At 39.4% G+C, this 100,906-nt stretch carries 92 protein-coding genes, 1 tRNA gene and 2 rRNA genes (2 of these 95 only partly in view); 80 read left to right on the top strand and 15 right to left on the bottom strand.

Going from position 1 to position 100,906, the window contains the following annotated elements:
* The 11 genes from C5L21_RS07950 to C5L21_RS07900 form a co-directional block, all read left to right on the top strand.
* Positions 1-195 (top strand): 23S ribosomal RNA (locus C5L21_RS07950); it begins 2,717 nt to the left of the window's first position.
* A gap of 91 nt (positions 196-286) precedes the next feature.
* Positions 287-403, top strand: a 5S ribosomal RNA gene (gene rrf / locus C5L21_RS07945).
* Between the two features lie 140 nt (positions 404-543).
* Positions 544-978: a transcriptional regulator Spx gene (spx, locus tag C5L21_RS07940; protein ID WP_004903245.1), complete on the top strand. Its 435-nt coding sequence runs from the start codon at positions 544-546 to the stop codon at positions 976-978.
* 70 nt (positions 979-1,048) lie between these two features.
* Positions 1,049-1,732 (top strand): adaptor protein MecA, encoded by a 684-nt coding sequence (locus C5L21_RS07935; protein WP_004903243.1) that lies wholly within the window; start codon positions 1,049-1,051, stop codon positions 1,730-1,732.
* Between the two features lie 61 nt (positions 1,733-1,793).
* Complete coding sequence (locus C5L21_RS07930) at positions 1,794-2,195, top strand: rhodanese-like domain-containing protein (protein ID WP_004903241.1); 402 nt, start codon at positions 1,794-1,796, stop codon at positions 2,193-2,195.
* A gap of 151 nt (positions 2,196-2,346) precedes the next feature.
* On the top strand, positions 2,347-3,357 hold the full coding sequence (locus C5L21_RS07925; protein ID WP_004905777.1) for a lipoate--protein ligase: 1,011 nt from the start codon (positions 2,347-2,349) through the stop codon (positions 3,355-3,357).
* Complete coding sequence (locus C5L21_RS07920; protein ID WP_004903237.1) at positions 3,350-4,486, top strand: thiamine pyrophosphate-dependent dehydrogenase E1 component subunit alpha; 1,137 nt, start codon at positions 3,350-3,352, stop codon at positions 4,484-4,486. The genes C5L21_RS07925 and C5L21_RS07920 overlap by 8 nt, the downstream gene beginning before the upstream one ends.
* A gap of 1 nt (position 4,487) precedes the next feature.
* Positions 4,488-5,468 carry an alpha-ketoacid dehydrogenase subunit beta gene (locus C5L21_RS07915; RefSeq protein WP_004909115.1) on the top strand — a complete coding sequence of 327 codons (981 nt, stop codon included), beginning with the start codon at positions 4,488-4,490 and terminating at the stop codon, positions 5,466-5,468.
* The gene (locus C5L21_RS07910; protein WP_085698748.1) at positions 5,461-6,783 is read left to right on the top strand and encodes a dihydrolipoamide acetyltransferase family protein; all 1,323 of its coding nucleotides are present in this window, start codon (positions 5,461-5,463) and stop codon (positions 6,781-6,783) included. The genes C5L21_RS07915 and C5L21_RS07910 overlap by 8 nt, the downstream gene beginning before the upstream one ends.
* 2 nt (positions 6,784-6,785) lie before the next feature.
* On the top strand, positions 6,786-8,195 hold the full coding sequence (gene lpdA / locus C5L21_RS07905; protein WP_004905771.1) for a dihydrolipoyl dehydrogenase: 1,410 nt from the start codon (positions 6,786-6,788) through the stop codon (positions 8,193-8,195).
* Positions 8,196-8,223: 28 nt separating this feature from the next.
* The gene (locus tag C5L21_RS07900; protein ID WP_004905769.1) at positions 8,224-9,027 is read left to right on the top strand and encodes an alpha/beta fold hydrolase; all 804 of its coding nucleotides are present in this window, start codon (positions 8,224-8,226) and stop codon (positions 9,025-9,027) included.
* 20 nt (positions 9,028-9,047) lie between these two features.
* Here C5L21_RS07900 and C5L21_RS07895 read toward each other — a convergent pair whose 3' ends face one another.
* Together C5L21_RS07895 and C5L21_RS07890 are read right to left on the bottom strand one after the other, a co-directional pair.
* On the bottom strand, positions 9,048-10,730 hold the full coding sequence (locus C5L21_RS07895) for an FAD-dependent oxidoreductase (RefSeq protein ID WP_133286236.1): 1,683 nt from the start codon (positions 10,728-10,730) through the stop codon (positions 9,048-9,050).
* Between the two features lie 13 nt (positions 10,731-10,743).
* On the bottom strand, positions 10,744-11,310 hold the full coding sequence (locus C5L21_RS07890) for a redoxin domain-containing protein (protein WP_085698751.1): 567 nt from the start codon (positions 11,308-11,310) through the stop codon (positions 10,744-10,746).
* Between the two features lie 138 nt (positions 11,311-11,448).
* On the opposite strand from C5L21_RS07890, the gene C5L21_RS07885 reads away from it, so the two are divergent.
* The 3 genes from C5L21_RS07885 to C5L21_RS07875 all read left to right on the top strand — a co-directional run bounded on the left by C5L21_RS07885 (position 11,449) and on the right by C5L21_RS07875 (position 13,029).
* Positions 11,449-11,844, top strand: a complete 396-nt coding sequence (locus C5L21_RS07885; RefSeq protein ID WP_085698753.1) for a TetR/AcrR family transcriptional regulator — start codon at positions 11,449-11,451, stop codon at positions 11,842-11,844.
* A complete protein-coding gene (locus C5L21_RS07880; protein ID WP_085698755.1) occupies positions 11,828-12,181 on the top strand; it encodes a hypothetical protein in 354 nt (117 codons plus the stop codon). Before C5L21_RS07885 ends, C5L21_RS07880 begins: the two co-directional genes overlap by 17 nt.
* Positions 12,182-12,258: 77 nt before the next feature.
* Positions 12,259-13,029, top strand: a complete 771-nt coding sequence (locus C5L21_RS07875; RefSeq protein ID WP_085698757.1) for an SDR family oxidoreductase — start codon at positions 12,259-12,261, stop codon at positions 13,027-13,029.
* A 47-nt stretch (positions 13,030-13,076) separates the two neighbouring features.
* Here the strand turns inward: C5L21_RS07875 and C5L21_RS07870 are convergent, their stop codons facing one another.
* On the bottom strand, positions 13,077-14,819 hold the full coding sequence (locus tag C5L21_RS07870; protein ID WP_085698759.1) for an MFS transporter: 1,743 nt from the start codon (positions 14,817-14,819) through the stop codon (positions 13,077-13,079).
* 145 nt (positions 14,820-14,964) lie between these two features.
* Here C5L21_RS07870 and C5L21_RS07865 point away from each other — a divergent pair, with 145 nt between their 5' ends.
* Entirely contained in the window at positions 14,965-15,576 is a 612-nt protein-coding gene (locus tag C5L21_RS07865; protein ID WP_004903216.1) for a TetR/AcrR family transcriptional regulator, read from the top strand.
* Between the two features lie 28 nt (positions 15,577-15,604).
* Here the strand turns inward: C5L21_RS07865 and C5L21_RS07860 are convergent, their stop codons facing one another.
* Positions 15,605-15,787: a DUF3042 family protein gene (locus tag C5L21_RS07860; protein WP_004903213.1), complete on the bottom strand. Its 183-nt coding sequence runs from the start codon at positions 15,785-15,787 to the stop codon at positions 15,605-15,607.
* A gap of 85 nt (positions 15,788-15,872) precedes the next feature.
* Here C5L21_RS07860 and C5L21_RS07855 point away from each other — a divergent pair, with 85 nt between their 5' ends.
* A complete protein-coding gene (locus C5L21_RS07855; protein WP_085698761.1) occupies positions 15,873-16,628 on the top strand; it encodes a glycerophosphodiester phosphodiesterase family protein in 756 nt (251 codons plus the stop codon).
* Positions 16,621-17,505 carry a tRNA (adenosine(37)-N6)-dimethylallyltransferase MiaA gene (gene miaA, locus C5L21_RS07850; RefSeq protein WP_133286235.1) on the top strand — a complete coding sequence of 295 codons (885 nt, stop codon included), beginning with the start codon at positions 16,621-16,623 and terminating at the stop codon, positions 17,503-17,505. The genes C5L21_RS07855 and miaA overlap by 8 nt, the downstream gene beginning before the upstream one ends.
* Before the next feature lie 79 nt (positions 17,506-17,584).
* Here miaA and C5L21_RS07845 read toward each other — a convergent pair whose 3' ends face one another.
* On the bottom strand, positions 17,585-19,678 hold the full coding sequence (locus tag C5L21_RS07845) for a cation:proton antiporter (RefSeq protein WP_004909096.1): 2,094 nt from the start codon (positions 19,676-19,678) through the stop codon (positions 17,585-17,587).
* A gap of 177 nt (positions 19,679-19,855) precedes the next feature.
* Between C5L21_RS07845 and C5L21_RS07840 the strand changes: the two genes are divergently transcribed.
* The 3 genes from C5L21_RS07840 (at position 19,856) to C5L21_RS07830 (ending at position 24,668) form a co-directional block, all read left to right on the top strand.
* Positions 19,856-22,390, top strand: coding sequence for a M1 family metallopeptidase (locus C5L21_RS07840; RefSeq protein ID WP_085698765.1), 2,535 nt, complete (start codon positions 19,856-19,858; stop codon positions 22,388-22,390).
* A gap of 189 nt (positions 22,391-22,579) precedes the next feature.
* Positions 22,580-23,845 (top strand): MFS transporter, encoded by a 1,266-nt coding sequence (locus C5L21_RS07835; RefSeq protein WP_004909090.1) that lies wholly within the window; start codon positions 22,580-22,582, stop codon positions 23,843-23,845.
* Positions 23,846-24,005: 160 nt separating this feature from the next.
* Positions 24,006-24,668 (top strand): YceI family protein, encoded by a 663-nt coding sequence (locus C5L21_RS07830; RefSeq protein WP_133286234.1) that lies wholly within the window; start codon positions 24,006-24,008, stop codon positions 24,666-24,668.
* A gap of 44 nt (positions 24,669-24,712) precedes the next feature.
* On the opposite strand, the gene C5L21_RS07825 is transcribed toward C5L21_RS07830, so the two are convergent.
* The gene (locus C5L21_RS07825; RefSeq protein ID WP_004909086.1) at positions 24,713-26,068 is read right to left on the bottom strand and encodes an HD domain-containing protein; all 1,356 of its coding nucleotides are present in this window, start codon (positions 26,066-26,068) and stop codon (positions 24,713-24,715) included.
* A 152-nt stretch (positions 26,069-26,220) separates the two neighbouring features.
* On the opposite strand from C5L21_RS07825, the gene C5L21_RS07820 reads away from it, so the two are divergent.
* The 12 genes from C5L21_RS07820 (at position 26,221) to C5L21_RS07760 (ending at position 36,924) form a co-directional block, all read left to right on the top strand.
* A complete protein-coding gene (locus tag C5L21_RS07820; RefSeq protein ID WP_012305070.1) occupies positions 26,221-26,670 on the top strand; it encodes a YwiB family protein in 450 nt (149 codons plus the stop codon).
* Positions 26,671-26,695: 25 nt separating this feature from the next.
* Complete coding sequence (gene rpoE / locus C5L21_RS07815) at positions 26,696-27,277, top strand: DNA-directed RNA polymerase subunit delta (RefSeq protein ID WP_004903195.1); 582 nt, start codon at positions 26,696-26,698, stop codon at positions 27,275-27,277.
* Between the two features lie 161 nt (positions 27,278-27,438).
* A tRNA-Lys gene (locus tag C5L21_RS07810) sits at positions 27,439-27,512 on the top strand.
* A 437-nt stretch (positions 27,513-27,949) separates the two neighbouring features.
* Positions 27,950-29,332, top strand: a complete 1,383-nt coding sequence (locus C5L21_RS07805) for an amino acid permease (protein WP_004903194.1) — start codon at positions 27,950-27,952, stop codon at positions 29,330-29,332.
* Between the two features lie 107 nt (positions 29,333-29,439).
* Positions 29,440-30,486 carry a phosphate acyltransferase PlsX gene (plsX, locus tag C5L21_RS07800; RefSeq protein ID WP_004903191.1) on the top strand — a complete coding sequence of 349 codons (1,047 nt, stop codon included), beginning with the start codon at positions 29,440-29,442 and terminating at the stop codon, positions 30,484-30,486.
* A gap of 54 nt (positions 30,487-30,540) precedes the next feature.
* On the top strand, positions 30,541-30,792 hold the full coding sequence (locus C5L21_RS07795; RefSeq protein ID WP_004903188.1) for an acyl carrier protein: 252 nt from the start codon (positions 30,541-30,543) through the stop codon (positions 30,790-30,792).
* A gap of 366 nt (positions 30,793-31,158) precedes the next feature.
* A complete protein-coding gene (locus tag C5L21_RS07790; protein WP_004903187.1) occupies positions 31,159-31,641 on the top strand; it encodes a GAF domain-containing protein in 483 nt (160 codons plus the stop codon).
* Between the two features lie 49 nt (positions 31,642-31,690).
* Complete coding sequence (locus C5L21_RS07785; RefSeq protein ID WP_223245998.1) at positions 31,691-33,034, top strand: dihydrolipoyl dehydrogenase family protein; 1,344 nt, start codon at positions 31,691-31,693, stop codon at positions 33,032-33,034.
* A gap of 102 nt (positions 33,035-33,136) precedes the next feature.
* Positions 33,137-34,651 (top strand): ABC transporter permease/substrate-binding protein, encoded by a 1,515-nt coding sequence (locus tag C5L21_RS07780; protein ID WP_085698769.1) that lies wholly within the window; start codon positions 33,137-33,139, stop codon positions 34,649-34,651.
* Positions 34,648-35,103, top strand: coding sequence for a SprT family protein (locus tag C5L21_RS07775; protein WP_133286233.1), 456 nt, complete (start codon positions 34,648-34,650; stop codon positions 35,101-35,103). Before C5L21_RS07780 ends, C5L21_RS07775 begins: the two co-directional genes overlap by 4 nt.
* Positions 35,104-35,155: 52 nt before the next feature.
* On the top strand, positions 35,156-35,986 hold the full coding sequence (locus tag C5L21_RS07770) for a Cof-type HAD-IIB family hydrolase (protein WP_004905735.1): 831 nt from the start codon (positions 35,156-35,158) through the stop codon (positions 35,984-35,986).
* Between the two features lie 203 nt (positions 35,987-36,189).
* The gene (locus C5L21_RS07760; protein ID WP_036061180.1) at positions 36,190-36,924 is read left to right on the top strand and encodes a CPBP family intramembrane glutamic endopeptidase; all 735 of its coding nucleotides are present in this window, start codon (positions 36,190-36,192) and stop codon (positions 36,922-36,924) included.
* A gap of 28 nt (positions 36,925-36,952) precedes the next feature.
* On the opposite strand, the gene C5L21_RS07755 is transcribed toward C5L21_RS07760, so the two are convergent.
* On the bottom strand, positions 36,953-38,053 hold the full coding sequence (locus tag C5L21_RS07755; protein WP_085698772.1) for a M24 family metallopeptidase: 1,101 nt from the start codon (positions 38,051-38,053) through the stop codon (positions 36,953-36,955).
* Positions 38,054-38,265: 212 nt separating this feature from the next.
* On the opposite strand from C5L21_RS07755, the gene ccpA reads away from it, so the two are divergent.
* The 4 genes from ccpA (at position 38,266) to udk (ending at position 42,737) form a co-directional block, all read left to right on the top strand.
* A complete protein-coding gene (ccpA, locus tag C5L21_RS07750; RefSeq protein WP_085699284.1) occupies positions 38,266-39,273 on the top strand; it encodes a catabolite control protein A in 1,008 nt (335 codons plus the stop codon).
* Positions 39,274-39,394: 121 nt separating this feature from the next.
* A complete protein-coding gene (locus C5L21_RS07745; RefSeq protein ID WP_085698774.1) occupies positions 39,395-41,251 on the top strand; it encodes an acyltransferase family protein in 1,857 nt (618 codons plus the stop codon).
* Between the two features lie 140 nt (positions 41,252-41,391).
* Positions 41,392-42,105 carry an acetolactate decarboxylase gene (gene budA / locus C5L21_RS07740; RefSeq protein WP_085699286.1) on the top strand — a complete coding sequence of 238 codons (714 nt, stop codon included), beginning with the start codon at positions 41,392-41,394 and terminating at the stop codon, positions 42,103-42,105.
* Entirely contained in the window at positions 42,105-42,737 is a 633-nt protein-coding gene (gene udk, locus C5L21_RS07735; protein ID WP_004903157.1) for a uridine kinase, read from the top strand. The genes budA and udk overlap by 1 nt, the downstream gene beginning before the upstream one ends.
* 33 nt (positions 42,738-42,770) lie before the next feature.
* Here the strand turns inward: udk and C5L21_RS07730 are convergent, their stop codons facing one another.
* Entirely contained in the window at positions 42,771-43,622 is an 852-nt protein-coding gene (locus C5L21_RS07730) for a MurR/RpiR family transcriptional regulator (protein WP_004903155.1), read from the bottom strand.
* 157 nt (positions 43,623-43,779) lie between these two features.
* Between C5L21_RS07730 and gnd the strand changes: the two genes are divergently transcribed.
* From gnd to recN, 23 genes are all read left to right on the top strand, one after another.
* Positions 43,780-44,688: a phosphogluconate dehydrogenase (NAD(+)-dependent, decarboxylating) gene (gnd, locus tag C5L21_RS07725; protein ID WP_004903153.1), complete on the top strand. Its 909-nt coding sequence runs from the start codon at positions 43,780-43,782 to the stop codon at positions 44,686-44,688.
* A 111-nt stretch (positions 44,689-44,799) separates the two neighbouring features.
* Positions 44,800-46,338 carry a gluconokinase gene (gene gntK, locus C5L21_RS07720; protein WP_004903151.1) on the top strand — a complete coding sequence of 513 codons (1,539 nt, stop codon included), beginning with the start codon at positions 44,800-44,802 and terminating at the stop codon, positions 46,336-46,338.
* 60 nt (positions 46,339-46,398) lie between these two features.
* Positions 46,399-47,781, top strand: a complete 1,383-nt coding sequence (locus tag C5L21_RS07715) for a gluconate:H+ symporter (RefSeq protein WP_012305075.1) — start codon at positions 46,399-46,401, stop codon at positions 47,779-47,781.
* Between the two features lie 102 nt (positions 47,782-47,883).
* Positions 47,884-49,311, top strand: a complete 1,428-nt coding sequence (locus tag C5L21_RS07710; RefSeq protein WP_004903146.1) for an APC family permease — start codon at positions 47,884-47,886, stop codon at positions 49,309-49,311.
* A 68-nt stretch (positions 49,312-49,379) separates the two neighbouring features.
* Positions 49,380-50,714, top strand: coding sequence for an aspartate aminotransferase family protein (locus C5L21_RS07705; RefSeq protein ID WP_085698775.1), 1,335 nt, complete (start codon positions 49,380-49,382; stop codon positions 50,712-50,714).
* A gap of 261 nt (positions 50,715-50,975) precedes the next feature.
* Positions 50,976-53,660, top strand: a complete 2,685-nt coding sequence (alaS, locus tag C5L21_RS07700) for an alanine--tRNA ligase (protein WP_085698777.1) — start codon at positions 50,976-50,978, stop codon at positions 53,658-53,660.
* Positions 53,661-53,766: 106 nt separating this feature from the next.
* The gene (locus C5L21_RS07695) at positions 53,767-54,018 is read left to right on the top strand and encodes an IreB family regulatory phosphoprotein (protein WP_004903140.1); all 252 of its coding nucleotides are present in this window, start codon (positions 53,767-53,769) and stop codon (positions 54,016-54,018) included.
* A complete protein-coding gene (gene ruvX, locus C5L21_RS07690) occupies positions 54,018-54,449 on the top strand; it encodes a Holliday junction resolvase RuvX (RefSeq protein WP_004903139.1) in 432 nt (143 codons plus the stop codon). The genes C5L21_RS07695 and ruvX overlap by 1 nt, the downstream gene beginning before the upstream one ends.
* Before the next feature lie 103 nt (positions 54,450-54,552).
* Positions 54,553-54,849 (top strand): DUF1292 domain-containing protein, encoded by a 297-nt coding sequence (locus C5L21_RS07685; protein WP_004903137.1) that lies wholly within the window; start codon positions 54,553-54,555, stop codon positions 54,847-54,849.
* 181 nt (positions 54,850-55,030) lie between these two features.
* Complete coding sequence (locus tag C5L21_RS07680) at positions 55,031-56,503, top strand: cytochrome ubiquinol oxidase subunit I (RefSeq protein ID WP_004903135.1); 1,473 nt, start codon at positions 55,031-55,033, stop codon at positions 56,501-56,503.
* Positions 56,503-57,516: a cytochrome d ubiquinol oxidase subunit II gene (cydB, locus tag C5L21_RS07675; protein ID WP_004903133.1), complete on the top strand. Its 1,014-nt coding sequence runs from the start codon at positions 56,503-56,505 to the stop codon at positions 57,514-57,516. The genes C5L21_RS07680 and cydB overlap by 1 nt, the downstream gene beginning before the upstream one ends.
* 81 nt (positions 57,517-57,597) lie before the next feature.
* Positions 57,598-59,325 (top strand): thiol reductant ABC exporter subunit CydD, encoded by a 1,728-nt coding sequence (gene cydD / locus C5L21_RS07670; protein ID WP_004903130.1) that lies wholly within the window; start codon positions 57,598-57,600, stop codon positions 59,323-59,325.
* Positions 59,322-61,046: a thiol reductant ABC exporter subunit CydC gene (cydC, locus tag C5L21_RS07665; protein ID WP_085698781.1), complete on the top strand. Its 1,725-nt coding sequence runs from the start codon at positions 59,322-59,324 to the stop codon at positions 61,044-61,046. The genes cydD and cydC overlap by 4 nt, the downstream gene beginning before the upstream one ends.
* Entirely contained in the window at positions 61,047-61,676 is a 630-nt protein-coding gene (locus tag C5L21_RS07660) for a glycoside hydrolase family 73 protein (RefSeq protein ID WP_004903126.1), read from the top strand.
* 101 nt (positions 61,677-61,777) lie between these two features.
* Positions 61,778-64,027: a DNA helicase PcrA gene (gene pcrA / locus C5L21_RS07655; RefSeq protein WP_085698783.1), complete on the top strand. Its 2,250-nt coding sequence runs from the start codon at positions 61,778-61,780 to the stop codon at positions 64,025-64,027.
* Positions 64,028-64,099: 72 nt separating this feature from the next.
* Positions 64,100-66,145 (top strand): NAD-dependent DNA ligase LigA, encoded by a 2,046-nt coding sequence (gene ligA / locus C5L21_RS07650; protein ID WP_085698785.1) that lies wholly within the window; start codon positions 64,100-64,102, stop codon positions 66,143-66,145.
* A complete protein-coding gene (locus C5L21_RS07645; protein WP_085698787.1) occupies positions 66,142-67,284 on the top strand; it encodes a CamS family sex pheromone protein in 1,143 nt (380 codons plus the stop codon). Before ligA ends, C5L21_RS07645 begins: the two co-directional genes overlap by 4 nt.
* 55 nt (positions 67,285-67,339) lie before the next feature.
* Complete coding sequence (gene xseA, locus C5L21_RS07640) at positions 67,340-68,626, top strand: exodeoxyribonuclease VII large subunit (protein ID WP_040189961.1); 1,287 nt, start codon at positions 67,340-67,342, stop codon at positions 68,624-68,626.
* Positions 68,619-68,843, top strand: a complete 225-nt coding sequence (locus C5L21_RS07635) for an exodeoxyribonuclease VII small subunit (protein ID WP_004903115.1) — start codon at positions 68,619-68,621, stop codon at positions 68,841-68,843. Before xseA ends, C5L21_RS07635 begins: the two co-directional genes overlap by 8 nt.
* Positions 68,836-69,750 (top strand): polyprenyl synthetase family protein, encoded by a 915-nt coding sequence (locus C5L21_RS07630; RefSeq protein WP_085698789.1) that lies wholly within the window; start codon positions 68,836-68,838, stop codon positions 69,748-69,750. The genes C5L21_RS07635 and C5L21_RS07630 overlap by 8 nt, the downstream gene beginning before the upstream one ends.
* Positions 69,747-70,589 (top strand): TlyA family RNA methyltransferase, encoded by an 843-nt coding sequence (locus tag C5L21_RS07625; protein WP_004905624.1) that lies wholly within the window; start codon positions 69,747-69,749, stop codon positions 70,587-70,589. The genes C5L21_RS07630 and C5L21_RS07625 overlap by 4 nt, the downstream gene beginning before the upstream one ends.
* Positions 70,582-71,037, top strand: a complete 456-nt coding sequence (locus C5L21_RS07620) for an arginine repressor (protein WP_004903105.1) — start codon at positions 70,582-70,584, stop codon at positions 71,035-71,037. Before C5L21_RS07625 ends, C5L21_RS07620 begins: the two co-directional genes overlap by 8 nt.
* Before the next feature lie 27 nt (positions 71,038-71,064).
* Positions 71,065-72,750 (top strand): DNA repair protein RecN, encoded by a 1,686-nt coding sequence (gene recN / locus C5L21_RS07615; RefSeq protein WP_004908955.1) that lies wholly within the window; start codon positions 71,065-71,067, stop codon positions 72,748-72,750.
* 70 nt (positions 72,751-72,820) lie between these two features.
* On the opposite strand, the gene C5L21_RS07610 is transcribed toward recN, so the two are convergent.
* On the bottom strand, positions 72,821-74,128 hold the full coding sequence (locus tag C5L21_RS07610; RefSeq protein WP_004903102.1) for an NCS2 family permease: 1,308 nt from the start codon (positions 74,126-74,128) through the stop codon (positions 72,821-72,823).
* Between the two features lie 295 nt (positions 74,129-74,423).
* On the opposite strand from C5L21_RS07610, the gene C5L21_RS07605 reads away from it, so the two are divergent.
* The 7 genes from C5L21_RS07605 to C5L21_RS07575 are packed head-to-tail and all read left to right on the top strand — an operon-like array spanning position 74,424 to position 79,847.
* The gene (locus C5L21_RS07605) at positions 74,424-75,104 is read left to right on the top strand and encodes a 2,3-bisphosphoglycerate-dependent phosphoglycerate mutase (RefSeq protein WP_004905620.1); all 681 of its coding nucleotides are present in this window, start codon (positions 74,424-74,426) and stop codon (positions 75,102-75,104) included.
* 26 nt (positions 75,105-75,130) lie between these two features.
* Positions 75,131-76,207: a glutamyl aminopeptidase gene (gene pepA / locus C5L21_RS07600; protein ID WP_085698791.1), complete on the top strand. Its 1,077-nt coding sequence runs from the start codon at positions 75,131-75,133 to the stop codon at positions 76,205-76,207.
* A 6-nt stretch (positions 76,208-76,213) separates the two neighbouring features.
* Positions 76,214-77,398, top strand: coding sequence for an FtsW/RodA/SpoVE family cell cycle protein (locus tag C5L21_RS07595; protein ID WP_100665344.1), 1,185 nt, complete (start codon positions 76,214-76,216; stop codon positions 77,396-77,398).
* Complete coding sequence (locus tag C5L21_RS07590) at positions 77,395-77,682, top strand: YlbG family protein (RefSeq protein ID WP_004903092.1); 288 nt, start codon at positions 77,395-77,397, stop codon at positions 77,680-77,682. The genes C5L21_RS07595 and C5L21_RS07590 overlap by 4 nt, the downstream gene beginning before the upstream one ends.
* A 29-nt stretch (positions 77,683-77,711) precedes the next feature.
* Entirely contained in the window at positions 77,712-78,272 is a 561-nt protein-coding gene (rsmD, locus tag C5L21_RS07585; RefSeq protein WP_036058562.1) for a 16S rRNA (guanine(966)-N(2))-methyltransferase RsmD, read from the top strand.
* A gap of 16 nt (positions 78,273-78,288) precedes the next feature.
* The gene (gene coaD / locus C5L21_RS07580) at positions 78,289-78,765 is read left to right on the top strand and encodes a pantetheine-phosphate adenylyltransferase (RefSeq protein ID WP_004903085.1); all 477 of its coding nucleotides are present in this window, start codon (positions 78,289-78,291) and stop codon (positions 78,763-78,765) included.
* Positions 78,765-79,847 carry a SepM family pheromone-processing serine protease gene (locus tag C5L21_RS07575; protein WP_004908953.1) on the top strand — a complete coding sequence of 361 codons (1,083 nt, stop codon included), beginning with the start codon at positions 78,765-78,767 and terminating at the stop codon, positions 79,845-79,847. Before coaD ends, C5L21_RS07575 begins: the two co-directional genes overlap by 1 nt.
* 36 nt (positions 79,848-79,883) lie before the next feature.
* Here the strand turns inward: C5L21_RS07575 and C5L21_RS07570 are convergent, their stop codons facing one another.
* From C5L21_RS07570 to pncB, 3 genes are read right to left on the bottom strand one after another with little or no spacing between them, the layout of a single operon-like run.
* Positions 79,884-80,573 (bottom strand): MucBP domain-containing protein, encoded by a 690-nt coding sequence (locus C5L21_RS07570; RefSeq protein WP_004906446.1) that lies wholly within the window; start codon positions 80,571-80,573, stop codon positions 79,884-79,886.
* Between the two features lie 34 nt (positions 80,574-80,607).
* Entirely contained in the window at positions 80,608-81,435 is an 828-nt protein-coding gene (gene nadE, locus C5L21_RS07565; protein ID WP_004906445.1) for an ammonia-dependent NAD(+) synthetase, read from the bottom strand.
* Position 81,436: 1 nt separating this feature from the next.
* The gene (gene pncB / locus C5L21_RS07560; protein WP_085698795.1) at positions 81,437-82,786 is read right to left on the bottom strand and encodes a nicotinate phosphoribosyltransferase; all 1,350 of its coding nucleotides are present in this window, start codon (positions 82,784-82,786) and stop codon (positions 81,437-81,439) included.
* 72 nt (positions 82,787-82,858) lie between these two features.
* Here pncB and tsaE point away from each other — a divergent pair, with 72 nt between their 5' ends.
* Genes tsaE through C5L21_RS07545 form a run of 3 tightly spaced genes read left to right on the top strand, consistent with a single transcriptional unit; the run spans position 82,859 to position 84,343 of the window.
* The gene (gene tsaE / locus C5L21_RS07555) at positions 82,859-83,308 is read left to right on the top strand and encodes a tRNA (adenosine(37)-N6)-threonylcarbamoyltransferase complex ATPase subunit type 1 TsaE (RefSeq protein ID WP_170167817.1); all 450 of its coding nucleotides are present in this window, start codon (positions 82,859-82,861) and stop codon (positions 83,306-83,308) included.
* A complete protein-coding gene (locus tag C5L21_RS07550) occupies positions 83,305-83,808 on the top strand; it encodes a GNAT family N-acetyltransferase (protein ID WP_133286232.1) in 504 nt (167 codons plus the stop codon). The genes tsaE and C5L21_RS07550 overlap by 4 nt, the downstream gene beginning before the upstream one ends.
* 1 nt (position 83,809) lies before the next feature.
* Positions 83,810-84,343 (top strand): 3'-5' exonuclease, encoded by a 534-nt coding sequence (locus tag C5L21_RS07545; protein WP_085698801.1) that lies wholly within the window; start codon positions 83,810-83,812, stop codon positions 84,341-84,343.
* A 38-nt stretch (positions 84,344-84,381) separates the two neighbouring features.
* Here the strand turns inward: C5L21_RS07545 and C5L21_RS07540 are convergent, their stop codons facing one another.
* Genes C5L21_RS07540 through C5L21_RS09450 form a run of 3 tightly spaced genes read right to left on the bottom strand, consistent with a single transcriptional unit; the run spans position 84,382 to position 86,272 of the window.
* Positions 84,382-85,206: an exodeoxyribonuclease III gene (locus tag C5L21_RS07540; protein WP_004900556.1), complete on the bottom strand. Its 825-nt coding sequence runs from the start codon at positions 85,204-85,206 to the stop codon at positions 84,382-84,384.
* A gap of 16 nt (positions 85,207-85,222) precedes the next feature.
* Positions 85,223-86,056 carry an NAD(P)H-hydrate dehydratase gene (locus C5L21_RS07535; protein ID WP_085698803.1) on the bottom strand — a complete coding sequence of 278 codons (834 nt, stop codon included), beginning with the start codon at positions 86,054-86,056 and terminating at the stop codon, positions 85,223-85,225.
* 54 nt (positions 86,057-86,110) lie between these two features.
* A complete protein-coding gene (locus C5L21_RS09450) occupies positions 86,111-86,272 on the bottom strand; it encodes a hypothetical protein (RefSeq protein ID WP_004900552.1) in 162 nt (53 codons plus the stop codon).
* 235 nt (positions 86,273-86,507) lie between these two features.
* Here C5L21_RS09450 and pepV point away from each other — a divergent pair, with 235 nt between their 5' ends.
* The 11 genes from pepV to C5L21_RS07480 all read left to right on the top strand — a co-directional run.
* Positions 86,508-87,923, top strand: coding sequence for a dipeptidase PepV (gene pepV, locus C5L21_RS07530; RefSeq protein WP_085698805.1), 1,416 nt, complete (start codon positions 86,508-86,510; stop codon positions 87,921-87,923).
* A gap of 341 nt (positions 87,924-88,264) precedes the next feature.
* Positions 88,265-89,407: a nicotinamide-nucleotide adenylyltransferase gene (locus C5L21_RS07525; protein ID WP_085699288.1), complete on the top strand. Its 1,143-nt coding sequence runs from the start codon at positions 88,265-88,267 to the stop codon at positions 89,405-89,407.
* Between the two features lie 133 nt (positions 89,408-89,540).
* On the top strand, positions 89,541-90,317 hold the full coding sequence (locus C5L21_RS07520) for an SDR family NAD(P)-dependent oxidoreductase (RefSeq protein ID WP_085698808.1): 777 nt from the start codon (positions 89,541-89,543) through the stop codon (positions 90,315-90,317).
* Between the two features lie 95 nt (positions 90,318-90,412).
* A complete protein-coding gene (locus C5L21_RS07515) occupies positions 90,413-91,756 on the top strand; it encodes a cytosine permease (RefSeq protein WP_004904286.1) in 1,344 nt (447 codons plus the stop codon).
* Positions 91,757-91,812: 56 nt separating this feature from the next.
* Entirely contained in the window at positions 91,813-93,108 is a 1,296-nt protein-coding gene (tig, locus tag C5L21_RS07510) for a trigger factor (protein WP_085698811.1), read from the top strand.
* 215 nt (positions 93,109-93,323) lie between these two features.
* Positions 93,324-94,571 carry an ATP-dependent Clp protease ATP-binding subunit ClpX gene (gene clpX / locus C5L21_RS07505; RefSeq protein WP_085698813.1) on the top strand — a complete coding sequence of 416 codons (1,248 nt, stop codon included), beginning with the start codon at positions 93,324-93,326 and terminating at the stop codon, positions 94,569-94,571.
* A 4-nt stretch (positions 94,572-94,575) separates the two neighbouring features.
* On the top strand, positions 94,576-95,160 hold the full coding sequence (gene yihA, locus C5L21_RS07500) for a ribosome biogenesis GTP-binding protein YihA/YsxC (RefSeq protein WP_004900535.1): 585 nt from the start codon (positions 94,576-94,578) through the stop codon (positions 95,158-95,160).
* A 71-nt stretch (positions 95,161-95,231) separates the two neighbouring features.
* Complete coding sequence (gene priA / locus C5L21_RS07495) at positions 95,232-97,652, top strand: primosomal protein N' (protein WP_085698815.1); 2,421 nt, start codon at positions 95,232-95,234, stop codon at positions 97,650-97,652.
* Between the two features lie 174 nt (positions 97,653-97,826).
* The gene (gene fmt / locus C5L21_RS07490; RefSeq protein ID WP_040176686.1) at positions 97,827-98,798 is read left to right on the top strand and encodes a methionyl-tRNA formyltransferase; all 972 of its coding nucleotides are present in this window, start codon (positions 97,827-97,829) and stop codon (positions 98,796-98,798) included.
* The gene (gene rsmB, locus C5L21_RS07485; protein WP_040176687.1) at positions 98,788-100,140 is read left to right on the top strand and encodes a 16S rRNA (cytosine(967)-C(5))-methyltransferase RsmB; all 1,353 of its coding nucleotides are present in this window, start codon (positions 98,788-98,790) and stop codon (positions 100,138-100,140) included. The genes fmt and rsmB overlap by 11 nt, the downstream gene beginning before the upstream one ends.
* A 30-nt stretch (positions 100,141-100,170) precedes the next feature.
* On the top strand, positions 100,171-100,906 hold the 5' portion of the coding sequence (locus C5L21_RS07480; RefSeq protein WP_133286231.1) for a protein phosphatase 2C domain-containing protein. 11 nt of this gene lie beyond the right edge of the window; 736 of the gene's 747 nt are visible here — the first part of the coding sequence; the start codon lies at positions 100,171-100,173; its stop codon lies beyond the right edge, outside the window.

Raw genomic sequence — 100,906 nt, 5'->3', positions numbered from 1 at the left:
CAGGAGCATTGCTGGGTAGCTATGTTTGGATGAGATAAACGCTGAAAGCATCTAAGTGTGAAACTCGCCTCGAGATGAGATTTCCCATTCTTAATGAAGTAAGACCCCTTAGAGATGATGAGGTAGATAGGCTAGAAGTGGAAGTGCTGTGAGGCATGTAGCGGACTAGTACTAATCGGTCGAGGACTTAACCAAAGTCAAGAACGGAAGTTCAAAACGTAATATGAGTGGTTTAATGAAGAGAAAGAATTTGATACTATTTAGTTTTGAGTGAATAACTCAAAGGTGTCGTATTGATAGCATAGAGGACACACCTGTTCCCATTCCGAACACAGAAGTTAAGCTCTATCACGCCGAAAGTAGTTGCCGGATCGCTGGCTGCGAGGATAGGAAGATGCGGTGCCGTACATAGGGAGTGCTCTGAGAAGAGTGCTTTTTTTATGCGTTTATATACTTTTTTATTCGTATTTGTTATAATTGAGTATGGTAATTTGTTTACAATTATATATTTTAATTACTTCGAAGTAAGGAGGGCAGCATGCTATGGTTACATTATACGCGTCACCAAGTTGTACCTCATGCCGTAAAGCAAAACAGTGGTTAGAAAATCATGATATTCCCTATGTTGAACGTAATTTAAATAAAACGCCTTTAAGTGTTGCAGAAATCAAGGCAATGCTTCGTCTGACAGAAGACGGAACAGAAGAACTTATCTCTAAGCGTTCCAAAATATTTTCTCAACTTAACCTTGATTTAGATAATATTTCTATCAATACATTAATTGATTTGATTGTGACGCATCCTTCGTTATTAAAGCGGCCAATCATTATTGATGAGCGACGTATGCAAGTTGGTTATAATGATGATGACATTCGTCGCTTCTTGCCACGCGAAGTACGCCAAAGAGAATTGATTCGAGCGACTTTTAAGGCTGATTTTAATGAAAAGGCCAAAGATTTAATAGTTGAAGAAGGCTGAACAGTCAGTCTTTTTTCTTTACTTTTGACTTTGTGTATGACTAAAATAGTGATGAAAGGTGGTGACCATAATGGAGATGGAACGCATTAATGATAATACCATTCGTGTCATGATTGAAAACAACGATTTAAAAGAACGTGGTATTTCAATCATGGAATTATTGGGTAATCATGATAAGATAGAATCGTTTTTTTATAGTATTTTATCTGAAGTAGATGTTGATCATGATTTTAGTGACGATGATCAGGTGACTTTCCAAATACTACCAAACAAAAATGGTCTTGAATTATTTATTTCTCGTTTAAATGAAGATGAGCAGGTTGGCGATGTGATAAATAATTTAATGTCTTATGCTAAAAACAAGCAAGATAGTGTTGATGATGTTTCTGAAGAGCGACGCTCTCAGTTGCAACAATCTGATGATGGTGAGGCTCATCCAATGATCGCAGATAAGCAAACAGAACCAGTAAGTAATATTTTAACTCTGAAGTTGCCCAATTTTGAAACAATAATTACAATATCTCAGCTACTGCGTGGTGTTACCGTTGAATCAGACTTATATCGTTACGACAAAATCTTTTATTTAACGTTAAGATTCCGCAATGATGATTTGACGAGTGATATGCTGGCAGACCACAAAGCGCAAGTGATTGAATTCGCTGAAGAAAGTAATCAGGATATGGATGTATTGCGAGAACACGCTGAAATAGTATTTCAAGACAATGCACTGGAAGAAATTAATCGTATTTTTTAAAGCTAACCGTGTTAATTTTTGATATAATAAAACAATTGATGTAAGTTGGAAGAGGTAGAACATGAATTTAGTAGTGACGATTCTAATGTTAATCGTTTTATGGTTATTAATGACATTGGGAACTTGGTTGTGGGTTATTATGACTGCAAAATCAACTGGTGTATTGTTAAAGTCAGCAGAATTTGCTGATAAAATATCTGAAGAATCTGGCCAGATTGTTGATGTTCGAGAGTCTGCGTCTTATAAGCGCTCACATATCATGGGTGCCCGTAATATGCCAGCGATGAATTTCACACAGGGCAAGTCTGGTTTACGTAAAGATCGCGATATTTTCTTATATGGTGAGCGGCTACGTGATGTTATTCGTGCTAGTAAGTCATTGAAGAAGCAGGGTTATGATAGGCATAACATCTTTCTTTTGCGTGGCGGTTTTGCGCAATATAATGGTAAAAAAACAAAATAATTTTTATAGGGCTGATAATGTTATGACGATAACATTATCAGCTCTTTTGCTAGATCAATAAACGAATCATGAAAAGGGTATTCAATTTTCAGTAAACAAGCGTATAATTAAAGGTGTAGTATGGAAGCGCTTACAATAGGAAGGTAAAGCAATGCGGTATATTAATTATTTTAATCAAGACGCTTATACAAATATTGCGATGGATGCATGGCTTTTAAGAAATTTAAAGCTTAACGAACCAATTTTTGCTTTATGGCAAAATAAACGCGCAATCATTGTTGGTGAAAATCAAAATACTTTTTCCGAAGTGAATGAAGATTATGTCAAAGCACATGATATTCAAGTTGTGCGTCGTGTATCTGGTGGCGGGGCTGTTTATCATGATTTAGGAAATATTTGTTTTACTTTTTTTGTGCCAGTGGCGAGCAGTGCTAAGGTCGATTTTCATCAGTTTGTCAAACCGATGGCTGATGCATTAGAGTCGTTAGGTATTCGTGTCAGTTTGTCTGGTAGAAATGACTTGGAAATTGCAGGTAAAAAAGTATCGGGCAATGCGCAAAGATATGCAGGTGGCTACTTGATGCATCATGGGACACTGCTATGGGATACAGATGTTGACGCCATGGTTCGTGCATTGAATGTTGCTGATGAGAAATTTATTTCTAAAGCTGCTAAATCGGTACGTGCGCGTGTAGGTAATATTAAAGATTACGCGCCAACTGACTTAACCATTGATCAATTTATTTCACAATTGACATACTACTTATCCAATCAGGGAAAAGATCAAGAATACAAATTAAGTCAGGAACAAAAATCAGCCATACTAGCATTACGTGATAACCAATTTGCAACATGGGATTGGAATTATGGTAAGAGCCCAGAATTTATGTATAATAATCATGCAAAATATACTGGTGGGAGCATTGATGTTCATATTGATGCTGTGGCTGGTAAAATAACGGATATTAACTTCACGGGTGATTTTTTGGGCGTTAGAGATTGGCGTGAAATTAAAGCACAGTTTATAGGTATTCCCTTTACACGCGATGCTATTCGCGAGGTACTTGCGCGAAATGCGGATGGCCAATATTTTGGTAGCATTACACAAGACGAGTTATTGACAACTTTTTTTCAGAAAGATGAGGTAAAGGTTCATGGTTGATATTGTAGACACAAATAAGAAAGCATTGGATTTTGATAATCAGATTGCGGCACAAGACGATACATTTCCAATGTTAAGTGTGCTGGCTGCTGATGGGGCCATTGTTGATGAAACTGCAGTAAAGCGTGCTGAGTTAGATGATGATGATTTAATTAATATCATGAAGCGTATGCTATTAAGCCGCCAATTGGATATTCGCTCAACTAAATTAGCTAAGCAAGGTAGATTTGGCTTTTTTGCGCCAACAGCTGGACAAGAGGCATCACAAATGGCTTCCTCATATGCATTTAACGATGACGATTGGCTAATGCCAGGATATCGTGATATTCCACAAATTATTGTTAAGGGTTGGCCAATTTGGAAAGCTATTCTATGGTCGCGAGGACACGTACTAGGAAATGTCTTCACTACGGCTGATGATAAGCCAGTAAATTCTTGGATGCCACAAATTATCATTGGTGCACAATACGTTGAAGCTGCCGGTATTGCACTTGGTTTAAAGAAGAGACAAAAAGATGCTGTTGTGTACGCCTACACTGGTGATGGTGGTACATCGCAAGGTGATTTCTATGAAGGCATTAATTTTGCTGGTGCTTATCAAGCCAATGCTGTGTTCTTCGTGCAGAATAATGGTTATGCGATTTCAACACCACGACGGTTACAAACAGCTGCGAAGCATCTAGCTGCAAAAGGTTGGGCTGCTGGAATACCAAGTTTGGTTGTTGATGGCAACGATCCTATTGCGATGTATCTAGCTGCAAAAGAGGCTCGTACTTGGGCTACGAGTGGCAAAGGACCAGTTCTGATTGAAGCAATCACAGATCGTTTGGAACCACATTCAACTGCCGGTGATGATCCATTACGCTATCGTACGCAAGATGATATCGATGCTTGGTGGCAAAAAGAGCCATTAATACGCATGAGAAAATATATTACAACTAAAGGTATCTGGGATCAGGAAAAAGAAGATGCTTATATTGCTGAAGTGAATACTCTGATCGATGAACAGATTAAGATTGCTGATAATGTACCAAAGCAAAAAATCTCTGATTTCGTCAAAAATACGCTTGAAGTCCCAAGTTATGCGATGTCAGAACAGATTAAGCGTTTCGAAAGCGAGGGAAAGTAACATGGCTACTAAAAGTTATATCGATGCAGTACGAGAAGCGATGGATTTAGCGCTTGAAAAAGATAATGATGTGTTGATTTTTGGTGAGGACGTTGGTAAAAACGGTGGTGTCTTCCGTGCAACAGATGGACTGCAAGCAAAGTATGGCGAAGATCGTGTATTTAATACGCCTCTGGCGGAATCTGGTATTGGTGGTTTAGCAATCGGTTTGACTACACAAAATTATCGACCAGTCATGGAGATCCAGTTCTTTGGTTTTGTTTTCGAAGTCATGGATTCAATTGCTGGACAAATGGCAAGGAATAGATTCCGCTTTAATGGGACACGTCAAATGCCAATTGTGGTACGTGCGCCTTATGGTGGTGGCACGAAAACACCGGAAATGCATGCGGATAATTTGGAAGGCATGGTGTCGCAAATTCCCGGTATTCGTGTTGTCATGCCAGCTAATCCAGCTGATGCAAAAGGCCTATTATTAAGCGCCATAGAATCCAATGATCCTGTTGTCTTTTTAGAAAATTTGCATTTATATCGTTCATTGAAGGGGGAAGTGCCAGAAGGTTATTATACAACACCCCTAGATAAGGCATCTGTTGCACGAGAAGGTAGTGATGTATCAATTATTTCTTATGGCGGTGGTGTCCCTGTTGCGCTTAAAGCAGCCGAAACATTGGCGAAGTCAAATATCTCTGCTGAGGTTTTGGACTTGCGGACAGTTTCCCCATTAGATATCGAAAGTATTGGCGCCACAGTCGCAAAAACCGGACGTGTTGTTGTTGTACAAGAAGCGCAACGTATGGCAGGGATTGGGGCTAACGTCATGAGCGAAATTTCGGAACGCTTTATTCTTAATTTAAAGGCACCAATTGGGCGCGTGGCAGCACCGGATTCAGTTTATCCGTTTGGTCAAGCTGAAAATGACTGGATGATTAAAGCTGATGATGTGGTTGCTAAAGTAATGGAGGTTGTTAATTATGACTGAGATTTTCAAAATGCCAGATATTGGTGAAGGCATGGCTGAGGGAGATATTACCTCATGGTTGGTTAAAGTGGGTGACGAGGTTGCAATGGACGACCCTGTTGCCGAAGTTCAGAATGATAAATTAATTCAAGAAATTTTATCACCCTACGGCGGAAAGGTCACTAAAATATTTGTGGATGCTGGCACAACGGTATCTGTAGGCGATAATTTAATTGAATTTGATGGGGATGGTAGTGGTGCGTCTGCCTCACCACAAGCCGATGCAACAACAACAAACACAGATTCTGCTACTGAGAGTCAACAGACAGTAGCAGATACACCTACAGTGACCTCAGTTGACGTTGAATCATCAACGGTTCAAACAGCTAATGGGCATGTCCTAGCTATGCCATCAGTACGTCATCTAGCCTTTGAAAAGGGGATTGATCTCACGCAAGTACCTGCGACTGGTCGTCATGGTCATGTGACGTTGGCGGATGTTGAAAAGTTTAATCCGAATGAAGCAGCAGCGGGAGCAGATACAGCAACTATTCAACCTGCTGTTAATCCAGTTGCGCCACAGCCTAAACAAGAGCCAGCAAAACACAACGCCATTGATATCCCTGAGCCTTTGCGAGAAGGCCGTCAGCCGATGACGCCAATCCGAAAGGCAATTGCGAAAGCAATGAGCACGCAACATACGGATATCCCAGCGGTAACTAATTTTGACCAAGTTGAAGTTAGCAAATTAGTGGCACATCGTCGTCAATTCAAACTACAGGCATCTGAAGATGGCATTCGCTTGACCTACCTTGCTTATGTCGTTAAAGCGCTGGCAGCAACGGCCAAGAAATTCCCTGAATTAAATGCTAGTTTGGATATGGCCACACAAGAAATCGTCTATCATGATGATGTCAATATGGGCATAGCGGTCAATGCCCCATCTGGCCTATTCGTACCAGTCATTGCACATGCAGATCGCAAGTCAATTTTGGTAATCGCACGAGAAATAGCAGCATTAGCCGAGGCTGTTCGTGATGGTAGTATTAAGCCGCAACAAATGCAGGGTGGCACAATGACGATTTCTAATATCGGTTCTGCTCGTGGTGAATGGTTTACACCAATTATTAACGGTAAAGAAGTCATGATTTTGGGATTGGGCTCAATTGTGAAGGAACCGATCATCAACGATGATGGCGAAGTTGTTGTTGGACAAAATATGAAGTTGTCTTTGACATATGATCATCGATTAATTGATGGCATGTTAGGACAAAGTGCCTTGAATTATTTGAAGCAATTATTGTCTGATCCGGCTTATATGCTAATGGAGGTTTAATAATGGTTGTTGGTGCACAAGCACGTGAAATTGATACAGTAATAATCGGTTCAGGACCTGGTGGTTATGTCGCAGCGATTCGTGCAGCGGAATTGGGACAGCATGTCACGATTATCGAACGTGAAAATATTGGTGGCGTCTGCCTAAATATTGGGTGTATTCCATCAAAGGCATTGATTAATGTTGGACATCATTATCGTAATGCATTGGCAGAAACACCATTTGGTTTGCATATCGATGGTGCTACATTAGATTGGCAAAAAGTACAAGATTGGAAACAAAATAAAGTTGTCAATACTTTAACGAGTGGTGTCAGTATGTTATTAAAGAAGCATCACGTTGAAATCATTAAAGGTGAAGCGACATTTAACGATAATGAAACATTGAATGTGGTGCAAGAGGACGGCCATGAATTGCTACAATTTAACAACGCCATTATAGCAACAGGTTCGCGACCAATTGAAATCCCTAGTATGCCTTTTGGTGGCCGAATTATTGATTCAACTGGGGCTTTGAGTTTGGAAAATATTCCCAAAAAATTAATTATTGTCGGTGGCGGGGTCATTGGGTCAGAACTTGGTGGTGCTTACGCTAACTTAGGTACCGAAGTCACAATTGTTGAAGGATTAGATCATACGCTCAATGGTTTTGATGCGGAAATGACGAAACCAGTATTAGCCGATTTTGAACAACATGGTGGTCATATCGTGACATCTGCCATGGCAAAATCAGCACAACAAACTGACCAAGATGTTAGTTTGACTTATGAAGTAGATGGGGAAGAACATACGATAACTGGCGATTATTTGCTAGTTGCTGTTGGTCGTCGGGCTAATACAGATGGATTAGGTTTAAATAATACGGATATCAAGCTAAGTGACCGAGGTTTAATTGAAATTGCGGATACCATGCAAACAAATGTGTCACATATCTATGCAATCGGGGATGTAACAATTGGCCCTCAGCTAGCACATAAGGCGAGCTTTCAGGGTAAAATAGCTGCTGCTGCGATCGCTGGTGAAGCTCAAGCACATGACTTGCACTATTCTCTGCCTGCCGTGGCGTATACACAGTTTGAGTTGGCGACAACTGGCGAAACGCCAGAGTCTGCTAAGGCAAAGCAACTAGATGTTAAGATTGCTAAATTCCCATTTGCCGCTAATGGGCGTGCTATCTCGATGGATGAGACAACCGGATTTATTCGACTAATTAGTGATACAGCAACACATGGCTTGTTAGGTGCGCAAATCGTTGGTCCCAGTGCTTCTGATTTGATATCAGAGTTATCACTGGCGATTGAAAATGGTTTGACCACCAATGATATTTCACTCACAATTCATCCACATCCAACATTAGGCGAAGCCATCATGGATACAGCTGAATTAGCGGATGGTTTACCAATTCATATTTAACAGATTTTCTGAACTTAAAAGGAGTAACATGGCAAAACTGACAACAAATGATCATGTGATGTTAGACTATCATATCTATGGTTTTGGACAACCAATCATATTAGTTGCCGGTTATTCAGGTAATCAGGCGACGTGGTCTGGACAGATTGATCAGCTTGTTGCAAACGGGTTACAAGTGATTACCTATGATAGACGTAATCATGGTGATAGTGACAATGTTGACTATGGGATGCGATTATCACGTCATGGGCAAGATTTAGCTGAATTAATTGCAAGCCTTAAGCTAAAAAAGCCTATATTATTAGGGCATTCAATGGGGGCTAGCTCGATTTGGGCCTACTTGTCATTATATGGAGATGATAACGTTTTGGGCATCATTACAGAAGATCAAGTCCCGGTCATGGTTAAGCAAAAAGACTGGCAATTTGGTTTATTTCAAGCCGATTTTGAGCATGTTACTGAAGCAATGAGCAAGCTTCCTGGTACGAAATTAACCAATATTAAGCTATCAGAACAAATGAAACGTCAAATTAGTCTGCATTATAAGCCATTTGATTTTCAATATAATGCACCATTATTATTTAATAGCCTATTGCAAGATTGGCGTGATGTCGTTGCGCGTGAAAAAGTCCCGCATCTCTTTATTGCGGGTGATAAATCGCCTCTGTGGCCAGCCCAACATGCAGTGGTGACAAGCCAATTAGCTACTAAAGGCGAATATGTTATTATCAAAGATGCCGGTCATATACCACATATTGAAGCACCAGACACCTTTAATCAAATTGTTAGCAATTTTATACAGAAAATAATCTCAATAAAAAACGCCACCTGAGTTGTGTGGCGTTTTTTTATTTATGCATTTACATTTTCAATTGCTGTCACGATATCTGACATCGTTTGACTGCCAAAAATAATATCTGGTTGATCATCAATCATCATCGCTGGCACACTCATAATGTGATGCGAATTTCTAATGTCAGGGAAAAGCTGTAAGTCAATCATTTCAGCTGAGACATGTAGATTAAGAGCTGCGATGTGCTGACAGGCAGCAACAACATCTGGACAAAAATGACAGGTTAGCGACACACCAACTTTAATATCAGTTGCTGGTAAAGCCTTGATACGTGATTGAAGCTGCGTATCAAGTTTTTGTCCTGGGCCAGCAACGTTGTATAGCGCAAGTACTAACGAGTTTAATTCATGACCAGTGGGAATACCACTAAATGCAATACCTGTTGCCGCATTATTTTCATTGAGCAACGTAAAATGTGGTAATAATGGCATGTCGGCGGCTTTTGCTTCGGTGATACGCAACGTTAAATGTTGACTTAATGCAGCTAATTCGGTTAAAAATGACGATAATTCATGACTTTTATCACTATTATCTGTGATTTGAGACAGAATGACTGTTTTGGATAGTTGGTCAAAAATAGGTTGGAGTTGCTTGATTAAATTTTGATCGAACCATTGTCCTTGATGTTGGGTTGCAGTATGTGGTTCATCTCCCAGCTGCGATTGTTGTCGCATATTGTCAGGTTGCTGGTGTTTTTTTGTAATCTGTGTGCGTTGAATAGGAATATGCAATGCTTTCTTAAGATTTGTGACATAAACTTCGGCACTTGTTGCAGCATTTGCACCATCAGCCGCCGCAGTGACAATCTGACGTAGTGGCTTAGCAATCACATCGCCAGCAGCAAAGACACCGGAAATATTAGTTTGACATTTGTTGTCAGCGATAATGTATTTATCATCGTCCAGTGTTAACTTTTCTGTGAATAAATCAGTTTGCGGGTCGGTCCCAACATAAATAAACATGCCAAAAGTGTTGTCACCTTGAGCAACATGATAGACTTTCTTTTCATGTGTTTGATTATTAATAAAGACAGCTTCAGTTAAATAATCTTTACCCGAAACAGATTGCACTTCAGTGTTTGGCCAAACCGTAATATTGTCATTAAGTCGCGCGCGATCGGCTGTTAGTGGCGGACAAGTAAAATCATCGGAGCGCATTACAACAGTCACATGTCTAGCAAAACGTGTTAAATATTCAGCTTCTTCAGCTGCGGCGTAACCACCACCGATGACAAAAACTTCCAAACCGCTAAATAATTCGCCATCACAAGTTGAACAATAGGCAACACCACGGCCACGAAATTCTTTTTCACCTGTAAAACCAACTTGATGAGGTTGGGCGCCGGTTGCGATAATAACGCTGCGAGCTTGATAAGTATTTTGCTTGCCTGAAACGGTTTTAACTGCTGGTTGACTAAAGTCAACTGATGTAATGGTATCGGATACAAAGTTAACACCAAACGCATCAGCTTGTTGCTTCATGTTATTCACCAATTGAGTACCTTCAATGGTATTTACCGCCGGATAATTGGCGACACTTGATGTGGTTGTAACTTGTCCACCGATTTGGTTGCCTTCGATAATCAATGTGTCCATCGTGGCACGGCCAGCATAAATACCAGCAGAAAGCCCGGCTGGACCACCACCAATAATCAAAGTGTCATAAATGTGGGGTTTTGTCATGAATTTAAGCCTCTTAAATTTTACCAACTAGATCTAAGCTAGGAGCAATGGTGTCTTCGCCTGGATGCCAATTTGCTGGGCAAACACGATCGCCGTGTTCAGCCACAAATTGTGCGGCTTCTAGTGTACGGAGAATTTCTTCGGCATTACGACCAATACCCATATTATTGATTGTATAAGACTGAATTTTCCCTTCAGGATTCACGATAAAGACAGCTCGGAATGCTAAACCGGCGTCTTCATCTAAGACATTGAAGAAACGTGCTAATTTGCCAGCGGGATCAGCAAGCATTGGATATTTTACTTTAGCGATGGTATCTGTTGCTTCGGCCCAGGCTTTATGAACAAATTCGCTATCTTCCGAAACCGAATAAATTTCAGCATTAGCCTTTTGGAAATCAGTATAATGGTCAGCTAAGTCACCTAGCTCTGTCGGGCAAACAAATGAAAAGTCAGCGGGATAAAAGAAATACACGCCCCATTTTCCTAGAGTATCTTGCTTAGTAACTTGTGTGACATCACCGTCGTGATAGGCGTTGACAGAAAAGTCTGCGATTTCTTGGTCAATAAAGTTAGTCATAATGATTTTCCTCCTTTTAAATTATAATCATTCTAAACTAACTTCAGTATACAACGCTATTAATAAAAAAATCAAGGGGATATTAAATTAATTATTATTTTACTTGACCAATCAGTCAAATAAAACTATACTAAGGGCATGGGTAGAAAAAAAAGTTTTGATCAACATATTGTCGTTGCACAAATGAGTACATTGTTTGTGCAGCGTGGTTTTGAAGGAACATCTTTAGATGATTTAGTCACAGCGACAGGATTATTACGTGGCAGCCTTTATAGTGAATTTGGTAGTAAACAGGGCATGTTTATGGCGTGTTTAAAAGCAAATTTGAAGAAGCAACCATTAGATGATGTCACATGGCGTTTATTGCTTGTGGCAATGCTAGAATTAACGTCAAATAGCCAAGCTGTGAATGAAATCGTCAGTCAGTGGTACGCCAAACAGAATAGTCCTAATATAGCAACGCAATTAGGACAACAGGTGTTGAAGCATAGTCATATTTTATCGGGGGATAACGACAATGGAAAACGTAGTTAATATACAAAATGGGCAATTAGTGATTGAACCAGTCGGATTAACTAAAATTGCAGCACTTAAAGAGCGTATTGCGATACCATTGACGCACGTTGTTGGTGCTTCAATCGATACTGGCATAATCAATGAGAGTAAGGGATTCAGAATGCCGGGAACAGCCATACCCGGTTACTGGGCAGGTACGTTTCGAAAAAATGATGAAATGACCTTTTTTAACATTAAACACACGAGCTTACCGGTTGTTATTCAACTTAAAGATGAAAAATATACGCGTTTGGTACTAGGCGTCGATAAGCCACGTGAGTTAGTTACTTTGATTAATAATCATGCGTTATCATGATATTTTTGACAATTTTTGGTGGTAGGCATAAAATAGAGAAAATAAATAATAATCAGTAAACATCATGGAGGCTTGAAATGACAACGATTCCTGAATTATTTGATTTAACAGGTCGAGCTGCGATTGTCACAGGTGGGGCATCAGGACTTGGTCAATACTATGCGCAGGCTTTGATTGGTGCTGGCGCCGATGTTTTTGTGGTTAGCCGTTCCGAAAAAGGTTGGCAGGAACTCCGGCAGTTTGCAGCACAACATGGGCGACAAGTTGTGTTTATGACACAAGATTTAACTGCTGAACAAGCCGCTATTAATGTCATTACTGAATTTAAAAAGCATTTTGAATCGTTAGACATTTTGATTAATAATGCAGGTGTTCAAATTCGCAACGATATCGTGAGTTATCGGGATGAAGATTGGCAAAAAGTGATTGATATTAATCTTAATGCACTGTATTATTTGTCACATGAAGCCTCTAAAGTGATGATTACACAAAAATCTGGGAAAATTATCAACATTGGCTCCATGCAATCGTTTCGAGCTGGAAAATATATTTATCCCTATGCAGCTAGCAAACATGCTGTCGTTGGTTTAACCAAAGCTTATGCAGACGCGCTGGCGCCTTATGGCATACAGGTCAATGCGTTAGCACCAGGTTATATCGACACAGATATGACGAAAGCTTTGCAGGCAGATGAAACACGCAATACAGAGATTCTTAATCATATTCCAGCTGAACACTGGGCACAACCGTCGGAACTAATGGGGACGATAGTCTATCTCGCTAGTTCAGCTTCTAATTATGTCATTGGCGCAACGATTCCTGTTGATGGCGGCTACTTATTACGTTAAAAAAAAGAGACCACCTGTTGAGGGTCTCTTTTTTAGTGACGTCATGGTTAACGTTTAGGCTGCATTTTTTTAAATACAAACAATAGCAATAACGATAAGATTGGAACAATAATCATGACCTGATAAACAGACATAAAGGCTTGTCTTGATTCAATAATGAAGTGGTCTTTAATGTGACTAATCGTTGTATTAAGCTGGTTTTTTGTCTGCTGGATGTCTTGTTCAATACGAGGCAGTGCAACATTTGATACTTTTTGGTAAATGATATGTTTAACAGGTTCAGGTATATTATCGATGTTTGTATGCAACTGTGTAGCGGCTAATTGTAACTGCTTTTGATAAGCTGTATCTAGTGCTTGGTGCTTAATTTTAGTTGTGTCAACAGATATAGACATAGTGTTGTTGTTTGCACGATTACTTTGTGAATCATTAGGACTTAATTTTTGGTCAACTTTAGTAAGCATTTTGTTTTTAAGTGCCTGCTGAATATCTAGTGTTTGAATCTGCTGATGTGCATAGGTGATAGTGTTTTGTTTTGCAGTGTTGATGTTGGTGGATAAAACTGAAGTAAATAGGGCAATGGCAATGATAAAACCAACTTGGCGTAAAATATTTGCCACACTCTGTGAATCAGTCAAGGCACGCCCATGAAAATCAGAAGCCACCAGAATGTTAGCTGTCGCAGCAACTAAACCATAGCCAATACCCAGTAAAATGTCTGCAATAATGAGACGGTGATAGCCCTGTGATAAATTCAAATGCGCAATTAATAAATAACTACCAGCAATAATGATAAAACCCAAACCAATTAGTATTTTTTGATTGATTCTTTTGATTAGTAAAGATGTCATAATGACCGTTAGCATCACTGAAACAGAATAAGGTGTGATTAATAGCGCGGCATTCAGCTCCGTTTCACCTTGAACTTTGGTTAATAAAGTTGGTATTAGAATGACCATACCACCAAGCAAATAATTTGAGAGTAATAGGGCAATGCCTGACGCTGTAAAGTTCCTGTTTTTGAAGAGAGATAAATTAATCATTGGTGATGGTGTGTGAAGCTCTTGTACAATAAATAAAATAAAAGTTAAGCCGGAAACAATAAACATCGTCACAATGGTTAATGAAGTCCAGCCCCAATCGTTTGCTTTAATCAAACCAAGTGACAGTGTTGTCAAGAAAATACAGCTAAGGCTGGCACCGAGCCAATCAATTTTTACAGCACGTCGTGTTTCGCGGCGAATATTTAGTACGAAAGGATAGATAACTAGTAATACGATAATAAATGGTAAGTTAATATAAAAAACCCATCGCCAATCCAGATATTGTGCCACAAAACCGCCCACTGCTGGGCCAAGCGCAACTGCTAGACCTTGAGACCCAGCCAATGCAGCCACAACTTTATTGCGGTTATCTGCATTGCTCAAGTCTAGAGCGATAACCATACTTGTTGGAATGATGATTGCTGCGCCAATACTTTGAATCCCACGTGCAACAAGCATAAAGGCCAAATTTGGTGCCAGACCAGTCATCAGCGATCCAAAACCAAAGGTCATCAGACCAAGAAACACGATACGATGTTGTCCCCAGCGCTCAGCTAAGCGGCCAAAAGGGATAATTAGTGCCGCAAAAACAATCGTATAGACGTTTACAGTCCAAGAAAGATCAGATAGACTGACGCTAAAGGCTGTTTGTATTTCTGGAATAACGATAGTCATAATCGAGACATCCATCATACATAAAATATTACCTACCAATAAAATTGGTAATACATATTTAAGTTTGTTCATTTGCAATGCTCCTTAACTTTGTTAAACTTAAAGTGTCTCACGTGCGACATCTCTAAACAAAGTATAAAATTGATAATAATAAATTACTAGTCAATTAATTGAAGTGGCACATTGAAGAATGAATCGTGACAAGGAGTAGAACAAAATGGATGGACATCAAAAACTAGCTTTACAGTCTAAACAATGGCTATTAGAAGCCTTGTTTGAATTACTAAAAAATCAAACATTTCAAACGATATCCGTTACAGCTATTGCTGATAAAGCAGGTGTTTCCAGACGCACTTTTTATCGTTTGTATAAGGATAAGTACGACCTGCTGGATTATTATTCAGATCAATGTGTGCAACGCTATGTGAGTCAATTAAATGCACAAAATGGCCGACAAATGAGTTTTGAAGACATTGTTAACTTATTTCTGAATTTTTGGTGGCAAGATCGGCAGGTGGTAAAAATATTAATTGATAGGGGTATGTTTCATGTAATTTCCACACGTTTGAGCAGTCACTCGGGTAAACTGTACACAAAGTACAGTGCCCCTTGGCATATTGAGGGAACCCCACAAGAAATTAATTTTGTCACAGCTTTTTCTTTTGGTGGTTTGTGGCAATTATTAGAAACATGGTTGGCTAGTGATGAACCGGTTATGCCAGAACAGGTCGCCAAAACACTGATTGCTTCTATGCAGCGTTTGGGGGATGTTGGTAACTTTACAGCTTACATGACTCAAGATGAGACTAAAAAACCTTTCCAAAAATGAGCTTGGAAAGGTTTTGAATGATGAAAGATTAAAAACGAGATTGATGTGCAGCAATACTACGACGAATAGCTTGTTTTGATACTTCGTCATGATGTTCTTCAGCTTTTTGCGCAGGCTTAATTACTGTTTGACGATAACTGATTGCGGAAGCTGCTGCAACAAGAGCTGAACCAATAATACCAACGATAACGCCTGATTTAAATGACTTCATAATTTGCACTCTTTTCTTAAGTTTTTCTAAAGTCTATTATCAACTATTTTGTTATATTTGTAAATGAGTTTAGTATAATTAAATTATGACAAGACAGACACAAATTATTGCACACCGAGGTTATCGCGTTGTTGCACCAGAAAATACAATACCAGCTTTTGAAGCTGCACTTGCTTATCATCCCGATATGCTTGAAACAGATGTTCATCGTACCAAAGATGGTCATTTAGTCATTATTCATGACGAAAAAGTCGACCGCACAACGGATGGCACTGGTTTGGTACAGGACCTCACGTTGTCAGAGATTAAGCAATTAAATGCCGGTGAGTATAAAATGCCTAAAATGAATGATGTCAAAGTGCCCACTTTGGCAGAATTATTGTGTTTTTTGCGTGATCAACAATTTGATAAAACATTGTTACTAGAAATTAAAACAGACCATATCAACTACTCAGGGATTGAAAAAGAAATTTTAGATATGATAGCCAGTTTTCAGCCTGAGTATCGCATTATTTACCAAAGTTTCAACCTTGAAACACTCAAAATAATACGTCGCTTAGATGAGCATGCAGAAATTGCAGCATTAGTCTACTGGCCAACACCAAAAGTTTATTGGTTAAAGTGGCGGGGAGTATTTGATTACATACATGCCGATATCCGTATATTAAAACAGAAACCAACAGTTTTTTGGCGATCTAACTGGCATTTAAGGGCTTGGACTGTCGATAAGGAAAAAGATATGCGCCGGGTTTATCGCGCTGGTCTACGGGGTATTATTACTAATCAATTGGCATTGGCAACAAGATTACGTGAAGAAATTCAAGGAGACAAAAATGACTAAAATTGTTGTCATCGCAGGACCGACAGCTTCTGGGAAAAGTGATTTAGCGATTAGTGTGGCGCAGCGCTTTAATGGCGAAATTGTCTCGGCTGATGCCATGCAGATTTATCGTGGTTTAGATATTGGTACTGCTAAAGTTACTAAAGCAGAACGAGAACTTGTGCCACACCATTTGATTGACATTGTCGATATGACCGATAAATTTTCAGTGGCTGAATTTGTCACACGTGCTGACCAAGTGATTAATGATATTGCCAAGCGCGGTAAATTACCAGTTATTGCTGGTGGCACAGGATTTTACGTTAAAGCATTACTTGGCCAGCAACCACTAGATTTTGTTGCGAGTGATGAAGCAGAAGTGGCATTGTTAAAACAAAAGTCATTACCAGCATTGGTGACAATGCTTAAAGCAGCTGATGCGATACTAGCATCACGTGTCGATTTAAATAATAAACAACGCGTGATTCGAGCGATACAAATTGCGAGCCATGGTAAGCGGCAAGAAGATATTTCGCGGCCAACTTACGATGCTTTGATTGTCGGAATCGATTGGCCACGAGAGATTTTATATGAACGTATTAATCGTCGTGCTCAAAAAATGTTGGATGATGGTTTGCTATCTGAAGTTGAGCATATCATGTCAGTCGGTGGTGAATCAATTCAAGCGGGGAAAGCCATTGGCTATAAAGAATTTTTTCCTTATATCCGGGGTGAAGTTACACGAGAGCAAGCGCTGTTAGCCGTGCAGCAGGATTCTAGACGCTACGCGAAACGCCAGTTGACTTATCTCAGGCATCAAATTCCTGGTTTGATTTGGTTACATGGGACTGATGCGGCGACAAAGTTGACAAGCGAAGTAAAAGCCTGGCTAGATTAAGTAAACATGTAGTATAAATGAAGTCTCAGTAATCATCAGCATATATAAAAAGCACTCCGACAAAAAGTTGGGGTGCTTTTTACTGGTCGCCAAGCCCTTCTAGTTGCTCGGCTTGTTGCAGCTGGAGGGTTTGAGCTTGGTTAATCTCGGTATAGAGCAGACTAGCCATAGTAGCCGGAATCTTGCCTTGTTTAACTTGGTCTTGAATAAAATTATACTCCGCTTGAAAAGCTTCAATATAAACTGTGCTAGCAATCACAGGCGTGTTTTTGCTGTAGTCGCGTCGAATGAGTGTGAAATAGCGATCTAAATCACGTCGCACAAAATCGATATGCTGATTTTCGGTATGATTATTGGCAATGTTATTAGCTAATACATCATCTAAATAATGATCTACTGCATTAATGACTTCGTCATTGAGAGCTAATAGACCACTTTTCATATCTGCCCATTGTTGTTGTTTATCAGCGTGTTGCGTTAACCATTTTTGGCGTGCCAATTGCTTTTGTTTTTTAGTAAACTGCCGATGGCCAAGATGCCACGTAGTATGTTTTAAAGACTTGGCCAGACGATGTGTGATTCTTTTTAGCAGGCGCATACGACCCAATGATAGTCGTTGATGGTTAGCATCAAAACGTGTGATAATTTTTTGGTAAGCATTGATAACTTCTACTTGATAATGAGTGGTCACCTGGTCACTATGAAGGTAATCAGAAATAAAGTTTTGGGTATCAGTTAATAGCGACTGATAATTATTTTTGATAGTTTCACGGTCTGTTATTTGATGCCAGCCTTTTTGTGACTGAAGCTGCGCGGTTACAATTTCACGCTGGTCATGATCTGAAATGATCCGTCGCATTTGTAACGTTGCAAAATCAACCATATCATTTCGTGTTTGATTCAACTCATCAGGTGTGTAACTAGTCACTTGTGCTGGTAACATAAGTGGGAGGGCAATAGCACTAATAATCATACTAATTAGAATGACTGCTGTTGCGACAATAATTAATTGCTCGCGGTAGGGAAACGGTTGGTGGCCAATATGTGTAGGTAAGGAGAAAGCCATAGCGAGCGTCACTGTACCATGCACACCACTGATGGCAAAGACACGAGAATAAAAATTATGTTGTGGGGCATGTCGGGGACCAAAAAAGTGTTCGGAACTTTTATTGTCTTCATATCTTGCCCAAATAAAGCGAACAATGAACATCGTGAGATAAATTAAACTTGCTAAACCAATGAGTTGTATGGTGACATTGAGGCCAATTCTAGCGATTTCGTGAAACACAGTTGGTAGAGAAATACCAAGAATCAAGAAAACGATGCTGTTTAATATGTTTGAAAATGTTTGCCAAACTGTTGTCTGGGTTAATTGAACATTGGTGGAAGTTAATTTTAGCTTGCTTGATTCCCAATTGTGTACAATTCCTGTGGCCACGACTGCTAAAATACCAGATGTATGCCATGTTTCTGCCATGAAATAAACGGCGAAAGGTGTGAGCAAACTAATTGGAATAATTGTTGTTTCCGGTTGCGCCATTCTAAAAGCGATACTACTACGCAACCAAACTAGTATAAAGCCACTTAAAATACCAATTATAACACCGCCAATAGCGACAAATAAAAAGTGCATTAACCCAGTAGTCAATGAAAAAGCACCTTTTTGTAAGACAGAGAGTGCTAAATCTAACATCACTAAACCGGTGGCATCATTAAACAAAGACTCAAGTTCCAATGCCTCATTCACGCCCTCAGGCATTTGGGTGTCAGAAGTAAGTGATTTGACAGCTACTGCATCAGTAGGCACCACAATGGCAGCTAAAGCAATAGCTAATGGCAATGACCAGCTCGATTCAAGCCAATTCGCTAATACACCGACTGCTGCAGCTGAAGCGACGGCCAACACAACAGATAACAACAGAATAATACTGAAGCGCTGTCTGATTTTTTTGAAAGATTGTTGTTGACCATCCAAAAACATTAGTGGGGCGATGACAGCAAGCATGAAAAACTCTGGTTCGAGTTCGAAGTGATTAAATATACGCGTAAAAGATAGTAGCACGCCGACAACAATCAAAATAAAAGCTTCTGGTATTTTAGGTATGAATTGTTTAATGATATTTGTACCGATTACACCAATAACCAGTAATGATAACGTATAAAGTGCGCTCATGGGGTCCTTCTCTGTGACAATAATATTAATAATAACTATGACGTATTATAACAAAAAAACGATAGTAAATTGATGATATCCTAGTAATTTCGAAAATTATTTCGAAGATTTGCTTACTCGTTTGTCAATGGGGAAAAGTGTATAATAAAATTATTCTAACAAAAACTAGGAGAAAACATGGCAGAATTCACACGATTTTACAATAATTTCCAACCGCAACATTATGATATTTATCTAGATATTGATCGACAGAATAAACAGTTTAATGGGCAAACAACCATCTTGGGCAATGCCACAGTGCCGGAAATAGCACTTCATCAAAAGAATTTAGTCATTACAGCAGTGAAGGTAGATGGTCAAACAATCACCTATAAAATTGACTCTGCGCAGGACGCCCTACATCTTGTTTTACCAAAAACAGGGACCGTAAAGATTGATATTATTTATCATGCGACACTAACAGATACTATGATGGGTATTTATCCATCATATTATGACATCAATGGGCGTAAACAGCAGATTATTGGGACGCAATTTGAGACCAATTTTGCTCGTCAGGCGTTTCCAAGTATTGATGAACCCGAGGCAAAAGCCACATTCGACTTAGCACTAAAATTTGATGAGCAGCCTGGTGAAACAGTTTTGGCTAACATGCCGGAGAAACGGGTTGATAACGGGGTTCATTATTTTGATACAACCGTTCGCATGTCAACTTATCTTGTCGCTTTTGCATTTGGTGAATTACAGCATTTAGAAACAACAACAGCAAGTGGCGTTAAAGTAGGTGTGTATGCTACAAAAGCACATCCGGTTAAAAATCTCAATTTTGCGCTTGATATTGCGAAACGATCAATTGAGTTTTTTGAGACGTTTTATCATACGCCATATCCATTGCCTCAGTCGAATCAATTAGCTTTGCCTGATTTTTCTGCAGGCGCCATGGAAAACTGGGGTTTAGTCACCTATCGTGAGGCCTATTTGTTACTTGATCCTGATAATACAGCTTTACCTACGAAACAAGTCGTAGCAACTGTTATAGCGCATGAATTGGCACACCAGTGGTTTGGTGATCTGGTAACCATGAAATGGTGGGACGATTTATGGCTAAATGAAAGTTTTGCTAATATGATGGAATATGTTGCGATTGATGCTCTGGCGCCTGACTGGCATATTTGGGAAACTTTCCAATCATCTGACGTGCCAGCGGCTTTAAGGCGTGATGCGACAGACGGAGTACAACCTGTTCATGTTCAGGTTAATCATCCAGATGAAATTGATGCGTTATTTGATCCGGCCATAGTTTATGCTAAAGGCGCGCGTATGTTGGTCATGGTACGTGCGTTAATTGGCGATGAAGCATTACGGCAGGGATTGAAGGCATACTTTGCTGCACATCAGTATGGTAATGCAACGGGGGCAGACCTTTGGCGAGCCTTAGGAGAGGCTTCAGGACAAGATGTTTCAGCCATTATGGGCTCTTGGCTGGAGCAACCAGGTTATCCTGTCATCACTGCTGAAGTCATTGATGGACAACTAAAGTTATCACAAAAACAGTTCTTTATTGGGGATGGACAATCGGAATCGCGCTTATGGCAAGTCCCTTTAACTAGCAATTATGCTGATATACCAACATTATTATCGGAACCATCTATTAATGTTGGTGACTACCAGTCATTACGACAAGCAGCAGGTGTGCCTTTCCGCTTAAATATTGGCAATAACGCGCACGTTGTTGTTTCTTACGATGAGACATTATTAAAAGACATTTTAGCGTATGATAATCAGCTCGACGCGATTAGTCAGTTACAGTTATTGCAGGATTGGCGATTGTTATCGGAAGCAAACCAAATGTCTTATGCGAAAGTTGTGCCATTATTAAAGAAGTTTGGCGATAGTCATTCAGATATCGTCAATAATGCTTTGTATCGTTTAGCTAGTGGTTTAAAGCAGTTTGTGGCACCGGATAGTGATACGGAGAAAAATTTAAAGCAGCTTTATCATCAACTAAGTCAGGACCAGTTTGAACGATTAGGCTGGGCACCCACTATACCTAATGAACCAGTGGCTGACCAGTTAACGCGACCATATATATTGTCAGCAGCATTGTATGCAGATAATAAAGTAGCCATTGCACAAGCACATGAAATTTTTATGGCTAATCAGGAAGATTTAATGGCTTTAACGGCTGACACAAGGGCTTTTGTTTTGTTAAATGAAGTAACAAACTACGGTAAGACGCAGTTGATTGACCAACTTTTGTCTCATTATGTGGCTGCAACTGATGCCAGTTATAAGCAAGATTTACGTTTAGCGCTGACAAGTACACAGGATCACGACATGATTAGAAAAATAATAAAGGAGTTTAAAAATGCCGATGTGATCAAGCCGCAAGATTTGCGTGGTTGGTTTGCTGGTCTATTAAATAATTCCCGTGGTGAACGGTTGGCTTGGGACTGGATAAGAAAAGAATGGTCTTGGTTGGAGGCAACGGTTGGTGGTGACATGGAGTTTACTTCGTTTATTACTGTCATTGCTAATATATTGAAAACACCTGAAAGACTTGATGAGTTTAATAATTTCTTTACACCAAAGTTATCGCAACCAGCATTAACACGTGAAATTACAATGGATAGACGTGTGATTGAAACGCGTGTGACGTTAGTTGAAAATGAGAAAAAACAAGTTATAGATGCTATTCGCGACAATATTTAATTAAAAAACAGACTGCTAGCGGTCTGTTTTTTAATGGAGAATTAATATACTTTTACAGATGATTGGTCTTTAGGTTTTGGTTATTATTTATGTTAAACGTTTGATTGCTTAACGTTTGATTTTATGGTTTAATGATTATCAGACAAAATAACGGTTGCCAGTGAACAACCATTTTGGAGGAAAAATTAAATGTCTATCAGTCAGTTCAGTAGTAATGCCGATGAGGCAGTCTCTAATAAAATGACGCCAGATCAAAAAGTAGTACTTGGATCAACAACGCTTGGATTTACACTCGACCATATGGATGCAACATTCTTATCATTTGCGTTGGCACCCATGATTGCTGAATTACATATTAGTGGTGCACAGGGTGGTATTATTGCTGCCATGTCAAACTGGGGCGCACTTATTGGTAGTGTTTTATTTGGTATATTGGCTGATCGCATTGGTCGTGTCCGTGTGCTATCTTATACTATTATATTAGTGACATTTGCAACTGTCATACTTGCTTTCTTAGATAATGCGCATACAATCTATGCCTCACGTTTCCTACTTGGTATGGGAACAGGCGGTGAGTACGGTGTGAGTATGGCATTAATTGCCGAAAGTTTTAAAGCCAATAAAGTCGGACGTATTAGTTCTATTACTGCCATAGGTGGTCAGGTTGGAGCTATATTGGCCGCCATATTGGCGACAATGATTATGCCAGCATTTGGCTGGCGAGGCTTATTCATGATAGGTTTCTTGCCTTTAATTGTTGTTTATATTGTACGTCGGCATATGAAGGAAACACCAGAATTTGAGCAATTAAAATCTGATTATCAGTCAGGAAAAAAGAAATTCAGTTTTGCTTATATTGCTAACACACCAAAACGTGCTTACACATCATTTGTACTTATTATCATGCTAACCATTCAAACAGCAGGTTACTATGGCTTGATGAATTGGTTACCAACAATTATGCGTAAGCAACTGGGAATTACAGCTACCGTGACGGCAGGCTATGTTAACCTAGGCATGATTCCGATTATTATTGGTATGGCTATTGGCATGCTAACATTTGGGACTATTTTAGATAAGATCGGTCCTCGAATTGCGTTTACCATCTTTTTGATTGCTTCAGCACTCATGATCTACGCGTTTACATTTGCTTATAATATGTGGACATTAACCATTTTGGGAGCAGTTGTTGGGTTCTTCTCTAATGGTATGTATGGTGGTTTTGGGGCAGTTATCAGTCGGCTTTATCCCTCTGAAATTAGAGCGACCGCTGCTAATACTCTAATGGGATCAGGCCGTGCTATTGGCGCTTTCTCATCTGTTGTCATTGGTTGGATTATGGATCATTATAGCGTATCTGCAGTATTAATGAGTTTAGCTGCAATGTATGTCATTAGTTTAGTATTTATGCTGACTATTCCCGACTTTAAAAAATTAGGAACACTACACAAATAATATATTTAACCTTAGGAAAGACGATTACTTTGTTGACAAGCAAAGTAATCGTCTTTTTTATCTACAACACTGATTATTTGTAAGCAAAAAAACTGCCAGTCTGGTCATAATATAGTATGATTAAGAGAAGAACAGGTCTAAAAATGAATAGGAGTGGCCTATGAAAAATAAACTTTTAGTGGTTATAATCCTTGTCGTTGTGATAGGCGGTATTGGGGCAGTTATTGGACCAAAAATTTATCGTGATTATTTTGTTAAAAAGGCAGATAAATCACCTGAAAGTAAAATTTCTGATAATCAGGATACAGTAAAAGTCGCTGATCTAGCTGGCGAATGGCATGTTGGGGATGGTAGCTATGCGGGTTATCGTGTCAATGAAGTATTAAATGGCACAAATGTCACAGTGACTGGTAGAACGAAAAAAGTATCGGGAAATATTGTCGTTAAGAATAAGACACTGGAATCTGCCACAATTAACTTAAAAGTAGCTGATATTAAGACTGATGCTTCGAAACGTGATGACTATTTTCGAACTAAAGCGTTAGAAACGTCAAAATATCCGGATGCGACTTTCGTATTAAGTCAGCCAGTGAAATTGGATAAAGGGGCTGCCACTTATAATGTGACCGGCACGATGATGATACATGGCGTGAAAAAAACACTGACGATACCGATTAAAACAGGCTATCACAACCAACGCGTACAATTGGCTAGTAGCATACCTGTGACTTTTAAAGATTTTAATGTTAATGCCCCAAGTTTAGGCTTTGTAAAAGTTGAGGATCATGGCAAGGTTGAGGTATTTCTCTCACTCACAAAATAAAAACACATGAATGATTTCATGTGTTTTTATAATGATATTGATGATTAACTTTCCGGATTAGGTGTTGTCAAGGCATTGTTATGAATATAACTCCTAAAAGTTTTGAATGTATCAGCGAATAGCTCATCAGGTTCAATATTGAGCATATCTTTTGGAAAAAAGAAACGCTTATCAAAAGAGACTTGACCTTTAATTGCGGCAACTAGAGGTGATAATTCAGATAGTTCACGATGCGTCCCATCACCAAGAAGAAAGTCAATTTGGGTACGAGGTTTTGCCACATTGGGCTTATAGTCATCATATGGTAAATCATACGCATCATTGCGGGCAGTGTAATAAGCAGGATTATAACCAGCGTAGGCAACAAGTTTTTCTAGGTCCTCTAATAATGGGGCTGTGTTGTCGTCAATAACGATTGATTTTAGTGGTTTACGATCTAAGAAACGACGAGAAAGATCAGACAAAATAGCATCTGGATGGTTTCGCCACATATTAATGTAAGTCATAAAGACATGATCGTCTAATTTCAGATAATCTGCTACTGATAAAGATTCTCCACTAAATAGTGGCTGTAGTAGTGGCCCAACAAAATCACGTTCGCTGTCATGCGCATTTAGGTAGAGTTCTCGCGCACGGTGCAATAAATGCTCTAACAGTACTTCCATACCGCGAGAAACTGGATGGAAATAAACTTGTAAATACATTTGGTAACGACTGACAACGTAATCTTCAACCGCGTGCATGCCAGCAATATCAAACGCTATGCCAGTTACTGTTGGCTTCATTGTACGCAATATGCGGTCAATATCGAATTCGCCATATTTTGTGCCAGTGAAGTAAGCATCGCGCAATAGGTAATCCATGCGATCAACGTCTAATTGACTAGAAATCAGTTGGACAACTTGCGGATTGGGGTAGGTTTTGGCGATGACACTAGCCACTTTATTTGGAAAATCAGGTGAGACTTGTGATAGTATTTGATTGATTTCTGTGTCGCCGGTAATAATGGCGCGTGTCATAGCTTCGTGATCAGTGTTAAATAAATGTTCAAATGTATGAGAAAAAGCACCGTGACCAATGTCATGTAACAAAGCGGCAGATAACGTTAGTAATCGTTCATCTGCTTGCCAAAGACCGTCATTAGCTTCTTTTGAAGCGTAGTATTGCTCAAAATGTTCTGTGATACGTCTTGCAATTTCATAAGCACCAACCGAATGACCAAACCGTGAATGTTCAGCGCCATGAAAAACACTACCGGTAATGCCAAGTTGTTGCACACGTCGTAAGCGCTGAAATTCTGTGGTATTAATGAGATCTAATATGACGCGGTCTTGGATATGAACAAAGTTGTGAATAGGATCACGAAGCACTTTTTCATTTAATAATTTTTCTGATAACATAAGCTGCCCTTTTAGTCTTTATTATATTATAATAGATTGTTAAACAAAATAATAATAAAAGTTGTATTCGTGCTAATTTTTACAAAGAAATAATAAAATAACATATGGTTATAGTACGAAAAAATAATTGATTTACTAATATTGAGGACAGAATGCCAGATACTGAAAAAAAAATTGTCATGATTCGCTTGAAAACAACCGTAAAGCAAAATGATGACACAGAAACGTTTGAATTTAATATCGGTGGCGAGTTACTAATTAAGCAACACGCTATTTTTTTGCGCTATACGGAGATCATAGCCGATCAGTCACCTACGCAAGTCCTATTTAAATTTGAAAAAGATGCTGTAAGGTTGCATCGTGTTGGTGACAGTACCACCAAATTAACATTTGCATTGGCACAACGGTTACCAGCTTATTATCAGACACCAGCTGGCCAGATGCAATTAATGACTGACACCAAAATGATGACTGTAGATGTTGACTTGACGCAAACACAAGGGACTCTCGCATTGAGTTATCAGTTGTATGCACATGATACAATTGTTGGTGAGTATGATATTCAGTTGCAATTTGCTGATAAATCTAGTAAACTTAATTAGTTAGAAACTCGAAAGGACGTGCACTATGGCACTCACACAATTAGGCAATCACCCAAAAGAAGAATTAGCATTGGTTGAAATTGCAACTGCAATTTTATCAGAACATAAGACGGTTATGCCATTTAGCTCATTAGTTGAAGAAATTCAAGACTTTTTGGCAGTTGATGCAGAGACGTTCCAGTCACGCCTCTCGCAATTTTATACGGATTTAAATACAGATGGTTCATTTATCTCATTAGGTAATAATGAATGGGGCTTGCGTGCTTGGTATCCTGTTGATGCAATTGATGAATCTATTCATGAAATCGATGATGATGACGACGCACCAAAGCGTAAAAAGGCCGCTAAAAAAGTTAATGTGTTTGCAGACTCAGCGGCTGACGATGACGTTATTGACTATAACGATGATGATCCTGAAGATGAAGATTTCGGTGAAGTTACCGAAGAAGAAACAGATGTTGATGTTGATGATTCTGAAGTCGAGGTTGAAGACGACGAAGAAGAAGAAATTGCTGTTGGTGACGACGAAACAATCGACGATAATCTAACAGAATTAACTGGAACCAATGATTTAGATGATTTAAGTGATGGCGACATTGAAAAGTAAACCATAAAAAACACCATGAAAGTGGTGTTTTTTATTTGCTGTAATAGTTGGTGTATCAGCACTTTGAGGAACTATTAAAAAGATAATTAAAAAATTTTTGAAAAAGGGTTGCTTTTTTTCATGAAACTCTGTAATATATATAAATGTGCTAAGGCATGTTTGCTCCTTTAACTCAGTTGGTTAGAGTAGGGGATTTTTAATCCCAAGGTCCTCGGTTCGAGTCCGAGAGGGAGCACTGATATAACTATCAGGAGACCTTTGGGATATTCCATAAAAAGCAAGTAACTTCAAAGTTACTTGCTTTTTTATTGTAATGAAAAAAGTATTTGCAAAAATACAAAAACCATAGTATTATTGTTACAAGCGTTGAGACGGACGATTAGTTATGTTTACTTTTAAAGAGACACCACGGTTGCTGAAAGTGGTGAAAGTAGCTGACGAAAAACTACCGTTGAAGCATATTGTGATTAGGTTATGTACTGAAAGCAATGTCGGTGTAATTGGTCGTTAACCTAATTATCGTAAGATGGGCGTTCCAGAATGTCCAAAATTGGGTTGGTACCGCGCAAAAGCGCCCCTAGAACATCATAATATGTTCTAGGGGCGCTTTTTTTTGACGCTGGCATTTAACACATTGGTTTTTATTTGAATGAATATGGCAAGGGAGTACGTATGGCAGGAAAAAATAATGGTGGCTTAAATAGAGATTTGTCATCCAATCAAATGCAGATGATCGCCTTAGGCGGAACGATTGGTGTTGGTTTATTTATGGGGTCTTCCTCAACAATTAAGTGGACAGGGGTTTCTGTTGTTTTAGCCTATGCTTTAGCTGGCGTTGTGCTTTATCTCGTCATGCGTGCATTGGGAGAAATGTTATACGTTGATCCAACGGTTGGTTCTTTTGCCAATTATGCTACAAAATACATTCATCCATTAGCCGGATACTTGACTGTGTGGTCAAATGTCTTCCAGTGGTTGACCGTTGGTGTGTCAGAAACAATTGCGGTTGGTCTATATCTCAACTATTGGTTCCCAGGTGTGCCTAATTGGGTTACTGGGATTGTTGTTTTGGGGACCTTGACATTAGCTAATATGACAACGGTTAAAGCTTACGGTAACATGGAGTCATGGTTCTCAATGATTAAGGTGGTCACAATTATCTTAATGATCATTTTGGGCTTAATGGTTATTCTACTTGGCTTTGGTAATGGTTGGCATCCCATTGGCTTTTCAAACTTATGGTCACATGGACCATTCTTTGCTGGTGGTTTTAATGGCTTCATGTTCGCTTTATCGATTGTGATGACGTCCTATCAAGGTATTGAAATTATTGGTATTACCGCCGGAGAAACTGAAAATCCTAAACATGCGATTGTTGCAGCAATTCGATCAATTGTTGCTCGTATCTTGATATTTTATATTGGGGCAATTTTTGTTATTGTGACGATTTATCCATGGAATAAGTTGGATCAGCTTGGTTCACCCTTTGTAGAAACGTTCTCACGCGTAGGGATTACAGCAGCAGCTGGTATTATTAATTTCGTCATGTTGACGGCTGCTATGTCAGCTCTAAATTCGGGGATCTTTAGTTCTAGCCGTATGTTATACACATTAGCTCTGAATAAAGAATTGTCACCAAAATTTTTGAAATTATCAAAGCATCGTGTGCCGACTTTACCGGTTTTGGCCATGTCGGGTGGAATTCTAATTGGTATTATACTTAATGCTTTATTGCCGTTATTTTGGCATGGTAGTTCAAGTATTTTCGTATTAGTCTATTCTGCTAGTACATTGCCTGGTATGATTCCGTGGTTTGTCATTTTATGGTGTCAAATTAAATTCAGACATGATAATAAACATCATATGGCTGATCATCCGTTTAAGATGCCACTAGCACCATTTACAAATTATTTTGCGATAATCATGTTACTGGTGACTTTGGCTTATATGGTTGTCAATCCTGCAACAAGGATACCTTTGTTTATAGGCTTGGGCTTCTTGATTATTATGTCGATTGTATTTTTCTTAACACGTAAGCATCATCAAGCGAAATAGTGTGAATAGTCGACGTTGTAACGGAATAAATGATAGAATAGAGAACAGATTAATAATTTGGAGGATATCTCTAGCTCGAGTAATAGTAGCTAGTAGATTTTAAATATATGAAAATAGCAGTAGATGCGATGGGTGGTGATTTTGCACCACTTGAAATCGTTAAAGGGATTGAAATAGCACGTGATCGTTACGATGATATTGATTTTCAACTCTATGGGACCGCCTCTGAAGTGAAACCACTCGTGACTAATTGGGAACGTATTGAACTCATACCCACCACTGAAGTGATCGAAATGGGTGACGAACCAGTTAAGGCTATGCGCCGTAAAAAAGATTCTTCGATGGTACGCGCTGCGCTTGCTGTTAAAGAAGGGCACGCTGATGCATTATTTAGTGCAGGTAATACAGGTGCGTTACTATCAAGTGCCATCTTTTTGGTAGGACGTATTAAAGGTGTAGATCGACCTGCATTGGCAACGGCGCTACCTAGCTTTGAAGGTGAACACGATCAGTTCGTCTTCATGGATTTGGGTGCTAACGCAGATAGTAAACCAGCACACTTATATCAATATGGTATTTTAGGCAGTTTTTACGCTTCTCATGTGTTAGGCATCCAATCACCCACAGTTCGGTTGCTTAATAATGGTGCAGAAGAAGATAAAGGCGATGAAGTGCATAAAGTAGCGCATCAATTAATGAAAAATGCGCCATCGTTTAACTTTTTAGGCAATATTGAAGCACGTGAATTATTGGAAGGCACTGCTGACGTTGTTGTGGCTGATGGTTTTTCTGGTAATGCTGCTTTGAAGGCAACCGAAGGCACTGCTTTGATGATGCTTAAGCAAATCAAAGCAGCAATTATGGATTCAGGTACGCGCGGTAAAATGGGCGGTGCGTTGCTAAAGCCAGCTTTCAAATCGATTCAAAAGAAATTAGACTATAATGAGGCTGGCGGCGCTGTTATATTAGGCGTTAAGGCGCCAGTGGTTAAGACGCATGGTTCGGCTAAAGCGACAGCAGTTGCGAATACAATGGGACAAATTAAGACAATGATTGATCAGCATTTGGTCAGTGATATTCAAAATTATATTGATACACATACAGAAGAATTACAAGCCGGTAAGGAAGCGCTTAATGCGCAAATAAACGCTTAAATATGTGGTATACTATTTTGGAGTTAATGATTGAATGATATTGGAGATCACATAATGGCTATGGAAAAAGACGCTATTTATAATATGATGGCAGACGAAATTGCGCAACGATTTAATGTTAACCGAGATGCAATTACCCCGGACTTGAATTTTTTAACAGATATTGATGCTGATTCAATTGATTTTGTGGAATTAGTGTTAGAAGTCGAAGACATGTTTAATGTCAGTATTTCTGATGAAGATGCTGAAAGCCTTGTTACCTTGCAACAAACTGTTGACTATATTGTAACGCATCAAACAACCTAAAAAGGTTGTTTGACACTTACTAAACGTTAGTGTATACTAAAGCTCAAGTTAATCAAATAAATGTTGAGAAGCGTTGCACGAGTGAGTTGCTAAGAGAGCTGTGTTTGGTGAAAACAGTCAAGTTGTTTGTGTGAAGATGAACTCATGTAACATGTAACCTGGTGAAAGCTAGTGATCCGGTAGAAACCGTTATCTTTCTGAGGTAAATTTTTAGATTGTTAGGCTAAAAATTTGCGTCTTAAGATAACCAGTTTTGTGGTTATGAACATGGGTGGTACCACGCTAAGCGTCCCTGCGTAAATTTTTTATGCAGGGATGCTTTTTCATTTTTTTGATAATAATAGATAACTGTTGAGGTGAATTACAATGTTAGAAGAACAAAATAGAGTACCTTTGATTTCACAACTATTAGAGACCTGGATTCAAGGTGAAGTAAGTCAAAATTATCAACTCGCTAATTATTCAAATGCAGCTGCAATTCTATTTCAAAATATGAAGCAGTTAAATTGGGTTGGTTTCTATCTTTATGATGAAGAATCCGATAAATTAGTTGTGGGACCGTTTTTGGGTAAACCAGCCGTGGCACTTATTTCGCCAGAGTCAGGGGTTGTAGGCAAAGCTTTTTCTGCTCAGAAAACGATTATCGTTTCAGATGTTCATAGTTTTTCAGGTCATATTGTTTGTGATCCTGAATCTAAGTCAGAGATTGTGGTGCCAATCATAACGAGAGATGGTAAACGCCTTGGTGTTTTAGACATTGACTCGCCTGAGCTGAATCGCTTTACCCTAGAAGATCAAGTAAGTTTGGAGCATTTTGTCCAGACTTTGTTAGAATATGTGTATAAGTAAAATGTGATAGTACCTTGCGTTTTATCAGGAATGAAAGTGACGGGGTAAGATGATGACTATTAAAAAATATGATGTAGGTATTATTGGTTCTGGGCCAGCTGGTTTAGCAGCCGCGCAAGATTTAAAAAAAGCAGGTAAGTCAGTTGTTGTCATCGAAAAATATCTTTGGGGTGGAACATGTCCAAACTATGGTTGCGATCCTAAAAAATTACTACTGGCTGCTGTGGAAGCCAAAGAAAGTGTTACTTTCTTAGCCGATAAGGGTGTTAAAGGACACAACGCAATTGATTGGTCGGCATTAATGGCGCATAAAACTCAATTTACATCAAAAGTATCAGAAAGCACATTGGCTTCTTTAGCAACAAATGAGATTGATCATGCTTTTGGTCAAGCGCAATTTGTGAATCATAATACAGTTAAAATTGGGGCAACAGATACTACTATCAAGGCGACCGACTGGGTTATTGCCGTTGGTCAACGGCCAGCAAAATTGACTGTACCGGGTGCTGATTTGGCGATTGATTCTGAAGCATTTTTGAGCCTAGCCACAATGCCAAAGGCCATTGCCATTATTGGTGGGGGCTATATTGCATTTGAATTTGCGGCCATAGCAGCAGGCGCAGGTGCCGAGGTACATTTGATTGTGCACAATCAAAGACCTTTGAAGCAATTCAACGAAGAACTTGTCAAGCGCTTAGTCAATGCACTCGAAAAACGCGGGGTAATTATTCACTACAATATGCAAGTTAGTGCCATCAGTCAAGACAATCATGATTTTGTTGTTCATAGCAACCAGAATAGTGGTATAAAAGTCGGAAAAGTTATCAGTGCTGTCGGTAGACTCAGTAATGCAGATACGTTAGCCTTAAATCACGCGGGTGTGATGTATGAGCATTCTGGCGTGAGAGTAAATCAGTATCTCAGAACAACCAATCCTCATATTTATGCTGTTGGAGATGTCGCTAACTCTGGTGTTGCAAAGCTTACGCCTGTAGGTGCTTACGAAGGGCGTTATGTAGCTAAGGTAATTGTTAACGCTCAGCAATCACCAATTAATTATCCTGCCATACCAGTTGTTGTCTATGGCACACCTAAGTTAGCTCAAGTTGGTGTAACGCTTGAACAAGCTGAAAACCAGCCAAATCTTACTAGTCACAGTTTAGATATGACAAATTGGTTTAGCTATTATCGTATGGGCGAACCAGTTGTTCATGCTAAAATAATCCTTGATGATGCTGGGGTTATTGTTGGTGCGACTGTAATTGGCACACATGCTGATGAATTAATTAACTATCTCACATCAGCAATTAACCAAAAAGCAAATTATCAAGACGTAACCAATCATATTTATGCTTACCCGACAATCGCCTCTGATTTACCTTACTTCTTTTAATCATTTTGTGGTGTAACGTTCATTTGCTTTTGCGTCATCGCTTTTTTATCTGTACAATGGGCTCTATACAATAAATTATGGATGAAGAAAGGACAGTAAAATATGTGGCATACATTGATTACGCGTCACAGTGAGTTTCTGGCAGCCTTGTGGCAGCATATTCAATTAACAGTCGTTGCAATTATTATTGCCTCTCTAATTGCCATTCCGCTTGCGGTTTGGTCAGAAAAACACCGGCGTTATGCAGAATGGCTTTTACAGATTACCGGCGTATTTCAGACATTACCGTCTTTAGCTGTCTTGGGACTATTAATACCACTAGTTGGCATTGGTACACCGGCGGCACTTATCGCGCTAATCATTTATGCGCTACTGCCAATTTTTCAAAATACTTATCTGGGTTTAAGCGGTGTACCACAAGATACCTTAAACGCAGGAAAGGCACTCGGATTATCCAGACGTCGTGTATTAAGATTGATTCAAATTCCTTTGGCTATGCCCAACATTATAGCTGGAATTCGTACAGCAACAGTGCTAATTATCGGAACCGCTACTTTGGCTTCCCTGATTGGCGCAGGTGGCTTAGGTGATTTTATTCTACTTGGCATCGATCGCAATAATACTGACTTGATTTTGATTGGTGCGATTGCTTCGGCAATTTTAGCAATATTAGGCGGTCAACTCATCAATTGGCTGTTTCGCCTGCGAGGTTGGCTACGTCGTATCACCTTATCCTTGTTGCTTATTTTGTTTATTGGTGGCAGTGTTGTGCCATTACTGCCAGATAAGTCAGCACCGCAGACTATCACGGTTGCTGGTAAGCTTGGATCCGAACCAGAAATTTTAATTAATATGTATGCACAGTTAATTAAAGCAGAACAACCTAATACTAAGGTTATTTTAAAGCCAAGCTTTGGTGTGACAACATTTTTATATCAAGCATTAAAAAGTAATAAAATTGACATTTACCCTGAATTTACAGGCACAGTAACAGCTTCTCTTGCTAAAAACCCTGTTAAGTTACCGATTGGCGCTGATGCACAAACTACTTATAATGCTGCACAAAAAGTAGCGAAACAACAAGGTCTTCTGTTAACCAAACCAATGCGTTTTAATGATACTTATGCTATTGCGGTGACACAAAAAGCTGCTCAAAAATACGGGCTGAATAGTATCGGCGATTTGACTAAGTTACCAAATGCCAAAGCAGGTATGACGGCAGAATTTTTAGATCGCTCTGATGGCATGCCTGGGGTTGAAAAAATGTATGGGTTAAAAATGCCAACAGTTAGTTTGGATCCAGCATTACGTTACCAAGCAATTAACCAAGATCAAGTCAATGTTGTTGATGCTTATGCTACTGATTCACAATTGGTGGCCTACAAATTAAAAGTGCTTACCGACGACAAACACTTTTTCCCATTTTATCAGGGTGCCGCTTTGATGAAGTCTGAGTTTGCAAGTCGCAATCCACATATTATTAAAGCCCTAAATCGCTTAGATAATCGAATTTCTAATACCGATATGCAGAAAATGAACTATGCGGTTAATGTTAAGCATGAGAGCGCGTCAAAAGTTGCTAAAGCATACTTGGTTGCGCATGGCCTATTGAAATGATGACAGAAATAGAATTACAAAATTTAGTGAAACAAGTGTCCATCAGTTATTTTAACCTGACATTTCAACACAAGGCGTCCTTTAATCGTCGTTTAAAAACTACGGGCGGACGTTATTTACTACAAACTCATAACTTGGAATTTAATCCTAGCATGTCTGATCTACCAGAATTTATCGGTATCATTAAGCATGAGCTGGTACACTATCATTTACACATAGCAAACAAAGGTTATCAACATCGTGATTTAGATTTTAAACAGTTGCTACAGCGTGTTGCAGGCTTAAGATACGCGCCAAAACTATCAGATAGCAAAAAGCATTATCGTTTATGGTTGTATCGTTGTCAAAATCAACACTCAGTTTATCGACAACGTCGCTTTAATACGGCAAACTACCGTTGTGCAAAATGTGGTGAGCGATTTAATTTTATTGGCCAAGTTAATCACGAATAAATTGGCTAGTTTAGGTATAATGTAATTAATGACAGTTGAAAGGTGAAAATACATGATTCAGTTAATTTTATCAGATTTAGATGAAACATTACTTAATGATGATGGTAGTATCAACCCTAAAAATATCGAGGCAATCCAAGATTTTACAAAAAACGGTGGTTATTTCGTCCCAAATACGGGACGCTCATATAAATCAGTTTATGGCACACTCAATACATTAGGCCTTAATCAGCAGACACAATACGTGATATCGTACAATGGTGGTGCTATCGTTGCGATATCACCGGCTGGTGTTGAAAAGGTGATTTTGCAACATGGTATGTCACTTGACTTAGCAAAAAAAATATTTAAGTTGGGACAGGTACAAGCTGATGTTGATACACATATCTACACGCTAGACAAACTGTTTATTTATAATATTTCACCATCGGATAAGAAATATATGGCAGAACGGCAAGTACCCTATACAGCACTAACTGATGATAACCTGACGTTTTTATCAGAAGAAGCACCCATTATGAAAGTCATCTTCGAACACCCAGATCCAGCAGTACGTCAGAAAATAGCTGATGCAGTTACTGCGGTGGTTGAAAAAGACGTGTTGTTGACGTTTAGTTCAGAACGTTATGTTGAATTCAATCCAGAAGGTGTCGATAAAGGCACGGCTGCATTGGAATTAGCTGATATTTTAAATATTTCTCATGAGCGTACTGCTGCATTGGGAGATAATTTGAATGATGCAGCGCAAATTAAAAAAGCAGGTGTCGGCGTTGCTGTAGCGAATGCTAAACCTGAAATCAAAGCCATTGCTGATGTTGTATTAAAAACGACTAATAATCAAGGTGCTGTTGCTGATTTTATTAATCAGTATGCAGGTCAGTAATATGACAAACCTCATACTACGAATTTTACTTGGTCTGTTTTCAGCAGTATTTTTCATACTGCTATTTTTTGTGAGTCGTTCAGCTCACTGGCCATTACATGTAACGCTAATTTTAGCCATTGTGCTTTTTTTAATTATCAATATCGGGTATATCGTGTTATTCTATTATGCGCGAAAAGAACATTTGGATAAGGAAGAGTAATTTGCTTAATTTAACAACCCAACCAACACCTAAATATCTGTGGCAGCGTATTGTTAATTTCATCGTTGTTGCATTCTTATTGATGCTGTCGCCAGCATTCTTACAAATTGCAGCTATGCAAAAGTCAGTTTGGCTGCAAATCTTGTTTATCATGATGTTATTTTTATCTTATTTAGCGATTGGCTATTACGCTTATCGCCTGTTAAGGCGCACAACAACAGCGCCGGTATTTCATCGTATTAACGTTAGGCACTGGCAACATATATGGTATATCATTGGCCTGTTTTTTGCGATGTTGGGCATTGAAATGGTTGTTAATTTTTTACGTCTCACATTGACTGGCGATACGACAACTGAAAATCAAGCAGCCATACAATCACTTACAGCACATATCAATTTAGTTATGATTGCTATGATGATTTATGCTATCTTTCTAGCACCGGTAGTGGAAGAAATTGTTTTTCGCGGACTGGTAATTAATTATTTTTTCAGAAAATCTTGGTGGTGGGCAAGTATCATTCTATCGGGTATTTTATTTGCCTTTCCGCATATGGGTAAAATACCAACGAATTTATCAGATGGCTTAAGTTATCTTGTCTACATGTCGATGGGGATGTTTCTAGCCTATGTCTATAAGCATACAGGGAACTTACAAGATAGTATTGCCGTGCATTTTGTCAATAATTTTGTGACAATGATGCCAATATTAATCATGGCATTTGTTAAAGCATTATAAAAAGCTATGTCTTGATAGACATAGCTTTTTATAATTGGTACAGTGATTTAGATGTTGTTGTAAATGGGATAAAACCAGTGTGGCTCATATAACCTGAATCTTCGATACGGACACCGCCCAGACCAGGTATATATATACCTGGCTCAATTGAAAAGGCCATGCCTTCTTGTAATGTTATGTTATTGCCTGCCATAATTGATGGGTACTCGTGAACTGATGTGCCTAAGCCATGACCTAATCGATGCACAAAATAGTCACCATAGCCGGCATCAGTTATAATTTGCCGAGCAATGCCATCCAGTTCAGCGGCTGTCATGCCAACTTTTGCCTGTGATTGCGCTTCTTGTTGTGCTGCCAATGTAACAGCATGAATTTCTTGTAATTTGGGGTCAACCTGTCCAAACGCAATGGTTCGTGAGACGTCAGATGCATACCCTTCGGTTATTGTACCTAGATCAAAAAGGGCCATTTCACCTGTTGCTAATTCACGTGTCGCAGTGGCACCATGAGGGTCGGCAGCATGTGTTCCAAATTGGACTAACGTGTCAAAACTCATGGCTGCGACACCTGATTTTTTTAACTCATATTCTATCTTAGCTGATACAGCTAATTCAGATATACCAGAGGTCAAAGCTTGAAAGCCTATGGTCAAAGCACGATCAGCATCCTTTCCAGCAGCCATCATATGCTCAATTTCTGCTGGGGTTTTAAGTAATCGTAGTTGGTTGACTTCATTTGTGACATCAGTTTTAAAGGATAAGCTTGGTAAGGCTGTTTGCAATGCATTAAAGCGGGCAACGCTTAAATGGTCATATTCAATACCAAATTTTGTCCCTGACGTTGTCTGTTTAATGTGTTGCGCAAGGATAAGCCAAGGATTTTCATGATCAGCATAGCCAAATGCGGCAAATGGCCAACCACTAGCGCGCATACTATTGACTTCGAGCGCAGGACCAAATAATAGTGGCTCGTGGTCGGAAAAAACAACGAGTGCGAGAACACGTTCGATGGGATCCGATTCAAAGCCTGAAAAATAAGCAACATTATGAAAATTGGTGATAATAGCACCAGACAGTTCATTTTGATTAAGCCATGAGACAAAATGAGTTAATTTTTGTTGATTTACCATAAGATATTATTCCTTCTTCACTTAATGTTAATTACATTTTAACACTTTTAGCTTTGACGTTCCTTTCTTGTAACAAACAGAAACATTGATGAAAACTCGTAAATATAACGTTGTAAGCGTTTGCAATTCTGACTTTTTTTGCTATAATAGACAGAGGTATATTAACACGTTGATGTTTTATGAGATATATGATGATTGAAGAAGGTTAAATGATGCAGAAAAAAAGTTCAGCAACAATTTATGATGTCGCTAATCGCGTTGGGGTATCATTGGCAACAGTGTCGCGCGTCGTCAATGGCAATAGTAATGTGCGTGAATCAACTAAACGCAAAGTATTAGACGCCATTGAAGAATTAGGTTATCATCCTAATGCTGTAGCACGTGGTTTAGCTTCCAAAAAGACAACAACCATTGGTGTTGTTATGCCTGATGTGACGGATATGTATTATTCAGAATTGGCACGTGGTATTGATGATGTTGCAAATATGTACCACTATGATGTCCTATTGACTAATACAGATGAAGATCCGGTACGAGAAACCATGGCAGTCAATAACTTGGCTAGTAAGCAAGTTGATGGCATTATTTTTATGGGGAACGAATTAGATCGTGAAGTTTTAAATACGATTGCGGGCGCCGATGCACCAGTTGTATTGGCGGGATCGATTGACGCTGAAGGCCAACTACCAAGTGTTAATGTTGATTATGTTAAAGCAGTTGAAGAAGCTGTTGATACAATGGTCAAAAATAAGCACAAGCGCATCGCACTTGTCACTGGTCCTATGACGCATGCCATCAATAAATTACATCGTTTAGTTGGGTACCAAACTGCTTTAGAAAAGGCTGATATTGTCTTTGATGACAAACTTCTCTTTGTCGCGCATCAAGATTATGCCGCAGGCCTTCAGATTGCTGAGAAAATTTTAGCAGCAGAGGCCGATGGTGTTATTGCTTATGATGACGAAGTGGCACTAGGTATTATGAATTACATGCGCGAGCATGGCAAACGTATCCCTGAAGATTTTGAGATTATTACTTCAAATGATACTAAATTTACTATTGTCACACGACCAGAACTCACATCTATCGGGCAACCAAAGTACGATATCGGTGCTGTGGCTATGCGAATGTTGACCAAGCTGATGAATAATGAAATTATTGATGACACGCAAGTTAAGTTGCCACACACTTTGGAACGTCGTGGCACAACAATTAATTAATAATATCATTGTTTAGAAATATAATAGTAACATTTGACATTTAAACGTTAAAAAAGTAAACTATTAAAAGTGGTTTGCTTTTTATTTTGAACAAATTTACGATGGAAGGTTCATATTTCAAATGACAAAAAAGCGTTATATTAAGGGGTTTGATGGGCTAAGAGCCTTAGCAGTTATTGGTGTAATAGCTTTTCATTTGATGCCTGACAAGCTCGTTGGCGGTTGGTTAGGGGTACCACTTTTTTTTGTTTTGTCAGGATATTTAATTACCGACCTTTTAATCCAAGAATTTGATGATAAGCAACGAATTGCTGCAGTGACATTTTATATGCGGCGGTTAAAAAGACTGTATCCAGCATTATTAGGTATGCTCTTATTGAGCATTGTGATTATTTTATTATGTGATCAACAGCTTATTTATAATTTACGCTATACAGTCGTTACTAATTTGTTTTACGTCTATAATTTCTGGGCTATTGGTCATGGTGAATCTTATTTTCAACAATTCGGTGGGGCTTCACCGTTTACGCACTTATGGTCATTATCAATAGAGGGACAATTTTATTTAATTTGGCCGTTCATCGTATGGTGGTTATTAAAAAAACAGCTTAAGCGACCATATATTGCGATTATGTTGCTATTTTTATCGTTATTGAGTGCGATAGCCATGGCAGTATTATATCAGCCAGAGGCAATCAATCGCGCTTATTATGGGACAGATACGCGCATGTTTGCTATTCTAATTGGAACGTCTTTGGCATTTTTATGGCCATCTAACCGACTCAATCCGGCGGTTCAGCCAAAAACGCGTGATTTTTTAAATACGACAGGGACAATAGCCTTCATATTAACAATTTGTGGTTTTCTGTGGCTTAATGGGCAACATCAAGGTACTTACTATGGTTTGATGTATTTGTTTACCTTAGTTGTTGCGATATTAATTGCCGTCACGGCGCATCCAGCGTCGTGGTATGGTCATCTACTCGACCAACCAATCTTGAATTACTTAGGCACCCGGAGTTATAGCATTTACTTATATCAGTTGCCAGTTTTTGTTTTTTATGAAAAATTAATCCCAAATTATCAGCCTAATCTGCTCAATATGGTCATTGAAGTTGCGATTGTGCTTTTACTCAGTGAACTGAGTTATCGTTTTGTGGAGAATATTTTTCGTCAGCCCGCTGCCTTTAAATTTGTCATCATGCGCCTGGCGAGATCACGCAATTTGTTTTTTGCTGTCATGATTGCGCTTGTTTGTCTGACGGTGTTTATTGGTAATGGCTTACTTGATCATCGGGCGGGTATGGCACAGCCAGAAACCAAATTGCAAAAGCAACTCAAATCTAATCAACAAAAAGTTGCGCAACGGAACGCTAAGGCGGCACAAGGCAAAACTAATAAACATGATGCCTCTGAATCAACTAAATTGACACCGGCACAGCAAACAATTATTTCAAGCTATGGATTGAAAAAATCACAATATTTGGCCTTTAAAGAGATGTCATTTACAGCAATTGGGGACTCAGTGATGTTAGATGCAGCTCCTTACTTACAAGAAGTAAATGAAAATATATTCGTTGATGCTGCTGTGGGACGTCAATCTTACCAAACACCGGACCTTGTTGCCCAGATGTCATCACAAGGTAAGTTAGCCTCTAATATTGTGATTGGTTTGGGGACAAATGGTGATATTAAACGACAAGATCTTGACAAAATGATGCAGACATTTGGTAAAAAGAGACAAGTTTATTGGTTTAATAATTTTGTTCAAAGCCGTTCTTGGCAGAATGATAATAATCAGATGTTAGCTGATGCGCAGAAACAATACAGTAATTTACATGTGATTGATTGGTTTGATTTAGCAAAACAGCATTTAGACTGGTTCGCTGATGATGGTGTGCATCCTGGGCCAACTGGTGATCGCAATTATGTTCGTTTGCTAGTTGAAAGTGTTGCACGCACTAAAAACAGTCATTAAGCTACCGAAAGGTCGCTTTTTTTGTTTGAAATTGTTAAACAGTTCAGTAAAGGCTTTACAGTCCATTTTTATTCGCTTAAAATGAAGTTAATAAGATATGGAGGAAGTGCGTCAGATAGGATGCATAGTAGATGAACATAATGAGTAGTTTATATCAACACGGTACTTTAGCCATGCTTATGGGCAAACAATTACAAGGCACCATTACAGTCGCGGAGTTATTAACACACGGGGATACAGGTATTGGCACTTTAACTGGTCTAGATGGCGAAGTTATTGTTTTAGATGGTGAGGTTTATCAAGCAACAAGTGATGGCAAACTGAACCATATCACTGATAAGGATACCAAGATGCCATTTGTGTCGGTACATTTTGATCAGCCAACGCGCCGACTACCTTTTTCCGAGACATCAACCAACACATTAAGTCAACAACTAAAGTCAGAAAAGTTGACTAATATTTTTGCCGCAGTCAAATTCCATGGTGACTTTTCAAATATGCATGTTCGTGTCGCACAGAAACAAGAAACACCATATCCAAGTCTATTAGAAGTTGCAACAAACCAATCAGAATTTCAAGAGAAAAATATTAGTGGCACCATTATCGGTTATTTTGCCCCTAGCGTCTTTAGTGGTCCTACGGCTGCAGGGTGGCATATTCACTTTTTGTCAGATGATAAAAAGTTTGGTGGCCACATTCTTGATTTTGAAGGCCAGAACATTGACGGGACGTTACAGATTTTCGATGAATTTAGACAACATTTCCCACTTGAAGATAGTGATTTTAGAGATATGTCTCTTAACCTAGAGGGCTTGTCAGATGATATTGCTACTAGTGAGGGAGGAAAACAATAATGGGATTGAAACCCTTAGTGATTGGTATTACAGGTGGTTCCGGTTCGGGGAAAACGACTGTTAGTCGTGAGTTAGTACGCCGATTGACAGAAGATGGTTCTTCAGCTATATTACTTCAGCAAGATTCTTACTATAAAGATCAATCTGACAAACCAATGTCAGAACGTGTTAAGACAAATTATGATCATCCAGATTCTTTCGAAACAGATTTATTTGTATCTGACTTACGACGTTTATTACGTCATGAAGCAATTAGTAAGCCAATATATGATTATCCAAATCATACGCGCGCCAAAGAAGTTGAACCTGTTGAGCCAGCAGATGTCATCATTGTAGATGGCGTTTTGTTATTTAACGATTCGCGTGTACGTGACTTATTAGATATGAAAATATTTGTTGATACAGATGATGATATTCGCTTTTTGCGTCGTTTGGAACGCGATATTGATGAACGTGGTAGAACAGTACGCGGTGTCATTGACCAGTATTTGGCAACTGTTAAGCCTATGTATCATCAATTCGTTGAACCAACTAAACGATATGCTAATATTATTGTCCCAGAAGGGGGCGAGAATTTAGTTGCTATTGACATGTTGACTAATCAGGCAAAGGCCATGTTAAAACAAAATTAAATATTAAAAGCGCTGACAACATTGTCAGCGCTTTTAATGTGCACGTGTTTCTTCGATAGTTGTCCGCATGGTATCGACTACATCTTGTGTGCGTGTCGATAATTGCGAACCAACTAATGTAAACAACGTGTCAATGATAGTAATTTGGGCAATCAGCGAACTCATTGATTCACTACGAAAATTAATTTCTTCAGCCAAGGATAATAAGACTAGGTCAGCTGATTTGGCTAAGGGCGATTCAGCAAAAGCCGTAATAGCAATTACTTTAACGTGATTTTCTTTTAATTTTTGTGCAATAAGTAAGGTATCTTTGTTGCGTCCGGAATGAGAAATCACGACAGCGGCGTCATGATTATTTAGTTTGACAGCTTGCATGAGTTGAATATCGTAGTCGGGATGGGCGATGACATTTAATGGTGTACGTAAAAATTTATGATATGCATTAAACGCAACTAAAGATGAGCCGCCAATACCAAAAAAGCCGACACGATTAGCAGCCACTAGATAGTGTGTTGCTGTGTCTAACATACTTGCTGTTAAATGATTAACAGTCGCCTTGAGGGCGTTGCTGGCCCCAGCAAAAACTTTTTGAGCAATCGCATCAGTGTCATCATTATCTGTAATTTCACCAAAAAAATCGACAGGCGAAAGCGTTGTGGTGGCACTGGCCAATGACATTGAAAAATCACGAAAGGAGTCAAATCCAATTTTTTTAGCAAAACGTGAAATCGTTGCGGTTGAAACGCCTGAACCATTAGAGAGTTCCCTAATGGTTGCTTCTCTTGCGCGAACAGTGTCTTGCAAAATATAGTCAATTAACTTATTTTCGGTGCTATTATATTGTTTTTTTTGTGCACGTAATTGTTCAATGATATTTTGAGCCATATGCCATTCTCCGATAATTACATAATGTGAATAACTTATTATAGTTAACTATACAAGAAAAGAAAAATATTTACAATAACAGGGTTGCAATATGTAAAAAATTTTCATATAATGAAATAGTAGTAAAAATACAAAACATATAAGAGGTAAGTGAACCATGAAGTTTGCGATGATCGGCCTTGGTAAGATGGGCTTGAACTTGGTAAAGAACGCCGTTGATAACGGTCACGAAGTTGTTGCGTTTGATTTGAACGCTGACTTTGTTAAGGCAGCAACTGATTACTCATCAGCAATTGAAGGGGCATCAGATATTGACGACATGCTATCAAAGTTGCCTTCACCAAAGGCTGTTTGGGTAATGGTACCAGCTGGTGTACCAACTAACTCAACAATTGATACATTGATTTCAAAGATGGACAAGGGCGATATCATCATTGATGGTGGTAACTCAAACTATAAAGACAACTTGGAACAAAACAAGCGTACAACTGCTGCAGGTATTAAGTTCTTTGACGCCGGTACTTCAGGTGGTATGAATGGTGCCCGTAACGGTGGTAACTTCATGATTGGTGGCGATGATGCCGAATCATGGAAGATTATCGAACCATTGTTCAAGTCAATTGCCGAAGAAGATGGTTACTTGTACACAGGTCGTTTGGGTTCAGGTCACTATTTGAAGATGGTTCACAACGGTATCGAATACGGTATGATGCAAGCAATTGCTGAAGGATTCGAAGTCTTGGAAGCTTCTCAATTTGATTATGACTATGAAGCTGTTTCAAAGTTGTGGAATCATGGTTCAGTTATCCGCTCATGGTTGATGGAATTGGCTGAAGAACAATTCGCAAAGGATCCTAAGTTGGATGCTATTGCTGGTCGTATGCACTCATCTGGTGAAGGTAAGTGGACAGTTCAAGAATCATTGGATCTTGATGTACCAGCACCTGTTATTTACTTGTCACTTGCTATGCGTTACCGTTCATTGCAAGATGATACATTTACAGGTAAGGTTGTCTCAGCTTTGCGTAATGGCTTTGGTGGCCACGCAATGGATTCAGCTAAGTAATATAATGATTAAACCTGCTCAAGATATTTTGAGTGGCAGCTCCCGAGTAGGGAGCTTTTTCTGTTTGGTTTAGCATTTGATTAACGCTTATCAATAGATATGAGGTGAATTATGGAATATATGATTGGTGTCGATCTTGGCACAACATCAACTAAAGCAGTTTTGTTTGATGATCGCAACCAAGTTGTAGCTAGCGCTAATAAGGGGTATCAACTTTATCGTGATATACCAGATATGGCCGAAGAAGATTTGAATGAGATATTTGAAGCTTTGATTGATGCCTTAAGTGATGTCGTTCGACAGGCTAACTTATCAGAAGGCAATAAAATATCAGCTGTATCATTTTCATCAGCTATGCATTCATTAATTGCCTTCGATAAGAACTGGCAGCCGTTAACACGCGTGATAACATGGGCTGATACGCGTGCTGTCAAATACACTGAAGAACTTAAACGAACAGGTCTTGGCCAAGAGATTTATCAAAAAACTGGTACACCAATTCACCCGATGGCCCCTTTGTCAAAGCTACTATGGTTAAAGACGGAACACGAAGATGTTTATAACCAAGCAGCACATTATCTTGGCATTAAAGAATACCTTTTCCACCGTTTGTTTGGTGTCAATAAAATGGATATTTCTCTAGCTTCTGGTACAGGTTTGTTTAATATTTTCAATTTAGATTGGGACGAACAAGCTTTATCAGTAACAGGGTTACAAAAAGCACAATTGCCAATGACTGTAGAGCCTTATGCCTATGAAACAAATATGGCAGCAGAATATGCAGCTGTTATTGGGATACCTGCTGATACACCGTTTGTCTACGGTGCTGGCGATGGCCCATTGTCAAACTTGGGTGTTAATGCGATTCAGCCAGGTGTTGCAGCTATTACCATTGGTACGTCTGGTGCTATTCGAGTAGTTGCTGATCATCCGGTGATTGATCCGAAAGGTCGAACCTTTACTTATGCTTTAGACAAAGAACATTGGGTAGTTGGTGGACCGGTTAATAACGGTGGGGATGTTTTCCGTTGGGCGCGAGATAATATGTTTGACGCCGAAAAGTCAACTGCTGCCTTGCTTGGTACAGATGCATATGATTTGATGACACAAATCGCTGCACGCGTACCAGCTGGTTCAGAAGGCTTAATATTCCATCCTTACTTAGGTGGCGAGCGTGCGCCAATCTGGGATGCTAATGCTCGTGGGTCATTCTTTGGTCTAAATCATGGTCACACACGAGCACATATGTTGCGATCAGTTTTGGAAGGCATTACATTTAATGTTTACATGGTGAGCTTAGCACTTGAAGAAGTAGTTGGCGATTTGAAGTCTATTCAGGCCACGGGTGGTTTTGCGCGGTCACCATTATGGCGTCAAATGTTTGCAGATATTTTTGAGCAACCAGTGACTGTGCCTGAAGCATTTGAATCAGGTGCTTTGGCTGCCGTTATTGTGGCACAAAAAGCATTGGGTCAGATTGATAATCTTAATGAAATTGAGAAGTACATCGGCTCAGCGAACACGTATCAACCAATGCCTGAAAACTTTCAGGCATATCGTGAACTGGCACCAATTTTCATTCGCTTGTCACGTCAGTTACAGACTGAATACGAAAACATAGCAAATTATCAACGTAAGCATTCTAAATAAATTATTTTATAGAGGTTAGGAGAAAACGCGCTGCGTATGTCACGCGTTACATATTAAAACATGGAATTTGTCATGTTAATTATTTCAATTTTAATTTTGCTTGTTTTGATTGCTAAATTTAAATTGAACACATTTGTTGCTTTAATTATTACAGCCTTTATTTTGGCTTTACTATTAGGCATGGCGCCAATGAAAATTCCTGATGCAGTCCTTGGCGCTCAGGGTGTTGGGAATATTTTAGGTCCCAATTCTGTTATCTTTATTTTTGGTGGCATGATAGGGCGTTTGGTTGCTGATGCAGGTGGATCGTATCGCATTGCTAAAACGTTAATTGATTGGTTCGGTGTGAAACGATTACAATGGGCAGTTCTGATTGCGTCATTTATTATTGGAATTTCAATGATATTTGGTGTCGGCATGGTCTTGTTGATTCCAATTGTTTTTGCGGTAGCTATTGAAGCAGGGGTACCTTTGTTGTACCTTGGTGTCTCAATGACAGCAGCATTGTCATCAGCACAAGGCTTTTTGCCACCACAGCCAGCACCAACAGCTGTTGCTTCAGCCTTAGGCGCTAATATTGGGATGATGTTGATTTTTGGTTTAATTGTTGCTGTAATTACTGCAGTTGTGGCAGGACCAGCTTTTACAAAATTAGCACAAAAATATGCGCCAGATGCATTCCAATTTAAAACAGAAATTGAAGCTGTTGGTCCGGTTAAAGAATACGATTTAAATACAACACCTAACTTTGGTTTATCTGTTTTGACATCTGTATTCCCGTTAGTATTTATGATTATTGCGACCGTCTATAAATTAATTTATACTGGCGGAGTAACGCCTAAGAATCCTACGCTAGTCGATCAAATCGTTGAGTTTGCTGCTAATCCTGCGGTAGCTATGACTATTGCCTTGATTTTTGCTATATTTACAATGGGCATTTGGCAACATAAGTCAATGACTGAAGTTGGTAAATCATTAAATGAAGGGATGTCGGCAGTAGCAGGTATCTTACTTATTGTTGGTGGTGGTGGTGCTTTGCGTGGTGTGTTGGTAACATCTGGTTTGTCAGATAAGATTGCGACAACATTCCAGGCAGGTGGCGCCATGAGCCCTATTGCAATTGTCTTATTTGCGTGGGGAGTTGCTGCTGTTTTGCGCGTATCCGTTGGTTCAGCAACTGTCGCAGGTATGACTGCTGCAGGTATCGTAACAGGTATCTTAGCAGCCAACCCAGGAAATACATTATTACCGGTATTTGTCGCATTAGCCATCGGCGCGGGATCATTAATTGCTTCCCACGTTAATGATGCTGGATTTTGGATTTTTAAAGAATTCTTTGATTTATCCGTTAAGCAAACTTTTCAAATCTGGACAGTGCTTGAAACGATTATCTCTGTAACAGGTTTGATTGTCATATTAATCATGACAACAATATTTGCATAAGTTTTCAGAAAACAGAATTTTAATTCTGTTTTTTTATTGACAGAAATATTAGAAAATGTTAATATTATCCAAGTAACTTTTGTAACCTTTGGAGGGATAAATATGTCGGAATCTAAACCGAGAGGCGGCTGGTTTCATAAAGCCAGTCCGTCAAGTTTTGAAATAAGTGATGCACACCTGCAAAAAACTCTTGGTGTGAAAGAAATGCTGGCACTTGGTATTGGTACTATTGTGTCAACAGCAATTTTCACGTTACCAGGAATTGTTGCAGCTAAGCATGCAGGTCCAGCGGTAGCAATTTCATTCGTAATTGCTGCTGTTGTTTCTGGCCTTGCAGCATTTGCTTATGCTGAATTTGCTTCGGCTTTGCCTTTTGCCGGCTCAGCATATTCATGGGCTAACGTTGTTTTCGGTGAAGTATTTGGGTGGATTGCCGGTTGGGCACTACTAGCTGAATATTTTATCGCCGTAGCCTTTGTTGCTTCAGGTTGGTCTGCTAATTTCAAACTATTCTTGGCATCACATCAACTTGCTTTACCACCTGCTTTAGCAGGTTCATTTGCGGCAGGCAACGGTGGTGTGATCGATCTTTCGGCCCTCTTTGCAGTGCTTATTGTGACAATCTTATTGTGGCGTGGTACCAATACAACAGCGCGGGTTGAAAATGTTTTGGTTATCGGTAAGGTGTTAGTTATACTGATTTTCATTGGTGTTGGTTTGACGGCTATTCATCCTGCAAACTATGTCCCATTTATTCCAGCGCATAAGCCTGGTACCGATTTTGGTGGTTGGCAAGGTATTTTTGCCGGCGCAGCACAAATCTTTTTAGCTTATATTGGTTTTGACTCTATTGCTGCTAATTCAGCAGAAGCAAAAGATCCGAAAAAGACAATGCCGCGTGGGATTATCGGCTCATTAGTTATTGCCACAATATTGTTTGTAACGGTTGCTTTAGTATTGGTTGGTATGTTCCATTATTCAAAGTATGCTAACAATGCCGCACCAGCTGCATGGGCATTGCTTAACTCTGGCCATGAATTCACTTCAAACTTGCTATCTGTTGTCGCCTTAGTTGGTATGTTTACTGCGATTATTGGGATGATGCTAGCTGGATCACGTTTGCTTTATGCTTTTGGCCGTGATGGTTTGCTACCTAAATTTCTAGGTAAGGTCAATGACAAAGGTTTGCCTAATAACGCTTTGTTAGTCTTATCTGTGATTGCCATTTTAATTGGTTCAGTCTTTAGCTTTACTGAATTGGCAGGTTTAATTTCTGCTGGTACGTTAATCGCCTTTATTATTGTGTCATTAGGGGTTTACGCTTTGCGTCCGCGTGAAGGAAAGGATATTCCAGTTCCTGGCTTTAAAATGCCACTTTATCCTGTACTGCCTGCTCTAGCAGCCCTTGGATCAGGATTCATTTTCTATCAGTTGGATAATCAAGCAAAGTTATATGCTTTTGGTTGGTTTGTCCTTGGTTTGATTATTTATGCAGCTTATGGTGCACGTCATAGCAAAATTTCACGTTAATAATCACACCGAAGTCCTGTTTATACAGGGCTTTTATTGTACAAAAATAGAGAAATGGGGCGGGGAATATGTCTAGCAATAAAAAAATTTTAGCGGAAGAAAAACGATATTTGGCAGATACCTCACGAGTAAAATATTTCGATGTTGTCATTGATCATGGTAAAGGCGCAACAATTACAGACGCTGATGGGCGTGATTATATCGATTTATTAGCTAGTGCTAGTGCCACAAATACAGGACATTCACATCCACATGTTGTTGCAGCCATTGCCGAGCAAGCGGAGAAACTGATTCAGTATACACCTGCATATTTTGCTAATACAACGACGGCCAAATTGACACAACGTTTGGCTAAACTAGCACCCGGCCAATTTGAAAAACAAGTGGTATTTGGTAATTCAGGATCAGATGCCAACGATGCTATTATTAAGTTTGCACGTGCATATACAGGCAGACAATATATTGTGAGTTTTACTGGTGCTTATCATGGTTCGACTTACGGTGCCATATCGATATCTGGTGTGAGCTTAAATATGACGCGAAAAATCGGCCCTTTATTGCCAGAAGTTGTCAAAGTGCCTTTTCCCGATCAAAATCAACGACTGGCAAATGAAAGTGATGATGATTTTTCAGAACGCTTATTTAAGCAATTTAAATTACCATTTGAAACTTATTTGCCGGCAGAAGATGTCGCGTTAGTCATTATCGAACCAATTCAAGGCGATGGTGGCATTGTCAAAGCGCCACAGAAATATATGGATTTGGTCTACCAGTTTACGCGAGATCATGGCATTGTTTTTGCAGTAGACGAAGTAAATCAAGGCTTAGGACGTACGGGTAAGTTATGGTCAATTGATCATTTTGGTATTGCGCCGGATTTGATGAGCGTTGGGAAGTCAATAGCTAGTGGGTTACCGCTTAGTGCAGTGATTGGTCGGCGAGAAATTATGGCTAGTTTATCAGCACCGGCTAATGTCTATACAACAGCGGGGAATCCAGTAACAGCTGCCGCTGCGATGGCCACGTTAGATGTGATTGAAACCGAAAAATTAGTGGCGCGTTCAGAGCGAATAGGAAATTTTGCCAAAGCATTTTTTGAAAAAGCAGCTAAGCGTTATGATTTTATTGGTGATGTTCGTATGTACGGTTTAAATGGGGGCATTGATATCGTTGATTCACAAGGGCAACCAGATGATGAAGCGACAACTAAATTAATTTATCGTATTTTTGAATTAGGGGCAATTATGATTAGTTTACGTGGCAATACGCTGCGTTTTCAGCCACCACTTGTGATAACGCAAGCAGCACTAGAATCAGCATTTGCTATGATATCCCAGGCGTTTTCAGAGCTTGAAGCTGGTCAGCTTACGTTGCCAGAAACGGATAATCACATTGGCTGGTAATGTGCTATAATAATTTAAGAAATCTGGATATATAAAATTTACGTTTGGCAGTTAGAAATGTGTTGGTTGATGAAAAACACACAACGTTAATTTTACGCTCCCAGGTCATGATTGTGTCTGAAAAGATGCCGCGACTCAGCGTTATGAGCTTATGAAGGTAAAGATGAAAGATCATTACAAATTGCGGTGGTACCACGGTCACGCGTCCGCACTTTGTTTTGGTCTTTTTATATTTTTAACCAACTAAAGGAGAAATTAGTGATGAAAGAACTCACGTCATCAGAAGTCCGCCAGATGTTCTTGGACTTTTTTGCATCAAAAGGGCATGAAATTGTGCCATCAAAAAATCTAATCCCGCAAGATGATCCAACGTTATTATGGATTAACTCGGGGGTAGCGACTTTGAAAAAATATTTCGATGGTTCGGTCATACCCAAAAATCCGCGTATTACTAATGCCCAGAAGGCGATTCGTACAAACGATATTGAAAATGTTGGTAAAACAGCACGTCACCATACATTATTTGAAATGATGGGTAATTTTTCTGTTGGTGATTATTTTAAAGCAGAAGTAATACCATGGGCTTGGGAGTTATTAACCAGTCCTGAATGGTATGGCTTAGACAAAGATTTACTCTATGTCACAGTCTACCCTAAAGACCAAGAAGCAAAAAAGATTTGGCTAGAAAAAACAGATTTGCCTGAAGGCCATATCTATGAAGTGGAAGATAACTTTTGGGATATTGGTGAAGGGCCTTCAGGACCAGATTCAGAAATTTTCTTCGACCGTGGGCCTGCTTTTCAAAATTTGCCTGACAATGATCCTGAAATGTATCCAGGTGGTGAAAATGAACGTTACTTGGAAATATGGAATATTGTTTTTTCCCAGTTCAATCATTTGCCTGGTTTAACTGATAATGCACAATATCCTGAATTACCACATAAAAATATTGATACGGGTATGGGATTAGAACGTCTCGTATCAGTATTCCAGAACGGCCGTACAAATTTTGACACTGATCTCTTCTTGCCAATTATCCGTGCAACTGAAAAAATGTCGCCCGACTATACTTACGATGCGACAAAAGATTCAGAAAGTAATACAAGTTTTAAAGTGATTGCTGATCACATTCGGGCCATCACATTTGCTATTGGTGACGGAGCGTTACCTGCCAATGAAGGTCGTGGCTATGTCATTCGTCGTTTATTACGTCGCGCAGTTTTGCATGGACAAAAATTAGGTATTCAAGGTGAATTCCTAACCAAGTTAGTCCCAATCGTTGCTGAGATTATGCAGAGTTATTACCCTGAAATTGCTGATAACACTGAAAAAATTCAAAAGACCATTGCTGCCGAAGAAAAACGTTTTAATGCTACACTCACAGGTGGTTTGTCATTACTAAATGATGTTATAGCAAAGGCAAAAGCATCAGGGCAACAAGTGATTTCGGGTGCAGATGCTTTCAAGTTATCTGATACGTATGGTTTTCCACTTGAGTTGACACAAGAGCAAGCTGCAGATGAAGGCTTGACTGTTGATGTAGTCGGTTTCAATGACGCATTGCAAGCACAGCGTACTAGGGCTCGTGCTGCGCGTTCCAACGATAAATCAATGGGGGTTCAAAATGCAGTTTTAACAGACTTAAAAGTGCCATCAGATTATGTTGGCTGGTCTGAAACAGAGGTGTCAAATGCAGCAATTGTCGCGATTATAGGTCATGATAACCAAGGCGTGGATGCGCTACTCGCAAATGCTGAGCCGGGAGATAGTGTACAACTGGTGTTTGATAAGACGCCATTTTATGCAGAGATGGGTGGACAAGTTGCCGATCAAGGTGAGGTTTTGAACAAGCAAGGTGAGGTTGTCGCTCGCGTTACTGATACCCAAAGCGCACCTAATGGACAACATGTGCATACCGTCGAAGTAGTGACTTCATTTAAGTTGGGCGACCAGGTCGCGTTAAAAGTTAATTTAGCAAGACATGTGGCCATCTCGAAAAATCATACAGCAACACATCTGTTAGACCAAACGTTACGTAATGTGATAGGTGGTGACGTTCATCAAGCTGGTTCCTTAGTTGAACCAGAATATTTGCGTTTTGATTTTACTCATGAAGGCCCTGTTTCTGAACAAAATCTTGAAAAAATCGAAACTATGGTTAACCAAGTAATTGCCAATAATTTACCAATCACATGGGTAGAGACTGATATCGAGAGTGCAAAAAAAATGGGTGCAGTCGCTGTCTTTGGTGAAAAATATGGCGATGTTGTTCGTGTGGTATCTATCGGTGATTTCAACAAAGAATTTGACGGTGGTACTCATGCACAAAGTACCGCAGAACTCGGTTTGTTTAAAATTGTGTCAGAGTCTGGTATTGGTGCTGGTGTAAGACGCATTGAAGCGGTTACGGGTCTCGCAGCATTATCTCAATTTAAAGCAGAAGAACAAGCATTAAAGGTAATTGCTGACAGTTTGAAAGCACAAAAGCTAACGGATGCACCAGCTAAAGTTGAAGATTTACAGGTTGAGATAAAAACCCTACAACGTCATTTGACCTCTGTGGAAGCACAACTTGCTAACGCAGCAGCTCAAGATGTCTTTAAAGATGTTAAAACGCAAAATGGTTATCAATATATCACAGCGCAACTCCAAGTATCAGGTATGGATGGTTTACGACAAGTCGTTGATACATGGCGTGAAAACTATCCATCAGACGTATTAGTGTTGGCAACTCACGTTGATGACAAAGTGAGTTTAATTGTTGCAGCTTCACCAGAAGCCAACAAAAAAGGACTTAAGGCCGGTGATTTAATCAAAGCAATTGCGCCAAAGATAGGTGGCGGTGGCGGTGGCCGTCCAGATATGGCGCAAGCTGGTGGTAAAAATCCTGCGGGTATTAACGATGCATTCAGTGCAGTATCAACATTTCTTGACGAGCTAGCTTAACGTATCTTTTTATCTTATTGTTATATATTTGTCATAATAATTAGGTAAAATAGTACTAGGACAGTAGATGAGTTATTAAAAAATTAGGAAGAAAGGAGCGTGTACGATGTCAGTAGGAGATGAAACAACCATATTTGATTTTGGTAACCAGATGCCAAAAGATATTCATGACACATTAGAGATAGTATATAATGCGTTAGAAGAAAAGGGCTATAACCCAATTAATCAGATTGTTGGCTACTTAATGTCTGGTGATCCAGCATATATTCCGCGCTTAAATGACGCACGTAACTTGATTAAGCGTCACGAACGTGACGAAATCATTGAGGAACTTGTACGCGTCTATTTAAAAAAGTAATGCGATTATTAGGATTAGATGTAGGGAGCCGTACGGTTGGTGTAGCGGTAAGTGACCCTATGGGCTGGACAGCTCAAGGTGTTGAAATTATTCGCATTAATGAAGATGAAAAAGAGTTCGGCTTAGCTCGTCTCGGTGAAATCATTAAAGAGAAGCAGGCCAAGGGTGTTGTCGTTGGTTTGCCAAAAAACATGAATAACTCAGAAGGTCCTCGTGCTGAAGCAGCGCGACAATATGCGCAAATGGTCGAAGACCAATTTAACTTGCCAACTGATTTTCAAGATGAGCGTTTGACAACTGTTCAAGCTGAGCGCATGCTGGTTGAAGAAGCAGATGTGTCTCGTAAAAAGCGAAAACAAGTGATTGATAAAATTGCAGCTGAATTTATCTTGCAAAATTATTTAGATGCTAATGGTCCACTCACTAAATAGATGAAAACAACATTTCGCACAGAAATGTTGTTTTTACGTTATAATATAGATACACTTTGAAGGGAATAAATTAGTGACGCTTAAGTGACTAATACTTAAAATCATGACAAATAACGACGATGTTCAAAAAATTACCTTGATAGATGAAAATGGGGATGAAGCTTTATATGAAGTTTTATTTACGTTTCACTCTGAAGAATATAGCAAAGACTACATTTTGTTAGTCCCAGAGGGTGTAGAAGAGGATGAAGAGGTTGATATTCAAGCTTATATCTTCCATCCTGATAGTAATGGGGATGCTACTGAAGAAGATCTCATCCAAATTGAAGATGATAAAGAATGGGATATGGTTGAAGAAGTACTCAATACATTCCTAGCTGATGACTCAAATTTTGCATAAAGGTTAAAAAAACGCCATTTGCGTTTTTTTTGTTACAAAATTTTAACAACATCTTAGTTTATCAAGTGATAAACTAGATATTAGAGAAGGCAATAATAATGTCTTGAATATTTAAGTTGTGCCCATAATAACACATCAATCTCGTTGATTATTGTGTATTATGAGTACGTTGGAGGAACAAATGGTTACTTTAGTAGGGATTTTAGATCTCGCACGTTTCCAATTCGCAATGACAACGATATTCCACTTTTTCTTTGTGCCAATGTCGATTGGTTTAGGGGTTGTTGTGTCAATCATGGAAACAATGTATGTCATCAAAAAAGATGAGATATACAAAAAAATGGCGCAATTTTGGGGTAAAATTTTCCTATTGAGTTTTGCCGTCGGCGTTGTGACTGGTTTGATACAGGAATTTCAATTTGGTATGAATTGGTCTGAATATTCGCGCTATGTTGGTGATATCTTCGGGTCATTATTGGCGATTGAAGCGTTGGTTGCTTTCTTTGCAGAATCAACATTTATTGGTCTTTGGTCGTTTACATGGGATCGCTTCAAGCCAAGTATTCATGTTCTGTTTATTTGGATAACAACCATTGGGTCGGCTATCTCATCACTGTGGATTTTAGCTGCCAATTCGTTTATGCAAAACCCAGTTGGTTATGCTATTGATAACCACATGGGACGTGCCGAATTAAAGAGTTTTGGTGCTTTGCTATCAAATAGGCAACTCTGGGTTGAGTTTCCACACGTTGTTGTGGGTACGCTAGTTACTGCCGGTTTCTTAGTGGCTGGTATGTCTGCCTTCAAACTATTGAAATTGAAGAAAAACGACAAGGAAGTATTGTTTTTCCGTAAATCAATTAATATTGCTTTAATTGTTGGTTTGGTTGGTGTCGTTGGGGCGTTGGCTACTGGTGACAAGCATGCATTTGAATTACAATCGATGCAACCTATGAAATATGCTGCTATGGAAGGTGTTGATAAAACAATCACATCGTCTGAACGTAAGGATAAGGCACAACCGTGGTCACTGATTTCGGTTACAAACCCGGATACACATAAAGTGATTGCACGTATTGAAATTCCATATGTTCTGTCTATTTTGGGTAATCATTCTTTGACAGGTGGAAACACAACAGGTACAACTGAACTTGAAAAGCAACTCGAAAAGCAATACGGTAAAACGCACGGGGATATTAAAAATTATTATGTCCCTGAAAATACATTGTTCTACGCTTTCCGTGTCATGGCAGTCGGCGCAGGTGGCTTAATGATGCTTGGCCTTGTCGCATTATGGATGAATCGTCGTAAAACACAACTTATCCACACCCAGCGTTGGTTCCTTTGGATATTAGGAATTGCGACCTTTGTACCATTTATCATTAATACAGCAGGTTGGCTAGTGACGGAATTAGGACGGTATCCTTGGGTTGTTTATGGCTTAATGCCAATTAGTGCTGCTGTCTCACCAAATGTATCTGTCCTGTCATTGTTGATTTCAAATATCATCTACTTCCTGACTTTTGCAACGTTAGGCGGAATCATGATTTGGCTGTCACGCCGTGTGCTACATGCAGGACCAAATGCAGAGGAAACAGAAGAATTATCACCTAGTGACCCTTATGATAATTTAGCAAAGGGGGCTGAAGCTTAATGACTATTTTAGAAATTATATGGTTTGTATTGATTGGTGTCTTGTGGGCAGGGTTCTTTTTCTTAGAAGGCTTTGACTTTGGTATTGGCATGCAATTTGCGTTAAATGCCAGAGATCAAAAAGATCGTGAAGCGCTTTACCAAGCTATTGGTCCTAATTGGGATGCTAACGAAGTGTGGTTGGTTACAGCAGGTGGTGCAACTTTTGCTGCCTTTCCAGCATGGTATGCCTCTCTTTTCTCAGGCTTCTATCTCATGTTGTTCATTGTTTTATTGTCTTTGATTTATCGTGGTGTATCATTTGAATTCCGTGAACATATGCCAACCATTCAAGGCACACAACTTTGGGAACGATTAATCGCGCTAACATCATTTTTAGTACCGTTTTTCTTGGGTATGATTTTTACAGCCATGGTCTCAGGTATGCCAATTGATGCTCGGGGTAATCTTTCTGCCGGTTTCTTTGATTATGTGACACCCTTTTCCTTAGTTGGTGGTGTTGCGGTATCATTGATGAGTTATGTTCATGGGTTGAATTATACACGATTGCGAATTGATGGTAAGTTGAGAACACGTGCACTAAAACAATTAGAGTATCTGTATCCAATTTTATTGGCAGGTGAAGCATTGTTTGCTGTGTTACTATTCTTCTATACTGATTTTATTCAAACGCAAACTGTATGGACATTAAGTATCTTAGTCGTCATTGTTTTGACCACAGTTATCGGTTGGCTCTTGGCAATCAAACAGAAAATGGAAAAATTGCCGTTTGTGTTGTCTGGCTTAACTTTAGTTGAAGTTGTTGTCTTACTCTTTGTTGGCCTTTTCCCACGAGTCATGGTTGCCAACAATCCGTTACACACACTCAACATCATGAACACGTCGTCTTCCACTTATACTTTGAAAGTAATGACAATCGTTGTCGTTACAGCTTTGCCGGTAACCCTTGGTTACCAAATCTGGAGCTTCTGGGTTTTCCGCAAGCGCATTGTCTCTCATAAAGTAGTTGAATAAAACGGCAAAAAACGTTTACAATTAAGTAGACGTTTTTTGTTTTAAAATAGCAGTATGATAAACGAATTTAGGAATAATTAAATGATAGATAAAAGGCTATTTAAATTAAAAGGCATTATTGGTATATTAGTTGGTTTGGTTATGATGACCGGTATTCAAGCTTTAGCTATCTTAGCCCAAGGCATTTTTATGGCAATTGCGATTGTCAATTTGTGGCAGGGTAAAGCGATTAGTCAAACGACATCAGCAATTGCTTTTTTTGCAATTGCTTTTGTTGTACGTCAATTATTGGTTGTATTTAAGAATCACTATATGTCAAAATATGCGGATGAGGCAGTTGAAACTTATCGGCAACAACTATTAACTAAATATACAGCTTTGGGTTCAACATTAACGATTGAGCAGGGAACTGGTAATGCTGTGACAACACTTGGTGCAGGGTTAGATAATGTAAAAAATTATTTCCAGTTATTGTTAATTAAAGTATTTGATTTGGGTATTATTCCCTGGTTAATCTTACTTTATATTTTCTACATCAAATGGGAACAAGGCTTATTCTTACTACTCATATTTCCAGTCATCATTTTATTTTTTGTCATTTTAGGTTTAGCAGCACAAAGTAAAGCTGATGCAGAATTTGCTAACTTTAAAAATCTGAATAACCGTTTTGTCGATGCGTTAAGAGGGTTACCGACATTAAAGCAATTGGGTTTAGCTGACTCTTACAGTGATGAAATTTATGATATTTCTGAGGACTATCGTAAAACAACTATGCGCACTTTGCGTATTGCAATGACTTCGACCTTTGCTTTGGATTTTTTTACAACGCTCTCTATTGCGGTTGTTGCCGTTTTTTTAGGATTTGATTTATTAGATGGTCATATGACTTTGTTGCCAGCGTTGACGATTTTGATTTTAGCACCAGAATACTTTTTGCCATTACGGAACTTTTCTGATGATTATCATGCAACTTTGAATGGGAAAAATGCCTTAACAGATGTCTTATCAATGATTGAACGGCCAGATATTGCTGATCAAAATGTGCTTACGCTAGATGCATGGACGAGTGACAGTCAATTAACTTTACAAGATATGTCATTTAGCTATACTGAGGGCGAACCAATGCTGAAGGCTATTAATATCGAAGCAACTGGATATCAAAAAATTGCTATTGTTGGTGAAAGTGGTTCGGGAAAATCGACATTGCTAAGTGTCATTGGTGGCTTTTTGCAACCCAGCGATGGTAAAATAAGCATCAATCACCAAACCTTACCACACTTAGCGCAAAAGGACTGGCAATCACAATTTTTCTATATGCCACAACAACCTTATATTTTTCATGAGACTTTAAAAAAGAATATTACTTTTTATGCACCTGATGTCAGTGACAAGCTAATCGAGCGTGCAGTGACACAAGCTGGCTTGGCACCATTTGTGGCAGAATTGCCTGATGGCTTAGATACAATGATGGGTGAAAGCGGGCGACAGGTGTCCGGTGGTCAAGCACAACGTATTGCATTGGCCAGACTATTGTTAGACACACAACGAAAAGTCTTACTATTTGATGAACCAACTGCGCATTTAGATGTTGAAACAGAATATGACTTGAAGCAAACGATGGCACCTATTTTAGCGTCTCATCTTGTTTTCTTTGCAACGCATCGATTACATTGGTTAGATCAGATGGATTACGTTCTTGTTATGCACAATGGTGTCATAGTGGAACAAGGCGAGCCTAATAAATTATTAGCAGACACGGAAAGTGCTTTAAATCAACTACGTTCTGAATTGAGAGGCGCGTCATCATGAAAGTAAAAAAAATGCTGCAACAAGATAGATGGCTTGTACCATTTTTAAAACAGCAAAAAACAGGTTTGTTTTGGTCCATTATTTTAAGTTTTATGACTATTTTTGCTGCTGCTGGCTTGATGTTTATTTCTGGCTATTTAATCTCACGTGCAGCGCAACGGCCAGATAACATTTTACTGATTTATGTCCCTATCGTCTTGACACGTGGCTTTGGTATTGCAAGACCAATTTTTCGATATGCACAGCGGTTAGTATCTCATAACTGGGTGTTGCGATTTGTATCAAAATCACGTCAACGTTTGTATGATAGTGTTGCCAGTTCAGCTAGTAAAATCCGTGGTCAGCTACAAACAGGTGAAGTCCTCAGCTTATTGGCTGATGATTTGGATCGCTTACAAAATCTTTACCTAAGAACAATATTTCCCTTAGGCGCAGGAATTCTACTCTATCTATTCGTTGCCATTGGCTTTGGTGTTGTTAACTGGTTATTTATGTTATGGTGGTTTGTCATGTTAGCGGTGATTATGATTATTGTGCCACTCTTAAGTCTGTTAGCTAATCGATCACGGGTTCACCGGCAAAAGCAATTGCAAGCGCAACTTTACACCGATGCAACTGATGCAATCTTAGGTTTACAGGATTGGATATCATCCGGACGACAACGAGATCTTGTGACTTACCAAGGGCGAGTGATGGCTGATTTAGCGGCAACTAAGAATAACAGTATGCATTTTGGCTGGTGGCGTGATTTTCTAATTCAAATGCTATCGCTAATTTTAGTGATTACCACTTTATTTTGGGCTGGCGCACAATTCTCAAATAATCATATTGCTATCAATTTTATTGCTGCCTTTACTTTGGCTGTTTTTCCTTTGGTTGATAGCTTTCTTGGTGTTAATCAGGGCGTCAGTGAATCGTCATTTTATGAAGATAGTATCAAACGATTGAATGCACTACCTGAAAATACAATCAAAGCAACACCACATCTTGATGTGACAGATGAAACCGTTGCTTTGAAAAATGTTACTTTTAAATATGATGATAAAGCGATTATTCGTCAACTTAACCTAACAGTTGTACCTGGTCAAAAGATTGCTCTGTTAGGACGTTCTGGTTCCGGGAAAACGACGTTGTTAAAGTTAATTACCGGTGATATTTTACCAGTGAGTGGTCAAGTCACAATTGGCGGTCATGATGTCAGCGCTTTACAACAACAGCTCTCTCAATTAGTAGCGGTATTAGACCAACAAGCTTATTTATTTGATACCAGCATTTTAAACAATGTGCGTATGGGCAATCTCTCAGCGACAGATGAGCAAATCAAAATTGCTATTCAACAAGCGGGATTGCAGCCTTTAATTGACCGATTGCCTAGTGGTTATAACACATCTATGCAAGAAGCAGGCACACGTTTTTCTGGTGGTGAGCGCCAACGTTTTGCTTTGGCACGTATTTTACTGCAAGATGCACCAATAGTCATCTTAGATGAACCCACCGTGAGTTTAGATCCTAAAACAGAGCATGAGGTGTTACAGCAAATATTTACTGTATTAGCAGATCGCACAATTATCTGGGTGACACATCATTTGACGGGTATTTGGGCAGCTGATCAAGTTTATTTTCTTGAAAAAGGGCAATTTACTTTGTCGGGGACACCTACTGATTTAGCAAAAAATGCAACACACTTTCAACAACTATTAGCAATGGATGATTTGGGTTAAATGGCAAAAAGAAAAAGACGTGGCAAAAAGAAAATATTTCGTTTGAATCTCTGGTTATGGATAAGCAGTATTTTAGTGTTGGCAATTGGCGCAACTTTTTGGTCGCAAACGCTAATATACAACAAAGAAAATGCACAAGGACAAGACGTTGTGCGTCAACAAAAAATAGCTTGGATTAATCAACTAGCACCATATGCGCGATTAATGCAAGAAAAGTACGGTGTGATTGCGTCAATTAGTATCGCGCAGGCTATTTTAGAGTCAGATTGGCATACTTCGACGCTATCGACACAGTATAATAATTTATTCGGCATTAAAGCTGACGCAGGGCAAAAAAGTGTTGTTTTACCAACCCAGGAGTTTCAAAATGGCGAATGGGTCACTATTCAAGGGCGCTTTGCAGCTTATGATTCATGGCAAGAGAGTATGAAGGCGCATGCTGAATTACTTTATCATGGCACGAGTTGGAATGCGGCCCAATATCAGCATGTTTTAGCGGCCAAAGATTATCAGGCAGCAGCTAATGCATTGACAAAAGATGGGTATGCCACTGATCCAACTTATGCAGAAAAGCTCATCGCAATTATTCAGACGTGGCATTTGTCGCGCTTTGATGTACCACAAAAATAAAAACGGAAATGTTCCGTTTTTTTATTTTCTCTAATACGAACGTTTGTTCATATTCAAATCTGTTATAATAATAAGAGTTAATTTACACTATAGGAGCACACATGTCAGTAGAAACACTCACCAATGGAATGAATAATAAACAAGCTGAAGCAGTTCAGACAACAGAAGGGCCACTCTTAATTATGGCCGGTGCCGGTTCTGGTAAAACACGTGTTTTGACACATCGTATTGCCCACCTAGTACAAGACCTTAATGTTTTTCCGTGGCGTATTTTAGCGATTACTTTTACCAATAAAGCAGCGCGTGAAATGCGTGAAAGAATTGCGGCATTGTTGTCTGAAGATGTTGCTCGTGATATTTGGGTGTCAACTTTTCATGCTCTAGCGGTGCGAATTTTACGTCGGGACGGCGAAGCTATTGGGTTAGCAAAGAATTTTACAATTATTGATACCAGTGCACAGCGCACATTAATGAAGCGGGTGATTAATGATTTGAATCTGGATACAAATCAGTACGATCCGCGCACAATCCTAGGCATGATTTCCAACGCAAAAAATGACATGTTGCGACCACGTGATTATGCTAAAGCTGCTGATAATGCTTTTCAAGAAACTGTGGCAGAGGTCTATACTGCTTACCAAGCTGAATTAAAGCGTTCTCAAAGTGTTGATTTTGATGACTTAATTATGCTCACTATTGACCTTTTTCAATCGGCGCCAGATGTGTTAGCGCGCTATCAGCAACAGTTTGAATACCTGCATGTTGATGAATATCAGGATACCAATGATGCCCAATATACAATTGTTAATTTATTAGCGCAACGCTCTAAAAATTTGGCCGTTGTCGGTGATGCCGACCAGTCAATCTATGGTTGGCGTGGGGCAAATATGAATAATATTTTGAATTTCGAAAAAGATTATCCAAATGCCCATACAGTTATGTTAGAGCAAAATTACCGTTCAACGCAAAATATTTTAGACGCAGCCAATGCAGTCATTAATCATAATAATGAACGTGTACCTAAAAAATTGTGGACTGAAAACGGTAAAGGCGATCAAATTACATATTACCGTGCACAGACAGAGCATGATGAAGCAAATTTTATTTTGTCAAATATACAGCAGTTACGTGAGACGAAACATATGGCTTATAGTGATTTTGCAGTGCTTTATCGGACAAATGCGCAGTCGCGTAATATAGAAGAATCACTTGTTAAGGCTAATATGCCTTATAGTATGGTCGGCGGTCATAAATTCTACGAACGTAAAGAAATCTTAGATATTATGGCTTACATGAGTTTAATTACTAATCCAGATGATAATGCTGCTTTTGAGCGGGTTGTTAATGAGCCAAAGCGCGGATTAGGGGCGACATCCTTAACTCGGTTACGGGAATTGGCTAATCGCTTAAATGTATCTTATATGAAAGCCATTGAAAGTATCGAATTAGCACCATCTATTACAACAAAGGCAGCAAGTAAGTTTTTGACTTTTGCTGAAATAATGCATAATTTACGCCAACAATCAGAATTTTTAAATGTAACTGAATTAACAGAACTTGTCATGACGCAGTCTGGTTACCGGCAAATGTTAGCCGAGAAAAATGATCCTGATAGTCAAGCGCGTTTGGAAAACTTAGAAGAATTCTTGTCTGTGACTAAAGAGTTTGATGATAAATATCAACCAGAAGATCCCGAGTCTATCGACCCAGTGACGGATTTTCTTGGCACGACTGCTTTGATGAGTGATTTGGACGACTTTGAAGAGGGTGATGGTGCAGTTACTTTGATGACATTACATGCTGCCAAAGGGTTGGAATTTCCTGTGGTATTCTTAATTGGTCTAGAGGAAGGTATTTTTCCTCTATCACGTGCCATGATGGATGAAGATTTATTGGAAGAGGAGCGTCGCTTGGCATATGTTGGCATTACGCGTGCTATGAAAAAGCTGTTTTTAACAAATGCTTTTTCAAGATTACTATACGGACGTACTCAAGCCAACGAGCCGTCGCGTTTTATTGCTGAAATTTCACCAGAACTATTGGAAACAGCGTATTCTGGTCTATCACGAGACAAGACACAGAAAAAAACCTTGCCATTTGACCGTAAAATGCAGCTTGCAACAGCAACAACGTATCAGGCGACACCGGTCACTAAAATTACAAATGGTGTTACCGGCGGCGATCAAACTTCATGGTCGACTGGTGATAAGGTATCACATAAAAAATGGGGCGTTGGCACAGTAATTTCAGTGTCTGGTCGTGCTGATGATCAAGAATTAAAAGTAGCTTTTCCATCTGAAGGGGTGAAGCAGTTATTAGCGGCTTTTGCCCCAATTCAGAAAGTGGACTAGGCTAGGCTTCTGAATTGTATGAGACAATTTTAGGACCACTTTTATATCATTGTGATGAAATTAGGAAAAAATATGTTACCAGAATTTACACCAGTGAATAATTTAACCACGCAGATGGCACAGCAAGAAATTGCCACTTTGCAAAAAAGACTTACCGATTATGGTGTAGCATACTATGAAGAAGATGCGCCACTTGTTGAAGATTACATTTATGACGCGTTTTATGCTCGGCTAGTGTTACTAGAAGCACAGTTTCCACAGTTTGTGACACCTGATTCGCCAACACAAAATGTTGGTGGCGCAAAAGTTAAATCAGGATTGGCAAAAGTTGTTCATCCGGCACCAATGCTATCGTTAGGGGACGTTTTTAGTTTAGAGGAGTTGCAAGAATGGGATGAACGGACAACAAAAACTTTGGGTTTTCAATCTGAATATAATTTAGAGTTGAAAATTGATGGTTTAGCTGTCGCACTAACTTACGTTGATGGTAAACTTGTACAAGCTTCTACGCGTGGTAATGGTAGTATTGGAGAAGATGTTACGGCGAATGTGAAAACAATTCGTAGTATTCCTCAAACGCTAACTGAGCCAATAACCATTGAGGTGCGCGGCGAAATTTATATGCCCAAATCAAGCTTTGCAACCTTAAACAAACAGCGTGAGGCTGATGGGTTAGAGCCCTTCGCTAATCCACGTAATGCTGCAGCGGGTTCGCTAAGACAATTAAACGTTGCTATCACTAAAAAACGTGAGTTATCAGCTTTTGTTTACTATACAGCTGATCCAGATGCCATTGGGGTAACAACACAGAGCGGTGCTCTAGAGCGCTTTGCAGCGCTTGGTTTACCAACGGATGACCATAACCGTGTCATCGCCAAAATGGCTGATATTGATGCCTATATTGCTGAGTATACCTCGCAACGTGAGCGATTGGCTTATGGCATAGATGGTGTGGTTGTTAAAGTCAATCACTTAGACAATCAACTCGATTTAGGACACACTGTTAAAATTCCACGTTGGGCAATTGCTTATAAATTTCCACCCGAAGAGGCTTTGACTGTTGTGCTTGACATCGAATGGACAGTCGGCCGTACTGGGGCAGTTACCCCTACTGCTGTGATGGATCCAGTCCAATTAGCCGGCACAACTGTGCAGCGCGCTAGCTTGCACAATCCAGATTATTTGAATGCCAAAGACATTCGAATAGGAGACACAGTAACTTTGCATAAAGCTGGCGATATTATTCCAGAAATTGGACAAGTGCTGTTAGCTGAGCGACCAGCAAATAATCAGGTATATGATATCCCAACATTTTGTCCGGCATGTCACTCAGAGTTAGTGCACTTAGATGGGGAAGTGGCCTTGAGATGCATTAACCCATTTTGTGTGGCACAAATCCAAGAAAAGCTCACACATTTTGCTTCTCGCAATGCCATGAATATTGATGGTATGGGTCCTAGAGTTGTTAGTCAGTTGCTCAAGGCCAATTATATTCAAGATGTGGCTTCGATATATCGTCTTCAGGAAACACAACTGCTTTCTTTAGACAAGTTTAAAGAAAAATCTGTGACCAATCTTTTATCTGCAATTACGACGTCAAAAAGTAATTCGTTAGAACGTTTGCTTTTTGGCTTGGGTATTCGGATGGTTGGTGCTAAGGCCGCAAGACTGATTGCAGAAAAATTTAAAACGTTACAAGCCATAGCTGATGCATCAGTAATCGATATTGCTAGTATTGCGGGTATTGGTGAAACAATTGCGCTTTCAGTGGTACAATATTTTAAAACACCTGAAGCCAAGCAATTGCTGATTGAATTACGAGAAGCTGGTGTCAACCAAACCTACTTATCTGATGTCATCGTTGATGAAACGTCATTTTTCTATGGTAAAAAGATTGTTTTAACTGGTAAACTAGAAAAGGGTAGTCGGACCGAAGCAACAAAGTGGCTACAAGATCATGGTGCACAGGTCACGGGGTCAGTTTCAGCCAAGACAGACCTGTTGATTGCTGGTGAAGACGCCGGTAGTAAATTAGATAAGGCTAATGCGCTTGGTGTGACAGTTTGGGATGAGCAGGCGTTTATTGAAGCACAAGCAAAAGAGGGTACTGATAAATGAGAAAAATTGGTTTTCGCGGTTATATGGTAATTGCAGTAGGTATTTTAATTCTTACTGTCGGGGGACTCTATTTTTTTAATATGAACCGTGTGTCACCGACTGCAACCAAAAAAGCAAGCGGTGTCCAAATTACACAGAGTACGCCAGGACAATATCAGACAGTGATTAAAGATGGCAGGTATTTAGTTAGTGCTGCGCGTGGTATTACAGCAACTTCCGAACCCAATCAGCTAGATGTTAAGCACTTTGAGTCCAGTTTACTCGAGTTGTCAAAAAGTCAGTTTAAGCCAGCACAATATATTTTTCAAGAGGGACAATATTTAACAGCTGATACAGTGACTAATTTATTGGCCCGCCAAAGCAATGATAATCCAAATGGCTTGAACCCTGAAGATAATGGAAAGACCGACGACTCACGTAATCCAACCTATGTACAGACATTAACGGAACAAGATTTTATGTCAAAGCAAGGTAACGACTTAAAACTATCCGGTATGGTTATTGGCGTGGCGATGAACACCCAAGATCAGTATCAAAAAGAAAAGTATGGTGCTAATTATACGCAAAACATTTCTGATGCAGACCGTGTAGCCTATGGCAAAAAAATAGCGCCAAAAATCATCGCAAAGGTGAGGGCGCAATCAGGCGTATCTGACAGTACCCCGATTGTTATCGCAATGTATGCTAATTCGCCAGCTGATTCTTTGGCGCCCGGTGGTTTTTACGCTGAAGCTAAGAGCTCACATGGAGACACTTTGAGTGATTGGACGACCATTAGCGACAAATCAATTGTTTTACCTAAAGAAGCCACAGATACATCTAAATTAGGTAGTGATGAAAATAGTGGTTTTGCAAACTTTAAAAACGATATTGCTAATTTTTTCCCTAATATTGCTGGCGCAACAGCAGTTGCTAATTTTAAGTCTGGTACATTGACACGTCTAGATGTAAAAGTGAATACGCAGTTCTATTCTCAAACAGAAATCGAAAGTTTTACAACATATGTATCCCAGTCCGCTCTTAAATTCTTACCAAGTAATGTACCAGTCCGTATTGTGGTCCAAACGGCTAATGAATTGCAAGCGATTCTCATCCGCAATGCTAACGATAAAACATTCACAGTAACAGTATTAAATTAAGCATAGTCTAGCTATGCTTTTTTGTATATATACATGAAAATGGTATAATTAAACTATGTCTGAAACTCAAAAATATTTAACAATTAGTGCACTTACAGCATATTTAAAGCGTAAATTTGATGCAGATCCATATTTACAAAAAGTCTATGTTACTGGTGAAATTTCTAATATGGGCCGTCGGCGTGGCCGGCATCTTTACTTTTCAATTAAAGATCCAAGTGGGCGTGCCGTAATTTCTGCTGCGATGTTCTCGTATGCTAATCGACTAAAATTTCAGCCAGAAGAAGGTATGAAAATAAATGCGGTTGGCCATGTACAATTGTACGAGCCAAATGGTACCTATGCAATTATTTTGGACGATATGACACCCGATGGTGTGGGAGCCTTATTTCTAGCATATGAACAGTTGAAGAAAAAATTATCAGCCGAAGGGTTGTTTAGTTTTCCTAAGAAAAAATTACCGCTATTACCACGAAAAATCGCAGTGGTAACTTCGCCGACTGGGGCCGTCATTGAGGATATAGTTAGAACAGTGCAACGTCGTTTTCCAAGTGCGCAAGTTGTTTTGTATCCAGCCGTTGTTCAGGGAGAGAAAGCAGCAAAAACGATTATTAAACAAATCCAACGTATTGATAAATCAAATCAATATGACACATTGATTGTTGGTCGTGGTGGGGGTTCCATAGAGGACTTATGGGCATTCAATGATGAAATGTTGGCACGAACTGTCGCCGAGCTTAGCATTCCTGTGGTTAGTTCAGTCGGCCACGAAACAGATAATACACTGATTGATTTCGTCGCAGACCATCGTGCGGCTACGCCAACAGCAGCAGCTGAGTTAGCCACGCCAGTTACCTTGACACAGTTGATAACACGTTTAAACGAATTACAAGTGCGTTTACAATTAACGCTGCAACAGCAGATTGATGTCAAACGTCAACGCGTTGCGCGCGTAGCTAATCACGTCATTTTTCAACAACCAGACCGTTTGTATGTTGGCTATAATCAACGTGTGGATCAATTACGACATGATCTTGAGCAACTAATGCAACAACACATTGTTGCAGCTCGACACCGTCTCACAGTTGTTTCCCAGAGGCAATCGCAGATGAGCCAACAGATATTACAACAACCAAGAGAAAAACTACAGCTGCTAGCAGCTAAATTAGACTCAATGAGCCCATTGAAAATATTAGTCCGTGGCTTTGTAGTGATGGAAAAAGAACAACAAGTTGTGAAAAGTATTCAAGAAATTGCTGCAGAGGATCAAGTTAATCTGCGCTTGAGCGATGGCGTGGCAAAAGCAAAAATAATAGAAACGAGCAAACTAACACATGAGTGAAACAAAGACATTCGAAGATAAGTTACAGCAATTAGAAGGCATTGTTAGTGAATTAGAGAAGGGTGATCGTCCTTTAGAGACGGCTCTGGCTGATTTTCAAACTGGTGTCGGTTTGGTAAAAGAATTGCAAGGCACGCTCAAACATGCAGAAGAAACATTGGCTAAAGTGATGAGTGATGATGATAAACTAACCGATTTGGAACTAACTAATGACTAATCTAAAAAATTTTCAAGCGATTTGGCGTCCAAAAATTGACCAACAGTTACAGACGGATTTAATTGCTATATCTGACGATGCTGAATTTGCGCAGATGATGTGTTATGCTGTGCTAAATGGCGGAAAACGTTTACGTCCGTTATTAACTTTGGCAGTACTATCCAGCTTTAATGTGTCCGTGACACCCAATTTACTAAAATTGGCAACGGCGGTGGAGTGGGTGCATTCTTATTCGCTTGTGCACGATGATTTACCTGCCATGGATAATGATCTTTGGCGTCGCGGACAACCAAGTGTTCATGCTAAATTTGGAGAATCATCAGCTATTTTAGTTGGTGATGCTTTGTTAACTGGTGCTTTTCAGGTTGTTTCTGAAGCAAATGCGTTGGCAGCGAACGTACAAAAAGTGAGTGATGAGCAGGTGATAACCATCATACGGCAGTTATCACGATATGCTGGTGCTAATGGTATGGTTATTGGTCAAATACATGATATGCAGAACCATGGCCATCAAAAATCTGATGTGACTTATGATTGGCTATTAAATGATGTATATGCCCCGAAAACAGCAGCACTAATTAGTTATGCAACTGATATCGGTGGTAAACTATCTCAGGAAATGGCTTCAACAGTAGTACACCCGAAAACGCAGTATGATTTATATCAGTTTGGTTATGATTTTGGCCTAGCCTTTCAAATTCAAGATGATATTGATGACTTTGATCAAGATAATGACGAAGCTGTTGACTCATTACCACATCTTGTAGGTATGGCTGCTGCAAAGCGTACACGAAATGATTTACTTGCTGATGCACGGCAACGATTAACTAATATTGCGCAGCGTGAGGCCAGTTTTGATCGGCAATTGTTAGATGAATTTTTAGATTTAATTGGAGAATCAGTATGAGTGCTGTAGAAAAAGAGCGTGTTGATATATTGTTAGTACAACAGGGCCTATTTGACTCACGTGAACAAGCTAAGCGAGCAGTGATGGCGGGGGAAATACTAGGTGACAATGAAGAACGTTTAGATAAAGCAGGTCAGAAAATACCTGTTACAACGGAATTGCATTTTAAAGGTGAAAAACTAAAATACGTATCACGTGGCGGATTAAAGTTAGAAAAAGCGCTCAATGATTTTGATATTTCGGTCGCTGATAAAGTTGTTTTAGATATTGGCTCGTCTACAGGTGGCTTTACTGATGTTGCCCTTCAAAATGGGGCCAAATTAGTGTATGCATTGGATGTAGGGACGAATCAATTAGCATGGAAATTGCGTTCAGATGAGCGCGTTAAAGTGATGGAAAATACTAATTTTCGTTACTCACAATTAAATGATTTTAAGTTTGGGCAACCACAATTTGCAACGATTGATGTGTCATTTATTTCTCTTGGACTAATTTTGCCACCATTATCTCAAATTATTACGTCTGGCGGACATGTTGTTGCACTGATTAAGCCTCAGTTTGAAGCGGGTCGCGAGCATGTCGGTAAAAATGGGATTATTAAAGATCCACACGTTCATAAGCATGTGTTACAAAAGACTGTACAAATGATGCTTGCAGAAGGTTTTTCAATTAAAGGGTTAACCTACTCACCAATTAAGGGCGGGCAGGGCAATATTGAATTTTTAGCTATCTTGATGCGCGAACAGACAGCAACTATGAATACAGATATTGATATTGATAAGCTACTCGAACAAACCTATGCGCAATTAAACCATGTAGGAAATAAGGATGATGAATAAAAAAACACGTCAAAAAACACTCATGACACTTATTCAAAATCAACCGCTAGGACGTCAAGAAGACATTGTTGCTTATTTTGAGACCTTGGGCGAAACAGTGACACAAGCAACTATTTCACGAGATATCAATGAGTTGGGACTGATTAAGGTCCCTAATGCTCATGGCGGTTTTCACTATCATTTGCCAAAACAAGATGACCGACCGCATTTGCAACGTTTACGTCGTGCGTTGCAGCAATCATTTTTAAGTCAACGTGCACAACGCGGTCAAATTTTATTAAAAATACAGCCTGGTAGTGCACAGTTAATTGCTAACTTGTTTGAAAAAGTCAATTTTCCAGAGGTTTTTGGTACTTTGAGTGATGATGGTACGGTACTCGTATTATTAAAAGATGGTGTGACAACAGCAGAAATGACGAGTATTATTCAGAAATTACTGGAAAAATAGAAATGTATTAGGAGCATGAAAGCGAATATGCTAGAAAATCTTGTCATTGAAAATTTTGCCATTATTGAGAAAATTGATTTACAATTTGAAGATGGCATGACCGTTTTAACGGGTGAAACGGGTGCAGGTAAATCAATTATTATTGGCGCTTTACTACTATTAACCGGCGGTCGTGCGAGTTCTGAAATGGTTCGACATGGCAGCAAAAAAGCTATTTTACAAGCTGTATTTAGTATTACAACCAATCAATCGTTACTAACGCTTTTAAGCCAACATGGCATTGAAGCTGATGATGGACAAATGATTATTTACCGTGAGCTGAATCATAACGGACGTAGTGTGATCAGAATCAATGGTGTTTTAATTAACTTAAAAACGTTATCGATTATTGGTCGACAGCTGGTCGACATTCAAGGACAAAACGATACACAGCAACTACTTAATGTAGATGAGCATATACAGTTGCTTGATGCATTTGGTGGGGACATGTTGTTGCAGGTCAAGTCAGCTTATCAAAGCGAATTTTTGGAGTTTCGTGCAATTACCCAACGTATTCGTAAAATTCAAACATCACAGCAAGAAATGACGCAACGACTAGACCTGCTACAATTTCAGCAGCAAGAGTTAATGGAAGCGGATTTGAGTTTGAATGAAGAAAATGATTTATTGGATGCCCGTGGTAAATTGTTAAATTACAAGAAAATTGCTGATCGCTTACAAAATACACAGTTTGCGCTGAATGGCGAACAAACTGGTGCAATAGACCTATTGGCAGAAGCGATGCACGAGTTACAAGAAATTGCGGCGTATGATAATACCTATGCTGAGCTAGCTAAAACGATTGCCGATAGTTATTACACGGCGCAAGAAGTCGGTCGAGATGTTGATGAACAGATAGGCGCATTAACCTATGATGAATCAGAATTATTACGTATTGAAGAACGCTTACAGTTGATTCATGGTTTGGAAAGAAAATATGGGACAACAGTGGCCGATGTTTTGGCTTTTCAAGAAAAAGTTAATGCTGAACTTGCAACGTTGGTAGATGATTCATTTAATGTGGATAAGTTACAAGTCAAGCAAAATAGTTTACGTCAATCTTTGCGTCAAAAAGCGATGAGACTACGTGAAGTTAGACAGCAAGTGGCACGTCAGTTAGAACAGGATGTTAATCAGCAATTGTCAGACTTATTGATGACAGGGTCAGAATTTGCGGTACATTTTGAGCCCATTGAAGGTTTTATTTCATCTGGCTCTGATAGCGTAGAATTTTATGTTCAGACAAATGTTGGTGAAGGTATGGCCCCATTAGTTAAAATTGCTTCTGGCGGTGAAACAGCACGATTAATGCTAGCATTGAAGACGACGTTTGCTAAACAGCAACATATTATTTCAATTGTGTTTGATGAAGCAGACACCGGTGTTTCCGGACGTGTAGCCCAGGCGATTGCTAAGAAAATGTTGACAATTGCAGCTGACTCGCAGGTTTTTGCGATTACGCATTTACCACAAGTTGCTGCTGCAGCCACACATCATTTTCTAATTGCTAAAACAACAGAACACGATCGTACAATAACTCAGGTTTCGTCACTAGATGAATCAGGTCGTGAGCGCGCCATTGCCATGATGTTATCGGGCGATAAAGTTTCTAAAACGGCACTTGCCAATGCCAAAGATTTGCGGCGCCAATATACCAAAGACGCAACCAAATAATAGCATGCCATCTAATAACTAAAAAGACTGAACTCATTCATATGAGTTCAGTCTTTTTAATATCTAAATATTAATGTGCAATAATGACCAAGAAAAGTACGAATAAAATAGCCAAAGCATACATTAGTGGATGTACTTTTTTACCACGACCAGTACTAATCATAGTAATTGGATAGAGAATGAAACCAAGGGCGATACCATCAGAGATTGAGTAAGTTAAAGGCATACCAATAACAATGAGGAACGCTGGTGCTGCGATAGCAAAGTCTTCCCAATCAATTTGACGTAGGCTTTTCGCCATTAACACCCCGACAACAACGAGTGCCGGTGCTGTGACCTGTGATGTAACAACAGTTAGCAGTGGTGAAAAGAATAATGCGATTAAGAAAAAGATACCAGTAAAGACACTTGTTAATCCGGAACGACCACCAACAGCGATACCAGATGATGATTCGACATAGGCTGAGGTTGGGGATGTTCCGATGACAGCACCAACAGTCATACCAACAGCGTCGGCCATTAATGCTCTTCCGGCGCGTGGCATTTCGTTATTTCTCATGAAACCAGCCTGTGTAGCAAGACCAATCATTGTTCCCGCTGTGTCAAAGAAAGTGACGAGTAAGAAAGTAACGACAACAGTCACCATTTGTAGTGAATTGATGTCACCGATGTGTGTGACCCCAGCACCAAAGGTTGGTGCCAAAGAAGGGGCTGAAGAAATAAGTGCGCTTGGTAGTTTGATAAGACCAAAAATGATGCCAACAACTGACGTCATCACCATACCAATAAAAATGGCAGCTGGAATTTTACGTGACAACAAAATGAAGGTTACAATAATACCAAAGATAGCCAATAATGAGGTTGGCGTGGTTAAATGACCAAGAGAAACCATTGTGTCTTTGTTGGCAACAATTAGACCAGCATTATGTAAGCCAATAAAAGCGATAAATAAACCAATACCAGATGCGATGGCTAACTTTAAATTTTGAGGAATAATGTTAATAATTTTTTCTCGTATTTTGAAGAAAGTTAATACGAGAAAGATGATAGCAGCAACGAATACACCTGCCATTGCTGTTTGCCATTTGACACCCATACCAATAACAACAGAATAAGCGAAGAAAGCATTAACACCCAAACCTGGTGCGATAGCAATCGGATATAATGCAACGATGCCCATGAATAGCGTCGCAACAGCTGATGCAACAGCTGTTGCCGTGAATACCGCACCCTTATCCATGCCAGCAGCACCGAGGACAGTGGGGTTAACAAATAGAATATAGGCCATGGACGCAAAGGTCGTTAGCCCAGCGATGAACTCTGTACGTATTGACGTGTTCAGTTCATCAAGTTTAAAATAATTTGCAATCGTAGACATGATTGCCTCCCAAAAATATTGTAACGCCTAAACGTTCTATACTAGTTTAACAGTATAAAAGGCGAATTAAAATATAAAAACGTTAGAATTTACCGTTTAAACCGATCGTTGCCGTTGATTTATTGTTGAAAGCGCTTAATAAACGAATAATAAAGGCTTAATGTTCGTTTATTAGTTAAAGATAACCGAATTCACTAGCTAACAATGTGACTATCCGTTAGCTGTGGCTAGGATAGAATGTGATGGCTTATTTAATGTTATAATAGAAACATCTTTTACTGAAGGAAGTTGTATTATGGTAGCACAACTTGTGTTAGTTCGTCATGGGGAGTCAACCGCTAATCGCGATAATCAATTTACTGGGTGGACAGATGTACCACTTACTGCAAAGGGGCGTGCACAAGCAAAAAAGGTAGGACAATTATTGGCTGATAAAGCAATGACCTTTGATGATGTCCATACATCCTATTTACAGCGTGCGATTTCAACGGCTAACATTATTTTATATGAGTCTCATCAGTCTTGGGTGCCAATCCATAAAACTTGGCGTTTAAATGAGCGGCATTATGGTGCGCTGCGTGGTTTAAATAAGGATGCAGCACGTCAGAAATATGGTGTTTCGGCTGTACAATTATGGCGAAGAAGTTATACAGCCGTGCCACCGTTATTAGATCGTGTGACACCAGATCGCCGCTATCCTAACCAAATCGAGCCACTCGGAGAAAGTTTAGCAATGGCCAGTGATCGCTTATTACCTTATTGGCATTCTACGATTGAACCGGCGCTACGTGCTGGTCGTCATCAGCTTGTGGTGGCACATGGCAGTTCATTACGGGCACTGATTAAATACTTAGAAAATATTAGTGATGAAGCCATCGATGGTTTAGAAGTTGGCAATGGTGAACCAATTTGTTACACATTTAATGAAAAATTTGAAATTAGTCCACGCCAGTACCTGCAGGCAGATGTTAAATAAAATAAAGACCATATAAGGAGTGAAAAATGAACGATAAAACATGGGCACGAATAAAAAAATATACGGAGCATCAAGGCACATCTGGGCAAGAGCATTTAGTGCGGCAAGCTTTGCGCCAAGATATGCAACCATTAGTTGATGAAATTCATCAAGATGGCTTAGGTGGTATTTTCGGTGTTAAAAACAATAAACAGATTGATGCACCGCGCGTCATGTTTGCGGCGCATATGGATGAAGTCGGCTTTATTGTTACGGATATTTTGCCTACTGGCACGTTTAAAGTAGCCACCATTGGCGGTTGGAATCCTGTAGTCATTTCTTCACAACGTTTCACCTTATTTACGAGTAAAGGCACCTATCCAGTTGTTTCAAGTTCTGTATCACCGCATTTATTGCGCGGCACAGGGCATGCACCACAATTACCTACTATTGATGACATTTTATTTGATGGGGGCTTTGTTGATTATGATGAAGCATGGGCTTACGGTGTGAGACCTGGGGACTTCATTGTGCCTGAGGTTAAAACAATTTTAACTGCCAATAAAAAGCGGGTAATATCTAAGGCATGGGATAATCGCTTTGGCGTGGTAACCATACTTGAAGCATTAGAAGCACTAGTTAATGAACCCACACCGAATACGCTAATCATGGGGGCAAATGTCCAGGAAGAAGTTGGCCTACGTGGTGCCCATGGTGCAGTTAACTTACTAAAGCCTGATATATTTTTTGCGGTAGATTCTAGTGCAGCTGATGATAATGCTGAATCACAGGGACATCAAGGTGTACTTGATCAAGGAACGTTATTGCGTGTATTTGATCCGACTGTTGTCACACCACTGCGTCTACGTGAGTTTTTGCTATCGGTAGCTGAAGACAATCACATTCCTTATCAGTATTTTGTTTCTAAAGGCGGTACAGATGCAGCTGCTGCTCAAACCGCGCATAATGGGATACCTTCTGTTGCTCTAGGTGTGGCTTCTCGTTACATCCACACCCATCAAACGGTCTGGTCCATAGCTGATTTTGAGGCCGCTAAGGCTTTTGTTATTGCAATTGCAAAATCTTTAGACAACACAAACTTACAAACAATTATAGGTGATTAATGTTTTATGTTTAAAAAATTACGAAAATTAGATTATTGGATTGCTGTACCTTATGCCATATTGAGTATGCTTGGTATTGTCATGGTTTTTTCTGCAACTCAAGGTACAAGTACAGCTTTAAGTAATTTTATTAAACAAGCGATTTTTGTTGTGTTGGGCTTGACGGGTGCTTTTTTTCTCTACCATTTTAATTTAAAAGCGTTACGACAAAAAAAGTTGCTGCGGATGACGATGTTAATCATTATTGGTGCTTTATTGGTTGCTAAATTTATTATGCCTGCGGTTAACGGCGCCAATGGGTGGATTAGTTTAGGCCCTATCACGCTGCAACCTGCTGAATTCTTAAAACTAGCAATTATTCTATATTTTGCCGATTTTTTTGATAAAGTACCTTGGCAGACGCATTTACGTATCAGAAATCAACCGTTGTTTCAATTTCATGTTTTAGGATTACCGGGGATTGCGCTGGTGTTAGTCTTTATTATGCCAGACAATGGTAACGGCCTAATTACTTTTGTTATCTGGTTTGTGTTGTTTATGTCCTCTGGCGTACGGCGTTGGTTTATTGCTGCTGTTGCTGCCTTTGGCGGTTTAGGATTTGGCTTTTTACAGACTATTTTAAGAATCGTTAACCAAGTATTTGGTCTTAATGGAAGTCAACACTATACGTTTGCCCGATTGACAAGTTTTGTAGACCCATGGCAACCAGGTGCAGCCGATGCTAGCCGACAGTTATTATATGGTTATTATGCAATAGCACACGGCGGTTTCTTGGGGGTAGGACTGGGAAATTCGTTAATCAAACCCTATTTGCCTGAATCCAACACAGATTTTATAATGGCCGTGATGACGGAGGAATTAGGCGCCGTGACAACGACAATTGTATTACTGTTATTGCTCATTTTAATTGGTCGTATGGTTATTCTTGGTATACGGCAGCGCAGCCAATACTATCGCTTATTATTATTTGGTATTGCAGCATTACTCTTTATTCAGGCGTTAGTTAATTTGGGTGGTGTTGTTGGTGTGCTACCTATTACAGGTGTTGTTTTCCCATTCATATCAGGCGGTGGTTCGTCGTATATCGTATTCAGTGCGGCAATTGGTTTAACGCTTAATATAGCAGCAACACAAAAGAAACTACCAGACATTCACCCAGCAGATACACTTGCTAGAAAGGATTACCAATGACATTTGCAATACAACCCAGGCGGGGCCTGTATATTTATTTAAAGCAGATGCGACACGTTTCACAACTTAAAAAATTTGGTCAAATTGTCTATGTTTCACGTAAAATGGGCTTTGCAATGATTTATGTTGATGATACTGCCATTACGCAACAAATTGAAAAAATTAAGCAATATAAGTTTGTAAAAGATGTTGTCTCATCACCGCGTCCGGATATTAATCCGGATTTGGATGATATGCATGATGATATTTTCTTTGAAAATTATGATGAGGAGAGTGCGCGTTAAGTGGCTATTCAGCCATGGCACAAATAGTTATGCGAGTAGTATCGGGACGTTTTCGGGGTACGCGTTTAGACGCTGTTTCTGGCGATAAAACACGACCAACAACTGACAAGGTTAAAGAAGCGATGTTCAGCATGTTAACACCATATTTGAATGGTGGCGAGGTATTAGACCTATATGCCGGTACAGGCGGATTGAGTATTGAGGCAGTTTCACGTGGGATGGCACATGCCACATTAGTTGACCGTCAATTTCAAGCAATTAAAGTGATTCAAAATAATATTGAAAAAACACATGATATCGCTGCTTTTACAGTAATTAAATCACCAGCAAAGCAAGCGCTTGAAAAATTTGCGCTGGCGCGGCAACAGTTTGATTTGGTATTTTTAGACCCACCCTATGCAAAGGAAACCTTGCGGGGTGATATGCGTTACATGGCAGAAAATCAGTTGTTAGCGCCACAAGCAATCATTCTTGTCGAGAGTGATGATGATGCTAATTTGCCACAAGAAGATCAGAATTTTATGATTATACAACAAAAGCATTATGGGATAACCGTTGTAACAATTTATCGCTATCAAGCAAAGGACTAATAGAAGGGGATTTTTCATGAGTATCGCACTATTTCCAGGCAGCTTTGATCCACTAACGAATGGACATTTAGATATCATTGAACGTGCTAGTCTGATGTTTGATAAAGTCGTGGTCGGTGTCGGCTATAATACAGGAAAAAAAGCTTTATTTACACCTGAAGAAAAACTTGCGCTAATTTCTGAAGTGGTGTCTGATTTGCCAAATGTTGAAGTAGCCATTATGCATGGCTTAACCGTACAGTTTATGGCCGAAATTGGGGCACGTTTTATTGTGCGGGGGTTACGCAATAGTAAGGACTTTGAATATGAGCGAGATATTGCTGGTGTCAATAGTGCATTGGCTGATGTTGAAACGATTTTATTATTGGCTAAACCCGAGAATCAAAATATTTCAAGTTCAATGGTTAAAGAAATAGGGAGCATGGGCGCTGATAATATGGCGAAGTTTGTTCCTAAAGTAGTCGTTGATGCTTTAAAGGAACGGTTAAATTAATGCGAAAAAAAAGTAAAATTATTGCCGCAATTGCGGCTGTTTTTGTTGTCATAGGTATCGGTGGCTTATTATGGCCTATTGATGGTTATATTGAAGCGCCAGGGCAAGCTGATAACTTAGCACAATTTGTCAAAATTGATGGGAAGACAGATAATAGCAAAGGGCGTTATAACATTACCTCGGTTTATTTGTCCAAAGCTAATGGACTAGGCTATCTACAGACTTTGATTAATCCACACCTATCTTTTGCCAAAACAGCCGATGTAACTGGTGGTGAAAGTTCAGCAGTATTTGCCAAGGTACAAAATTTTTATATGCAAAGTGCCATTGCCAGTGCTGAACAGGTTGCTTTTAAAAAAGCAAACCAGCCAATTACGACAACATATCAAGGTATTTATGTTCTTAATGTGACTAAAGACTCCCATTTTAAAAAGTCAATTCAAGTTGGCGATACCATTACAGCCATTGATGGGCACCATTTTGAAAATGCCGATGGGTTTATTAAATACTTGGCGAATAAACCAAAAGACATTAAGGTGCAAATCGATTATTTACGTGATGGTAAGGCCGGCAATACATCTGGGGATACCATTAAGTTGGCAAGTAGCAAATCATCTGAATATCCAAATGGTCGATCAGGCATCGGCATTATTTTGACAGATAATGTTACGGTAAAAACAACGCCAACAGTTACTGTAGACCCTGGACAAATTGGCGGCCCGTCTGGTGGGCTGATGTTTACCTTGCAAATTTATGATCAATTAACAGGTGATAAATTATCACGTGGGCGTAACATTTCTGGAACAGGCACAATGAACGCTAACGGATATGTAGGCGAAATCGGCGGTATTGATAAAAAGGTTATGGCTGCTAAGGCAGCAGGGTCAACCGTATTTTTTGCACCTTATGTAGCGCCCAACGCTGAAATATTGAAGTATGAGGAAAAACATCAAACCAACTACCAGCTCGCACGACAAACTGCAAAAAAGTATGCACCAAATGTGAAGGTAGTACCAGTAAGAACCTTTGATGATGCTGTGAATTATTTAGAGACAGGTAAAATAATTCAAACTGTTAACTAAAGTTATAAAAAAGGATTGCCTAAGGGCAATCCTTTTTTATAACTTATCAATATAGAGGCTGTTAATCCAACCAAGGTCAGCGAGTTTATACCAAACAATCCCATTGTCATGATGTTCTTCTTTTGCAATAGCCACAAAGTCGCCATCAAGAACGCTACCAACAGGAATGCCATAAGGTTCAGAAAAAACTTCTGTTGATTGTCCTGGTAAGAAATTTACGAGAGCATTTGGTTGGTTATTTTCAATAGCCTGATCATTAATATAATTAATATTCTCTGCAGTCGGTGCAGTATCTGATAATATCATTTGACTGTCATTGTAGGGTAGCCAAGCATGATCTCCAATTTGATACCAGAATTGACCATTGGCAGAAATCGCTCGTAATGATGTTGCCCAGTAAGTGCCAGTAGTGAGTGTAGCTGCGGGTTCAGCATTGTCTTCAGGCTCACTAAAAGCAATCACATCAAAATTAACTTTAATGTACATCATAACGCGATGAACAGCGCGCCATGTAGCAGGACGATAATAAAGATGTAATGCTTGTGGTAAATTACCAAAGACACCGGTTAAATTACCAGAATTATCGACATATGTGAAGTCTGCGATATCTGGTGTTTCAATCAGATATTGCGCGCCGATATGGCCGTCAAGTCTTACCGGTGTTTGTAACTGTTCTTTGGTTGCAATATTTTCGTAATAAACCCAAACGGGTGCTTCAGTTGTCATGAATTTAAACCTCTGAGCTCATTATACCAAATAATTAATAAAACCATGTGTCATATATTGTTACCGGCTCATGACGTTTTTGTTCACTTGCTAAATATAAGTTTTCAATTGTTTTAGCAGCATGCTCAGCAATTACTTTACCTTCCAAGTAATCATCAATGTCGTCGTAACTGACACCTAAAGCTGCTTCATCAGCTAATTGCGGACGCTCATCTTCAAGGTCGGCAGTGGGAACTTTTTCGTATAGTGAATGTGGTGCTTGAAGAGCAGCTAACATCTGACGGCCTTGACGTTTATTTAAACGCCATAATGGATTAATATCTGTGCCACCATCACCATATTTTGTAAAGAAACCAGCAAAGGCTTCAGCAGCATGATCCGTTCCAATAACGACACCTTGGTGTTCTCGTGCAACAGCATATTGTGCAATCATACGCATTTTAGGCTTAATAGAGCCACGACTCATGTCATCAACGGCCAAACCACTTGTTCGCAAAGCAGTTGTCATGGCGTCAGTGGCAGTTTTAATATTTGTCGTAATGACTTGGTTTGGTTCGATAAAAGCTAACGCTGCTTGTGCGTCAGCTTCGTCACGTTGTTCGCCATACGGTTGGCGTACAGCAATTAGTTCATATTGCTGCAAATGATTTTCGCTATTAAGTTCTTGAATAGCAATTTGGGCCAATTTACCTGCTAAGGTTGAATCTTGCCCACCAGAAACGGCAATGACGTAGCTCTGGTACTGTGGGTTAAGGCGCAAATATTGCTTAAGAAAATCAACGGATCTGCTAATTTCCTGTTTAGGATCAATGATTGGTTGAACGTGCAAGGTGGCAATAATTTTTGCTTGTAATGATCGCATATTAAAACTCCTTAATCATATTTTTAACGTGTTGAATCGTTGTGTTTTTGGCTTCGATTAGACGTTTTGAGAGTGATACTGAATATTTTTCTGGTGAATCGATGCGTTTGAAAGGCGCAGGAATGGCTGATAAGCTGTCCTTGGCGTAACGCTGTACTGCTTGTGCTGTTGGTATTTGATAAATTTGCTTACCGTGAACAAAAATATCTTGCAAAATAGGCCGTCCGACACCTTGTTCGTCAAACAGCGTAAGCATATCACCTGTGTCAGTTCGCCAAATTTGCTTTTTACCGGGGGTAGATATTTTTTCGTCATCATCCGACAATTTAATGGTATTATCCCCAGAGATGCTGACCATTTTATAAACAGCACCCAAGGCAGGTTGATCAAAAGCGGTAATTAATTTTGTACCAACACCCCACACGTCAATTTTTGCGTTTTGCTTTTTCAAATTTGTAATGGCATATTCATCTAGGTCATTTGAAGCATAAATTTTGGCGTTGGGGAAACCAGCTTTATCTAATTCTTGACGAATTGTTTGTGACAAGCCAACCATATCACCTGAGTCGATTCGAACGCCTTGAAAATTAATCTTGTCACCAAACTCGCGTGCCACTTTGATTGCATTTGGTACACCAGATTTTAAAGTGTCAAATGTGTCAACCAAAAAGACCACGTTGTGATGTGTTTTAGCATATGCAGTAAAGGCATCATAGTCGTTTTTATATGCTTGTACTAACGCGTGCGCATGCGTACCTGATACAGGGAGATTGAAAAGCTTACCAGCACGGACATTTGAGGTTGCATTAAAACCACCAATATATGCAGCTCTTGTCCCCCAAAGGGCAGCGTCTAGTTCTTGTGCGCGCCTTGTACCAAACTCAAGTAAAGGTTCTCCCTTAGCAGCAGAGACAATGCGTGAAGCTTTAGTTGCAATGAGTGTTTGAAAATTAATTATGTTGAGTAATGCTGTTTCAAGTAGCTGGGCATCAACTAGTGGTCCTTCAACTTGTAACAGTGGTTCATGATCAAACATCACTTCACCTTCATGTGGCGCACGTAATGTTGCAGTGAAACGCCACTGGGCCAAATATTCTAAAAATGCTGCCGTGTAAAGATTAAGTGAGCGGAGATAATCAAGGTCACTCGCACTAAATTTGATTTTTTTTAAATAAGTGATTGTATGTTCTAAACCAGCAAAAATAACATAACCATTGTTAAAAGGCTTATTTCTAAAATAAGCCTCGAAAACAACCGGCTGTTGATCAATGCCAGTTTGCCAATAAGTATAAATCATATTGATTTGATAGAGATCAGTATGTAAAGTTAATGAATCGTCTGGATATACCATAGTTCTGTCCTTTAAGAAGATTAAACTCATTATAGCAAAAATAAGACCTAAAAGCCGTGTTATAATGAACACATGAAAGAATTCTTGATGCATAATACAATAGAAACCCAAAAATTGGCAGCCCTTGTTGCACAATCAGTTTATCCAGGTTTAGTGATTACTTTAACTGGTGATTTAGGTGCTGGTAAAACAACTTTTACACAAGGTTTTGCCCAAAAATTAGGTGTGACAGCTCGGGTTAAAAGCCCAACATTTAATATTATGAATACGTATCAAAGTCATCAGATACCGATCTACCATTTTGATGCTTACCGCTTAGAAGAAACAGGGGCAGAAGATCAAGGATTTGAGGATTATATTGGTACAGATGGGGTAACACTAATCGAATGGCCACAGTATATGTCTGACTTGTTACCAAACAATCGGCTAGACATCACATTGTCACGTGGTGTGACTGATGATGAGCGTCTTATCAAAGTAACTGGTTTAGGTCAAGCGGCTGCTATTGAGGACAAACTATGACATTTGACATGACACAACCGATAACTTTTGAGGTCGAAGTAGCAAACTTAGCGCTTGCCTCACAATGGCAGGCGCTTATTCAACAATTGATGTCAGAGACAGATACCTTTATGATTGGTGGCATACGTGATGGTTATGCAAGAACAGAAGTGGTTGATACACCAGCAATAACCTTACTACTAATAGCTGAGCAAGCAGATAGTCGTTTGCCCGTAGGTATGGGATCTATTGATAATGGCGAGCTGGGTATGGCTATTTTAAAACAATTCCAAGGTGCAGGTTTGGGTCAAGAACTCATGAACACCTTATTGGATTGGGCTAGCCACGTGGGCCTAGCATCTGTCTGGTTGGATGTGCAGACAGATAATCAGCCAGCTGTGCATATTTATCGTAAATTTGAATTTATGATACAAGGGGTGCCTCGTCAATTAACGTTACCTAATGGCCGAGAGACAACATTGCAAAGAATGATTAAAATACTGGAAGATAAGGAAAGCTGATATGAATTTTACTGCATTAGACTTTGAAACCGCCAATCATGAAAAACATTCGGCTGTGTCAATTGCGCTTGCGGTTGTGCGTGATAACCAGGTTGTTGATGAATTTTACAGTTTGATTAAGCCGGAAACTTATTTTAGCGCTAGAAATACTGCTATTCATGGCATTACGGCTGCTGATGTGGCACAAGCCCCGAAATTTCCAGAGGTTTGGGATATGATTGCCCCACTTTTTACGGAAGATAAGTTGGTAGTTGCTCATAATGCAGCGTTTGATAATGGTATTTTGAAGGGTACTTTAGATTATTATGACATAGCAGAGCCACACTATATGTTATTAGACACAGTTCGTAGTAGTCGTCAATTATTTCCTGACTTTAAGAATCATAAGTTGAATACAGTTGCTCAAAATTTAGGCATCACACTTGATCATCATCATAATGCACTCGATGATGCTGTTGCAGCGGCTAATATTTTAATTTATGAAGCAGATCATTTTGGTGTAGAGAGTTTAAAACGTTTTGTCAAAAACAAATAACGCATTGCACGAATTATAGTGCAATGCGTTATTTGTTTTTACTTATTTATAGTTATTTCTAAAGTAATAGGGGCATGATCTTGACGTAATCCGGTATCAATGACTGCGGTTGTTTTGACTTTCGGTGCCAATCTTTCACTTACTAGATAATAATCGATTCGCCAACCAGAATTATTAATTTTACTTGTCTTACTAATTTGTGCCCACCATGTATAGAGGCCAGTCTGGTCAGGATATTGAGAACGCATTGTATCCGTAAATCCAGCCCTTAATAAGGCACTAAATTTTTCACGCTCTTGATCTGTGAAACCGGCAGAATTATGGTTAGTTTTCGGATTTTTGAGGTCAATTTCTTCATGGGCAACATTCATATCACCACTGAAAATAACAGGCTTTTGAGCATCTAATGCTTGAATATATGCACGATACGCATCATCCCAAGCGCCACGCTCTTCTAGTCGCGCTAATCCGGATCCTGAATTAGGCGTATAAACAGTAGACACATAATAATTCTCAAATTCTAATGTGATAATACGGCCTTCTAAGTCCATATCACCCGGGGCATTGATGATGGGATAATCTACAGATAGCGGCTCTTGACGTGATAACATCATAGTGCCCGAGTAACCAGAACGCGCGGTGCTAGAATTCGTATAGATATGATAATCAGGGAAGAGGTCAGTGATTGTTTGTGCCTGCTTTTTAGTTAAGCCAACAGCTTTTAATTTTGTTTCTTGAATAGCAAAAATGTCGGGTTGACGTGCGGCAATTTGGTTGAGAACGTCCCAAGTCATTTCACCACGGGCTGATTTGTGCTCTACGGCGGCATTGATTGAGTCGATATTCCATGAGATGAGTTGCATATTGTTGAAATCCTTTTTATGGTTTTGTAACAGCGTAATGCTTCATAAACTTTGGCAGCTGCTGGCTGATTTGCGTTGGTAAAACAATGTATTGTGTTTCGGCCAGCTCATCTGCAATAGCAGAGTGACTATAGACAGCGGCTAAGACAACATCAGAAAGTGAGGCGAGAAAAAATTGGGCGGCAAAACCAGCAATAATACCTGCTAGTGTGTCACCCATGCCGCCAGTAGCTTGATAAGGACCACCTATTGGTAATTCATATATATCCTTTGATGTATAAATCTGGGTATGGTGCTGTTTTAAAACAACAATAGGCATCTGCTTGAGGCGGTCTCGTCCAAGTACGTTAAAGGCTTCAAACGCTTGTTGTGCAATTGAAATACCTGTTATACGTTGCCATTCCATTTGATGGGGGGTTAAAACGAGACGTGCGTGTGGTAAGTTAATGTGGTTTTCGGCTAATAAAGTTAATGCTGAGCCATCGACAATTAAAATCTGTTTTGGAAAGACAGCCCGAAAAGTTGCCTGTAAGATGTCTAAACGATCTCCTAAGCCCGAACCGATTAAAATAACATCATTATTTTGTATTAGCGTCGTGAGGTCTTGATTGAAATCAACGACCATTGCTTCTGGTAAATGGCTATGTAGTGCCGTAAAATTAGCGGTATCAGTCGCTACAGTCACTAGACCAGCACCAGCATAAACAGCTGCCATGGCATTCATAATAACAGCACCACCAAACTCTGCTGTACCACCAATAATCAATACGCGACCAAATGTACCTTTATGTGATTGTGCTGGACGTGGCGTAATCACTTGATATAGGATTTTTTCTGACAGTTGTTTCATAACTTAACACCTCGTAAGTCATTTTAGGTAGCACATTTCACGCAATCAAGTGAATTATGACTCGCGATGCTGCCAAAGCATCATAACCACAAGTAAAACGACGCCAAAATTGGCACTTAGAATTGCCAAGTTTGACTGGTTAAGTACCCAACTAGTCAAAGAAATAAACATTAATATAATCGCAATAATTACCATATAAAGATCTGATTTTTTCATGATTGAATAGCCTATCTTTTGTTTATAGTGATTGGTTCGTTATAGTAACGTAACCAAAAGATGACGCTGTATATACTTTCATTGTAAAGGATTGTCTATTGATTTACAAACTGCATGATTGGACGGTGATTTTGTCTGCATGCTGGTGGTTAATGCCCGTAAATGAAAATTTGCTATAATTGTGACAAACAGTATAATAAAATTATAAATATAGTGAAAGGTTACTTAGAATAATATGACAATAGATTGGAAAAAAGAAGCTCAAACCCGTCAAACTAGTTTTATTAATGATTTAAAACATCTTTTAGCAATAGAATCTGTCCGTGACGACACACAAGCCAGTGCAGATGCGCCTTTAGGACCTGGACCTAAAGAAGCGTTATTGGCCATGTTACGTTTGGCCGAACGTGACGGTTTTACGACCAAAAATATTGATAATATTGTTGGTTATATTGAAATTGGTCCCAAAGATGCCAAAGATTACGTTGCAATCTTGTCTCACGTTGATGTGATGCCTGCTGGTGAGGGATGGGAGACTGCACCATTTGAACCTGTCGTGACTGAAGATAAGATTATCGCTCGCGGCGCCTCAGATGATAAAGGTCCGGGGATGGCTGCTTATTATGCCTTCAAAATTTTAGCTGAACTTGATGTGCCACTAAAGCGTCGTGTACGTTTGATTTTTGGAACAGACGAAGAAAATGATTGGCTAGGTATGACACGTTACTTTGAAGTTGAGCCTGCCCCAATCTTTGGTTTTTCACCAGATGCTGAATATCCAATTATTAATGGTGAAAAAGGGAATGTACAGGTTGAGCTTAAAAGTCAAGCAAATAATATCGGTACAGAGACGTTGGTGACTTTTGAAGCTGGGCTACGCACTAACATGGTACCAGGTATTGCACGTGCGACCGTTAAATCAGCGCAAGTTGATAACCTGACTGCTGAATTTGAAAAGTTTTTGGCCGCGAATCCACAAATTTCAGGTGCTATCGAAACGAATGGGGATGAGATGCATTTTGTAGTAAATGGCAAGCAGGTTCACGGTGCTATGCCTGAAACTGGCGAAAATGCCGGCACCTATTTAGCGCACTTTTTGCAAAACTTTGCATTTGGCGGTACAGCTAAATCATTCTTAACATATTTAGGGACACCAGCACATCAGGATACGATTGGTCAGAAATTTGGTGTGAATTATACCGATGACGTGATGGGGCCATTGTCAATGAATGTGGGTATTCAAAAATTTGTTGATGGTGAGGAAGCATTTATTAACTTTAATTTTCGCTATCCTAAAGGGATTACACCGGATGAGATTGTCACTGGTTTAGCCTCACAATTAGGTGACTGGGATGTCGTACCAACAGTTGGGGGACATGCACAGGTGCCACATTATGTATCACCAACTGATCCGGTTGTCGATACATTATTGCGTGTCTATCATGAACAAACTGGATTACCAGCTCACGATCAGGTTATTGGTGGCGGGACTTATGGTCGTTTGATGGCGCGTGGTGTTGCGTTTGGGGCGCTGTTCCCTGATTCGCCAGATACAATGCATCAGGTTAATGAGTTTGCGTTACTTGATGATTTGTATCGATCAATTGCCATTTATGCGCAAGCAATTGCTGAATTGACTGCTATTGATTAATAAAAAGTGATGGTGCTAATTGGGGGCACCATCACTTTTTTGCTAAGTTAACAAGTACGATAGGCACATTGATTTCTTGTGTTTTCTACGTAAATGTGACCTAACTCAGATTTAGGGTTTTCTTAGCGTAACCTTTCGAGTTACTGCATGGCATACCAACTTAGATGAATTAAAGCAGGCTACTTAACAGTTTTTCTTTAATGATTAGGTATTTTGTGTGGTAACTTGGTATAATTAGAAACAACCTTATAGCAATAAGGACGAATTATCGTAATTGAAGGAAAGTGAGGGTACGGAAACGTTATAGCAAAGGCTATTAACGACAGAAGTACATGATGAACATGAGAACTTTTGCTGGAAATCTTTACAAAGATGATCTTGAAGGTGACAATATTGGTGTTTTTTTTGGTACATTAGCGCCAATGCACGTAGGTCATCAAGCCGAGATTTATAAGGCATCTGCCTTGAATGATGGGGTTGTTGTGATTGCATCAGGCTACACAGGTGATCGTGGTGACCAAATGGGACTTTCAGTTGAAAAAAGATTCAGATATTTAAGGGAAGCTTTTAGCGATGAAACAGCGATTAAAGTCGATTATATTAACGAAGATAATATTCCTCAGATGCCTGCGGGATGGGATGAGTGGACGAACATCTTAGTTGATACGGTGAAGCGTAATATTGTTAATCCAGAGGCCCAAATTACTTTTTATACTGGTGAAGCAGAATATAAGGCAGAGTTAGAAAAAAGATTACCACAGACGCGTCAATTTAAAGTGAGCTTAATGGATCGTACGGTCTTAAAAATTTCTGCAACAGACATTAGAAAAGATCCAATTGGTAATTGGGATTATATTAATCGTGTATTTCGTCGTCATTTTACTAAAAAAGTGACAGTGATGGGTTCTGCATCAACTGGTAAATCAACATTAGTTCGTCGCTTGGCCAGAACGAGTAATTCGCCGTTTTCTGAGGAATATGCACGTGAATATCAAGAACGATCGAATGTCAGCGATGATGAATTGATTGTCAAAGATTATATTCGTTTGATTCAAGGTCAGTATGATGCCAATTCAAGAGAAATTAATTCGCCAGCAAATAATGGTTTAACCATTTTCGACACTGATGCGATGGTGACTAAGGTTTATGCAGATATGTGGCTGAACAAATCAGACAGTGCGCAACTACAACCGTTATTTGATAATACGATTTGTGAAGAGCTGATTGATTTAATTCTGGTTATTCCACCAGTTACACCTTATGTTGATGATGGTTTTCGAAATATGGCCAATGCTGACCAAGATTCACGCTGGGCTTTTCATCGTGAATTGATGAAAGTCATTGAACATTATGGCTTTATGGATAAAGTTGTGTTACTTGATGCCAAAGGCGATGCTGATGATCCTTATGGTTATTACGCTCGTTATTTACAAGCATTAGATGCAATCCAATCCCGTACTGGGTTTAATATTAAACACATTTAATTTGTAAAAAAAGCATACATTAAATGTGTTTATTTTTTTATATTAAATTGTGATTTTAATCACTTGTTTATTGAAAAAGAAAGGTATAAAATAAAGTTGTTATAAAAATCACAATTAAGAAAGGTGAAGTAGCATGTCAGATAAAGTAGCAATTGTAACGGGCGGTGGTCAAGGTATAGGAGCTGGTATTGCAGAGCGATTGGCGCATGATGGTTATGCGGTTATTGTGAATGGTAGAACAAAAAACAAGCTTGATAGTGTCGTTGCACATATTACTGCCCAAGGGGGTCAAGCTGTGAGCTTCGTTGGTGACGTACAAAGTCGCCAAGTCAATATCGATATGGTTCAGTTTGCGATGACGACCTATGGTCGATTAGATGTGTTTGTCGCTAATGCTGGGATTGATTGGGTGGATAGTATTGAAGAAACACCAGAAGCTGAAGTTGACAATGTGTTGAATATTAACTTGAAGTCTCAGATTTGGGCGTTACAAGCTGCACCATCAGCAATGAGAAAAAATGGCTCGGCGGGTGGTAATATTATTCTGGCATCTTCTATTGCAGGTATGGAGGGCTTTGAGCTGCTTGGTGTGTATTCTGCCACAAAATTTGCGACACGAGGCTTGGTGCAAGCTGCTGCAAAAGAACTGGCAGCTGACCATATCCGTGTGAATGCCTATAACCCAGGCATTGTGTTAACACCAATGTGGGATGAAATTGATGCGCGCTTCGCTGAGCGTAAAAATGTGCCACTTGGGGCAACCCGTCAGTCATTTATCGATGGCATTCTTTTGGGGCGTGGTGAGGAGCCAGAAGACATTGCAAAATATGTGTCGTTCTTAGTTTCTGATCAAGGGGATTATATTACGGGACAATCATTAGCAGTCGATGGTGGCATTAAATTTCAATAACAAAGTGGTTTAATAGAACACGAACGAACGTTTGCCGAGGTGAACGTTTTTTGCTATCATAAAATCTGAGTGGACAATGATAGGAGAAAATACGGGTGGACAATAAAGAGCGTGTGAGTGTAGAAAAAACGACAAATATGGGTTTTTGGGATCAGCTTGCCACTTGGATTGGTGCTAATGCTAATAATGGTACGTGGTATGTAGGTGGTGTTTTAGCGGCGCTTGGATTAGTTGGGGCACTGATGGTCATTTTTATTTCAGGGCCGATTGCATATTTGTTTTTAGCGCTAGTAGGTTATATCGGCTTTATAACAAAATCATCGACTATGCGTTTAATGCGTCCAGTTTTTGGTGTCAAGGGCTCGTTGGGACCGTCATTCATTAATGTGATTCAGTTCATGGGTTGGGCAGCTGTTAACACGTATATTGCGGCTATTTCTGTCAGTTATTTGTTAGCAGCTATTTTTGGTAAACAACAATTTAAGCCGGCTGGTATGAAAGGTATCATTATTGGTGTCATTGTTATGGGATTACTGCATGTGATGTCTATTTCGTTGGGGCAACGGTCTATTCGGCTGATTGAGCGCATTGGCATTGTTTTAGTCATTTTGTTGGTTATTTGGGAAACAAGCATTGTGCTACGCGAAGTACCATTGACAGCTATTGCCAAATGGCAGGTGCCAGATCATCATATATTGCCCTTTGGTAAAGCGCTGGATATATTTGCTGCCTTTAATCTTGCCTGGGTAACGGCAGGGGCTGATTTTACACGGTTTGCTTCAAAAAAATCAGCAGCAACCTGGGCACCTTTTTTGGGAGCGACAATTGGCGTTTATTGGTTTGCGATTGTTGGGACGTTGACAACAATCGCTGCAGCAGTATCGGAAAGTGCTTTCGACCCGAACGCCTCTGATCCCTCAACGATTGCCGCAAGATTAGGGCTAGGGATACTCGCGCTAGTTGTTATCATGTTGACATCAACAACCGCTAATGCCGTGAATTTAATGGCAGCTGGTTCAGCATTAAACAACATGTTGCCACGCTTTAAATTAACGACTAGTTTGTGGCTAGTCACATTGGTCGCTACGTTAATGAGTTTTATCCCATTGTTTGCGGGTGGTTTTATTGATACCTTTATCAAATTTTTAGATCTCATTGGTATGATTTTGGGACCGGAAATTGCGATTTTGGTTGTTGATTTCTACTTTGTTCGACGACGACAATATGATGTCACAGCTTTCGATAAACGTACAATATATTGGTACACAAATGGGGTAAATCTTAGCGCCTATGGTGTTTGGGTTATCAGTATATTATTTTATATTGGTCTTCAAAATGTGCCGTTTATTGTTGGAACGGTCGGATCAAATTGGCTGACAATGATTTTTGCAGGAATTATTTATTATCTTCTTTCTAAAAAAATGACAAAAATGTTGTGATTTAGTAGCTTTTAAGATAAAATTAGTAAGTATTTAAAACATTTGGAGGACTGACAATGTCTAACTGGACACCAGCTGCGGATCAAAAGAACCAAGGCACTTTAGAATTTGAAATTTCACGCACACAAGTTGAAGAAGGGTTGGAAAAAGCATTCCAACGCAACAAAAACCAAGTTTCTATCCCTGGATTTCGTAAGGGTAAAGTAACTAAGGCATTGTTCTTCTCAAAGTTTGGCGAAGAAGCTTTGTACCAAGAAGCAATGGATATTGTGTTGCCAGCTGCTTATGAAGCAGCTGTTGAAGAAGCCGGTATCACGCCAGTTGGTCGTCCTAACATTGAACCAGTTTCAATGAATAAGGGTGAAGCTTGGACATTGAAGGCTGAAGTAACAACTGCGCCAGCAATTAAGCTGGGAGAATATTTGAACCTAGAAGTTGCAGCAGAAGACACAGCTGTGTCTGACGCAGATGTCGATGCTGAAATTAAGCGCTTGCAAGATGGTCAAGCAGAATTAGTTTTGCAAGAAGAGTCAGTTAAAGCTGAAGACGGTGATACAGTAGTTATTGATTTTGATGGCTCTGTTGACGGTGACCATTTTGATGGTGGTCAAGCCAACGACTTTTCATTGGCACTTGGCTCAGGACAATTTATTCCTGGATTTGAAGAACAACTTGTCGGCCACACAGCTGGTGAAGACGTTGAAGTTAAGGTTACTTTCCCAGAAGATTATCAAGCAGCCGATCTTGCAGGAAAAGAAGCATTGTTCGAAGTTAAAATTCATGAATTGAAGCGCAAGGAATTGCCAGAATTAGATGATGAATTTGCTAAGGATGTTGATGAAGAAGTTGAAACATTAGCAGAATTAAAAGAAAAGACTGCTAAGAAGCTAGCTGATGACAAAGAAGCTGCAGCTAAGTCAGCCTTTGAAGATGCAGTTATTACAAAGGCTGTTGATAATGCAAGTGTTGATGGAGATACTATTCCAGAGGCAATGATTGAAGAAGACGTTCATCGTCAAGTTGATCAATATTTGGGACAACTACAACAACAAGGTATTTCACGTGAAATGTTCTTCCAAATTTCAGGCCAAACTGAAGAAGATTTGCATAAGCAATTCGAAGAAGGTGCCGCTACACGTGTTAAGACAAACTTGGTGCTTGAAGCCATTGTTAAGGCTGAAGGGATTGAGCCATCAGCAGAACAAGTTACTGAAGAAATTAACAACTTGGCAACACAATATAACATGGATGCTGAACAAGTGCGTTCATCATTATCAGATTCATTATTAAAGCATGATATTGCAATGCGTGAAGTAATCAAGAAGATTACTGACTCAGCAAAGGCAAAGTAATTTTGTTAAAAAGGCCGTCAGGCTTTTTTATTTTGCCTCTGTTAATCACTATATTTTTCAAGTTATATGTCACTGTGTTATACTGATTACTTTACAGTAGGCATGGTTGCATACGATACTGGAATAATTTTTCAGTATATTTTAGTGCAATCTGGTAAAATGTAATAGTATTTAATTATTAGTTATCTACTAAAAAGATTATTTAAGGATGGATTATGGCGCAGACACCAGAATTTGAAGAAGAAATTTACTGCAGTTTTTGTGGTAAATCATCAAACGAAGTTAAAAAGATTGTGGCTGGTCCAAATGATGTTTTCATTTGCAATGAGTGTGTTGCACTTGCTCAAAATATTATTAATGAAGAACTAACTGTGGACCAAGCAGCACAAGTGTTATCTTTGCCAACACCACATCAAATTGTGGCAGAGCTTAATGATTATGTGATTGGACAAGAAGACGCCAAAAAAACATTAGCCGTTGCAGTTTACAACCACTATAAGCGTATTAATGAAAATTTTTCGCCAACAACAGATGTTGAATTACAAAAATCAAATATTGCTTTAATTGGCCCAACTGGATCAGGAAAAACATACTTAGCGCAAAGCCTAGCACGTATTTTAAATGTGCCATTTGCAATTGCGGATGCAACAACTTTGACTGAAGCCGGTTATGTTGGTGAAGATGTTGAAAATATTATTTTAAAGCTATTGCAGTCAGCTAATTTTGATATTGAAGCGGCACAACATGGCATTATTTACATTGATGAAATTGATAAAATTGCTAAAAAATCTGAGAATGTCTCGATTACTCGCGATGTTTCTGGCGAAGGGGTTCAACAAGCTTTGCTTAAGTTGCTTGAGGGAACAAATGCCAGCGTACCACCACAAGGTGGTCGTAAGCATCCACAACAAGAATTAATCCAAGTCGATACCACGAATATCTTATTCATTGTTGGTGGTGCGTTTGCTGGTATTGATACAATTATTAAAGAACGTCTTGGTGAGCGTGTCATTGGTTTTGGATCAGATGCGAACGATAATGCCGTCGCTTTAGATTCTGAAAATATCCTAGAACATGTACAACCAGAAGATATGACTAAGTTTGGTTTAATTCCTGAGTTTATTGGTCGCTTGCCAATTGTGACTGTGTTGGATGAACTTAAAGTAGACGATTTAACTAGGATATTGACTGAACCAAAAAATGCGCTGATTAAACAATATACAGCATTACTAGGTCTTGATGATGTTGAGCTTGTCTTTCAACCTGAAGCATTAGAAGCAATGGCCGAGTTAGCTATTAAGCGTCATACAGGTGCTCGTGGTTTGCGATCGATTATTGAATCTGTTATGAAAGATATTATGTTCGACATTCCAAGCAGAGATGATGTTGAAAAAGTTATTATAACAAAAGCTAGTGTACAAAATGGTATCGCGCCTGAGTTGCATTTGAAAAAGGTAGGTTAACATTATGAATGTGAATAATGTTGAGATGGTGATGAGTGCTGTCTCCGCAGCGCAGTATCCGACAGATGGCAAACCTGAAATTGCTTTAGTCGGGAGATCAAATGTTGGTAAATCATCATTAACAAATACACTAATTCAACGCAAAAATTTTGCACGAACATCTTCTCAGCCAGGAAAGACGCAAACGTTAAATTTTTATGATGTTGAAAATCAATTGTATTTTGTTGATGTGCCAGGATATGGTTATGCTAAAGTATCTAAGAAACAACGTGAAGCCTTTGGTAACATGATTGAAGAGTACATTACAAGCCGCAAGCAATTGCGTGGCGTCATTAGTCTGGTGGATGCTCGCCATGATCCAAGTGAAGATGATGTTGCCATGTACGAGTGGTTACATTACTATAATATTCCAATCTTAGTTGTTGCAACAAAATCGGATAAAATCTCTAAAAGTAAATTTAATAAATATGAAAATAACATTAAAAAGCAACTAGGGTTTGATTCGTCAGCCAGTGATTTCTTGTTCTTTTCATCAGAAACAAAGTATGGTAGAGATTCTGTCTGGGAATGGATAACTGCACATATGTAAAGCCAACACTTGTTGGTTTTTTTTAATTGCTTTAAACGGCATTTTATAGACACGTCTGATACAATAAAAATATGAGTAACAAGCAATTTGCACAAATCATTGTTGATGTGCCAACAATGCAAACAAACCAACCCTACACATATCAAGTCCCAGACAACATGGTTGGTATCATACAAGCAGGTATGCGCGTTGATGTCCCGTTTGGTGGACGTCATGTGATGGGTTTTGTTATTGCCCTCGTATCCGATACCGATGTACCAGTACAACAACTAAAAACGATCACGCATATACTTGATTTAACTCCTGTATTAAATGAAGAACTACTACGGTTATCTGATTATTTGGCTGCGGAGACATTTGCTTTTCGCATAACAATTCTTCAAACGATGCTTCCCAATGCATTAAAAGCTTCTTATGAGCGTATTTTGACATTGATAGATGAGGTTGACGATGATACACAGCAACGTTTATTTAAAGGGTTAGACCAAGTAACTTATCAGGCACGTGAATGGACAACTGAAGACATTGAAAAAATAACACGACTCAGACGTGCAGGGAAAATTGAAGTTACTGTTAAAGTTAATAACAAAGCCAATATCAAAACACAATTGGCTTATCAAATGTCTGCTGATATTGAATTTTTGGAAAATGAATATCAAGCGTTAAAAACAAATGCAAAAAAACAACGGCAATTATTGACGTTTATTTTAGGTCATATGGGCGAGAAATGGTCTAAGCGTGATCTTCAAGCGCAACTTGCAGTTCATGATGCTGTTCTAAATCATGCTGTAACGCATCAATGGCTAACGAAGACACGGATTGAACAATTACGTGACCCTCTAGCAACGGTTGCTGTTGGGCCTACTAGTCCGCTGGCACTCAATAGTGAACAGCAGTCTGCTTTTGAAGCCATTATACATGCTGCAGATGAAGGGCAATATCAACCATTTTTACTCGAAGGGATCACGGGTTCCGGTAAAACAGAAGTTTACTTGCAGGCAGCGCAACATGTTTATAATCAGGGAAAAACCATATTATTTTTGGTGCCAGAAATTGCTTTAACGCCACAAATGGTGCAGCGTGTGAAGTCACGTTTTGGTGCGCAAACAGCTGTTTTACACTCAGGTTTATCAGATGGTGAACGTTATGATGAATGGCGTCGTATTGAACGTGATGATGTGAAAATTGTTGTCGGTGCACGCTCAGCAGTTTTTGCACCGTTACGACATTTGGGTTTGATTATTGTTGACGAAGAACATGAAACGACTTATAAACAAAGCGATAATCCGCGTTACAATGCACGTGATGTGGCACTTTGGCGTGGTGAATATCATCGTATTCCGGTTGTATTAGGATCAGCAACACCTTCACTTGAAACCCGTGCACGTGCACAACGGGGGGTCTATGCCTTGTGTCAATTAACCAACCGCGCTGCAGTGGGGGCGCGCTTGCCACAAGTCGAAATTATCGACATGAAAGAGACTTTAGCTGCTGGCCCAGAAACAAATTTTTCAGATCAGCTGCGCCAGGCATTGAATGACTGTCTTGCGCGCGGCGAACAAGCCATTTTAATGTTAAATCGTCGGGGGTATTCTAGTTTTGTGATGTGTCGTGATTGTGGCTACGTTCCGCGAGACCCTAATTGTAATTTGGCGATGACTTTACATATGGATACCAAGACTTTAAAATGTCACTATTGTGGGCATGAAGAAGCAATTCCAACGCAATGTGCGCACTGTGGCTCTAAACGTATTCGTTATTATGGTACAGGAACAGAAAAAGTTGAAGCTGAGTTAGCGACACTATTACCGCAGGCACGCGTTATACGCATGGATCAAGACACAACCCGTAAGAAAGGCAGCATGACCAAAATGTTGACACGTTTTGGCCAACATGAAGCCGACATTTTATTGGGGACGCAGATGATTGCCAAGGGTCTGGACTTTGCAAATGTCACACTTGTTGGCGTTTTAAACGCGGATACAGCATTGGGACTACCTGATTTTCATGCAAGTGAGCGCACTTTTCAGTTATTAACACAGGTGAGTGGCCGTGCAGGTCGTGCAAAAAAAGCGGGTAAAGTATTTGTGCAAACGTTTAACCCAACACACTACGCAATTGCTTATGCTAAAAACCATGATTATGAAGGTTTTTATCAGCAAGAAATGGCTGTTCGTCATGCCGGAAACTATGCGCCTTATTTTTATACGATACAAATTCAGGCTAGCCACACAGATGAAAATACGATAGCTAAGCAAATGTTTCAGATAGTACGCTGGTTAAAATCGCGTGCTAGTAATGATGTAATTATCTTAGGGCCGTCACCCAAACCAATTGCGAAATTACGTAATCGCTACTATTTTCAAATTATTTTAAAATTCAAACAACGCGATGAGATGGATGTTTTGTTGACGACACTTTATAACCGTGCGCAAAAAGCAAAAGATGATTTGCAATTAAGTGTAGATCGTGACCCTGTTTCTTTTTTGTGACAAATAGATTACAATATTATATGATATAATGGTAATTAAGATACTCGGTTTAACGGGTGTTTTTTGTTGGATTAAAACGCGCTATGTGGTTTAAATATTAATTAGCGAGGCATCGTATGATCTATCGCTGAGCGCAGTAGATAAAGTTAGTATTAAGTGAGAAAAGAGGCATATATGACACATACTGTTGTACTAATGGGGACACCGCAATTTGCAGTACCAATTTTAGAAGCATTAGTGGCGGATGACAATTATGATGTCTTAGCCGTCGTAACACAACCGGATCGTCCACAGGGCCGTAAACATATTTTGACACCAAGTCCAGTTAAAGTTGCCGCTTTAGCTCACAAATTGCCTGTGCTACAACCTGAAAAAATTGCCGGTTCAAGTGAAATGGCGCAAATTATTAACTGGCAACCGGATTTTATTATTACAGCAGCCTTTGGGCAATTCTTGCCAACTAAATTACTAGCGGCAGCTCAGATAGCGGCTGTTAATACGCATGCTTCCTTATTACCGAAATATCGTGGTGGTGCACCAGTACACTACGCTATTATGAATGGCGATAATGAAACAGGTGTTTCGATTATGTATATGGTGAAAGAAATGGATGCGGGGGATGTTATTGATGTTGTCAAAGTACCAATAACGTCAACTGATAATGTTGGCACAATGTTTGACAAGTTAAGTCTTGCTGGACGTGATTTATTGCTAGCAACATTACCTAAAATAGTGGCAGGTAATATTTCACCTGTTAAACAAGCGATTGACGATGTGACTTTTTCACCCAATATTCCACATGATAAGCAAAACTTGAATTTTGAAGTTGAAACGGCAAAACAGCTTGATTGGCATGTGCGAGGTCTCTATCCAACACATCCTGCTTATGTTCAAGTTGCTGGTCAAAGAATAAAAATTACTCAGGTTCAACCACTTGACGAAACAACCACGCAGCCAGCAGGCTATGTTGTTGAGAAAAATAAAAAAGAATTAAAAATAGCCGCTGCCAATCATACGGTGTTGCGGGTGCTAAGATTACAACCAGCTGGAAAATCAGAAATGCCGATTCAAGCCTATCTCAATGGTGCTGGCAAAGCATATGTTGTAGGCCAGCCATGGGCGGAGAAAATTAAAAATGAGCGATAAACGCGTATACAGTAATAACCCTCGTGTTTTGGCAGTACAGACACTAGCCAAAATTAAAAACGGTGCATACTCTAATCTACAACTAAATCAAGTCATTAAAAAACATGCGCTGAATGACTCAGATAAGCGCCTTTTAACAACTTTAGTCTATGGTGTCATTCAGCATCGCCTCACATTTGATTACTGGTTAACGTCGTTTATTAAGCAAAAAAAGATTGAACCATGGGTGCGAGAATTACTTTATACAGCACTGTTTCAGTTACAATATTTAGATAAAATACCGCAACATGCGATTTTTAATGAATCAATTGAAGTAGCTAAGACACTTGGTCATATTGGTACAGCAAAGTTTGTTACTGCCATTCTGCATAATATTAGTCGACAAGGGTTGCCAGATATTAATGCAATCCAAAACCCTATTCAACGTTTGTCTGTCGAGGCTAGTTTGCCCGTCTGGTTAATTGAAACGCTAGTTGAACAAAACGGCGAAGCAAAGACACGTCAAATAATTGGCTCAATTAATGACGCTCCTGCCCAAGCAATTCGGGTCAATACGGTACTTTCAACTGACGAAGCGGTAGAGCAAGCACTGTTAGATGAGCATTTTACTTTTGTGAAATCTAAGGTTGCTGATCATGCTTATGTTGTTACTGGTGGGCACGTAGCAGGGTCAAAGGCCTATCAAGATGGCCTATTGACGTTGCAAGATGAAAGTGCCATGTTACCTGTTGAGGCTTTACAAATTACAACGCAGGTTAAGACTGTTTTGGATGCAGCAGCTGCACCTGGTGGCAAAACAACACAAATTGCACAGTATATTGCTGACGATGCAACAATTACAGCACTCGATATTCATGCACATAAGATTCGCCTAATTGAGGCTAATGCTAAGCGACTACATGTGTCAGACAAAATAACAGCGCAAGTTTTAGATGCGCGCCAAACTGCCAACCAATTGACAACAAAGTTTGATCGTATTTTGGTCGATGCGCCTTGTTCCGGTTTTGGTTTATTGCGTCGTAAGCCAGAAATTCGCTATGATAAAACATTAGAAGATGTTATGAATTTAGCAAGCTTACAAGGGGAGATTTTGGATTCAGTTAGCCAAAATGTTGCCGACAATGGTATGATAGTTTACAGCACATGCACCATTTTACGACAAGAAAATGATGATGTGATTGCACGCTTTTTATCAAAACACACTGATTTCGAATTGGTACCAACAATGACAAACAAAGCCTTGAAATCAAACCGACAGGAAACAGTATTACATATTTATCCTAATGATTATCATACAGATGGCTTTTTTGTCGCTACACTCAAAAAGAAAACAGTTCAGTAAATAGTATGTATTAAAAAGATAAGGTAGTTTATGCAAATCGCATTTCACACTGATTCGGGAATTAAACGACAAGAGAATCAAGATTACGTTGGGGCTTTTACAAATCAAGTTAATCGTGTCATGGTTATGGTAGCTGATGGGGTTACTTCAACTGAAAGGGGCGATGTTGCAAGCGCTATGGCTGTTGAGCATTTTGGTCATGCTTGGGAACAAACGACATGTAATAGCATGCTAGCAATTAGTACTTGGCTAAAAGAGACAGCAGTCTATGTCAATGATGTTATTTTAGCAGCTAGTCAACGTTATGAAGACTTGAATAGGATGGCAACCACCTTAGTTTTGGCCGTTATTTTTGATGACCAGATAATAATTGGTAATCTCGGTGACTCTAAAGCATTCTTACTACACAAAAATAGATTAAAACAAATTTCTTTTGATCATAATTTAAGAAATGAATTGTTACGAGCAGGGACAATTACCAAAAAAGCGGCAGAGGAACTGCCAAATGGTGATAGTGTCACGCGCTTTCTTGGTGTTGATGATCAGACAAATATTGAGATAGATCAACATCCATTTTTGCAAAAAGATATGCTCTTTTTAACTTCAGATGGTATTACTAAAGTATTAAGCAATACCAACATTAAACGCATTATGCAAGAAAAAATATCGCTTGATTTGCGTGCAAAAAAATTAATTGCGTCCGCCAATCAGCAAGGCGCACCAGACAATGTCACTGCACTACTTGTTAGCCGTGATGACGAAAAGG

The organism is Leuconostoc citreum (genome assembly GCF_004354555.1).
Classification (GTDB): domain Bacteria; phylum Bacillota; class Bacilli; order Lactobacillales; family Lactobacillaceae; genus Leuconostoc; species Leuconostoc citreum.
Note: the sequence above shows the minus strand (reverse complement) of the source record. Positions and strands in the feature narration are given on the sequence as shown.

Excerpts from the sequence above, each read along its gene's own strand:
- spx (WP_004903245.1), top strand. The coding sequence starts at position 544 with ATGGTTACATTATACGCGTCACCAAGTTGTACCTCATGCCGTAAAGCA.
- C5L21_RS07935 (WP_004903243.1), top strand. The coding sequence starts at position 1,049 with ATGGAGATGGAACGCATTAATGATAATACCATTCGTGTCATGATTGAA.
- C5L21_RS07930 (WP_004903241.1), top strand. The coding sequence starts at position 1,794 with ATGAATTTAGTAGTGACGATTCTAATGTTAATCGTTTTATGGTTATTA.
- C5L21_RS07925 (WP_004905777.1), top strand. The coding sequence starts at position 2,347 with ATGCGGTATATTAATTATTTTAATCAAGACGCTTATACAAATATTGCG.
- C5L21_RS07920 (WP_004903237.1), top strand. The coding sequence starts at position 3,350 with ATGGTTGATATTGTAGACACAAATAAGAAAGCATTGGATTTTGATAAT.
- C5L21_RS07915 (WP_004909115.1), top strand. The coding sequence starts at position 4,488 with ATGGCTACTAAAAGTTATATCGATGCAGTACGAGAAGCGATGGATTTA.
- C5L21_RS07910 (WP_085698748.1), top strand. The coding sequence starts at position 5,461 with ATGACTGAGATTTTCAAAATGCCAGATATTGGTGAAGGCATGGCTGAG.
- lpdA (WP_004905771.1), top strand. The coding sequence starts at position 6,786 with ATGGTTGTTGGTGCACAAGCACGTGAAATTGATACAGTAATAATCGGT.
- C5L21_RS07900 (WP_004905769.1), top strand. The coding sequence starts at position 8,224 with ATGGCAAAACTGACAACAAATGATCATGTGATGTTAGACTATCATATC.
- C5L21_RS07895 (WP_133286236.1), bottom strand. The coding sequence starts at position 10,730 with ATGACAAAACCCCACATTTATGACACTTTGATTATTGGTGGTGGTCCA.
- C5L21_RS07890 (WP_085698751.1), bottom strand. The coding sequence starts at position 11,310 with ATGACTAACTTTATTGACCAAGAAATCGCAGACTTTTCTGTCAACGCC.
- C5L21_RS07885 (WP_085698753.1), top strand. The coding sequence starts at position 11,449 with ATGGGTAGAAAAAAAAGTTTTGATCAACATATTGTCGTTGCACAAATG.
- C5L21_RS07880 (WP_085698755.1), top strand. The coding sequence starts at position 11,828 with ATGGAAAACGTAGTTAATATACAAAATGGGCAATTAGTGATTGAACCA.
- C5L21_RS07875 (WP_085698757.1), top strand. The coding sequence starts at position 12,259 with ATGACAACGATTCCTGAATTATTTGATTTAACAGGTCGAGCTGCGATT.
- C5L21_RS07870 (WP_085698759.1), bottom strand. The coding sequence starts at position 14,819 with ATGAACAAACTTAAATATGTATTACCAATTTTATTGGTAGGTAATATT.
- C5L21_RS07865 (WP_004903216.1), top strand. The coding sequence starts at position 14,965 with ATGGATGGACATCAAAAACTAGCTTTACAGTCTAAACAATGGCTATTA.
- C5L21_RS07860 (WP_004903213.1), bottom strand. The coding sequence starts at position 15,787 with ATGAAGTCATTTAAATCAGGCGTTATCGTTGGTATTATTGGTTCAGCT.
- C5L21_RS07855 (WP_085698761.1), top strand. The coding sequence starts at position 15,873 with ATGACAAGACAGACACAAATTATTGCACACCGAGGTTATCGCGTTGTT.
- miaA (WP_133286235.1), top strand. The coding sequence starts at position 16,621 with ATGACTAAAATTGTTGTCATCGCAGGACCGACAGCTTCTGGGAAAAGT.
- C5L21_RS07845 (WP_004909096.1), bottom strand. The coding sequence starts at position 19,678 with ATGAGCGCACTTTATACGTTATCATTACTGGTTATTGGTGTAATCGGT.
- C5L21_RS07840 (WP_085698765.1), top strand. The coding sequence starts at position 19,856 with ATGGCAGAATTCACACGATTTTACAATAATTTCCAACCGCAACATTAT.
- C5L21_RS07835 (WP_004909090.1), top strand. The coding sequence starts at position 22,580 with ATGTCTATCAGTCAGTTCAGTAGTAATGCCGATGAGGCAGTCTCTAAT.
- C5L21_RS07830 (WP_133286234.1), top strand. The coding sequence starts at position 24,006 with ATGAAAAATAAACTTTTAGTGGTTATAATCCTTGTCGTTGTGATAGGC.
- C5L21_RS07825 (WP_004909086.1), bottom strand. The coding sequence starts at position 26,068 with ATGTTATCAGAAAAATTATTAAATGAAAAAGTGCTTCGTGATCCTATT.
- C5L21_RS07820 (WP_012305070.1), top strand. The coding sequence starts at position 26,221 with ATGCCAGATACTGAAAAAAAAATTGTCATGATTCGCTTGAAAACAACC.
- rpoE (WP_004903195.1), top strand. The coding sequence starts at position 26,696 with ATGGCACTCACACAATTAGGCAATCACCCAAAAGAAGAATTAGCATTG.
- C5L21_RS07805 (WP_004903194.1), top strand. The coding sequence starts at position 27,950 with ATGGCAGGAAAAAATAATGGTGGCTTAAATAGAGATTTGTCATCCAAT.
- plsX (WP_004903191.1), top strand. The coding sequence starts at position 29,440 with ATGAAAATAGCAGTAGATGCGATGGGTGGTGATTTTGCACCACTTGAA.
- C5L21_RS07795 (WP_004903188.1), top strand. The coding sequence starts at position 30,541 with ATGGCTATGGAAAAAGACGCTATTTATAATATGATGGCAGACGAAATT.
- C5L21_RS07790 (WP_004903187.1), top strand. The coding sequence starts at position 31,159 with ATGTTAGAAGAACAAAATAGAGTACCTTTGATTTCACAACTATTAGAG.
- C5L21_RS07785 (WP_223245998.1), top strand. The coding sequence starts at position 31,691 with ATGATGACTATTAAAAAATATGATGTAGGTATTATTGGTTCTGGGCCA.
- C5L21_RS07780 (WP_085698769.1), top strand. The coding sequence starts at position 33,137 with ATGTGGCATACATTGATTACGCGTCACAGTGAGTTTCTGGCAGCCTTG.
- C5L21_RS07775 (WP_133286233.1), top strand. The coding sequence starts at position 34,648 with ATGATGACAGAAATAGAATTACAAAATTTAGTGAAACAAGTGTCCATC.
- C5L21_RS07770 (WP_004905735.1), top strand. The coding sequence starts at position 35,156 with ATGATTCAGTTAATTTTATCAGATTTAGATGAAACATTACTTAATGAT.
- C5L21_RS07755 (WP_085698772.1), bottom strand. The coding sequence starts at position 38,053 with ATGGTAAATCAACAAAAATTAACTCATTTTGTCTCATGGCTTAATCAA.
- ccpA (WP_085699284.1), top strand. The coding sequence starts at position 38,266 with ATGCAGAAAAAAAGTTCAGCAACAATTTATGATGTCGCTAATCGCGTT.
- C5L21_RS07745 (WP_085698774.1), top strand. The coding sequence starts at position 39,395 with ATGACAAAAAAGCGTTATATTAAGGGGTTTGATGGGCTAAGAGCCTTA.
- budA (WP_085699286.1), top strand. The coding sequence starts at position 41,392 with ATGAGTAGTTTATATCAACACGGTACTTTAGCCATGCTTATGGGCAAA.
- udk (WP_004903157.1), top strand. The coding sequence starts at position 42,105 with ATGGGATTGAAACCCTTAGTGATTGGTATTACAGGTGGTTCCGGTTCG.
- C5L21_RS07730 (WP_004903155.1), bottom strand. The coding sequence starts at position 43,622 with ATGGCTCAAAATATCATTGAACAATTACGTGCACAAAAAAAACAATAT.
- gnd (WP_004903153.1), top strand. The coding sequence starts at position 43,780 with ATGAAGTTTGCGATGATCGGCCTTGGTAAGATGGGCTTGAACTTGGTA.
- gntK (WP_004903151.1), top strand. The coding sequence starts at position 44,800 with ATGGAATATATGATTGGTGTCGATCTTGGCACAACATCAACTAAAGCA.
- C5L21_RS07715 (WP_012305075.1), top strand. The coding sequence starts at position 46,399 with ATGGAATTTGTCATGTTAATTATTTCAATTTTAATTTTGCTTGTTTTG.
- C5L21_RS07710 (WP_004903146.1), top strand. The coding sequence starts at position 47,884 with ATGTCGGAATCTAAACCGAGAGGCGGCTGGTTTCATAAAGCCAGTCCG.
- C5L21_RS07705 (WP_085698775.1), top strand. The coding sequence starts at position 49,380 with ATGTCTAGCAATAAAAAAATTTTAGCGGAAGAAAAACGATATTTGGCA.
- alaS (WP_085698777.1), top strand. The coding sequence starts at position 50,976 with ATGAAAGAACTCACGTCATCAGAAGTCCGCCAGATGTTCTTGGACTTT.
- C5L21_RS07695 (WP_004903140.1), top strand. The coding sequence starts at position 53,767 with ATGTCAGTAGGAGATGAAACAACCATATTTGATTTTGGTAACCAGATG.
- ruvX (WP_004903139.1), top strand. The coding sequence starts at position 54,018 with ATGCGATTATTAGGATTAGATGTAGGGAGCCGTACGGTTGGTGTAGCG.
- C5L21_RS07685 (WP_004903137.1), top strand. The coding sequence starts at position 54,553 with ATGACAAATAACGACGATGTTCAAAAAATTACCTTGATAGATGAAAAT.
- C5L21_RS07680 (WP_004903135.1), top strand. The coding sequence starts at position 55,031 with ATGGTTACTTTAGTAGGGATTTTAGATCTCGCACGTTTCCAATTCGCA.
- cydB (WP_004903133.1), top strand. The coding sequence starts at position 56,503 with ATGACTATTTTAGAAATTATATGGTTTGTATTGATTGGTGTCTTGTGG.
- cydD (WP_004903130.1), top strand. The coding sequence starts at position 57,598 with ATGATAGATAAAAGGCTATTTAAATTAAAAGGCATTATTGGTATATTA.
- cydC (WP_085698781.1), top strand. The coding sequence starts at position 59,322 with ATGAAAGTAAAAAAAATGCTGCAACAAGATAGATGGCTTGTACCATTT.
- C5L21_RS07660 (WP_004903126.1), top strand. The coding sequence starts at position 61,047 with ATGGCAAAAAGAAAAAGACGTGGCAAAAAGAAAATATTTCGTTTGAAT.
- pcrA (WP_085698783.1), top strand. The coding sequence starts at position 61,778 with ATGTCAGTAGAAACACTCACCAATGGAATGAATAATAAACAAGCTGAA.
- ligA (WP_085698785.1), top strand. The coding sequence starts at position 64,100 with ATGTTACCAGAATTTACACCAGTGAATAATTTAACCACGCAGATGGCA.
- C5L21_RS07645 (WP_085698787.1), top strand. The coding sequence starts at position 66,142 with ATGAGAAAAATTGGTTTTCGCGGTTATATGGTAATTGCAGTAGGTATT.
- xseA (WP_040189961.1), top strand. The coding sequence starts at position 67,340 with ATGTCTGAAACTCAAAAATATTTAACAATTAGTGCACTTACAGCATAT.
- C5L21_RS07635 (WP_004903115.1), top strand. The coding sequence starts at position 68,619 with ATGAGTGAAACAAAGACATTCGAAGATAAGTTACAGCAATTAGAAGGC.
- C5L21_RS07630 (WP_085698789.1), top strand. The coding sequence starts at position 68,836 with ATGACTAATCTAAAAAATTTTCAAGCGATTTGGCGTCCAAAAATTGAC.
- C5L21_RS07625 (WP_004905624.1), top strand. The coding sequence starts at position 69,747 with ATGAGTGCTGTAGAAAAAGAGCGTGTTGATATATTGTTAGTACAACAG.
- C5L21_RS07620 (WP_004903105.1), top strand. The coding sequence starts at position 70,582 with ATGAATAAAAAAACACGTCAAAAAACACTCATGACACTTATTCAAAAT.
- recN (WP_004908955.1), top strand. The coding sequence starts at position 71,065 with ATGCTAGAAAATCTTGTCATTGAAAATTTTGCCATTATTGAGAAAATT.
- C5L21_RS07610 (WP_004903102.1), bottom strand. The coding sequence starts at position 74,128 with ATGTCTACGATTGCAAATTATTTTAAACTTGATGAACTGAACACGTCA.
- C5L21_RS07605 (WP_004905620.1), top strand. The coding sequence starts at position 74,424 with ATGGTAGCACAACTTGTGTTAGTTCGTCATGGGGAGTCAACCGCTAAT.
- pepA (WP_085698791.1), top strand. The coding sequence starts at position 75,131 with ATGAACGATAAAACATGGGCACGAATAAAAAAATATACGGAGCATCAA.
- C5L21_RS07595 (WP_100665344.1), top strand. The coding sequence starts at position 76,214 with ATGTTTAAAAAATTACGAAAATTAGATTATTGGATTGCTGTACCTTAT.
- C5L21_RS07590 (WP_004903092.1), top strand. The coding sequence starts at position 77,395 with ATGACATTTGCAATACAACCCAGGCGGGGCCTGTATATTTATTTAAAG.
- rsmD (WP_036058562.1), top strand. The coding sequence starts at position 77,712 with ATGCGAGTAGTATCGGGACGTTTTCGGGGTACGCGTTTAGACGCTGTT.
- coaD (WP_004903085.1), top strand. The coding sequence starts at position 78,289 with ATGAGTATCGCACTATTTCCAGGCAGCTTTGATCCACTAACGAATGGA.
- C5L21_RS07575 (WP_004908953.1), top strand. The coding sequence starts at position 78,765 with ATGCGAAAAAAAAGTAAAATTATTGCCGCAATTGCGGCTGTTTTTGTT.
- C5L21_RS07570 (WP_004906446.1), bottom strand. The coding sequence starts at position 80,573 with ATGACAACTGAAGCACCCGTTTGGGTTTATTACGAAAATATTGCAACC.
- nadE (WP_004906445.1), bottom strand. The coding sequence starts at position 81,435 with ATGCGATCATTACAAGCAAAAATTATTGCCACCTTGCACGTTCAACCA.
- pncB (WP_085698795.1), bottom strand. The coding sequence starts at position 82,786 with ATGGTATATCCAGACGATTCATTAACTTTACATACTGATCTCTATCAA.
- tsaE (WP_170167817.1), top strand. The coding sequence starts at position 82,859 with ATGAAAGAATTCTTGATGCATAATACAATAGAAACCCAAAAATTGGCA.
- C5L21_RS07550 (WP_133286232.1), top strand. The coding sequence starts at position 83,305 with ATGACATTTGACATGACACAACCGATAACTTTTGAGGTCGAAGTAGCA.
- C5L21_RS07545 (WP_085698801.1), top strand. The coding sequence starts at position 83,810 with ATGAATTTTACTGCATTAGACTTTGAAACCGCCAATCATGAAAAACAT.
- C5L21_RS07540 (WP_004900556.1), bottom strand. The coding sequence starts at position 85,206 with ATGCAACTCATCTCATGGAATATCGACTCAATCAATGCCGCCGTAGAG.
- C5L21_RS07535 (WP_085698803.1), bottom strand. The coding sequence starts at position 86,056 with ATGAAACAACTGTCAGAAAAAATCCTATATCAAGTGATTACGCCACGT.
- C5L21_RS09450 (WP_004900552.1), bottom strand. The coding sequence starts at position 86,272 with ATGAAAAAATCAGATCTTTATATGGTAATTATTGCGATTATATTAATG.
- pepV (WP_085698805.1), top strand. The coding sequence starts at position 86,508 with ATGACAATAGATTGGAAAAAAGAAGCTCAAACCCGTCAAACTAGTTTT.
- C5L21_RS07525 (WP_085699288.1), top strand. The coding sequence starts at position 88,265 with ATGAGAACTTTTGCTGGAAATCTTTACAAAGATGATCTTGAAGGTGAC.
- C5L21_RS07520 (WP_085698808.1), top strand. The coding sequence starts at position 89,541 with ATGTCAGATAAAGTAGCAATTGTAACGGGCGGTGGTCAAGGTATAGGA.
- tig (WP_085698811.1), top strand. The coding sequence starts at position 91,813 with ATGTCTAACTGGACACCAGCTGCGGATCAAAAGAACCAAGGCACTTTA.
- clpX (WP_085698813.1), top strand. The coding sequence starts at position 93,324 with ATGGCGCAGACACCAGAATTTGAAGAAGAAATTTACTGCAGTTTTTGT.
- yihA (WP_004900535.1), top strand. The coding sequence starts at position 94,576 with ATGAATGTGAATAATGTTGAGATGGTGATGAGTGCTGTCTCCGCAGCG.
- priA (WP_085698815.1), top strand. The coding sequence starts at position 95,232 with ATGAGTAACAAGCAATTTGCACAAATCATTGTTGATGTGCCAACAATG.
- fmt (WP_040176686.1), top strand. The coding sequence starts at position 97,827 with ATGACACATACTGTTGTACTAATGGGGACACCGCAATTTGCAGTACCA.
- rsmB (WP_040176687.1), top strand. The coding sequence starts at position 98,788 with ATGAGCGATAAACGCGTATACAGTAATAACCCTCGTGTTTTGGCAGTA.